This window comes from Sphingobacterium sp. LRF_L2 (assembly GCF_965644235.1).
Lineage (GTDB): Bacteria > Bacteroidota > Bacteroidia > Sphingobacteriales > Sphingobacteriaceae > Sphingobacterium.
The window spans coordinates 230,686-346,028 of the sequence record NZ_CBFFRI010000003.1 but is presented as its reverse complement, the minus strand read 5'-3'; the positions used below and the strand labels follow the sequence as shown (position 1 = coordinate 346,028).

General features: G+C 40.3%; 98 protein-coding genes (2 of these 98 only partly in view). 67 read left to right on the top strand and 31 right to left on the bottom strand.

Annotation, left to right across the window (positions count from 1 at the left end; all coding sequences use genetic code 11):
• From ACSZOX_RS07445 to ACSZOX_RS07425, 5 genes are all read left to right on the top strand, one after another.
• A protein-coding gene (locus ACSZOX_RS07445; RefSeq protein ID WP_437919231.1) for a complex I subunit 4 family protein crosses the window boundary here: on the top strand, window positions 1-1,221 show its 3' portion. The gene continues 225 nt to the left of window position 1, outside the view; the window shows 1,221 of its 1,446 coding nt (coding positions 226-1,446); its start codon lies beyond the left edge, outside the window; it ends in the stop codon at window positions 1,219-1,221.
• A 20-nt stretch (window positions 1,222-1,241) separates the two neighbouring features.
• On the top strand, window positions 1,242-2,627 hold the full coding sequence (locus ACSZOX_RS07440) for an NADH-quinone oxidoreductase subunit N (protein WP_437919230.1): 1,386 nt from the start codon (window positions 1,242-1,244) through the stop codon (window positions 2,625-2,627).
• 274 nt (window positions 2,628-2,901) lie between these two features.
• Window positions 2,902-5,433 (top strand): DUF5686 family protein, encoded by a 2,532-nt coding sequence (locus ACSZOX_RS07435; protein ID WP_437919229.1) that lies wholly within the window; start codon window positions 2,902-2,904, stop codon window positions 5,431-5,433.
• A 4-nt stretch (window positions 5,434-5,437) separates the two neighbouring features.
• The gene (locus ACSZOX_RS07430; protein ID WP_437919228.1) at window positions 5,438-6,214 is read left to right on the top strand and encodes an enoyl-CoA hydratase/isomerase family protein; all 777 of its coding nucleotides are present in this window, start codon (window positions 5,438-5,440) and stop codon (window positions 6,212-6,214) included.
• Between the two features lie 38 nt (window positions 6,215-6,252).
• The gene (locus ACSZOX_RS07425; RefSeq protein ID WP_437919227.1) at window positions 6,253-7,293 is read left to right on the top strand and encodes an AI-2E family transporter; all 1,041 of its coding nucleotides are present in this window, start codon (window positions 6,253-6,255) and stop codon (window positions 7,291-7,293) included.
• Between the two features lie 958 nt (window positions 7,294-8,251).
• Here ACSZOX_RS07425 and pgi read toward each other — a convergent pair.
• On the bottom strand, window positions 8,252-9,901 hold the full coding sequence (pgi, locus tag ACSZOX_RS07420; protein ID WP_437919226.1) for a glucose-6-phosphate isomerase: 1,650 nt from the start codon (window positions 9,899-9,901) through the stop codon (window positions 8,252-8,254).
• A 147-nt stretch (window positions 9,902-10,048) separates the two neighbouring features.
• Here pgi and prfB point away from each other — a divergent pair.
• Window positions 10,049-11,132, top strand: a protein-coding gene (gene prfB / locus ACSZOX_RS07415; protein ID WP_437919225.1) for a peptide chain release factor 2 whose coding sequence is annotated in 2 segments (ribosomal slippage) — window positions 10,049-10,108 and window positions 10,110-11,132 — 1,083 coding nt in all. Because the reading frame shifts where the segments join, the coding sequence is not laid out codon by codon here.
• 51 nt (window positions 11,133-11,183) lie between these two features.
• Here prfB and dcd read toward each other — a convergent pair.
• Entirely contained in the window at window positions 11,184-11,720 is a 537-nt protein-coding gene (gene dcd / locus ACSZOX_RS07410; protein ID WP_437919224.1) for a dCTP deaminase, read from the bottom strand.
• A 187-nt stretch (window positions 11,721-11,907) separates the two neighbouring features.
• Between dcd and ACSZOX_RS07405 the strand changes: the two genes are divergently transcribed.
• Complete coding sequence (locus ACSZOX_RS07405) at window positions 11,908-12,555, top strand: 4'-phosphopantetheinyl transferase family protein (RefSeq protein WP_437919223.1); 648 nt, start codon at window positions 11,908-11,910, stop codon at window positions 12,553-12,555.
• Here ACSZOX_RS07405 and ACSZOX_RS07400 read toward each other — a convergent pair.
• On the bottom strand, window positions 12,545-13,657 hold the full coding sequence (locus ACSZOX_RS07400; protein ID WP_437919222.1) for a tetratricopeptide repeat protein: 1,113 nt from the start codon (window positions 13,655-13,657) through the stop codon (window positions 12,545-12,547). The genes ACSZOX_RS07405 and ACSZOX_RS07400 overlap by 11 nt on opposite strands.
• 436 nt (window positions 13,658-14,093) lie before the next feature.
• On the opposite strand from ACSZOX_RS07400, the gene ACSZOX_RS07395 reads away from it, so the two are divergent.
• Entirely contained in the window at window positions 14,094-16,214 is a 2,121-nt protein-coding gene (locus ACSZOX_RS07395) for a carboxy terminal-processing peptidase (RefSeq protein ID WP_437919221.1), read from the top strand.
• Between the two features lie 107 nt (window positions 16,215-16,321).
• On the opposite strand, the gene ACSZOX_RS07390 is transcribed toward ACSZOX_RS07395, so the two are convergent.
• The 4 genes from ACSZOX_RS07390 to ACSZOX_RS07375 all read right to left on the bottom strand — a co-directional run bounded on the left by ACSZOX_RS07390 (window position 16,322) and on the right by ACSZOX_RS07375 (window position 20,017).
• A complete protein-coding gene (locus tag ACSZOX_RS07390; RefSeq protein ID WP_437919220.1) occupies window positions 16,322-17,596 on the bottom strand; it encodes a sugar MFS transporter in 1,275 nt (424 codons plus the stop codon).
• Between the two features lie 244 nt (window positions 17,597-17,840).
• Window positions 17,841-18,269: a hotdog fold thioesterase gene (locus ACSZOX_RS07385; protein WP_437919219.1), complete on the bottom strand. Its 429-nt coding sequence runs from the start codon at window positions 18,267-18,269 to the stop codon at window positions 17,841-17,843.
• Window positions 18,250-18,792 (bottom strand): DinB family protein, encoded by a 543-nt coding sequence (locus ACSZOX_RS07380; RefSeq protein WP_437919218.1) that lies wholly within the window; start codon window positions 18,790-18,792, stop codon window positions 18,250-18,252. Before ACSZOX_RS07380 ends, ACSZOX_RS07385 begins: the two co-directional genes overlap by 20 nt.
• Window positions 18,773-20,017 (bottom strand): sensor histidine kinase, encoded by a 1,245-nt coding sequence (locus tag ACSZOX_RS07375; RefSeq protein ID WP_437919217.1) that lies wholly within the window; start codon window positions 20,015-20,017, stop codon window positions 18,773-18,775. Before ACSZOX_RS07375 ends, ACSZOX_RS07380 begins: the two co-directional genes overlap by 20 nt.
• 94 nt (window positions 20,018-20,111) lie before the next feature.
• Between ACSZOX_RS07375 and gltX the strand changes: the two genes are divergently transcribed.
• Window positions 20,112-21,632 (top strand): glutamate--tRNA ligase, encoded by a 1,521-nt coding sequence (gltX, locus tag ACSZOX_RS07370; protein WP_437919216.1) that lies wholly within the window; start codon window positions 20,112-20,114, stop codon window positions 21,630-21,632.
• Window positions 21,633-21,692: 60 nt separating this feature from the next.
• Here the strand turns inward: gltX and ACSZOX_RS07365 are convergent, their stop codons facing one another.
• Window positions 21,693-22,952, bottom strand: coding sequence for an NAD(P)/FAD-dependent oxidoreductase (locus ACSZOX_RS07365; protein WP_437919215.1), 1,260 nt, complete (start codon window positions 22,950-22,952; stop codon window positions 21,693-21,695).
• Between the two features lie 122 nt (window positions 22,953-23,074).
• On the opposite strand from ACSZOX_RS07365, the gene ACSZOX_RS07360 reads away from it, so the two are divergent.
• The 29 genes from ACSZOX_RS07360 (at window position 23,075) to ACSZOX_RS07220 (ending at window position 51,102) form a co-directional block, all read left to right on the top strand.
• Complete coding sequence (locus ACSZOX_RS07360; RefSeq protein WP_437919213.1) at window positions 23,075-24,592, top strand: HAL/PAL/TAL family ammonia-lyase; 1,518 nt, start codon at window positions 23,075-23,077, stop codon at window positions 24,590-24,592.
• 1 nt (window position 24,593) lies between these two features.
• Window positions 24,594-25,325 (top strand): 3-oxoacyl-ACP reductase FabG, encoded by a 732-nt coding sequence (fabG, locus tag ACSZOX_RS07355; RefSeq protein ID WP_437919212.1) that lies wholly within the window; start codon window positions 24,594-24,596, stop codon window positions 25,323-25,325.
• An 8-nt stretch (window positions 25,326-25,333) separates the two neighbouring features.
• On the top strand, window positions 25,334-26,560 hold the full coding sequence (locus tag ACSZOX_RS07350) for a beta-ketoacyl-[acyl-carrier-protein] synthase family protein (protein ID WP_437919211.1): 1,227 nt from the start codon (window positions 25,334-25,336) through the stop codon (window positions 26,558-26,560).
• 1 nt (window position 26,561) lies between these two features.
• The gene (locus ACSZOX_RS07345) at window positions 26,562-26,804 is read left to right on the top strand and encodes a phosphopantetheine-binding protein (protein ID WP_437919210.1); all 243 of its coding nucleotides are present in this window, start codon (window positions 26,562-26,564) and stop codon (window positions 26,802-26,804) included.
• Between the two features lie 10 nt (window positions 26,805-26,814).
• Window positions 26,815-27,702, top strand: coding sequence for an LpxL/LpxP family acyltransferase (locus tag ACSZOX_RS07340; RefSeq protein ID WP_437919209.1), 888 nt, complete (start codon window positions 26,815-26,817; stop codon window positions 27,700-27,702).
• Window positions 27,703-27,715: 13 nt separating this feature from the next.
• Complete coding sequence (locus tag ACSZOX_RS07335) at window positions 27,716-28,621, top strand: hypothetical protein (RefSeq protein ID WP_437919208.1); 906 nt, start codon at window positions 27,716-27,718, stop codon at window positions 28,619-28,621.
• Window positions 28,608-29,756 carry a beta-ketoacyl-ACP synthase III gene (locus ACSZOX_RS07330; RefSeq protein ID WP_437919207.1) on the top strand — a complete coding sequence of 383 codons (1,149 nt, stop codon included), beginning with the start codon at window positions 28,608-28,610 and terminating at the stop codon, window positions 29,754-29,756. Before ACSZOX_RS07335 ends, ACSZOX_RS07330 begins: the two co-directional genes overlap by 14 nt.
• The gene (locus ACSZOX_RS07325; protein ID WP_437919206.1) at window positions 29,756-30,184 is read left to right on the top strand and encodes a hypothetical protein; all 429 of its coding nucleotides are present in this window, start codon (window positions 29,756-29,758) and stop codon (window positions 30,182-30,184) included. The genes ACSZOX_RS07330 and ACSZOX_RS07325 overlap by 1 nt, the downstream gene beginning before the upstream one ends.
• Entirely contained in the window at window positions 30,184-30,645 is a 462-nt protein-coding gene (locus ACSZOX_RS07320) for a hypothetical protein (RefSeq protein WP_437919205.1), read from the top strand. Before ACSZOX_RS07325 ends, ACSZOX_RS07320 begins: the two co-directional genes overlap by 1 nt.
• Window positions 30,646-30,648: 3 nt before the next feature.
• Window positions 30,649-31,053, top strand: coding sequence for a hypothetical protein (locus ACSZOX_RS07315; protein ID WP_437919204.1), 405 nt, complete (start codon window positions 30,649-30,651; stop codon window positions 31,051-31,053).
• Window positions 31,053-32,048: a BtrH N-terminal domain-containing protein gene (locus ACSZOX_RS07310; RefSeq protein ID WP_437919203.1), complete on the top strand. Its 996-nt coding sequence runs from the start codon at window positions 31,053-31,055 to the stop codon at window positions 32,046-32,048. The genes ACSZOX_RS07315 and ACSZOX_RS07310 overlap by 1 nt, the downstream gene beginning before the upstream one ends.
• Window positions 32,045-32,797, top strand: coding sequence for an ABC transporter ATP-binding protein (locus tag ACSZOX_RS07305; RefSeq protein WP_437919202.1), 753 nt, complete (start codon window positions 32,045-32,047; stop codon window positions 32,795-32,797). Before ACSZOX_RS07310 ends, ACSZOX_RS07305 begins: the two co-directional genes overlap by 4 nt.
• A gap of 7 nt (window positions 32,798-32,804) precedes the next feature.
• The gene (locus ACSZOX_RS07300; protein WP_437919201.1) at window positions 32,805-34,070 is read left to right on the top strand and encodes an ABC transporter permease; all 1,266 of its coding nucleotides are present in this window, start codon (window positions 32,805-32,807) and stop codon (window positions 34,068-34,070) included.
• Window positions 34,045-34,494 (top strand): acyl-CoA thioesterase, encoded by a 450-nt coding sequence (locus ACSZOX_RS07295; RefSeq protein ID WP_437919200.1) that lies wholly within the window; start codon window positions 34,045-34,047, stop codon window positions 34,492-34,494. The genes ACSZOX_RS07300 and ACSZOX_RS07295 overlap by 26 nt, the downstream gene beginning before the upstream one ends.
• Complete coding sequence (locus tag ACSZOX_RS07290; RefSeq protein WP_437919199.1) at window positions 34,464-35,591, top strand: beta-ketoacyl synthase N-terminal-like domain-containing protein; 1,128 nt, start codon at window positions 34,464-34,466, stop codon at window positions 35,589-35,591. Before ACSZOX_RS07295 ends, ACSZOX_RS07290 begins: the two co-directional genes overlap by 31 nt.
• Window positions 35,585-36,232, top strand: coding sequence for a hypothetical protein (locus ACSZOX_RS07285; protein WP_437919198.1), 648 nt, complete (start codon window positions 35,585-35,587; stop codon window positions 36,230-36,232). Before ACSZOX_RS07290 ends, ACSZOX_RS07285 begins: the two co-directional genes overlap by 7 nt.
• 63 nt (window positions 36,233-36,295) lie before the next feature.
• Complete coding sequence (locus ACSZOX_RS07280) at window positions 36,296-36,553, top strand: phosphopantetheine-binding protein (protein WP_437919197.1); 258 nt, start codon at window positions 36,296-36,298, stop codon at window positions 36,551-36,553.
• Complete coding sequence (locus ACSZOX_RS07275) at window positions 36,553-37,752, top strand: beta-ketoacyl-[acyl-carrier-protein] synthase family protein (protein WP_437919196.1); 1,200 nt, start codon at window positions 36,553-36,555, stop codon at window positions 37,750-37,752. Before ACSZOX_RS07280 ends, ACSZOX_RS07275 begins: the two co-directional genes overlap by 1 nt.
• On the top strand, window positions 37,749-38,807 hold the full coding sequence (locus ACSZOX_RS07270) for a beta-ketoacyl synthase N-terminal-like domain-containing protein (protein WP_437919195.1): 1,059 nt from the start codon (window positions 37,749-37,751) through the stop codon (window positions 38,805-38,807). Before ACSZOX_RS07275 ends, ACSZOX_RS07270 begins: the two co-directional genes overlap by 4 nt.
• Entirely contained in the window at window positions 38,801-39,580 is a 780-nt protein-coding gene (locus ACSZOX_RS07265) for a polysaccharide deacetylase family protein (protein ID WP_437919194.1), read from the top strand. The genes ACSZOX_RS07270 and ACSZOX_RS07265 overlap by 7 nt, the downstream gene beginning before the upstream one ends.
• A 123-nt stretch (window positions 39,581-39,703) precedes the next feature.
• Window positions 39,704-40,336, top strand: coding sequence for an outer membrane lipoprotein carrier protein LolA (locus ACSZOX_RS07260; protein ID WP_437919193.1), 633 nt, complete (start codon window positions 39,704-39,706; stop codon window positions 40,334-40,336).
• Window positions 40,314-40,937: a hypothetical protein gene (locus ACSZOX_RS07255; RefSeq protein ID WP_437919192.1), complete on the top strand. Its 624-nt coding sequence runs from the start codon at window positions 40,314-40,316 to the stop codon at window positions 40,935-40,937. Before ACSZOX_RS07260 ends, ACSZOX_RS07255 begins: the two co-directional genes overlap by 23 nt.
• A 10-nt stretch (window positions 40,938-40,947) precedes the next feature.
• The gene (locus ACSZOX_RS07250; protein ID WP_437919191.1) at window positions 40,948-41,319 is read left to right on the top strand and encodes a hypothetical protein; all 372 of its coding nucleotides are present in this window, start codon (window positions 40,948-40,950) and stop codon (window positions 41,317-41,319) included.
• Window positions 41,320-41,321: 2 nt separating this feature from the next.
• The gene (locus ACSZOX_RS07245) at window positions 41,322-41,807 is read left to right on the top strand and encodes a hypothetical protein (protein WP_437919190.1); all 486 of its coding nucleotides are present in this window, start codon (window positions 41,322-41,324) and stop codon (window positions 41,805-41,807) included.
• A 4-nt stretch (window positions 41,808-41,811) separates the two neighbouring features.
• A complete protein-coding gene (locus ACSZOX_RS07240; RefSeq protein ID WP_437919189.1) occupies window positions 41,812-43,002 on the top strand; it encodes a DUF2062 domain-containing protein in 1,191 nt (396 codons plus the stop codon).
• Window positions 43,002-46,667, top strand: coding sequence for a 1-acyl-sn-glycerol-3-phosphate acyltransferase (locus ACSZOX_RS07235; RefSeq protein WP_437919188.1), 3,666 nt, complete (start codon window positions 43,002-43,004; stop codon window positions 46,665-46,667). Before ACSZOX_RS07240 ends, ACSZOX_RS07235 begins: the two co-directional genes overlap by 1 nt.
• Window positions 46,648-48,162, top strand: coding sequence for a phytoene desaturase family protein (locus tag ACSZOX_RS07230; RefSeq protein ID WP_437919187.1), 1,515 nt, complete (start codon window positions 46,648-46,650; stop codon window positions 48,160-48,162). The genes ACSZOX_RS07235 and ACSZOX_RS07230 overlap by 20 nt, the downstream gene beginning before the upstream one ends.
• 4 nt (window positions 48,163-48,166) lie before the next feature.
• Window positions 48,167-49,822, top strand: a complete 1,656-nt coding sequence (locus ACSZOX_RS07225; RefSeq protein WP_437919186.1) for a C45 family autoproteolytic acyltransferase/hydolase — start codon at window positions 48,167-48,169, stop codon at window positions 49,820-49,822.
• Window positions 49,804-51,102 carry a phenylacetate--CoA ligase family protein gene (locus tag ACSZOX_RS07220; RefSeq protein ID WP_437919185.1) on the top strand — a complete coding sequence of 433 codons (1,299 nt, stop codon included), beginning with the start codon at window positions 49,804-49,806 and terminating at the stop codon, window positions 51,100-51,102. The genes ACSZOX_RS07225 and ACSZOX_RS07220 overlap by 19 nt, the downstream gene beginning before the upstream one ends.
• 43 nt (window positions 51,103-51,145) lie before the next feature.
• On the opposite strand, the gene ACSZOX_RS07215 is transcribed toward ACSZOX_RS07220, so the two are convergent.
• Both ACSZOX_RS07215 and dapF read right to left on the bottom strand, forming a co-directional pair.
• Window positions 51,146-54,022 carry a DEAD/DEAH box helicase gene (locus ACSZOX_RS07215; RefSeq protein WP_437919184.1) on the bottom strand — a complete coding sequence of 959 codons (2,877 nt, stop codon included), beginning with the start codon at window positions 54,020-54,022 and terminating at the stop codon, window positions 51,146-51,148.
• Between the two features lie 74 nt (window positions 54,023-54,096).
• Entirely contained in the window at window positions 54,097-54,876 is a 780-nt protein-coding gene (gene dapF, locus ACSZOX_RS07210; protein ID WP_437919183.1) for a diaminopimelate epimerase, read from the bottom strand.
• Between the two features lie 215 nt (window positions 54,877-55,091).
• Between dapF and ACSZOX_RS07205 the strand changes: the two genes are divergently transcribed.
• From ACSZOX_RS07205 to ACSZOX_RS07185, 5 genes are all read left to right on the top strand, one after another.
• The gene (locus tag ACSZOX_RS07205; protein ID WP_437919182.1) at window positions 55,092-56,633 is read left to right on the top strand and encodes a Do family serine endopeptidase; all 1,542 of its coding nucleotides are present in this window, start codon (window positions 55,092-55,094) and stop codon (window positions 56,631-56,633) included.
• A 79-nt stretch (window positions 56,634-56,712) separates the two neighbouring features.
• Entirely contained in the window at window positions 56,713-57,159 is a 447-nt protein-coding gene (locus tag ACSZOX_RS07200; RefSeq protein ID WP_437919181.1) for a low molecular weight protein-tyrosine-phosphatase, read from the top strand.
• 107 nt (window positions 57,160-57,266) lie between these two features.
• Complete coding sequence (locus ACSZOX_RS07195) at window positions 57,267-57,617, top strand: hypothetical protein (RefSeq protein ID WP_437919180.1); 351 nt, start codon at window positions 57,267-57,269, stop codon at window positions 57,615-57,617.
• A gap of 18 nt (window positions 57,618-57,635) precedes the next feature.
• The gene (locus ACSZOX_RS07190) at window positions 57,636-58,391 is read left to right on the top strand and encodes a peptidylprolyl isomerase (protein ID WP_437919507.1); all 756 of its coding nucleotides are present in this window, start codon (window positions 57,636-57,638) and stop codon (window positions 58,389-58,391) included.
• Window positions 58,391-59,155 (top strand): exodeoxyribonuclease III, encoded by a 765-nt coding sequence (locus ACSZOX_RS07185; RefSeq protein WP_437919179.1) that lies wholly within the window; start codon window positions 58,391-58,393, stop codon window positions 59,153-59,155. The genes ACSZOX_RS07190 and ACSZOX_RS07185 overlap by 1 nt, the downstream gene beginning before the upstream one ends.
• Here the strand turns inward: ACSZOX_RS07185 and ACSZOX_RS07180 are convergent.
• The 3 genes from ACSZOX_RS07180 to ACSZOX_RS07170 form a co-directional block, all read right to left on the bottom strand.
• Complete coding sequence (locus ACSZOX_RS07180) at window positions 59,148-61,301, bottom strand: ATP-binding response regulator (protein WP_437919178.1); 2,154 nt, start codon at window positions 61,299-61,301, stop codon at window positions 59,148-59,150. The genes ACSZOX_RS07185 and ACSZOX_RS07180 overlap by 8 nt on opposite strands.
• A 245-nt stretch (window positions 61,302-61,546) precedes the next feature.
• A complete protein-coding gene (locus tag ACSZOX_RS07175) occupies window positions 61,547-61,999 on the bottom strand; it encodes a 6-pyruvoyl trahydropterin synthase family protein (protein WP_437919177.1) in 453 nt (150 codons plus the stop codon).
• 88 nt (window positions 62,000-62,087) lie between these two features.
• Window positions 62,088-63,257: an alpha-hydroxy acid oxidase gene (locus ACSZOX_RS07170; protein WP_437919176.1), complete on the bottom strand. Its 1,170-nt coding sequence runs from the start codon at window positions 63,255-63,257 to the stop codon at window positions 62,088-62,090.
• Between the two features lie 313 nt (window positions 63,258-63,570).
• Between ACSZOX_RS07170 and ACSZOX_RS07165 the strand changes: the two genes are divergently transcribed.
• From ACSZOX_RS07165 to ACSZOX_RS07150, 4 genes are all read left to right on the top strand, one after another.
• Window positions 63,571-63,747, top strand: coding sequence for a hypothetical protein (locus ACSZOX_RS07165; RefSeq protein WP_437919175.1), 177 nt, complete (start codon window positions 63,571-63,573; stop codon window positions 63,745-63,747).
• Window positions 63,748-63,901: 154 nt separating this feature from the next.
• Entirely contained in the window at window positions 63,902-64,273 is a 372-nt protein-coding gene (locus tag ACSZOX_RS07160; RefSeq protein WP_437919174.1) for a hypothetical protein, read from the top strand.
• A 121-nt stretch (window positions 64,274-64,394) separates the two neighbouring features.
• Entirely contained in the window at window positions 64,395-65,498 is a 1,104-nt protein-coding gene (locus ACSZOX_RS07155; RefSeq protein WP_437919173.1) for an efflux RND transporter periplasmic adaptor subunit, read from the top strand.
• Between the two features lie 36 nt (window positions 65,499-65,534).
• On the top strand, window positions 65,535-70,097 hold the full coding sequence (locus ACSZOX_RS07150; RefSeq protein WP_437919172.1) for an efflux RND transporter permease subunit: 4,563 nt from the start codon (window positions 65,535-65,537) through the stop codon (window positions 70,095-70,097).
• Window positions 70,098-70,163: 66 nt separating this feature from the next.
• Here ACSZOX_RS07150 and ACSZOX_RS07145 read toward each other — a convergent pair whose 3' ends face one another.
• The 3 genes from ACSZOX_RS07145 to ACSZOX_RS07135 all read right to left on the bottom strand — a co-directional run bounded on the left by ACSZOX_RS07145 (window position 70,164) and on the right by ACSZOX_RS07135 (window position 73,875).
• Window positions 70,164-70,850, bottom strand: a complete 687-nt coding sequence (locus tag ACSZOX_RS07145; protein WP_437919171.1) for a response regulator transcription factor — start codon at window positions 70,848-70,850, stop codon at window positions 70,164-70,166.
• Window positions 70,851-70,875: 25 nt separating this feature from the next.
• A complete protein-coding gene (locus ACSZOX_RS07140) occupies window positions 70,876-72,726 on the bottom strand; it encodes a sensor histidine kinase (RefSeq protein WP_437919170.1) in 1,851 nt (616 codons plus the stop codon).
• Window positions 72,727-72,912: 186 nt separating this feature from the next.
• Window positions 72,913-73,875: an isopenicillin N synthase family dioxygenase gene (locus ACSZOX_RS07135; protein WP_437919169.1), complete on the bottom strand. Its 963-nt coding sequence runs from the start codon at window positions 73,873-73,875 to the stop codon at window positions 72,913-72,915.
• Window positions 73,876-74,150: 275 nt separating this feature from the next.
• Between ACSZOX_RS07135 and ACSZOX_RS07130 the strand changes: the two genes are divergently transcribed.
• The 8 genes from ACSZOX_RS07130 (at window position 74,151) to ACSZOX_RS07095 (ending at window position 83,835) form a co-directional block, all read left to right on the top strand.
• Window positions 74,151-74,597 (top strand): MarR family winged helix-turn-helix transcriptional regulator, encoded by a 447-nt coding sequence (locus ACSZOX_RS07130; protein ID WP_437919168.1) that lies wholly within the window; start codon window positions 74,151-74,153, stop codon window positions 74,595-74,597.
• Between the two features lie 27 nt (window positions 74,598-74,624).
• Complete coding sequence (locus ACSZOX_RS07125; RefSeq protein WP_437919167.1) at window positions 74,625-77,051, top strand: 3-hydroxyacyl-CoA dehydrogenase NAD-binding domain-containing protein; 2,427 nt, start codon at window positions 74,625-74,627, stop codon at window positions 77,049-77,051.
• A 151-nt stretch (window positions 77,052-77,202) separates the two neighbouring features.
• Window positions 77,203-78,375, top strand: a complete 1,173-nt coding sequence (locus ACSZOX_RS07120) for an acetyl-CoA C-acyltransferase (protein WP_437919166.1) — start codon at window positions 77,203-77,205, stop codon at window positions 78,373-78,375.
• Window positions 78,376-78,415: 40 nt separating this feature from the next.
• Window positions 78,416-80,194: an acyl-CoA dehydrogenase family protein gene (locus ACSZOX_RS07115; RefSeq protein ID WP_437919165.1), complete on the top strand. Its 1,779-nt coding sequence runs from the start codon at window positions 78,416-78,418 to the stop codon at window positions 80,192-80,194.
• A gap of 214 nt (window positions 80,195-80,408) precedes the next feature.
• Complete coding sequence (locus ACSZOX_RS07110; protein ID WP_437919164.1) at window positions 80,409-81,326, top strand: epimerase; 918 nt, start codon at window positions 80,409-80,411, stop codon at window positions 81,324-81,326.
• A gap of 2 nt (window positions 81,327-81,328) precedes the next feature.
• Window positions 81,329-82,582, top strand: coding sequence for a YeiH family protein (locus ACSZOX_RS07105; RefSeq protein ID WP_437919163.1), 1,254 nt, complete (start codon window positions 81,329-81,331; stop codon window positions 82,580-82,582).
• Between the two features lie 73 nt (window positions 82,583-82,655).
• Window positions 82,656-83,204: an RNA polymerase sigma factor gene (locus ACSZOX_RS07100; protein ID WP_437919162.1), complete on the top strand. Its 549-nt coding sequence runs from the start codon at window positions 82,656-82,658 to the stop codon at window positions 83,202-83,204.
• Window positions 83,194-83,835: a hypothetical protein gene (locus ACSZOX_RS07095; RefSeq protein ID WP_437919161.1), complete on the top strand. Its 642-nt coding sequence runs from the start codon at window positions 83,194-83,196 to the stop codon at window positions 83,833-83,835. The genes ACSZOX_RS07100 and ACSZOX_RS07095 overlap by 11 nt, the downstream gene beginning before the upstream one ends.
• Before the next feature lie 99 nt (window positions 83,836-83,934).
• Here ACSZOX_RS07095 and ACSZOX_RS07090 read toward each other — a convergent pair whose 3' ends face one another.
• A complete protein-coding gene (locus ACSZOX_RS07090; RefSeq protein ID WP_437919160.1) occupies window positions 83,935-84,306 on the bottom strand; it encodes a DUF3127 domain-containing protein in 372 nt (123 codons plus the stop codon).
• A 70-nt stretch (window positions 84,307-84,376) separates the two neighbouring features.
• Between ACSZOX_RS07090 and ACSZOX_RS07085 the strand changes: the two genes are divergently transcribed.
• The 7 genes from ACSZOX_RS07085 to ACSZOX_RS07055 all read left to right on the top strand — a co-directional run bounded on the left by ACSZOX_RS07085 (window position 84,377) and on the right by ACSZOX_RS07055 (window position 90,712).
• Window positions 84,377-85,537 (top strand): THUMP domain-containing class I SAM-dependent RNA methyltransferase, encoded by a 1,161-nt coding sequence (locus ACSZOX_RS07085; protein ID WP_437919506.1) that lies wholly within the window; start codon window positions 84,377-84,379, stop codon window positions 85,535-85,537.
• 5 nt (window positions 85,538-85,542) lie between these two features.
• Window positions 85,543-86,193 carry an HD domain-containing protein gene (locus ACSZOX_RS07080; protein ID WP_437919159.1) on the top strand — a complete coding sequence of 217 codons (651 nt, stop codon included), beginning with the start codon at window positions 85,543-85,545 and terminating at the stop codon, window positions 86,191-86,193.
• Window positions 86,194-86,299: 106 nt separating this feature from the next.
• Entirely contained in the window at window positions 86,300-87,061 is a 762-nt protein-coding gene (locus ACSZOX_RS07075) for a glycerophosphodiester phosphodiesterase family protein (protein ID WP_437919158.1), read from the top strand.
• Window positions 87,062-87,114: 53 nt separating this feature from the next.
• Window positions 87,115-87,948, top strand: a complete 834-nt coding sequence (locus ACSZOX_RS07070; RefSeq protein ID WP_437919157.1) for an endonuclease/exonuclease/phosphatase family protein — start codon at window positions 87,115-87,117, stop codon at window positions 87,946-87,948.
• 77 nt (window positions 87,949-88,025) lie between these two features.
• Window positions 88,026-88,823: a DUF4197 domain-containing protein gene (locus tag ACSZOX_RS07065; RefSeq protein ID WP_437919156.1), complete on the top strand. Its 798-nt coding sequence runs from the start codon at window positions 88,026-88,028 to the stop codon at window positions 88,821-88,823.
• Window positions 88,824-88,849: 26 nt separating this feature from the next.
• Entirely contained in the window at window positions 88,850-90,112 is a 1,263-nt protein-coding gene (pepT, locus tag ACSZOX_RS07060; RefSeq protein WP_437919155.1) for a peptidase T, read from the top strand.
• A 36-nt stretch (window positions 90,113-90,148) separates the two neighbouring features.
• Window positions 90,149-90,712, top strand: coding sequence for a nitroreductase family protein (locus ACSZOX_RS07055; RefSeq protein ID WP_437919154.1), 564 nt, complete (start codon window positions 90,149-90,151; stop codon window positions 90,710-90,712).
• Between the two features lie 420 nt (window positions 90,713-91,132).
• Here ACSZOX_RS07055 and ACSZOX_RS07050 read toward each other — a convergent pair whose 3' ends face one another.
• Window positions 91,133-92,143 (bottom strand): acyltransferase, encoded by a 1,011-nt coding sequence (locus tag ACSZOX_RS07050; protein ID WP_437919153.1) that lies wholly within the window; start codon window positions 92,141-92,143, stop codon window positions 91,133-91,135.
• 215 nt (window positions 92,144-92,358) lie between these two features.
• Between ACSZOX_RS07050 and ACSZOX_RS07045 the strand changes: the two genes are divergently transcribed.
• Together ACSZOX_RS07045 and ACSZOX_RS07040 are read left to right on the top strand one after the other, a co-directional pair.
• A complete protein-coding gene (locus tag ACSZOX_RS07045; RefSeq protein WP_437919152.1) occupies window positions 92,359-93,147 on the top strand; it encodes a hypothetical protein in 789 nt (262 codons plus the stop codon).
• 3 nt (window positions 93,148-93,150) lie between these two features.
• Window positions 93,151-94,254: a toxic anion resistance protein gene (locus ACSZOX_RS07040; protein ID WP_437919151.1), complete on the top strand. Its 1,104-nt coding sequence runs from the start codon at window positions 93,151-93,153 to the stop codon at window positions 94,252-94,254.
• A gap of 90 nt (window positions 94,255-94,344) precedes the next feature.
• Here ACSZOX_RS07040 and ACSZOX_RS07035 read toward each other — a convergent pair whose 3' ends face one another.
• From ACSZOX_RS07035 to ACSZOX_RS07025, 3 genes are all read right to left on the bottom strand, one after another.
• Window positions 94,345-94,851, bottom strand: a complete 507-nt coding sequence (locus ACSZOX_RS07035) for a fumarate hydratase (protein WP_437919150.1) — start codon at window positions 94,849-94,851, stop codon at window positions 94,345-94,347.
• 31 nt (window positions 94,852-94,882) lie between these two features.
• Window positions 94,883-96,280, bottom strand: a complete 1,398-nt coding sequence (gene fumC / locus ACSZOX_RS07030; protein WP_437919149.1) for a class II fumarate hydratase — start codon at window positions 96,278-96,280, stop codon at window positions 94,883-94,885.
• Window positions 96,281-96,378: 98 nt separating this feature from the next.
• Window positions 96,379-96,948: a hypothetical protein gene (locus ACSZOX_RS07025; protein ID WP_437919148.1), complete on the bottom strand. Its 570-nt coding sequence runs from the start codon at window positions 96,946-96,948 to the stop codon at window positions 96,379-96,381.
• A 383-nt stretch (window positions 96,949-97,331) separates the two neighbouring features.
• Here ACSZOX_RS07025 and ACSZOX_RS07020 point away from each other — a divergent pair, with 383 nt between their 5' ends.
• The gene (locus ACSZOX_RS07020; protein WP_437919147.1) at window positions 97,332-98,936 is read left to right on the top strand and encodes a S41 family peptidase; all 1,605 of its coding nucleotides are present in this window, start codon (window positions 97,332-97,334) and stop codon (window positions 98,934-98,936) included.
• A gap of 13 nt (window positions 98,937-98,949) precedes the next feature.
• On the opposite strand, the gene ACSZOX_RS07015 is transcribed toward ACSZOX_RS07020, so the two are convergent.
• From ACSZOX_RS07015 to mutL, 4 genes are read right to left on the bottom strand one after another with little or no spacing between them, the layout of a single operon-like run.
• Window positions 98,950-100,050: an endonuclease/exonuclease/phosphatase family protein gene (locus ACSZOX_RS07015; RefSeq protein ID WP_437919146.1), complete on the bottom strand. Its 1,101-nt coding sequence runs from the start codon at window positions 100,048-100,050 to the stop codon at window positions 98,950-98,952.
• 17 nt (window positions 100,051-100,067) lie between these two features.
• The gene (locus tag ACSZOX_RS07010) at window positions 100,068-100,943 is read right to left on the bottom strand and encodes a rhomboid family intramembrane serine protease (RefSeq protein WP_437919145.1); all 876 of its coding nucleotides are present in this window, start codon (window positions 100,941-100,943) and stop codon (window positions 100,068-100,070) included.
• 10 nt (window positions 100,944-100,953) lie between these two features.
• The gene (locus ACSZOX_RS07005) at window positions 100,954-101,625 is read right to left on the bottom strand and encodes a rhomboid family intramembrane serine protease (protein WP_437919144.1); all 672 of its coding nucleotides are present in this window, start codon (window positions 101,623-101,625) and stop codon (window positions 100,954-100,956) included.
• 26 nt (window positions 101,626-101,651) lie between these two features.
• A complete protein-coding gene (gene mutL / locus ACSZOX_RS07000) occupies window positions 101,652-103,526 on the bottom strand; it encodes a DNA mismatch repair endonuclease MutL (RefSeq protein WP_437919143.1) in 1,875 nt (624 codons plus the stop codon).
• A 153-nt stretch (window positions 103,527-103,679) separates the two neighbouring features.
• Between mutL and ACSZOX_RS06995 the strand changes: the two genes are divergently transcribed.
• The gene (locus tag ACSZOX_RS06995; protein WP_437919142.1) at window positions 103,680-105,206 is read left to right on the top strand and encodes a TPM domain-containing protein; all 1,527 of its coding nucleotides are present in this window, start codon (window positions 103,680-103,682) and stop codon (window positions 105,204-105,206) included.
• 17 nt (window positions 105,207-105,223) lie between these two features.
• On the opposite strand, the gene ACSZOX_RS06990 is transcribed toward ACSZOX_RS06995, so the two are convergent.
• Genes ACSZOX_RS06990 through ACSZOX_RS06970 form a run of 5 tightly spaced genes read right to left on the bottom strand, consistent with a single transcriptional unit; the run spans window position 105,224 to window position 114,042 of the window.
• Window positions 105,224-110,050, bottom strand: coding sequence for a DNA repair ATPase (locus ACSZOX_RS06990; protein ID WP_437919141.1), 4,827 nt, complete (start codon window positions 110,048-110,050; stop codon window positions 105,224-105,226).
• Window positions 110,051-110,103: 53 nt separating this feature from the next.
• Window positions 110,104-112,215: a flotillin family protein gene (locus ACSZOX_RS06985; RefSeq protein ID WP_437919140.1), complete on the bottom strand. Its 2,112-nt coding sequence runs from the start codon at window positions 112,213-112,215 to the stop codon at window positions 110,104-110,106.
• Window positions 112,216-112,228: 13 nt separating this feature from the next.
• Entirely contained in the window at window positions 112,229-112,918 is a 690-nt protein-coding gene (locus ACSZOX_RS06980; protein ID WP_437919139.1) for a hypothetical protein, read from the bottom strand.
• Window positions 112,919-112,970: 52 nt separating this feature from the next.
• Window positions 112,971-113,648 (bottom strand): PspA/IM30 family protein, encoded by a 678-nt coding sequence (locus ACSZOX_RS06975; RefSeq protein ID WP_437919138.1) that lies wholly within the window; start codon window positions 113,646-113,648, stop codon window positions 112,971-112,973.
• A 4-nt stretch (window positions 113,649-113,652) separates the two neighbouring features.
• On the bottom strand, window positions 113,653-114,042 hold the full coding sequence (locus ACSZOX_RS06970; protein ID WP_437919137.1) for a YbjN domain-containing protein: 390 nt from the start codon (window positions 114,040-114,042) through the stop codon (window positions 113,653-113,655).
• Window positions 114,043-114,091: 49 nt separating this feature from the next.
• Here ACSZOX_RS06970 and ACSZOX_RS06965 point away from each other — a divergent pair, with 49 nt between their 5' ends.
• Complete coding sequence (locus tag ACSZOX_RS06965) at window positions 114,092-114,793, top strand: helix-turn-helix domain-containing protein (protein WP_437919136.1); 702 nt, start codon at window positions 114,092-114,094, stop codon at window positions 114,791-114,793.
• 69 nt (window positions 114,794-114,862) lie between these two features.
• On the opposite strand, the gene uvrA is transcribed toward ACSZOX_RS06965, so the two are convergent.
• On the bottom strand, window positions 114,863-115,343 hold the 3' end of the coding sequence (gene uvrA, locus ACSZOX_RS06960; RefSeq protein ID WP_437919505.1) for an excinuclease ABC subunit UvrA. The gene runs 2,369 nt beyond the window's last position; the window shows 481 of its 2,850 coding nt (coding positions 2,370-2,850); the start codon falls outside the window, past its right edge — the gene reads right to left on this strand; the stop codon is at window positions 114,863-114,865.

Here is a 115,343-nt window from a genome sequence, read left to right as displayed (position 1 = left end):
GATGGAATCAGTCTTCCGCTTGTGCTGCTCACCAATGGGCTCGTGCCTCTTATTATTTTAAGTGCATTCGAAAAGAATCATAAGGGTAATTTTTTCGCCTTAATTTCTTTTATGCAGGTGGGGTTACAGTTGGTTTTTGTTGCTTTAGATGCTTTCACATTTTATGTTGGCTGGGAGATTGCTCTTATTCCGATTTACTTTATCTGTACGTTGTGGGGCGAGGCGGATCGCATAAAAGTTAACCTTAAATTTTTCGTATATACTTTCTTTGGTAGTATTTTGATGTTGGTAGCTATTATCTTCTTATATAGCCAAAGTGAGGCTCGCAGTCTAGATTGGAGTGTTCTAGCTAATTTAAATTTAGATGAGACGACGCAGCGGTGGATATTTTGGGCTTTCTTCATCGCATTTGCGATCAAGATACCCATCTTTCCCTTTCATACCTGGCAGCCGGAGACCTATACGCAGGCGCCATCAACGGGATCTATGTTATTAGCCGGAATCATGTTGAAGATGGGAGTCTATGGCCTTATACGTTGGCTGTTGCCCATCACCCCATTTGCTGTGTTAGCCTATAGCAACATACTAATGCTATTGTGTGTTATCGGGATCGTATATGCTTCTATCATTGCCTTTAAGCAACAGGATGCGAAACGATTGATTGCATATTCTTCTATTGCACACGTTGGACTTATCGCCGCGGGCGTTTTCTCTTTACATCTGGAAGGGCTGCAGGGGGCTGTGATACAAATGATAAATCACGGTTTAAGTGTCGTGGGACTATTTTTTGTGATTGATATTTTAGAACGCAGAATAGGAACACGTATGTTGTCCAATTGGGGCGGTTTAGCGAAGCGAATGCCTCGTTTAGCTACGGTATTCTTGATTATTCTAATGGGGGCAGTGGGCTTGCCGTTGACGAACGGCTTTATAGGTGAATTTTTATTGTTAAAGGGGGTCTTCGACTACGGAATATGGTACGCTTTTTTCGGGGGACTGACATTGATTTTAGGGGCTGTATATATGTTGCGGTTTTATCAAAAGGCAATGTTAGGGCCGCTGGATGAAAAATACGAGACGGTAGTCGATATAAAAGGCTACGAAATGGTGCTTTTATCCATTTTAGTGTTTTTTACGCTCTTCTTAGGGATCTATCCGAAAGCAATTTTGCAACTTTCCGAAGCTGCGGTAACAAACTTGTTGAATCAAATTAAATTTTAATTAGCGGTTGAAAAAAAATTATGGGTGCAATAATAACGTTATGTGTTTTGGGCATTTTGTTGCTGTATTTAGGTCTTTATAAAGCAAAAAAAGCATTACTCCCTGTTACGATTGTGGGATTGCTTATTGCTTTGGGATTTACCGTTAGTGCTTGGGAAGGAGAGGCATTGCCGCTTTATCATGGAATGGTTGTCTTTGACCACTTTGCGTTGGTATTTTCTGCCCTGTGTGTCGTGATAACGGCATTCATCGTGCTATTGTCCAAAGAATACTTTAGCAATATAAGCGATCACATCGCAGAATATTATTGTTTGATCGTTTTCTCGTTGACAGGTGCTCTTATGGTATGTGCCTATCATAATTTTGCTATGTTATTCGTGGGCATAGAAATCATGTCCGTAGCCTTATATATTCTCGTCGGAATACGTAAAAATGATTTTGCTTCTAATGAGGCTGCATTGAAATACTTTCTTATGGGCGCTTTTTCCACAGGTTTCCTACTTTTTGGAATAACGTTGATGTATGGGGCGTCGGGAACTTTTGATCTTGAGGGCTTGAAAAGCTATGTCGCTAATTCTTCTACAGTTTCTCCTTTGTTTTACGGAGGGGTGTTGTTAATGTTGTGTGGTTTGTGTTTCAAGGTTGGTGCTGCTCCTTTTCATTTTTGGACGCCCGATGTATACGATGGCGCTCCCATCTTAATTACAAGTTTCATGAGTACGGTGGTAAAGGTGGCGTCATTCGCAGGATTCTTTCGCTTATTTAGTACGGTGTTGATTCCTCTTGATGGCTTTTGGACGCCTGTCTTGTTGACTGTGATTGTGATCACCTTATTTGTTGGGAATATTTCCGCATTATTGCAGTCGAGCTTTAAGCGCATGATGGCATACTCCAGTATTTCTCATGCAGGCTATATGTTATTTGCCGTAATTGCAGTTGGAACAAAGTCCGGTTCTAGCATATTGGTATATGCTGTTGCTTATTCGTTGGCCTCAGTTGTCGCATTTGGTACACTAATTCTGGTAAAGCGTAAAACAGGATCAGATCAATTCGAGTCTTTCAATGGCTTGGCAAAACAAAATCCTTGGCTAGCTTTTGGACTCTCCGTGAGTATGTTCTCTTTAGCGGGGATCCCACTGACAGCGGGCTTCATCGGAAAATTTATGATGTTTAATAGTGTCATGGGCACTTATAATGTTATGCTTCTTGTCTTGGCGGCCGTCAATGCAGCCATTGCGGTGTATTATTATCTGCATGTGATTGTTAATATGTATTTTAAAACGTCAGTAGAAACGGATACAGCAAAGATTTCCATTTCATCTCATTATCAATTCGTATTATTTGTTGCCGTTTTATTGACCGTTGTGGTAGGGATTTATCCAGATTGCATCATTGGTCTATTATAGATCTTCTACATAGATACTAAAAAAAGCATGACTTCTTCCTGTGGAGAGGTCGCGCTTTTTTTGTTTAAACATGTTCTTTCTTTGTTGCGGAGAGCGATAAAGGGGGCTTGTTTATTCAGGTGCTAACAAGAACACACCCTGTTCGCATTTTACAAATCATGAAAAATCTATTACAGTGCAAGGGGCTCAAGCATTGTTTTTTTAATTCTGTTTTTTTTAATTTCATTTTTATCTTATACTACAAATTGTATCTTTATGCAGGGCCACTTTTATTATGCAGAGATCTAGTTTGTTGAGAATAGTCTTTTTTATATTTTCCCTCTGTGTTTTAATACAGTCAGGTTCGGCTCAGCAGAAGTTAACGGGAGTTGTGGTGGATGAAGATACGGGTAAAGGGATCGCCTCGGCTAGTATCAAAATTGTTAACACAGAACAAGGAACATCATGTGATGCTGATGGAAGATTTAACCTTTCTTTGGCAGGAAAGTTGCCTATGCAATTGATTGTCTCCGCTGTTGGCTACAAGGAAAGCGAAATTACATTGAATGCGTATCCAGCGGAAGAATTTAGCATATCTTTAACAACGAATGGACATCTTATTGATGCCGTTGAAATATCACGGAAAAAGAAATATAATAACCGAAACCCAGCTGTTGACCTGATTCAACAGGTGATTAAACACAAGCGTTTAAATCGCTTGGAAAATCAACAAAGATTGACCTTTCAGCAATATGACAAGTTACAGTTCAGTTTGGTTAATCCGTCCGATAAGTATGCCGACCGACTCGGTAATTTGGCATTCTTTTTTGAAAATCTTGATACGACAACCTCAGCAGGAAATAAACTGTTAACGGTATTTATGCAGGAGCAGGTCAGCGATGTGTTCTCGAAAAATGATCCAAAAGCTTTTAAAAAGAGAGTGAAATCGATCAAGCAGACAGATTTTGACGAACGATTTGTCAATAATCATAATATACAATCGTATTTGTCTTACCTATTCCAAGATGTTGATATTTACGATGAGAATATATTTTTAATAAATAAGCTTTTCCTAAGTCCCATTGCCAGCAACGCACCTGTATTTTATAAGTATTATCTTTCAGACACCATAAGGACAGAAGAAGGAAATTTTATAGCGTTAAAATTTGAACCACGGAACAAAACGGACTTGTTGTTGAGTGGAACGCTTCAAATAACAATGGATGATCGGTTTGCTATTCGGTTGGCGGAATTACGTGTAAATAAGGAGGCAAACTTAAATTGGGTTAACGAAATTAATATTCGTCTGTTCTTTCGTCCGAACGTAGATCGTTATATGTTTGTGGAGCGTAGTGACGTCGATATTTCTTTCGGTACAAAGAAAAATGATGCTGTTTATGGAAGAAAAACGACGTTAAATTACAATTATGACTTTGATCCCTCGTTTGCTGATGAAGTCTTTGCCGGTGCTCCTACAGAGATCATGAAGAATGCGAAGCATAATGAAAGTCTATTAGTAGAAGAAAGACCTTTAGCATTATCTCCGGTTGAAGATAAGATTTATAGTAATATAGATTCACTGAATAATAACGGAACTTTTCGTACCATGCTGACCGTGGGTTATCTACTAAGTCAGGGATTTTATCCCGTTGGTCCGGTAGAGTTTGGTCCTCTCGAATATTTATACTCTCAAAATAATATTGAAGGAAATCGGATACGTATAGGAGGGCGGACAACGGCAGCTTTCTCTGAACGCATATTTTTGGAAGGTTATCTTGCTTACGGTTTTCAAGATAGAAAGGCGAAGTATTTTATTCGTCCGACAATCGCTTTAAATGGTAAATCGGTAGCATCTTATCCTGCGCATTATATGCAAGTTGCTGTGCAGCACGATATTTTTGATCCGGGCAGGAATTTGGGCTTTAGAAAAGGGGATAGTTTTTTTCAATCCATTCGTAGTAATCGTCCTACAAAATGGATGGATTCTTATGCATACCAGCTATCTCATCTGCTAGAATTCGGTAATCACGTGAGTCTTAAAAGTTCTCTTATTCATCACAGAAGGCGGGCTGTAGGCGATTTATCTTTTATCTCGTCGGACGATGCCGCATTGGACAGGCCAGAGATTAATACCAGCGAATTAGAGTTCATATTGCGGTGGGCTCCCAATGAGAAATTTTATTACCGCAACCTGCAGCGTAGCACCGTTATTGAGCACTGCCCGGTATTAAATCTCCAATACAACAGAGGTCTAGAAGGATTTTTAGATGGAGGTTATTCTTACGATGCGCTTCGCGCATCGGTATCAAAACGGTTTTTTCTAAAACAATTAGGCTTTGCTGATGTTACGTTGGCGGGAGGTAAAATTTGGGGGACACTTCCGTATCCGTTGTTGGAACTTCCAGATGTATTTCGAGAAGAAGATCGACATGTTATCGATTTTTCAATGATGCGCAGTATGGAGTTCGTCGCTGATCAATATGTTCGTTTTTCTTTCGAGCATCAATTGGAAGGTTTTATCTTTAATAAGATTCCGTGGATTAAAAAGCTAAATCTTCGTGAAATTTGGGGAGCGAAGATGTTCTATGGGCAACTTACAGCGGGTAATAATCCTTATACGAGTCCTGATGTAATACGTTTCGACAAAGATAAAGATGGAATAGTAATGACACATGTTATGGATAAATCTCCTTATTGGGAAGGAAAAGTCGGCATTGATAATATATTTCGATTTTTACGCGTGGAGTATCTTCGGCGGTTAAATTACTTAGGCTTGCCCGATGTGCAGAAAGACAGTTATCGTGTCAGCCTACATTTAAACTTTTAATCTAATGGATACAGCAAAAAATTTTTTATTGGACATTAAGGATCGGACAGCCTATCTCACTGTAAATCGACCTGAAAAGTTAAATGCTTTAAATCGGGATACATTATCGGAACTTTCTAAGCTCTTAGGTTTTTTAGAACAAGAGCAAAGGGTTCTTGGCATAATATTGACCGGAGCAGGCGATAGGGCTTTCGTTGCGGGAGCTGATATCGCGGAGTTTAAAGGTCTTTCAGAAGCAGAGGCTTTCGATCTTGCAACTTGGGGACACCGGCATGTTATGGATGTTATTTACAATTTTCCAAAACCGATTATAGCAGCTGTGAACGGATTTGCATTAGGTGGAGGATTGGAATTAGCTATGGCCTGTCACCTCCGTGTAGCGAGTGATCAGGCAAAAATGGGATTGCCAGAGGTCTCTTTAGGTATTATTCCTGGCTATGGAGGGACGCAACGATTACCAGAATTGGTGGGAAGGGGAAAGGCGTTGGAAATGATACTTACAGGTGACATGTTAGATGCTTCGGCTTCACTGCAGTGGGGATTAGTCAACTACGTGGTTCCTGCTGATGAGCTTATTCGAAAATGTGACGAACTGCTTCAAAAAATGTATTTAAAATCGCCGAAGGCTCTGTCTTTAGCGATTCGTTCTGTAAATAAGGGACTGCAATCTCCAAAAGAAGGGTATGATGAAGAGATCAAAGCTTTCGCAGAAGCTTTTGGCACAGCAGATTTTGTAGAGGGCGTAGCTGCTTTCTTAGAAAAACGTAAACCAAAGTTTTAATGTTATTGTTCTTCAGTTAATAATTAAATGTTGACTGTATGAATAACCCTGTTTTTTCTCAAAAAGAGCGAAATATTATTATCCTCCTTATCGTCGTTATTTTGGGAGCGGTATTGCTGTATGCCATGCGCGGTATTTATGGAGCAATTTTAGGAACTTTGGTGATGTATACCCTTTTTCGACAGCTAAATATTGTTCTTGTCGAACGTTACCATTGGCCAAAGAGCTTATCTGCAATTATCATTATTCTTGTTTCCATCTTTATTATTGTTCTACCCTTTATCGGAATAGGTAGTATGCTTGTTCGGAAAGTAATGGAATTGCAGGATAACCCTGTGTGGGTAAAACAAATTATTGACGCGATTAATCAATTTGCGGGTGATACGCTGGGCAAACCTGACTTGCTCAAAGAGCAGATAGAATCCAGCGCTGCATATCTTGGGGGGCTTCTTACCACGATATTGGGAGGTGCAGCAAATGTCTTCATCGATGTTACGGTTATGTATTTTATCCTCTATTTTCTTTTTGTGAATTATCGAGGATTTGAGAGAGGCTTGTTGCACTATATGCCTTTTGATGAAGAACAAGCGGGTATTTTCGGCGCGGAATTAAAAAATATTACTTACTCGAATATTGTTGGGCAAACAGTGGTTGCTATTGTACAAGGAGGTTGTCTTTCGTTGGGCTTTTGGATTTTTGGCGTGGGGGATGCCTTGTTTTGGGGAGTGATCTGTGCAATATTATCATTTATTCCGCTTATTGGCCCTCCTTTATTATTTGTTCCTGCGGTGCTCCTTCTGTTGTCGAAAGGGCAAACATGGGAGGCGGGAGGGCTCTTACTCTGGGGATTTGGCCTTGTCATCAATATCGATAATGTATTACGGTTTATTATCAACAAGAAAGTGGGGGACATCCATCCTTTGATTACTGTGGTAGGTGTGATTATTGGATTACCCTTATTTGGTATTATGGGATTGGTATATGGTCCTCTGTTACTCGCTTATTTCTTGATTGCTATTAAAATTTATAAAGCCAATAAACGCTTATCCTTGAAAAAGGAACAATTGGAGGAACGCTGATCTAAAGAGGTTTATCAAAGAGATCTGATGTGTCGTATCCGTTGAGAATATCGTGTAGTTTTGTTCGTTGTACTGCTGGAGAGGGCTGTTGTTTGATGTTGGCGCAACGATCTATGGATACATAGGTTTGCTGTCAGTATACATTGTGTCAACTGCAGACTACTTGATAGTCTTGTATAAGAACTTTTCGTCGTTGTCATTTGACTTGTTGATGTTGTTCTTTGGGGACGTTTTTCTTAGAGATGTTGCTGTTAAGGACAGCTTTGTCGATGACCTTTTCTACTTATCCAAAGACTTGCCCAATACATACTTTGCTTTAATGTATAAGTACATTGTCTTGGTGTATAAGTACATTGCGCGGAACGCAGGTGAGTTTTTCGAAAACTACATGAACTTATTGATAAACTCCATGTAGTCGTTTGTGAACTCCATGGAGTCGTTCGACATGTACATGCACTTTTTTGTAAACTACATGAAGTTGTTGAACATTTACATGGAGTTTCGCGTAAACTTCATGTAATTGTTGATTTTGTACATATACACTGGCTCAGTGTATATGTACATTGCGTAAAACTTCATGAACTTCTTTGTCAACTTCATGAAGTTTTTTGTTTTTTACATTGTGTTTTGTTTAGTGTACATGTACATTGGCTTAATGTACATGTAGAAAATGGCGATTTTTTTGGTTTTTGGGCCTGTTTTTCGCCAGATCCCGCCAATTTCCGCCAAATCGCGCCAAAGTTTCATTTGGGTCTGCTTTGTTTTTTACGTTTGTACTTGATTTAATAAAAAGTAGAACTAAGGTTGCAGATCCTTTACACAGCGTAATTTCAAGGTACATTGTTGTTTGATTATACGGTCGGGCTAGATCGTTTTGTACTTCGGGAGTAGAAGAAGAATGCCCTCTTTGTAGGTCGTTACAAAGAGGGCATATTGAGGTTGTTCGTAATGAATATCGCTACGCGCGCCAGTTCTTATACTGATTAATTAGTCCATTTGTAGACGAATCATGCGTGTTTACGGGTTTTTCATCGACCAGTTCGGGGAGGATTTTATTTGCTAGTTGTTTTCCTAGCTCTACACCCCATTGATCAAAACTGAATATGTTCCAAATAATTCCCTGAACAAATATTTTATGTTCATATAATGCAATAAGAGTTCCTAAGGTCCGTGGGGTAATTTTTTTAACAAGGAATGAGTTCGTCGGACGGTTTCCTTCAAATACCTTAAAATTCTTTAATTGTTCGATTTCCTCTTCCGATTTTCCTGCTTTCTTTAGTTCTGCAACAACTTCTTCTTCTGATTTGCCATTCATGAGCGCCTCTGTTTGTGCAAAGAAATTAGACAATAGAAGTTGATGGTGATTTCCAATAGGGTTATGCGAAATTGCTGGAGCGATAAAATCACATGGAATAAGTTTGGTTCCTTGATGGATCAATTGATAGAAGGCATGTTGACCGTTGGTGCCCGGTTCGCCCCATATAATAGGACCTGTCTGATAATCCACACGGTTACCGTTGCGATCCACATATTTCCCATTGCTCTCCATGTCTCCCTGTTGAAAATAAGCCGCAAATCGGTGCATGTATTGATCATAAGGTAATATAGCATGACTTTCTGCGTCAAAAAAATTGTTATACCAAACGCCTAAAAGGCCTAGTATAACAGGTATATTTTGTTCAAAATCAGTCTCCTTAAAGTGTTTGTCGGCAATATAAGCGCCTGCAAGTAATTCTTCGAAATTATCGAATCCTATTCCTAAAGCAATAGAAAGACCAATCGCAGACCACAGCGAGTACCTTCCTCCGACCCAATCCCAAAATTCAAACATGTTTTGCGTATCGATACCGAATGCGGCGACACCTTTTTCATTCGTGCTTAGTGCAGCAAAATGTTTGGCAACATCAGCTTCAGTTGCGCCAGATTGTAGGAACCACTCTTTTGCAGAACTGGCGTTGGCCATCGTCTCTTGTGTGGTAAACGTTTTGGATGCGATAAGAAATAAGGTCGTTTCAGGATTCAGACTTTTTAGCGTTTCTGCAACATGTGTACCATCCACATTTGAAACGAAATGCAAATTTAAACGCGTTTTGTAGGCTTTTAGAGCTTCTGTAACCATGACAGGGCCTAAATCTGAACCTCCTATACCGATGTTGACTACATCCGTTATTTCTTTGTCCGTATATCCTTTCCATGCACCAGAAAGAATCCGGTTGGTAAAATCCTTCATGTGAGATAAAACGGATTTAATCTTCGGCATAACATCTTCACCATCTACTTCTACAGGTTCTGTTGACTGGTTTCGTAGTGCCGTATGTAACACCTGCCGACCTTCCGTCATATTAATGCGTTTGCCGTCAAACATCGCTTGTATAGCAAGGTCTAATTGACATTCTTTAGCCAGCTGAATGAGTAAAGCAAGCGTTTCATCGGTGATTCGGTTTTTCGAATAGTCAAGAAGAATATCTTCAAGTGCAATAGAGAACTTTTGAAAACGTTGTGGATCTTCGGAAAAAAAATCTTTTAAAGATTTTTCTGTGATCGTAATATAGTGATCTGCTAAATATTTGTAAGCTTGGGTGGTTGTAAAATCTACATTTGGAAGCATAAAAAATCTAATTTGTTTGTTATCAAAGATAAGGATTGCGAGAGTGAAAATTAAATTTAATGGAATGAAATCCATCTTCGCTGTAGATGATTTCTACGGATAGAAAAACGTATTACGTTTTTACATTTATACTTTCTATTTTTGGGCATGACCAAAGAACAAATTCAAGACTTGAGGGACCGCGTAACGTCCCTGAGGAGGCATCTTTGACATTGATGCCAAGAAATCAGAAATCGCTACAAATACAGAAATTACGCTAGGGCCAAATTTTTGGGACGAACCGAAAGCTGCTGAAAAGATCTTACACGAGATAAAAAATCTAAAAGTTTGGACAGAACACTTTGATACCGTGTCGGCTTCTGTCGATGATGTGGGCGTTATGTATGAATTTTTCCAAAGCGGTGATGCGGCCGAACATGAAGTGGACAGTCAGTATCAGGAGGCTTTAAAGGAAGTAGAAGAACTGGAGTTTAAGAATATGCTTAGTGCAGAAGAGGATCAATTGGATGCTATTTTGCAAATAACAGCGGGAGCAGGTGGGACTGAGTCTTGCGACTGGGCATCGATGCTTATGCGGATGTATATTATGTGGGGAGAAAAACATGGATGTAAGGTTACAGAGCAGGACTACCAAGAAGGTGATGTTGCTGGAATAAAAACAGTTACGCTACAGTTTTCAGGGAATTTCTCGTACGGTTACTTGAAAGGTGAAAATGGAGTACATCGTTTGGTTCGTATTTCGCCTTTTGACTCTAATGCAAAACGGCATACATCTTTCGCTTCTGTATACGTTTATCCCTTGGTGGATGATAACATAGAAATTGAAGTTAAGGATTCCGAAATAGAATGGGATACATTCCGTTCAGGTGGTGCAGGAGGTCAAAATGTGAATAAAGTAGAGACTGCTGTTCGATTACATCACAAACCGACGGGCATTATCATCAAGAACCAGGAATCTAGATCACAACTTCAAAATAAGGAAAATGCAGTTCGTTTGCTAAAGTCACAGCTATATGAGATCGAGATGCGCAAGCGACAAGAAGCAACAGCGGCAATTGAAGGATCTAAGAAAAAGATAGAATGGGGCTCACAGATTCGTAACTATGTGTTGCATCCCTATAAGTTGATCAAAGATTTGCGAACAAACAAAGAAACATCTAATACACAGGCTGTTTTGGATGGTGAATTGGATGAGTTTTTGAAAGCTTATCTGATGGAGTTTGGTGGATAAGTCTTCGTGAAGATTTCAACTTAATGATAATAGTGCATAGCACTATTATCATTAAAAACTATTTTTCCACATCATGCTTTCGACAGGACGGATGGTCTTATTATTATATTTTGCATTTCCTTTACTGTTGTACATGGTCTCGATATCGCCTTCAACCACAAAATAAATCAACTGGCCGATAGGCATACCTGCATATACACGTACAGGATGTGCTACAGATATCTCTAATGTCCAAGTATTGCAGAAACCAACATCGCCTTTGCCCGCTGTCGCATGGATATCAATTCCTAGTCGCCCAGTACTAGACTTGCCCTCTAAAAAAGGGACGTGGCCGTGTGACTCTGTATATTCTAATGTGACACCGAGGTAGAGTGTGCCAGGTTGTAATACATAACCTTCTTCCGGGATCTCAAAATGGACAATCTCATTATGCTTTTTAGCGTCAAGGATTTCATCCTTATATGTCGCTAGGTATTTGCCTAAATGTACATCATAGGAATTTGTCCCTAAACACTTTCTATCAAAAGGTTCGATTACGATCATTCCTTTTTCAATCTCTTCTAGAATTCTTTTATCTGATAATATCATGCGCTATATTGAATTTCCTACCCTTGAAATAGCCAACGAATAGGACGTCAAAAATACATTATTGCTTCTATTTCAACAACTTTTAACTTTTTATTTTGTTTAGCTAAGATATTGCTTGGAGAACTTGTAATTTTAGAGTTGGTATGCTGTGTTTTAGCATGAATTTAATATTTAGGCATTTGTAAATATGGGGTTAGTATATTTAAGAGAATTAAACAGCGAGACTAAATTTGCCATATGGAAAATCGAAGAGAGTGCTGAAGAGTTGCTCGGACGGTTGCAGCTTGATGAACGTGAGCGTGCGAAATTGGAGAGTTTCAATAAAGGGAAGCGGCGTTTACACTGGTTGGCGACGCGCGTGTTGCTTCGTTATTTACTGAAAACCGAACAGTATATCGCATGTCCGTCAGACGAAAACGGTAAACCATATTTAGTCGATTATCCTTATAAGATCTCGCTTACGCATTCTTATGATTATGCCGGAATATTAATGTCAACACAGGGAGAATGTGGTATAGACCTGGAAATTGTAAAGGATAAAATAGTCCGTATAAAAGATAAGTTTATGAAGCCTCAGGAGCTTGCTTTTATAAAGGAGGATGCCATTGAGCAGTTTTACGCATGCTGGTGTGCTAAAGAGGCTGTTTATAAATTGCAGGGAAATAAAGGGGTTTCTTTTCTTGAGGATATGAGCATTTTGCCCTTTCAATATAAACCACAAGGCGTGTTAACCCTTGTCCTTCGTAAAGAAAAGAAAACATACTCCTTCCAAGTCTATTATGAGAAATTTCAAGACTATATGTTGGGATACGTTGTCGAAGCAGTTATTGGTTAAAAAGTTCTTTTCGGAGGGTCTGGTAATCATTTAATGCACCTTCGGCTTTATTGAGCTCCCGTTGGGTCATGTAGATTTGACCAAGCTTATCGATGATAGCGAGTTGTAACAACTTATTATCTTCCGATTTAGCCAGCGCATCTGCTTGGATAAATTCCTTCTGCGCCACTTTATAGTTTTGCTGGATAAATTTAGAAAATGCCAACATATACTCGATTTCAGCAAGCTCGTCCCTGAAATTTTTCTCTGTCGCTAAATTTCGTGCTTGGATTAAGAACCATTGCGCTTCAGTGTGTTTATTCTGCAATTGGTAGATTTTGGCCAAAGTTTGCCATGCTAAGATTTTTTGTTCATATGCTTTTGCACGGTTCAGTAGGGGAATAGCCTTTCGTATGATGTTATTCTCGGCGGTTCGAAAGTCCTTGTCGTACGCATGTATCATTGCTATTTTGACCAACGAGTTTGCTTGTTCTATTGTACTTTGTTTCTTGACGGCGTGTTTGTAGTAGGCGTCTTGAAATACGCCCGCTTGTTGGATGTCTTTTTCAAAGAGATACACGTTTCCCAAGTTGTATTGAATGGTGGCGATGTCCAATGTGTTCGGTGTTTTCTGTGCTTGTTGAAGAGCGCTTTGCAATAAACCCAACGTTTGATGGACTGCGCCCGTACGCAAGGAGATTTCTGCATACGCATGTAAGAGACCATAGGCCGTAATATAATTAGCGTGGTCAATCTCGCTTTCGATTAAGGTGTTCCAGGCGAGCGACGTCGCTGGAAGCGGTGTCAATATCGCCTGAATATTGGAAATATTGCTTGTCGGTCTAAATTCATGGACAAGTTGTTGAAAATCTAATGCTTTGTCTATACTATCTTGAAAATAGGTCTTCTCCTTGTATTGATCGGTAAGTAATTCTTCACGCGTTCGAGGTGGCGGTAGTACGTAGACGGATGGGCCGATGCCCGTAAAAGTCGTATCATACTTGGTCACATACCCAGCAGGGTCTAATTTTTGTTCCTTTTTTTGCGCTTTTAATTCCATGTAGGCAAAAAGAGCGTTTAAAATAAGCAGAAAGCAGATGATATTATTTTTATATACTAACATAGTTTCTCTAATTTACCAAATGTAAAAAAAGTTTGGTAAACAAATGCCTTTCGATTTTTTGGTGAAAGATGTAAAAGGATAAGATGTGAATAAATATCCCAAATAAAGTCATCCGAGTCGTCTGGAAATAATGAGAAAGCACGCAGAGAAGATATAGGAGGCTGATTTTGTTTTTAACGAAGTTTAACATTTCAACTAGATTTTTCGAAAGCTTTTGAACGTTAACTATAGTAATCGAATCTTTACATGATCTTAGACAATATAATTTAGAATCTGGACGTATTTTAATTGTCAAAACGGTAACTTGAACATAATATTTTTAGTGCCGCTAGTGTATTGTTATTCGTTTTCAGTATTTTTAGCGCGAGCAAATTTTTAAGCTAAGCTTGCTGAAAGTATTATTGTAAAGTAAATGTATTTAAATAAACTCTCTTATATGTTTAAGAACATTGTTTTAGGGCTTGCATTAATTTCTATTGTAGCCTGTGGGTCAAAACCTCGTGTGAATTTGGAGGAGGGGCTGTTGGAATTGAAGCCCTCTGCGCAACATGAAGTCATTGCTTCGGAAGTTGCCAATCTCCTGGAAAATTATAGTTACAAGAAGGTTCCTATGAATGACTCTCTTTCTCGGATAGTTTTTGAAAATTTATTGAAATCTATGGATCAGGGGAGGAATTACTTGCTTCAGTCGGATGTCGATGATTTTAAACAATTCGAAAATACCATCAGTCAAGATTTCAAAAAAGGAGATTTATCCGCTCCTTTCTATATCTTCAATGTGTATTCAAAGCGATATTTAGAGGCCATGGAATATGCGTTGACTCAAATAGACGCAGCGCAAGATTTTTCTGTTAATGAGAATTACATTGCTTATCGGGAAAAATTACCCTATTTTAAAACCGATGCTGAACTTAAAGATCAGTGGCGCAAGCGTGTGAAATATGATTTATTGAATCTACGCCTCACCAGTACGGAAAAGGATTCTGCGGATGTAGAGAAGCATAAATCAACGTTGCGTAAACGCTATCAAAATATCATTTCTCAGGCAAAAAAGACAAATTCGAACGATGCTTTCCAGCTCGTTATGACAGCCCTTACGGATGCTGTAGATCCACATACGACGTATTATAATCCCTCTTTTGCGCAGGCCTTTAATGAGGGTATGTCCAATACCTTCGAAGGTATAGGAGCTCGCTTGCAAATGGAGAATGAGATGGTTACCATTAAGGAAGTTATTCCCGGCGGCCCCGCTTTTAAAGATAAGAGTCTTAATGTGGATGATCGCATTATAGGTGTTGCGCAAGGCGACGGAGAATTTGAAGACATCATTGGATGGCGATTAGATGCAGCTGTCGCAAAGATAAAAGGGCCTAAAGGAACAACTGTTCGCCTAAAGATCATTCCAGCCGGTCAAGAGTTGACAGCACAGCCGAAGGTTGTCGCATTGAAACGCGAGAAGATTGTTGTGGCAGAAGAGTCGGCGCAGAAAGAAATTAAACAAGTAAAAGGTGAAGACGGTAAAACCTACAAAGTAGGACTGATTAAGCTGCCGAAGTTCTATATTGACTTTGATGCGTATCGTAAACGTGATCCGAATTATAAAAGTACGACAAGGGATGTTCGCCTCATATTGGATACACTACGACAAGAAAAAGTAGATGCTGTTGTTTTAGATCTTCGTAATAATGGCGGAGGTTCTTTGCAGGAGGCGATAGAACTTACAGGATTATTTATTGATAAAGGTCCTGTTGTACAGGTGAGAGATGTGAGAAATCGGATTGAAGTTGATAATGATGAGGATGCGGGTGTATCCTGGGATGGACCGTTTGGGGTGTTGATCAACCGCTTCTCTGCTTCTGCATCTGAGATTTTTGCTGGAGCTATTCAGGATTATGGACGAGGTGTGGTACTAGGCTCACAATCGTATGGAAAAGGAACTGTACAGTCGGCTATTGACATGTCTCGGTTCATCAGCGCTACGAATAAGCTTTTGTTGAAGGCAAAAGGAGAAGATAAGGATCCCGATACCCCGAATGGAGCGCCGGAATTTGGTCAAATTAATATCACGATGGGTAAGTTCTACCGGGTTACAGGAAGTAGCACGCAACATAAGGGCGTAACACCGGATGTGGTATTCCCAACCCAGTATACTGCTGAAAAATTTGGAGAAAGCTCTGAATCATCTGCATTACCTTGGGATCAGATAAAACCATCTTCATTTACAAAAGTATCTGATTTATTGTCTGTAAGCCAAAAGTTGAACAATATTCATCAATCGAGAATGAAGAAATCTCCAGAATATCAATACCTTTTGGAGGATATTGACGAGTTTAAGAAATTAGATTCTATTCAAGAGATTAGCTTGAACGAAATCGAATTACAGAAAGAACGTGATCGTACGAAAGCAAAAAATAGAGCACGAATCAATAAAGGCTTAGAGCTACGCGGTCTACCTTTATGGAAAGACGGAGAGCCACAGCCAAAGACTGATTTTGATTTCGTATTGGATGAAAGTTTGAATGTTATGGTTGACTTTATCAAACTTGTGAAAAAGTAAAATAAAACATCACATATAAAAAGGGGCTGCATTTAAATGTAGCCCCTTTTTTTAGTTAAGATTTTTGTTTGCCTTCAGTCATTAGCATAACATATTGCTTGAAAACCTTATTTTCCTGCTTTATGTCCTCGAATTGCGAAGAATAAGATATAAAGGTAGGCCGGTATCATTGCGTATAAGAAAGCATGTTGAAAATCAATTGCTAACGTATCTTTTAAGAAGCCGTAAACAAGTGGCCAAATTGCCCCTCCTGCGATGCCCATAATCATGATTGCGGATCCGATTTTTGTGAATTTACCTAACCCTTGAATGCCAAGCGGGAAAATTGCAGGCCACATCAGAGAATTAGCGATGCCTAGAAGAGCGACAAACCAAAAAGAAGTAAGCCCCGTTGTAAACACGGCACATGTGGTGAATATTATACCGACTATGGTACAGATTCGTAAAGAGAATTGCTGACTAATAAATCTAGGTATAGCGATAATCCCTAATACATAGCCGAAAAGCATGAATAATAAAGTGAACGTCGTCGCATTGTCTCTAAAGACCTGTGGGACATTCCCTAGCTCTCGAGCATAGGTACCGATGATATCGCCGGCCATGACTTCCACAGCAACACAAAAAAAGATAGCCAATGCACCTAAAAAGAGGTGAGGGTATTGGGTAAGACGATTTTTTGTAACCAATTTATCACCTTCTGTGCTATCTTCCTCTACGCCTACTTCTGGAAGTTTAACGAACTTCAGAAAAACGGCGAAGGCTACGAAAATAATGGCCAAGGTAATATATGGTGTATGTAATTGTTGGAGTAAATCGGATAGAATAGATTGTTTTTCGATTTCAGTTGTTGCAGCATTCAGTTTTTCTTCTGCGGCATTTGCCCCTTTGAGCAACAGTTGGTTGAAGATAATGGGGACGAGTATGCCTGCAGATTTGTTAAAAATACCAGCTATGGAGATCCGTTGGGCCGCACTTTCGATAGGGCCAATGATACTTAAATAAGGATTTACCGCTGTTTGCAGTAATGCCATGCCCGCTCCTTGAACAAAAATAGCCAATAAAAAGAGAAGATAGCTGTTGTGTTCTGCTGCAGGGATGAAAATTAAAGAGCCTAGCCCTAATACCATTACACTAGCGACAAGTCCATTGTGGAATCCAATTTTCTTCAAAATCCATGAACTGGGCAGCGCAAGAAAAAAGTACGCAATGTAAGAGGCAAATGTCACTAAATAAGCTTGAAGATCGGTCTCTAAATTAAAAGCGCGTTTGGAAAATGGTATCAAGGAACCATTTGCCCAGGTAATAAAGCCTAGAATGAAAAATAATAAACAGCAAATAAGCATAGGGAGCAATGCCGTTTTTCGTGTTGGGGTAATACTCATTGTTTCTTTAGTTTGTTAGTTTTATAGATACGTTGGGCGTTAAATGTTTGTTTATGCACTACAAGACTAGGAAAATAAATTGATATTTTTAATAATAAAGCGAGAATCGGCAGAAACTTTATAAAAAAAGATTAGAGAGATTCCGTTGGGCGAAATCTCTCTAAAACCTAAACCGTATCATAAAACCAATTAATGGTGTTTGTATATAATACAACGGAAAACCAGAAATGTTTTATAGAAAAAATTATTTTTTTTCTATAATTGCGACAGTCAACCTAGAAATACAGATCAGTTTGCCATTTTTATCTTTAATTTTTATATCCCACACATGACTTTTTAAACCTAGATGCAACGGGGAGCAATAAGCATATACTATACCCTCACTGATAGATTTTATGTGATTGGCATTTATTTCCATACCTACCGCAGAGAAATGTGCTTGATTGATAACCATATTGGAGGCAATGCTTCCTACAGACTCGGCCAACACAACAGATGCCCCACCATGTAGAATGCCGAAGGGTTGTTTGACTTTATCATGAACAGGCATGCTGGCAATTAACATACCTTCTTGTATCTCTGTTGCTTTGATATCGAGATAACCAGTCATGTATTTTCCAAAAATGCCGTTTACTTCGTCGAGATCGTAATCTTTATACCAAATTTTCGACATGTTGTATGTTTTCGTTATTTAGATATCGTTCTTTTAAGATAATGCGGTGATGTGTTAAATGCCCCGCAATAACATATAGAAATGCTTTTACCGTGACAAGCCGACCAGAAGCCATGCCTTTGCGAGCGAGCTCTACTTCATTGAAGGTCTCGAAAAGAAGCAGATTTGCCTTCCTTAAGAAATGAAATTCTTCCATAATACTTTCGAAGGATCTTTCGTTATGTCGGGCATTTTGTACGAATTCATCTTGTTCAAACGGAGCCAATTCTGTCATATCATTTCTTGAAAAACGTAAAGCGCGATATGCCATGACGCGCTCTGTGTCTAATATATGGCACAATACTTCCTTAATCGTCCATTTTCCTTCTGCATAAGTAAAGTCCCCCATATCTTCTGGAATACCTGCTATAAATTCGGAGAAGGTTAGCAATTGTTCTTGAAGCTCTTCCATGACAGGGCCGACTACATTTTCTATGTAATCACTGTAGATCGCTGGATATTCATCAGACTTGAGTGGGTTCATATCGTAAATTGCTTTTAAGTATTATTCTAAATGTCGTTCCTTTCCCGATTTCAGACTCTTTGACGAATATCTGGCCCTGATGATAGTCAACCATTCTCTTAGTCAAACTGAGCCCTAATCCCCAGCCTCTTTTACGGGTTGTGAAACCCGGTTGGAAAATGGTATCAAAATTTGATTTTGGAATTCCTTTTCCACTATCACTAATGTCTATAAAAATTTCCTCTTTTGCAATGTTGTCAATAATGTTAACAATTATTTGTCCCTCCGACTCAATGGCATTTACCGCGTTTTTAAGTAAATTTTCGATAATCCAGTCGAAGAGTTGTACATTTAGTTTGGCTTCGACGGTTTTATCTCCTGTTAGTTCAAAGCTTATTTTTTCGCTTGTCCGGACACGGAAATAATGTATATATTCCTGTATAACGTCGAACACAACTTGGTTGGTCAACGTGGGGGTAGAGCCTATTTTGGAAAACCGATCGGCAACAATTTCCAACCGTTTAACATCTCGCTCCATCTCATTTAATATACTGTCTTCCTCCGCGTTGAACTTCGTTCGCACAAGCTCTAGCCAACCCATAAGTGAAGATATTGGTGTACCCAGTTGATGTGCAGCCTCTTTAGCCATTCCCACCCAAACAAGGTTTTGTTCGGATTTCTTGATGGAATTAAAAACCGTGTATGCGATGATAAGAAAGAGGGCTATCAGCGAAAGTTGTAAATAGGGAAAAATTCTTAACTGTCTTAATGCTGTAGAATCGAGGTAGTAAACAGACCATTTTTCGCCGGTATCCAAGTGAAGCGCGATAGGTGTATGATTCCGTTTCATCGCTGCAAGTTCTTTCTCGAAATAGATGGGATCATATTCTAATTTGTGGTTTGTTGAATCTACATGGCCTTTGATATTCGTCTTATTCGGGTCTAGATCTCGCCAGAAAATAATATTTTCTTTTTCATCTGTGATAATAGCGGGTATGGACAAGCTGTCTCGAACAGCGTATACGAAACTGATGAATTGATCGTCGACATCGGGCATCGTAACAATACTTTTGGTACTCATGGCCCACACTTCTGCCTTTGTTCGCTCCGATTTTGATAAGCTTTTTACGAGGTAATTTGTATAGAAAAGAGAGGCTCCCGCAATTAAAGCGGCAAACAAAAATAGAAAAACCTTCCATCGTTGTTTCGTATGGTATCGATACAGCTGATCTTTGTTTATCATCATGGTATGCAAAATAGGTAATTTTCAGCATTCCTAAAAAGGTGATCTTCGTCTTTTTAGGAAGGTGTTTCAGTGATAAATGTGTAATTTTGTGGTTATGAGTTTGCATAAAAAAGTTCGCGTGCGCTTTGCCCCTAGTCCTACGGGCGGTCTACACCTAGGAGGTGTGCGTACGGCATTGTTCAATTATCTTTTCGCTCGCCAGCATGGGGGCGACTTTATATTAAGAATAGAAGATACCGATCAGACGCGATTTGTGCCTGGTGCTGAGGAATATATCAAGGAATGTTTGGCTTGGTGTGGCATCGTGCCTGATGAAAGTCCGGAGAATCCGGGTAGTTATGGGCCTTATCGGCAGAGTGAACGCAAGCCTTCCTATCGACAATATGCAGAGCAATTAGTAGAAAAAGGACTTGCCTATTATGCTTTTGATACGGCAGAAGAATTGGATGCTCAACGGAAGCAACATCCTAATTTCAGATATTCTCATGAAAATCGTTTGCAACTGAGGAACTCGTTGAGTCTTGCACCGGCTGAAACAAATCAGCTTTTGGCAGCAGGAGAGCCTCATACGATACGTATAAAAATGCCTGCGGATGGGATCGTAGCCTTTGAAGATATGATTCGTGGGAAAGTGTCTTTTGAGACAAATTTAGTGGATGATAAGGTGTTGTTGAAAGCGGATGGAATGCCGACGTATCATTTAGCTGTTGTTGTCGACGATAGGATGATGGAAATATCCCATGTTTTCAGAGGCGAGGAATGGCTTCCTTCAGCTCCAGTGCACCTGCTGCTTTGGGAGTATTTAGGTTGGAAAGATGAGATGCCTCAATGGGCGCATTTGCCGTTGATATTGAAACCAGACGGTAATGGTAAATTGAGTAAGAGAGATGGTGATCGATTAGGATTTCCTGTATACGCGATGAATTGGGTAGATGCTAAGACTGGAGATGTAACAAAAGGATTTAGGGAGATGGGATTTCTTTCTCAGGCTTTTGTAAACATGTTAGCCCTCCTGGGATGGAACGATGGTACCGAACAGGAAATATTTACAGCAACAGAGTTAGTGGAAAAATTTAGTGTGGATAGGGTGAGTAAAGCTGGAGCGAAGTTTGATTTTGAAAAAGCAAAATGGTTCAATCACGAGTGGATTAAGAAAGCAAGCAATGCAGATCTGTTGCCTCAAATAAATCACATCATCGAAACCCAGACGAATCGTGTTTTCGAGGAAGGCTATATAGCCGAAGTTTTGTCGTTGGTAAAAGAACGATTAACGTTTGTTGAAGATTTTTGGACGCAAAGTTCATTTTTCTTTACAGAGCCATCGAGCTATGATGTGGACGCTGTGAAGCCGAAGTGGAACTCGGATAAGCAATTGTTTTTTGAGGAGGTTGCACAGGAGTTTAATGAACTCGCTTCATGGAACGCTGCGGATATAGAGACGTTATTTAAAACAAAGATAAGTGATAAGGGGCTGAAAGTAGGAGAGCTCATGATGCCATTCCGTATCATGTTGGTTGGAGGGAAATTTGGCCCTGATGTCTTTAAGATCGCTGAGCTCCTTGGTAAGACAGAGGTTTTAGAACGCATCCAGCGAGCCATTCCCGCTTTTTCTTAGGAGAGCCTTTGTAGAAAAAAGATCCGAATCCACTGTGGATTCGGATCTTTTTTTTGAGGATTACATATATAAATCGTTGGAGAATGTTTCATTGTTCTCTAACATGTATGCCATTGTTTTGATTACTCTATCGTGTTTTTTTACAAATGGATTTTCTTCATTCCAAACATAGCCCGCCAGTACCGCACATATCTTTTGCTTTATATCTAGGTTTTCAGGACGGTGAAAGAATAATGTTTGCAAGTTGCCCGTATACCATTCTTTTACATAGGTCGTAAATACATCAATTCCTCGTTGCATGTAATCAGCAAATTCTATTTGCCAGTCTACGTGCTCCCCTTTTAACTGTCGGTATGCTAATTTAGCAGCAAGAATACCGGATTCTGTTGCAAAGCATACCCCCGACGAAAATACAGGGTCTAGAAACTCGGAGCTGTTTCCTGTTAGTGCGAAGCCGTCACCATACATTTTCGTTACGGCTGCAGAGTAGTTTTTAAGGTGAATCGGCTCAAATTCAAAATGCGTATTTGCAAAGCGTTTTACGTAAAAATCGGAAAGTTGAATCGCTTTCTTTAACGCCTCAGCGGTGCCTTGATCTCCCTTGAGTTGTTCAATAAAGTCGGTGTGCGCCACAATGCCTAAGCTTGTGAGACCATTCGAAAAAGGAATTACCCAAAGCCATACTTCTGTTTCCAATACATCGAATGATATTTGTGTTCCCTCGATGCCCTCGGGACGGTTGATGTCTTTTACGTGTGAAAAAATGGCAGAATGAGGGTTTAATTGAGAGGGTTTGTCTAAATTTAAAAGACGAGGTAATACTCTTCCGTAGCCACTTGCATCAATAACAAATTTCGCTCGAATCTGCGAAACGTTCCCCTCCTTATCTTCGATAGTAGAAATGGAGTCGGTTCCGTTGAATTCGATGGCCATCAATGCTGTCTCAAACGCAATATCCACACCTTTTCTCGCCAGTTCTTTCGTCATGACATGATCGAATTCCGCTCGAGGTATTTGCCAAGTCCAGTCCCAGCCGTCGCCAAATTTTTGACTAAAATCGAAGATGCTTATTACTTCTCCTTTGATGAAGCGAGCTCCCGGTTTCTTTTGAAAATTATGCTGCTGTAGTGCGGAAAGCAGCCCTGCTTCGTCAAAATGATCCATAACCCGGGGGATGAGACTCTCGCCCACCACCAGTCTGGGAAAATTGGATTTTTCTATGACTTTGATTCGTACATCTTTCTGTTGGAGATAGCCTGCAGCGACACAACCAGAAGGTCCTGCTCCAATAATCAAAATATCTACTTCCTCGGTGAACATGTCGTAACGGATTAATATATAAATTATATTACTTTTGCATGTGTTAAAATATGACACAAATGTAAGAGTTATATTTGTGCTTTTTTGTGATAATCTAAAATTCGGCGATTGCTGGCAAATAAATGATTTCAGTAGATAAAAAACTTACGTTGTCTCAGGTTTATGAGATCTTATTCAATAACCAACCATTAGAAGTACAGTCAGATGTGCTTGAAATTGTAGAAGAGAGTCATCTTTTTTTGAAGAAATTTGCAGAAAATAAGGTGATTTACGGTGTCAACACAGGTTTTGGCCCTATGGCTCAATATCGGGTGAAGGATGAAGATACCCATCAACTGCAGTATAATCTAATCCGAAGTCATGCTGCGGGGACTGGCGATTTGCTGTCGCCAATTCAAGTAAAAGCGGCTATGCTCACGCGGTTGTCAAACATCTCAAAAGGCAAGAGTGGTATTCACAATAGTGTGATCGCCTTGCTTCAGGAAATGATTAATCGCGATATTACACCCGTAATATTTGCGCATGGCGGTGTTGGAGCAAGTGGAGATTTGGTTCAGCTCGCCCATCTTGCTCTAGTCTTAATCGGAGAAGGGGAGGTCTTATATAAAGGCGTTCGGCGATCAACATCCGAGGTTTTTGAAGAAGAGCGTCTGAAACCAATTGAGGTTGTCATTCGTGAAGGACTATCTTTAATAAATGGTACTTCCGTCATGACGGGTATAGGGTTGGTTAACTATTTTTTAAGCAGAAAGTTATTAAGTTGGTCGATATGGCTTTCCTGTGCCATGAACGAAATCGTCAAGGCGCATGACGACCACTATTCCACAACCTTGAATGCAGTAAAGCTACATCCAGGACAGCAAGAAATTGCTCGATTGATGCGTGAGCAGCTTGTAGACAGCCAGCTAATCAAGAAGCGGGAAGAGGATTTGTATTCGGGAAATAACCAAGAAGACATCTTCAAGGATAAAGTGCAGGAATACTATTCGTTGCGATGTGTGCCTCAAATACTTGGTCCTGTTATGGAAACGTTGGATCAAGTGGGCGTCATTTTAGAAGATGAATTGAATTCTGTGAGTGATAATCCTATTATTTCTGTAGAAGATGGTAATGTTTATCATGGCGGAAATTTTCATGGTGATTATATTGCGCTAGAAATGGACAAGTTAAAGTTAGCGGTGACCAGGTTGACGATGTTGTCAGAAAGACAGCTCAATTATCTTATGAATGCCAAGATTAATGAAATCCTGCCGCCATTCGTGAATATGGGTAAATTAGGATTCAATTTTGGAATGCAGGGGGCTCAATTTACGGCTACGTCAACCACTGCAGAAAACCAGACACTTTCTACTTCGATGTATATTCATAGTATTCCAAATAATAATGACAATCAAGATATTGTGAGTATGGGAACTAATGCTGCCGTTCTTGCGCATAAAGTTGTCGTCAACGCATTTGAGGTCTTCGCTGTCCAGGCAATTTCGCTCGCGCAAGCCATCGATATTTTAAGTTACCAAAATTTTGTATCTTCAAAGACGAAAGAGGTGTACGACGATATTCGTAACATTATACCCGCTTTTTCGGATGATAAGCCTCTTTATACAGCAATTCAGCAGGTTAAAGAATATTTGATGAAATAATATGAGATGTGCATTAGTAACAGGAGGGTCTAGAGGGATTGGTCGAGCGATTTGTCAAAAGTTAGCCTTGGAGTTAGGGTATCATGTGTTGATAAATTATCAGGGGAATGAAGTTGCAGCGAGGGAAACATTAGCTTTGATCGAGGCAGCAGGTGGAAGTGGTGATATACTGAAATTTGATGTTGGCGATGAGGATGCGGTCAAAAGTGCGTTAGAGTATTGGACTGATCAGAACCCAGATGCTATTGTTGAAGTTATTGTCAATAATGCTGGTGTGGCAAAAGACGGTCTTTTTATGTGGATGACTCCCGAAGATTGGACGTCAGTTTTGCATATTTCCTTGCAGGGTTTTTATAACGTTACACGATTCTTTATCCAGAAATTATTAAGACAACGCTATGGCAGAATAATTAATGTGGTATCTGTCTCGGGCATGAAGGGAACTGCGGGGCAGGTAAACTACTCTGCGGCTAAGGCGGGGGTAGTCGGAGCCACCAAGGCCCTTGCTCAAGAGGTTGCTAAGCGAAATATTACAGTAAATGCTGTGGCGCCTGGCTTTATTCGGACTGATATGACGCAGGATATGGATGAAAAAGAACTTATTCGTCTTATCCCCGTTAATCGTTTTGGAGAAGTTGAAGAAGTCGCTGACCTCGTGTGCTTTTTGGCATCGAAGAAATCGGGGTATATAACAGGCGAAGTTATAAATGTTAATGGAGGAATTTATTCATAAAAAATCGAATGAGTAAGCGTGTTGTTATCACGGGAATGGGGATCTACTCTTGTATAGGTACAAACTTAGCGGAGGTAAGACAGTCTCTTTTTGAAGGGAAATCAGGTATTGTGGTCGATACGGAACGTTTAAACTTCGGATTTAAGTCTCCTTTGACAGGTACGGTGCCTCCTCCGGATTTAAAAAAGGTCTTGAGCAGACGTCAACGTATCAGTATGGGGGAGGAATCTGAATACGCTTACTTAGCCACCATAGAAGCATTGGAAAATGCAGGAATTAGCGAAGCTGATTTATTGCAACGGGAGGTAGGGATACTCTATGGTAATGATAGTGTGTCGAAAGCGGTTATCGATTCAACAGATATTGTCCGTGAAAAGCGTGATACCCAATTAATTGGATCGGGAGCTATCTTTAAATCAATGAATTCCACCGTCACCATGAATCTAGCCACCATATTTGGTTTATCGGGAATCAACATGACGATAAGTGCGGCTTGCGCAAGTGGATCACATGCGATAGGTTTGGGATTCATGTTTATACAACAAGGAATGCAGGATTTTATCATCTGTGGAGGTGCTCAGGAGATTAATCCTTATGCGATGGCTAGTTTTGATGGTCTAGGGGTTTTTGCTACGGATATAGATCATCCGACCGCAGCTTCTCGTCCATTCGATAAGAAACGTACCGGTTTGGTGCCAAGTGGAGGTGCTGCCACTGTCATTTTAGAAAGCTACGATTCCGCAATCGAACGTGGCGCTCCTATTATTGCGGAGGTTTTGGGGTATGGGTTTTCCTCAAACGGAGGACATATATCAACGCCAAATATTGACGGACCTGCTAAGGCGATGCGTCGTGCGCTGGATCAGGCTGGTATTGCTCCGTCAGATGTAGCGTATATTAACGCACATGCGACGTCGACACCTATTGGCGATGCTAACGAAGCGAAAGCAATTCTTGAAGTATTTGGAAGCCGTCCGTATGTCAGCTCTACGAAGTCGATGACAGGGCATGAATGTTGGATGGCAGGTGCGTCGGAAATTGTATATTCCACCTTAATGATGCAAGAAGGATTCATAGCCCCTAATATCAATTTAGAGGAACCCGATGATGATATAAAAGAATTAAATTTTGTTTACAAGACGATAAAACAAGAATTTGATATATATTTGTCTAATTCTTTCGGATTTGGTGGAACCAACTCCGCTTTGGTAGTCAAGAAATTTAATAATGAATAAGGTGAGTATATATCAAAAGATAAACGAAATATTGATTGAGGAGTTTGAGGTTGATGAAGAGGTAATTACTCCAGAAGCATCTTTGAAAGAATCACTCGACTTAGATAGTCTTGATTATGTTGATTTGGTCGTTATTATCGAATCCAATTTTGGCGTTAAGCTTGTTGAAGCTGATTTTGCAGGAATGGTGACTTTTCAGGATTTTTATGATGTGGTTGAACGTAAAATAGCGGATAAGAATTAAAAAAAAATGAATGATGAGCCAATGGGACGGAAAATCTAAAGGAACACTCCTTGGCTATAAGATATTTGTACTTCTGATTAAAAAGCTAGGTGTCCGCTCTGCCTACGGATTACTTATTTTTGTTTCCTTTTATTATTTCCTATTTTATCCAAAAAGTTTTAAGGCTATCTATTATTATTGGAGAAAGCGCCAAGGTAAGCGTGCGTTTTGCGCTTTTTGGAAAGTTTACCAGTCTTATTTTGTCTTTGGTCAAACGATTATTGATAAGGTCGCTATATCATCAGGCCTTCGAGATCGATTTACGTATGAGTTTGATGGTATTGATGTTTTGCGAGAAGCTCTCGCCAACCAAAGGGGGGGGATTCTGATATCGGCGCATGTGGGTAATTTTGAAATCGCTGATAAATTTCTCGCTGAAGTTGATTCCAATTTCCAAATAAATCTGGTGACAGTAGATCAGGAAAGGACCGTAATTAAAGAGTATATAGAGCGGATTTCGGAAAAATCTAGCGTTAAGTTTATTAAAATAAAGGATGACATGTCCCATGTGTTCGAAATTAACGATGCTTTGTCAAACAATGAATTGATTTGTTTTACCGGAGACCGTTATTTTGTGGGATCAAAGACTCTTGAAACAACGTTTTTTGGTCAACGGGCTTCTTTTCCCGCAGGGCCATTTCATATCGCGTCAAGGTTGTCGGCACCGGTGGTGTTTGTCTATGTGATGAAAGAAAAAGGATTGCATTATCACCTTTATGCTCGAAAAGCAGAGGGGGTGAAAAGGAGAGATCCAGATTCTTATTTGGCAGCTTATACAAAAAGTGTGGAGAGTATGTTAATGCGATATTCTTTACAATGGTTTAATTTCTTTGATTTCTGGCAACAGGATAAAAAGTAGATAAGACGTAACAATGAAGAAAGTACTTTTTATTTATTTCTCGCAGTCAGGACAGTTGGAGGAGATAGCACAGGCTATTGCTAAGCCAATGATTGCCGATCAGAAAGCGGAGATAGATTTCTATGAAATAAAAATGGTTCATCAGTTTCCATTTCCTTGGACGGCTGATGCCTTTTTTAATGCTTTTCCGGAGTCTTTTCAACAGATTCCTGAGGAAATTCATCCGCCAGCTCCCCACATACTGCAGACAAATTACGACCTCGTTGTGTTGTATTACCAAGTATGGTATTTAACACCGTCTATTCCAATTAATTCTTTCTTAAAAAGTGAATATGCTGAAAAGATATTGGGCAATAGGTCGGTGATTACGGTAAGCGGTAGTCGGAACATGTGGGCGCTAGCCCAGGATAAAGTGAAAGTCTTGCTACAGAAAAACAACGCCACTTTGGTTGGTAATATTGCATTAACAGATAGACATCATAACCTTATTTCTGTGATTACAATTGTGGATTGGATGTTTTCAGGAAAGAAGCGAAAAGCCTATGGCATTTTTCCGAAACCTGGGGTGTCAGATGCAGAAATAAAAGGTGCTACAAAATATGGAGATATTATAGCGCGTCATTTAGGGATTGGCAATTTTGCATCTTTACAGCAAGAACTCGTTAAAAGTGGAGCTGTTGACTATCGATTCTTTTTGGTCTCTATGGACCAAAAAGGAAACAGGATGTTTAAAATTTGGTCGTCTATTATTCTGAAAAATAAAACAAAACGAAAGCGTTTACTTGTTGTATTTAAGTATTATGTGGTTTTTGCCATCTATGTGGTATCTCCCCTGGTCTATTTGGTAGAGTTATTGCTCTACCCGTTCCTGTATTTCTTGAAGTACAAGAAAGAACGGCAGCATTATGAAGGAATCTAAAATGAATGAAGTTTATATAAATAAAATAGCGAAGTTTTTGCCCAATGAACCCATCGGAAACGATCAAATGGAGTCCTATTTGGGAAAGATTAATGATAGAGAATCGAAGGCCCGACGTATTGTATTAAGAAATAACGGAATTACGACGCGTTATTATGCCTTGAGTTCGGATGGACGCCCGACGCATACGAATGCACAGTTGACTGCAGAGGCAGTTAGAGGGCTTTTCGATGAAAGGTTTAAATCTACAGATATGGAGCTGCTCTCTTGTGGAACCTCATCGCCCGACTTTTTGATGCCTTCCCATGCCGTCATGGTGCATGGCGAACTTGGCAACAGAAATGTTGAAGTGAATTCGGCTGCAGGCAATTGTTGTGCTGGTATGAATGCCCTCAAATATGGTTATTTATCTGTAAAGTCCGGAAATACAAAAAATGCAGTCTGCACAGGGTCAGAACGGATGTCCTCCTGGATGGTTGCAGATCATTTTAGCAAAGAAGTTGAGAATTTAAAACAACTGGAAGAACAGCCTATTCTTGCTTTTAATAAAGATTTTTTACGGTGGATGTTATCGGACGGAGCGGGTGCTTTTTTATTAGAGAATTCCCCTCAGGGTGATTTCTCGTTACGGATAGAGTGGATGGAAGGATATTCTTATGCACACGAGCTGGATGTCTGTATGTACGCTGGAGCGGATAAGATGCCTGATGGATCTCTTCGTTCATTCTCCGATTATTCTTCTGAGGAATGGTTGTCTGAATCTATTTTTGCCGTCAAGCAAGATACTAAAATGTTGGATAAGTTTATTTTAGTAAAAGGGGTGGATAGTATGAAACAGGCAATGGAAAAAAATGGTGTAACTCCTGATGATATCGATTATTTATTGCCTCACGTTTCTTCCCATTACTTTGTTGATGGCCTGTATAATGGATTTGCTGAAGCGGGAATAGAGATTTCAAGAAATAAATGGTTTACAAATCTTAAAGACGTAGGCAATGTCGGCGCCGGGTCGGTCTATCTTATGTTGGAGGAACTGCTTCATACGAAAGAATTGAAAAAGGGCCAGCATATCCTGTTATGTGTACCTGAAAGTGCCCGATTTACATATGCTTACGCTTACTTAACCGTTTGCTAATGCATTTACCGGTTACTGGCAACGTTCTTCTCTCTCTGATTCCACAGCGGTCCCCTATCGTTATGGTTTCTAGTTTAGAAGCATATACAACAACTCAATTAACAGCTTCACTTTTTATAGAAAAGGGCTTGTTGTTCACCGATAGTCATGCACTGGCAGAAAGTGGACTTCTAGAGCATATGGCGCAGTCAGTCGCATTGCACACCGGCTATAGTTTTTTTCTGCGCGATGAGGCTGCACCGATGGGGTATATTGGAGCCATCCAGCATGCAGAAATTTATGCATTACCATTAATAGGACAAACAATTTTTAGTGAAGTTCTTATCTTGCAGGAATTTATGGGGGTCACATTAGTTGAAATTATTACTAAATTAGGAGAAGATATTATTGCAAGAGCACAGATGAAAACAGTAATAGCAAACAAATAATGGATGAGCCAATATATACAGCAGCTATAGATATAGAGCAATTTCTTCCACACAGGAGGCCAATGCTTATGGTAGATAAGATATTGGAAATCACGTCGACGAGGGTGCTCTGTAGTTTTCGTATAAATAAGGATAATATTTTTGTAACGGACAATTTTCTACAAGAAATTGGTTTGATGGAAAATATGGCCCAAACGTGTTCATCTATTGTTGGGCAAACTTTTTATGAAGACGATTATAACCCAAAATCAGACAAACGAATTATCGGCTTTATCTCTGGCGTGAAGCAAATGCAAATAGTGGAGTTGCCGTCTGTTGGGGATGAGATTCTTACCGAGTCAACGTTAACGTCACAATTTGATGGAGAAGGTTATGCAACGTGTACGATGGACGTACGTGCAACATGCCGAGATATACTTCTTTCAACGGCTGTCATCAATTTATTCCTGAAAAAGCAATAGCATATGAAAAAATCAGAAGTGCCACAAGATAACGGCCGGGTATTTGAAAAAGGGTCTAGAGAGCTCTATTATGCGGTAGATGAAAATGGAGAATATACGACGGAGCTGAGTACCGGTTGGGATGCTAAGACTGTTGCCCAAGATCTTACGTTGCAAGAACTTCAAGAACGTATAGATAAGGCGAGCGCTGATGTTCGTGCGGGTGTGGCTAGTCCAATTGTCTATTTTATGGAATTGCGTAGAATGGATTGGCAGATTTTATCCGATTATACAGGACTTTGGAAATGGCGCATCAAAAGGCATGTGAAGCCATCGGTTTTTGTTAAGTTGAGTGCTCGCGTTTTGAACAAATACGCAGAAGCATTTGATATTCGTGTAGAGGAATTAAGAAATTATAGAGGAGATTGATGCAATTAGAATTTGAACACCAGATTACGGCCCATTGTGAAAATGGAGTCGCTTCAAATTTGTTAAAAAATAAAGGTTTGGCAATTAGTGAGCCTATGGTATTTGGTATTGGTTCAGGCTTGTTCTATGTGTATTTGCCTTTTTTAAAGGTTAATCATGCCCCTGGACTTAGCTATAGGCCTGCTCCGGGATGGATTTTTAATCGACTTGCAAAACGATTAGGTCTGAAAATCAAGAGACAGAGGTTTTCAAGTAGAAGAAAAGCCCAGCAAGTATTGGATGAGAACCTCCGGAATAATATACCATCAGGCTTGCAAGTGGGGGTTTATCATCTTCCTTATTTTCCAGAAGATTATCGATTTCATTTTAATGCACATAATTTGGTGGTATATGGGAAAGAACATCATGAATATTTGGTGAGCGATCCTACCATGGAAACTGTGCACAGGCTGACAGAGGAAGAATTAGAGAGAGTTCGTTTTGCAAAGGGCGTTTTGGCACCTAAAGGACATATCTATTATCCAATTTATATTCCCTCAACTATAGATTGGGAGAAGGCTATTGTTGGAGCGATAAAAAAGACTTGTAGCGATATGTTAGCTCCTGTGCCAATAGTTGGTGTTAGAGGCATGCGTATGGTGGCAAAGGCGATTCGCAGATGGCCCCAAAAAGTGGGTGTTAAAAAAGCTAATTATTATTTAGCACAAATGGTCCGGATGCAAGAGGAGATTGGAACAGGAGGAGGAGGTTTTCGTTATATCTATTCTGCCTTTTTACAAGAAGCCGGAAAAAAAATAAATAAACCCGCGCTCGTAGCTCTGTCGGCGGAGATGACGGTTATTGGCGACTTATGGCGTGATTTTGCTGTTGATGCTTCCCGTGTGTATAAAAAGAGAAGCAATCAGGAGGATGTATATAATAAGCTATCGAATGACTTGCTGCATTTGGCAGATCTGGAAGAGGCATTTTTTAAAAAGTTGAAAAAATCACTGTGAGTTCAGTTGTTATACATATTGAAAATCTTTCAAAGAAATACCGTGGCGAGGATGATTTTGCTGTTAACAACCTGAGTTTAGAGATTGTTGAAGGGGAGGTTTTTGGCCTTTTAGGGCCTAATGGAGCGGGGAAGACCACACTTATATCCATGTTGTGCGGGTTACTTAAGCCAAGTCAGGGACAATTTTCTATTGCAGGATTCACTTACGAGAAGACCGCTACGCAATTAAAATCATCCATAGGCGTTGTTCCTCAGGATTTTGCGTTGTATCCATCCCTTACGGCTCGAGAGAATCTCTTGTATTTTGGCAGTATGTATGGCCTCTCCGGGCGAGTGCTGGATTCGAAAATTGATGAGGCTTTGGAGAGATTGGGGCTTTCAAAACATAGAGGAAAGAAAGTGGAAGACTTTTCTGGAGGAATGAAGCGCCGTGTCAATTTACTGGCAGCCGTATTGCATAAACCATCTGTTCTTTTTTTAGATGAACCTACTGTCGGGGTCGATGTGCATTCGAAACAGGCTATAATGGATTACTTAAGAAAACTAAATAGTGAGGGAACGACGATTGTATATACATCTCATCATTTACTCGAAGCAGAGGAGTTTTGTACGCGAGTAGGGATTATAGAATCAGGACAATTATGGAGAATCGGTTCTCCGCAAAGTTTGGTGGCATCGGTTCCTGATGCGAGGAATTTGGAGGATGTTTTTATACATCTAACAGGGAAGGGGTTTCGTGATGTATAAACTATGGATGTCTATAAAAAAAGAATTACTCTTATTGGGACGAGATATCGGAGGAATTGTCATCTTGTTTGTGATGCCTTTGATTCTTTTGGTGGCTGTAACGTTGGTTCAAAAAGGCTCTTTTGATTCGATATTAGGGAGTGAGATCGAAGTTTTGCTCGTTGATCACGATTTGGATACTATTTCGTCCCATGTGAAAGAGAATTTCAAAGCAGAAAAGGGGCTCAAGTTAATTACTTCATTGAATGGTCAAGCGATAACGGAAGATGTAGCAAAGCGATTGGTGCATGAGGGAAAATATCAATTAGCAATTATTCTCCCCAAGAACTTAACGCATGATCTCAACTTACATGTAAAACAGAATGTAGATAAGATCTTAGCCGAATTTGATTACAGTGCTGATACAACAAAAGAGGCACAGGTAGCGGTAAATGAAAAGGAAATTAAGCTTTATTTCGATCCAGCTACACAGGCTGCATTTAAGACTGCTATAAAGATGTCTATTGATAAAATGGTTTCTAATATTGAATCAAAAACCATTTACCATACTTTTCAACGTGAATTGGATGAGGAAGCAAACTTGAGCCTCACGGGCCAGCAATTTATATCTTTTAAAGAAGTTATAGAAGGTGGCGATGGCCAAAATTTAATACCGAGTGCTGTTCAGCATAATGTTCCGGCATGGGCATTGTTTGCTATTTTTTTTATTGTAGTTCCTCTTTCTATCAATATTGTCAAAGAAAAGTCTCAAGGTACGATGCTACGTATCAGTACAAGTCCAACATCATATGCACTATTTCTATTGGGGAAAACCTGTACTTATTTACTGATTAGCTTAATTCAGTTTTATTTGATGTTGCTTGTAGGAGCATTTGTTTTTCCTTATTTAGGGTTGCATCACTTTGAAGTTAATGGATATTTTCTACACCTAAGTATCATAGCACTTTTTAGTGGCTTGGCGGCGATTGGTTTAGGGATTTTAATTGGCACTATTGCAACAACACAGGAGCAATCCGCTCCATTTGGGGCAACGCTTACCGTTGTTTTAGCTGCATTTGGTGGGGTGTGGGTTCCTGTTTTCATTATGCCACCAATGATGCAGAAGTTAGCTGCGATTTCTCCAATGAATTGGGGTTTGCGTGCTTTCTACGATATTCTGCTTCGGCACGCGTCGTTGGTCGACATCCTGCCTGAGATTATTTTATTAATTTTGTTTTTTGTACTTACGCTTACCATAGCCACTTTATATGATAAAAAGAAGAGAACGGTTTAATGAGGAAACTAACCTAAAGGAGAATGTCACCATTCCGGTCCGATTTAGTGAAGTCGATTCATTGGGCATTGTATGGCATGGTCACTACATCTTATATTTCGAACAAGGAAGAGAAGCATTTGGTAGAGCCTACGGGATAGACTATTTAACCGTAAAGAAAGCAGGCTACACTACGCCTATTGTCAAATCGAGTTGTGAGCACAGATTGCCCTTACGTTATGGTGAAAATGCGCGCATAGAAACATCCTTTATTGATACGCCGGCGGCGAAGCTGATCTTTCGCTTTCGGATATTTAATGATAAAAATGAGCTGGTCTGTTTAGGAGAGACTATTCAGGTTTTTCTGGATGGGGACAATAATCTGGCACTCAATATTCCTGCGTTTGTTATCGAATGGAAGAGAAAAGTTGGGCTACAAGAATGATTTACGATTCGGTATATATTCATGAAATGAATTGCGTAACGCCTTTGGGCAGCAATTTAGAAGATAATTGGTCGTCTTTGCTCCGTGGGGAAGGAGGGCTTGGTCTACATCATATCGGCACTTTAAGTGATTTATACGCAGCAAAGATCGACGATAAACTATTGTTGGATCTGTGCAATGGCGATAACACACGTTTGGAGAATATGCTTATTTCGGCGATGTTGCCAATATTGAATGCCAGAACGCTTACGGAAAGGACTGCCTTTGTGCTATCAACTACGAAAGGGAATATATCCTCACTAGAGGTGGGAAATGCGAAAAATGTGGAGTTAAGTAGGCTTGCAAAAAAAGTCGCCGTTCAGACAGGGGTTATGACCGAACCTATTGTTGTATCTCATGCCTGTGTTTCGGGATTGCTTGCTTTGTTTGTTGCTAAAAGGTTGATACAGTCAGGTTTGTATGATGATGCTATTGTGCTGGCAGCTGATGAACTCACCGCATTTGTTGCTTCTGGATTTTCTGCATTTCAGGCGATGAGCCCTTTTCCATGCCGGCCTTTTGATCGTGATCGGGCAGGCGTTTCTTTGGGAGAGGCAAGTGCATGTTTATATGTATCTAAAGAGATCGGAAATTATAAAATACTAGGAGAAGGTTCTGTAAATGATGCGAACCATATCTCTGGACCTTCTCGTACTGGAGAAGGGTTAGTTCAAAGTGTAACCGCTGCAGCAAGCGAAGCTGATGTTGATTTAACAACTTTAGACTACATTTCCGCACATGGTACAGCTACCGCTTACAACGACGAGATGGAAGCAATAGCATTTAATCGCTTGGGGCTACAGGCTATTCCTGTAAATAGTCTAAAAGGTTATTACGGACATACGTTGGGAGCCTCTGGATTATTGGAAACGGTTTTAGCCTTAAAAGGGATGACGGAAAACCTGTTAATTCCCACATTAGGCTTCCGTGAACATGGTGTATCACAACCCTTGAACATTGTGAAGGAACTGCAAACGGCTCCCATCCGCAGGCTTTTAAAGACAGCTTCGGGGTTTGGTGGGAGCAATGCGGCTGTAATCATTGATAAAGTATGCTAGAAAAGAATCATATACTTAAGTCCTGCATTATAGCTAACCATCGTATATTCGTGGATAATGAAACGCTCTGGGAGGGACCAGTGGGACTGTCTTTTCAAGAATTTGCAAAGGATGCGTTTAAAAGTTTAACGCCGGATTATCCTAAATTTTATAAAATGGATGCGTTAAGTAAATTAGCGGTCTTGGCAACGGAGTATCTACTTAAGGATGAAGCAAAAGAAGATTTAGCGATTGTGTTGGTTAATAGGTCGGGGAGTCTAGATACGGATGTTAAACACCAGGAATCTATTCGATCGTCTCAAAACTTTTTCCCAAGCCCTGCGACTTTTGTTTACACATTGGCTAATATTTGTGTTGGAGAGATTAGCATCCGTCACAATTTGCAAACGGAAAATGCTTTTTTTATCGCGGAGCGTTTTCCTGTACAAATGGTTCATGCTTATAGTGAATATCTCTTGCATTCGAATAAAGCGAAAAAGGTGATGTGCGGTTGGGTTGAATTTTTTCAAGAAAGTTACCAAGCGGTTTTGTATCTTGTTGGTGAGGAGAAGGGATCTTCCCATTCCGTTGCAAATATTCAACAGATTTTTAACCAAGCAGGGCTTGAATCGTTCATTTCAAGTTTAGAGGATGCACGCTGAAAAATAGCTATAAATAAATAACTGTTAACAAACATTAATACATTTGATTTTATTATATATATAATGGCAACAATAAAAGAAGAATTAAAAGGGAAAATTATCGAGGTGTTAAATCTAGAAGATATAACGACTGAAGATATTAATGATAATGATGCTTTATTTGGTGAAGGTTTGGGTCTGGACTCTATTGACGCTTTGGAACTCATTGTGTTAATGGATAAGGAGTATGGAATTAAATTATCTGATCCTAAACAAGGTAAATCGATCTTTCAGTCAATTGAGACAATGGCGGCTTATATAACTGAAAATCGCACAAAATAATGGCTTCTCCGAGAATTGCTGTTACTGGCATGGGGATTATATCTTCCATTGGATGCTCTGTGGAGGAAAATATGACGGCATTGCTGCAGGGGGCACACGGCATCTCTCGCATAGAAAATTTTCAGACAAAACATGCTGAAGACATTTGGGTAGGAGAGATCAAGTATTCAAATGAGGAACTTGTGCAGTTATTGGGAGGGCCGACAAAAAGTAATTTTACCCGGACAGCTTTATTAGGAATGTATGCTGCAAGCGCCGCTGTAAAATCTGCCGGTATTGACAATATTAATTCTGTGAGGACGGGTTTGATATCATCCACAAGTGTGGGCGGAATGGATTATACGGAAAGGTATTTTTACGACTATTTGCAGAAGCCGGAACTCTATCCTTATATCACAGCACACGATGCTGGAGATTCTACTCAAAAGATAGCGGACTATCTAGGAATTGAAGGAATCGTGACTACAATCAGTACGGCCTGTTCTTCGGCAGCTAATGCTATTATGATGGGAGCGCGATTGATACACAGCGGAAGGCTCGATCGGGTTATCGTAGGAGGAACCGATGCTTTAAGTAAATTTACCGTTAATGGCTTTAAAACCTTGATGATTTTATCCGATAGCTTTTGTCAATCATTCGACGATGACCGTAAAGGCTTGAACCTGGGAGAAGCCGCTGCATATTTGGTGCTAGAGTCGGAAGAACTGGCGAAAAGAGAAAACCGGGATGTATTAGCTTACTTGAAAGGCTTTGGCAATGCGAATGATGCTTTTCACCAAACGGCATCATCCGAGGAGGGTGAAGGTGCATTTTTAGCGATGAAGAAAGCACTGTATACTGCGGGGCTAACTGCGGATAATGTTGACTATGTAAATGTACATGGAACAGCGACACCTAATAATGACCTTTCAGAGGGACGTGCGTTACTACGGATTTTTGAAGAAAATATGCCTCCTTTTAGTTCTACTAAAGCGTTTACCGGTCATACTTTGGCTGCGGCAGCAGCTATAGAAGCTGTATACAGTATTTTAGCGCTTAGGAATAATGTTATTTTTCCAAATCTTCATTTTAAAACTAAAATGCATGAGTTTGATTTGGTTCCAGAAACAACCTTACTAAATCGCGAACTGACGAATGTGTTATCTAATTCTTTTGGTTTTGGTGGAAATTGTTCAACTCTTATTTTTTCGAAACAGTGAAAGCGAGTGTGTTTATAAATGGTATAGGGGCTGTGACAGCACAAGGTATATGGCGGCCGTCGTTGTTGGCTGAAGCGAAAGAGTTAAACCGACCAATCAGTGACGCTGTTCAGCCTGTTTATAAGGATATTATTGCTCCCGCAATGATAAGACGGATGTCTAAAGGGATAAAAATGGGAATCTTTGCCGCTCAACAAGCTTTAGATGAGGCAGGACTAACACTTCCCGATGCTATTATAACAGGTACAGGACTTGGATGTTCCGAAGATTCTGAAAAATTTCTTCGTGCAATCTTGGATAATGATGAGCAATTTTTGACACCAACATCTTTTATTCAATCCACTCACAATACAGTTGCCGCACAAATTGCATTACGCTTAGGATGCAAAGGGTATAACTTTACCTACGTGAATCGTTCCGTTTCATTCGAATCGGCACTCTTAGATGCTCTTCTTCAATTACAATCTTCAGAAGCCACGGATATTTTGTTAGGTGGCGTTGATGAAATCTCAGATCATACCTATTTGTTGCTGCAAAAGATTGGGTATATTAAATCGGAAGGAGTCTTCGAAAGTGTGAAAGAGAGCAGATCTCCTGGTGTGAATTATGCGGAAGGAGCAGCCTTCTTTTCATTAAGTTCAAGTAGAAGTCAGCATTCCTATGCAGCGGTCGTCGATGTGATTATGCAAAACATCGTCGAGAAGGGCGATGTCAGTACTTTTGTGGGCCGTTTTTTGAAGTCTAATGCTATCGATGCGTCTCAGGTGGATGCATTACTACTAGGCTACTGTGGTGATCAAGACGATGATTATTATGATATTGCTCGGGAACAGTTCCCGCAAATACCAGCTTTATACTATAAGCATATTGTAGGGCAATATGATAGTTGTTCATCACTAGCGCTAGCAATCGGTGCCTCGTTATTAAGAGAGCAGCATATTCCGGAAGTACTCTATTGGAACACAATTGATCGGACTTCTACACCTAAGACGATTCTTATCTACAATCAATATAGAGGAGTGGACCACGCCCTAATTCTTATAAGAGCATGTTAAAGCATCAGATTCTGTTTCCGCTATTTATCTTTTTTTTTGTGATAGCGCTCTTGTTAGGAATCTTTGGCGGTAGTTTTTTATGGCTGTTTATTGTTGTGGTATTTGCACTGTTGTTAACCATATGGGGATCTTTTGATATTCGTATAGGGTACTTTGTGAAGACCTTTTTTTCAAAGAAAGAGCCGGATAATAAAGTGATAGCGCTAACCTTTGATGATGGCCCGTCGGCGTTCACTCCAGCTGTTAAAGAGCTTTTATCTAAGTATCAGATGAAGGCAACCTTCTTCTGTATTGGAGAGCGCGTATTAAAGGATCCTGAACTGGTTCGTGCACTCTCGTTGGAGGGACATGTTATCGCGAACCATACGTATTTTCACAAAAAAAACTTCGGATTCCAGACACAAAGACAAGTTGCTGAAGAGATTGCGCAATGTGACAGTGCTATACTACAGGCTACAGGTAAACTTCCAAAGTTTTTTCGTCCCCCGTTTGGTGTAACTAATCCATCTGTGGCTAAAGCAGTCAAAGAATCAAGACATCTCGTCATCGGTTGGAGCAATCGTTCTCTAGATACCGTAACTTCTGATGAAGATCGGATCTTAAAACGAGTAAAGAGAAAGTTGAAGGCGGGTGATATTATCTTGTTTCATGATACATCTCAGCGTACAGTTAACGTTCTGCAACGCTTATTACCTTATCTGAAAGAAGAGGGATATGCCTGTGTTTCTGTAGATGATTTGTTAAATTTGCAAGCATATGAAATATCCATTTAGGAAAGACGACACAAATACGAATGAGTACAGTTTGGATATTCCATATGACCATTACAAAAAAAACGAGTGAAACGAGCTCATTTATTCCAATGAAATCGAACACTCATAAATAATTATACACATATGAAATGTAGATTATTTTTTTTCCTGATCTATCTAATGCTTTTTCCGCGATTTATGGAGGCTCAAACGCGCCCTATGACAGTTGCTGAAAAAAGCACTTTTCAAGAATCGTTAAAAAAAATCGGTGACATTCAGACACTTTCCGCTGATTTTACACAGTATAAATATGTGAGTTTCCTTAAAAAACCGACAGAATCGTCGGGAAAATTATTCCTCAAACATCCAGATAGATTGAGTTGGAGCTACACAACCCCTTTTCAGTATAAAATGGTGTTGAAAGATGGTCAGATTCAGATCGACGATAATGGCAAAAAGAAGACCCTTGCCTTAGGAGGCAGTAAGCAGTTTGAGAAAATGAGTAAATTAATTTCTTCAAGTCTGCATACCGGACAATATGACGAAAAGGAATTTGTTATTGCGTATGTGAAGAAAGATGGGAAAGACGTAGTACGTCTTACTCCAAAGACGGGCGATTCGAAAAAATATATTAAAGAAATCCTTCTCGTTTTTTCTTCTCAGGACCATCAGGTTGAGGAGGTTCAGTTTATTGAACCGTCCGATGATTACACACGATTTGTTTTAAAGAATAGAAAAGTAAATACCAAACTCAATGAATCCGTTTTTAATCTTTAGTTCTGTTTTTCTCCTGGTGCTTACCTCTTGTGGCAGCTATCGTTATCCAGAGTCATCGGGCGTGAGAAATATAGCACCGAAAGAACTTAATAACTACTATGCCGATACGTCAAAGTCTTTTGTTTATCGTGCTAAAATAGAAGCCTTTGGGTGTGATGTGAACGGATCCTTATTGATTAAGACCGTTCAACCAGACGTTCACCGGGTGGCATTAGTTAGCGATTTTGGACAAACATTATTGGATGTAACATTATTTCCTTATACCTATACCAAGCATTATGCAATGGACGATCTAGACCGTAGCGTTGTCGTGAAGGAAATTGTTGATATTTTTCGCGTATTAACCGAACGTCGTTTTTCCTCCGAAGCGCTTATTTTTATGGATAAACAGCGATTTCCTGTTTACTTGGCTAAGGACAGTTATTATACATTTGAAAATAGGCAAATGTTGAATATATCGCGGGTCAAGGGGAAGAAGGAGCATTTTTTAGTTTCTTTTAGAAACATTCAGGGACTGTCTGTGGAAGAGGTAAGCATTGAACATCGAAGATTTCCGATCACGATGCACTTGGTTTTAGATAAAAAACAGTCTACTTTATAATATACGAGTTATGAGTTTAATAGAAGATTTTTACACTATCGAACGTTTTGAAGAGGTAAGTGTTCAGAAATACATCGTGCATGTTTGTCTTAATCCGGCGCATAAAATATTTAGTGGACATTTTCCGGGAAATCCAGTAACGCCAGGCGTATGTATGATGCAAATTATTAAGGAAATAACGGAGAGCATCACCCAGAAATCGTTGTTCTTAACGAAATCTTCAAATGTAAAATTTATGGCTCTTATTAATCCGCTGATTAATCCCATTTTGCAATTAGTTCTAGATCTTTCCACTGACAGTGAGTTGATTAAAGTTAAGAATGTAACTTCATTCGATGATACTGTGGCACTTAAATTGACTAATTTTTATAAAATAAAATAAACATGAAAGGTATTTTAGTTATTTTTCTCGGCTTGTTTTCTTTGTTCGCTATCGATCTGCATGCAGTAAGGAGTCAATTTGAAGAAGCAAAAAACTCGAAAGAAGCGACTGAAAAACTATATATTTCGCTACGCGACTATAAAAAAAATGATCCGCTGCTGTTAGCGTATAAAGGAGCTTCGTTGACCTTGAAGGCACGTTACCTTAGTGAGCGCGAGAAAAAAAAAGAAATGGTTATGCAAGGGATACATCTTTTAGAAAATGCAGTGAAAACATCGCCAAACCAGCTTGAAATTCGGTTAATCCGACTTGCTGTTCAAGAACATTCTCCCAAAATCCTAAAGTATAAAAAAAATATTGATGAAGATAAGCACATCATTTTAGCTAAATTTGAAGAACAATCGTCGGAAGTAAAATCGCTTGTTCGAAGCTATATGAAACAATCATCGGTATTCAGTGCTGAGGAGCAGAAGAAAATAGCCCATTAGATCTATGCTAGAGCTTGAAGTGGTAAAGGAGGAGTTGAAACGTTTAGGGATCGTTGTTGTTATACCGACATACAATAATGAAAAAACCCTAAAAAGAGTGTTGGATGGTGTTCTTCAGTATACGTCGGCTGTCATTGTGGTTAATGATGGGGCTACCGATTCAACTTCTGCTATTTTAGCAACATATGTTGACAGAATTGATGTCGTTACTTTTGAGCAGAATAAAGGAAAAGGAATGGCGCTGCGGATTGGATTGCAAAGGGCTAAGTCTTTAGGGTTTTCCTATGCTTTGACGATAGATTCTGACGGTCAACATTATCCGCAAGACATACCTAAATTTGTTGCTGAGCTTGCGAATGCAACAGCGCCAGTCTTGCTTATTGGTAGTCGAAATATGACCCATGATTCCGTTCCTAAAAAAAGTAGTTTCGGAAATCGCTTTTCTAATTTTTGGTTTTGGTTTGAAACAGGCGTCAAACTAACGGATACACAGTCTGGATTTAGGGCTTATCCGCTTCATGCTATCTCAAAGAGATTTTATACCAGAAAATTCGAATTTGAAATCGAAATAATTGTGCGAGCAGCGTGGCGGGGTGTCGTGGTGAAAAATATTCCTATCCAAGTGCTTTACGACCCTGAGGAAAGGGTATCGCACTTTCGACCCTTCAAGGATTTTACACGAATAAGTGTGCTGAACACTGTACTGGTCTTTCTTACATTCTTTTATATCTTGCCTCGAAATTTCTTTAGAAGTTTCAAAAAAAAAAGCTTCACTGATTTTGTAAAGGAGAATATTTTGGGAAGGACAGATTCTCCAGTGAAAAAGGCTTTATCTATTGGATTGGGGGTATTTATGGGGATAGCACCGGTTTGGGGATTCCAAACGGCAATAACCATTACGCTCGCGGTATTTTTTAGGTTGAACAAGGTTCTGGCTTTTGCCTTTTCAAATATTAGCTTTGCACCATTTATCCCACTGATTATTTATGCTTCTTTGCTTGTTGGCGGTTTGGTATACCCGTCGAGTGCAACTGCTCTTCGCATAGAGGGCATGTCTTTGGATACTATTAAATCGCATTTGTCACAATACATCGTTGGAAGCATTATTTTGGCAACTGTGATGGCTTTGCTTTTCGGCTTTGTCAGTTACTTATTTATGAAATTTAACCGACAACGATCGGTATCAGCAAATTGATGGAAGATTTATTTTACCATATCTACCTGCTTGTACAACGAAAAAAGATATTAGCGTTTACAATTGCGGTCATTTTTCTTCTAGGATGCGGTTTTATCGCGGCTAAAATTCGTTTTGAAGAGGATATCACACAGATAATTCCAAAGACGGAGCGATCGGATGATCTATCTAAGGCGTTAAAGCGTATAAATTTTGCAGACAAAATAACGATACTCCTGGAGAAAAGCGATCATGTTACTACAGATAAATTGACCGAAGTAGCGGCTACGTTTTTGGACTCTCTTGCTAGCGATAGTCTGTATATTAAGTCTGTTACGGGGCGAATTGGTCAAGAGGAAATGGAGCAAACCTATGCTTTTATTTACGAAAACTTACCCTTTTTTCTAGACCAAAATGACTATGCCGAAATCTCGCGGCGTTTATCTCCCGATTCTATAGCTGAACAGGTTGGACAGAATTATCGAACGTTGTTGTCGCCGACGGGGATGGTAGCAAAGGAATTTATTCAAAAGGATCCCTTAGGATTGGCCTTCATTGGCTTGAATAAAATCCGTTCGAGGGCTGTTGGAGATAAGTTGATGTTATACGACGATTTCATTGTAACAAAAGATAGTAGCAAGTTACTCTTGTTTATCGATCCAGTTTACCAAGGTGCAGATACCGAACATAACATGTACATGGTACATCATTTGAAGTCGTTGAAAAGGAAATTGGAAGATCGCTATAAAGACGAGGTACAGCTCTCATTCTATGGTTCATCTTTTATTGCCGTTGCAAATGCCGAACAAATAAAGACAGATATTTCTACCACAGTTTTAATCTCGATGTCGGTATTGATGATCCTGTTGGTGTTATTCTATCGAAAGCTTTATATCCCTTTGTTGGTTTTTATTCCCAGTGTTTTTGCGGCGTTGTTTTCTATAGCCTGTCTTTATCTTTATAAACCTGTCATTTCAGCCATATCGTTGAGTATAGGGGCGGTGTTAATAGGAATAACAATTGATTACGCGTTGCATGTATTGACGCATTATAAGAAAAGTGCGGATGTGAAAGACCTCTATAGGGAACTGACTCGGCCTCTCTTAATGAGCGGTGCAACAAATGCTGTTGCTTTTCTTTGTCTTCTTTTTGTGCATTCGAATGCGTTAGTAGATTTAGGGATATTTGCCTCCTTATGTATATTTTCTTCTGCAATTTTCACCTTGTTGATTATCCCCCATCTTTATCGCCCGAATAGAGAAATTACACATAGTTCATTCTTAGATAAACTTGCTTCATTTCCTTTTGAACAAAGCAAAGCTTTAGTTTTCATTTGCCTGTTTCTTTTTGTGGTTAGCCTATTCACCAGTAGTCGCGTGGGATATAATAACAATATTTCAGATCTGAATTTTGTGCCGGACGAATTGAAAAGTACGGAGAGGAAGTTAGATACTATTCTCAATACCTCTTCCAAATCAATATATCTGGTTGCGACGGGCAAGAATTTGAATGAAGCGGCAAAGAAAGCGGAGCAGCTGGAAGTAATCTTAGATAAAGCAAAAAACAGTGGAGAAATATTAGCCTACAATGGGATGAATATTATTCCGCTATCTGAAGAGGCACAAAGACAGAAGAATGATAGCTGGCGCCGATTTTGGACGAGGGAAAAATTGTTATATGTTGAAGATCAATTGCAACAAGCAGGAGACCATTATGGTTTTTCTGCGGAAACACATGCCGCGTTCTATAGTCTATTAGAAAAGGAGAGGCAGCTCTTGCCAATCGATGATCTCAAAGCACAAAAGTCTTTAGGCTTTGCCGATTTTATTACAAAAGAGAATGATTTTGTTACTATATCCTGTCTTGTAAAACTGGAAGCCTCCAAAAGAGATCAGTTTATACATACTGTGGAAGAACATACAGATGTTCTTGTTATCGATCGACAAAATCTAAATGAGACATTTCTAGGTCAGTTGAGGGATGATTTTAATCGTCTCGTTGGCTACTCTTTTATTGCAGTGCTGTTAATTCTTTGGTTATTTTTCCGCCGTTTGGAACTCGTTTTACTCAGTGCAATTCCCATTGGGTTGACCGGATTTATCACAGCAGGACTTATGGGATTGTTTGGCTTAGAGTTTAATATTTTCAGTGCTATTGTGTGTACATTGGTGTTCGGACACGGCGTTGATTTTAGTATATTCATGACTGCTGCATTGCAACGACAATATAGTACTGGAAAAGATGAGTTGCAGACTTATAGAACTTCCATTATTTTAGCCGTTCTGACGACTGTGTTAGCTATCGGCGCGCTGATATTCGCAAAACATCCTGCATTACTTTCGATTGCTGCAGTTTCTTTGATAGGTGTGTTTGCGGCGGTTATCGTAACCTTTGTGTTCTATCCCTTACTTTTCCGATTCTTTATTTCTAATCGCGCAAAAAAAGGAAAATCTCCATTTACGCTCCGTATTCTTTTTTTCTCGATTTTATTTTTTATCTACTACGGACTTGGATGTATTTTGTTGTCGTTTTTGTGCAGGGTGGTTTTGGCATTGCTTCCATTGGGGAATGAAAAAAGAGATCAAATATTTAGGAAATTGATGGGGGTTTTCATGAAATCTGTTCTTTACTTCCATCCTTTGACGAGAAATAAAACAATGAACCCCTATCATGAAAAATTTGATCAACCCGCGGTAATTATAGCAAATCATAGCTCGTTTTTGGATACATTATCCTTAGGAATGTTAGTGCCAAAGGGAATATTTCTTGTGAATGATTGGGTTTGGAATTCTCCTATTTTTGGACGTGCAGTTCAGGCATTAGGATTTTATCCTGTTAGTCAGGGGTTAGAAAGTGGAATCGACTTTCTCCGCAGTAAAGTAGAGCAAGGATATTCACTGATTGTTTTTCCAGAAGGTACAAGATCTTACGACAATGTCGTCAAGAGGTTTCATAAGGGGGCATTTTATCTTGCGGAACAATTTGATCTCGATATTTTACCTATTTATTTGTTAGGTAATGGCGATGTTTTGCCCAAAGGCGACATACTTATTTTTGATGGGATGCTGCGACCCGTTATTGGAAAGCGTATCCGCCAAAATGAGGTAGAATACGGAAGCACATATCTATCGAAGACAAAAAGTATCACAAAAAATTTCAGAACCATCTACCATGAATGGCGCTTAAAGATGGAAGATGCCAGCTATTTTAATAGAAAATTAGAACTTGCTTACCTTTTTAAGGATCCTGAAATTATAGCTGCTGTGAAGCAAAATATAAGGCTTTATGCGACGTATTACTATGAACTGAATCCTTTATTAGGAGATGATAAAAAGATAGTACATTGGTCTGATTCTTTTGGAGAACACGATTATCTTTTATCACTTCAACAAGGGAATAGAAAAGTATTTGGGGTTATTCGCGATCCGGAAAAAAGACAGGTTGCTGAAAGCATTTACTGGCGGATCCATCGGCAAGTATCTTTTAGTGAAGTATCGGTAGAATCAGCGGATGCATTGGTGATCCATCCTTCTATTGTATTGCGTTCTGCAGATAAAGTGCAGTTGCAGTTTTTTCAAAAAATATATACCTTTAATGAGCAGCCTTTACTCGTGCAGCTTGGCTGGACAGAAGTTGTCCTTTCTTCATTAATTAGACAATACGTAAATGACTCTGAAAAGCAGTGACTATGACGTCGTAATTATTGGTAGTGGTTTAGGAGGATTGGTTAGCGCGGTGATATTAGCCAAAGAGGGTAAGCGCGTGTGTGTCTTGGAAAAGAATAATCAATTTGGCGGAAACCTGCAAACGTTCTCTAGAAACAAAAAGCTGTTTGATACCGGTGTACATTATATAGGAGGTCTTGAAGAAGGTCAAAATTTAAACCGCTATTTTTCCTATCTAGGTATCATGTCTGATTTAGATATTCAACGGATGCCTAAGGTCTTTGATCAGATTTGTTTCGAGAATGAACATATTCGTTACCCGATTGCTCAGGGATATGCCTCGTTTGTGGATGAGCTTCGCGTTTTTTTTCCGGAGGAGGAAGTATGCCTGTTGAAATATGTGGCAGATTTGCAATATGTGTGTTCCGCATTTCCTTTATATTACCTTCAAGAAGGTGATGGTTATAAAGCAGAGGTAATGTCTTTGAGTGTATCGGATTACTTTGATTCGTTGACCTCAAATAAAAAGCTGCAAGCCGTTTTGATAGGAAATAACTTTTTGTACGCGGGCGAGAAAGGGAAAACCCCTTTTTATGTTCATGCCCTAGCGGTGAATTCTTATGTACAAAGTGCATATCGCTGTCGAGTGGGGGGGAGTCAGATCAGTAAATTATTAATCAAGCATCTTCGCGCTTTGGGAGGAGAGGCTTACACGCGCGAAGAGGTTGTGAAGGTAGTTGTCAATGAACGTAAGGTTTCTCACGTAATAACGCATAAAGGCACTGTGGTCAATGCAGATTTGTTTATAAGTAATGTGGATACCAAATTATTGCTGCAGTTGGTAGGGCGTGAGCATTTCCGGAAAAGCTATTACGATCGCATCCAAGAATTACCTGTAACAACATCAGCGTTCAGTTTGCATCTTGTTTTAGAAGATAAGAAAATCCCTTACCTGGCGAGTAATCTTTATTTTCATAAAAATATCGAGTCTGTCTGGTCAGCTTCTACTTATCATGAGGGAGACTGGCCTACTATGTTTATGCTTTCTATGACCGAAGATACCAACGCGCCAGGATATGCAGATACCATAACTATACTTACGTATATGCACTATGAGGAGTTCGCTGATTGGGAAGATAGTTTCAACACGGTTGTTCAGCCCAACAATCGTGGTTCGGATTATGAGGTGTTCAAAGCGCAAAAGGTAGACTTGTTGTTGAATCTTGTCGAAAAAGAGTTTCCTAACCTTCGTGATGCGGTGAAGGGGATGCATACATCTAGCCCTTTATCCTACCGAGATTATATTGGAATGCATAAAGGCAATTTATATGGGCATGTAAAGGATGTTAACGATCCTCTAAAAACATTTGTCTCGCCGAAAACTAAAATAGAAAACCTCTATTTAACAGGGCATGGTATTTATATGCATGGAATATTGGGCGTTACCGTCGGAGCATTCTCTACTTGTGCGGAAATACTAGGGAAGTCTTATTTGTTACAGAAAATAAATGGTTGAAGACATGTATAAGTATACTTTTTTCTTGCTGATATCTTATTTTCTTTTTTCTTGTTCTCTTCAAAAAAAGAATTTTTCGCATGTTTCTGCAAACTTAGATTCGGTAGCATTTTCTCGGGATGACGACTCTATAAAAGTTTTGGGAAAAGATTTTCTCATCCAAAATAGTTACGGAAGTTGGGAATTGTATGTAGGTGGAGATCCCGCGACTTTAGGTCGTCAGATTGGTTTTTTGTCATCTTCTCTTTATAATGAACAGGAGCGTATTTTTGGAGAACAATTGTCTTCTTTTTTACCAACAGAGAGAAAAAGGAGATGGATGATGCGTTTTATTCGTTGGTATAACCGGAAATTAGAACGTTACATTGACTACGAGTATTTGGAGGAGATCTATGCTTTATCTACGTTCTCTAAGCAAAATCTAGGACATTTAGGGTCTCCCTATCAAAGAGCGTTATGGATGCATGGGGCGCACGATATTGGACATGCGTTACAAGACTTGGCAATGGTAGGGTGTTCGTCTTTTGCTGTTTGGGGAGAACATTCTGCTGATGGCAATCTTTTAATTGCTAGAAATCTTGATTTTTATTTTGGGGATGATTTCGCGAAGCGAAAGATGATCTACTTTGTTCAACCGGAAAAGGGCATTCCATTTATGTCTGTTTCTTGGCCTGGAATGGTTGGTGTTTTATCCGGTATGAATTTGCATGGACTAACAATCTCGTTGAATGCGGGAAAATCGTCCATTCCTTTTTCTGCCAAGACCCCAATTTCTATTGTTGCCAGAGAAATTTTACAATATGCTTCAACCATAGATGAAGCTATTGCTATTGCTAAAACTAAAAAGGTGTTTGTTTCGGAGTCTCTTTTGATAGGTAGCGCTAGCGATCGACGGGCCATCATTATCGAATTATCTCCTCAAAAAATGGATGTGGTGGAGGCTACATCGGGGAAACTTATTTGTACCAATCATTTTCAAAGTGATAAATACAAAAAGGACCGTCGAAATATAAAGCATATGCTTGAGAGCCATTCGCTTTATCGGTATCAGAAATTGGAGGAACTACTCGATGCAAAAGATACCATCAATGTGATCGATGCGGTACATATTTTAAGAGACAGAGAAGGGGTAGCGGGAGTTTCGTTGGGTATGGGAAATGATAAAAGTTTGAATCATTTGCTTGCGCATCATGGAATTATATTTCAACCGGAATCTCTTTTGGTACATGTGGCGAATAGCCCTGGTCAAATGGGAGACTTTGTAAGTTATGATCTGCGGCAGATTTTTGAGCGACGAGGAGATGTTCCGCAATCATTTGCGGTCTTAAAGACGGGAATGGAAGCAGATCCTTTTGTTGAGACAGAAGATTACAGGAATTTTAAGCGTTTTAGAGCGCAAACAGAAGATTATCTATCTCGTTTGGATGCGAAAGAAGTGAACGTTGATGATGAAGACTTGAATGGCTATGTGTCGCTGAATCCCGATTTGTGGTTGGGCTACTATATTCAGGGAAGAATTCATTATCTTCATCGCGATTATTCGAAAGCCAAGGTGAGCTTCGAAAAGGCGTTAGCGAAAGAGTTGCCAACGCTTCGGGTAAAAAAGGATATTGAGCGATATCTAGAAAGGACAATGCGGCAATGGAACAAAAAACGGTGATGGAACAACAAGCGCGCTTTGAAATAAAGGCTTATCAAGAAGAGCTATTGCGGCGTCAGCTTAGCTATTTAAAAGTACATTCGCCTTTTTATCGGAGATTATTTGAAACACATCACATCGATGTGGATCGTATTCAAACAATAGAAGACCTTGTCGGCATTCCCACCACAAGTAAAGATGATATACAGCGACATAATGCAGATTTTTTCTGTGTGGATCGGACGGAGATTGTAGATTATTGTTCAACGTCAGGAACATTAGGAAGTCCCGTAACCTTCGGCTTGACCGATAGTGATTTAGATCGATTGGCGTATAACGAGATGCGTTCTTTTCAAACGATAGGGATTGATAAAGGAGATATCGTGCAGATCATGACCACCTTGGACCGACGTTTTATGGCCGGTATAGCCTATTTTTTAGGTTTGCGTAAGCTCGGTGCAGGTGTCCTGCGTGTGGGCTCAGGCGTTCCCCAGATGCAATGGGATGCTATTTTGCAACATAAACCTCGTTTTTTAATTGCTGTGCCTTCTTTCTTGTTGAAGATGATCGAATATGCAGAGCTACATGGTATTGACTATAGAGGATCTAGTGTGGAAGGAGTTCTTTGTATCGGAGAATCTTTGCGGACTCCTGATTTTCAAGATTCTCTTTTGACGCAGCGGATAAAGGAGAAATGGCCATTGAAGCTACATTCGACCTATGCTTCTACCGAGATGGGTGCTGCATTTACGGAATGTTCCCATTTTCAAGGGGGGCACGTTCATGAAGATCTTATTATTACAGAAGTTTTAGATGAAGAGGGGAATGTTGTTCCCGATGGATGTTTAGGAGAATTGGTTGTCACGACATTAGGCATAAAAGGAGTTCCATTGTTGCGGTTTAAAACCGGGGATATGGTAAGAAAGCATAGTGAAGAATGTCCCTGTGGTAGAAAGACATACAGAATTGGTCCTGTTGAAGGACGTAAACAGCAGATGGTAAAATACAAAGGAACAACGCTTTATCCACCTGCTATGCATGATCTACTTGTGGGATTTCCTCGTATTGATCATCATGTTATTGAAATATCGCATAATGAAATAGGCACTGACGAGATCATAATTTATATAAGCTCGAAAGAGCAAACCGATGAATTCCTGTTAGAGGTTAAAGACTATTTTAGAGCGAAGTTACGTGTCGCACCACGTGTAGAATGGCGTAGTGCTGAAGATTTGCAACGCGTAATCTTTAACCCTTTAAGTAGAAAGCCTATTACTTTTATTGATAAAAGAAAAGCCTAATCGATACGTTCAGGAGTACAGTCGCCAATAAGTATAGTTTCTTTTACTTCAGGAGTTCTTGGATATCGTCTGTAGATAATGACTTCATAAAGCTTTCTTCTGTTGTAATTAAAGCAGATGAAAGAGCCTTTTTGCGGTGTTGCAGTGCGAGTATTTTTTCTTCTACTGTATCCTTGCTAATAAATTTGTAGATAAAGACGTTTTTTTTCTGTCCAATGCGGTGGGAGCGGTCTATAGCCTGCTGTTCGACGGCTGGATTCCACCAAGGATCTAATATAAATACATAATCGGCTTCTGTGAGATTTAAGCCAACACCTCCAGCTTTTATCGATATAAGAAAAATATTTGTATCACTTTTTTCTTTGAATATAGAAACAGCCTCCGCCCTGTCTCTCGTGCTTCCGTCCAAATAAGCGTAGGCTATTTTTTTATGATCAAAATAATCCCTAAATAATTTAAGATGTTTTACGAATTGTGAGAAGATAAGAACTTTATGACCTTCCGATGAAATCGATTCCAGCATCTCAATAACAGCGTCAAATTTTCCCGAAGGAATATGGTCGTGCTCTTCCAGCATACGTGGGTGATTCGCGATTTGGCGGAGCTTTGTTAATCCCTGTAATAAGACAATTTGATTTCCTTTACCATTTTGTTTCAGCGCATTATCAAGTAAAGCATTGCGGTATTCCGATTTGATGCTTTCATATAATTCTGCCTGTTCTTCAGGCATTTCACAATAGATTGTTTGCTCGGTTTTAGGAGGCAACTCCTTCGCCACTTGGTCTTTTGTGCGTCTTAAAATAAAGGGTTTAATGATCGCCTGTAAGCGAGCGGCTTTGGCTTCGTCTTTCTTTTTTTCTATAGGAGAAACGAATTCTTTTTGAAAATAACTGTAGGAGCCTAAAAGCCCAGGATTGGCAAAATGCATTTGGGACCAGATATCGGCTACAGAATTCTCCACAGGGGTTCCGCTCAGCGCTAATTTATGCCGGCTTTTTAAATTTTTAATTGCTTTAAAAGATTTGGACGTCGGGTTTTTGATATGCTGGCTCTCATCAAGTATGATGTAGTTGAAGAAGAATTTGCCTAACAGAACTTCGTCACTTCGTACAATACCGTACGTGGTAATAACAAGGTCAAAATGCGAAAATCCGAATGAATCTTTGATTCTATTTGTCCCTGTATGTAAAAGTATACGTAGGTGTGGTGCAAATTTTTCTGCCTCTTTCTGCCAGTTGTACAAGAGAGATGTCGGAAGTATAAGCAGGGATACTTTTGCATGTTCCGTTTGTTTCAGCGCTTCTTTTTGTTGCTGTAGCAAAGCTAAAGTCTGTACCGTCTTTCCTAAACCCATGTCGTCAGCCAGACAGCCACCGAATTTATAATCCTGCAAAAAGTGAAACCAATTATAACCTGCACGTTGGTAAGGGCGTAATTCTCCTTGAAAAGAATGAGGGAGTGGGGCTTCCGTAATTTGGTCAAAATTTAAAAGCTGCTCAAGTTTTCTATGAAAGGAAACTTGGGTATGTTCTGTTATCTCATAAAGTAGTCCAATATGCTTTTTATTTAGCTGTAGGCTATCTTTTTTGAGGGTAAACTGGAATAAATGCTCATATTGTGCAAACCATTCTTCCGGTATGATGGCTATTTCTCCATTCGGCAAGGTAAATTCCCGGTTTTTGTTCAGTATATACTCTCGAAGTTCGATGAAGGGGATTTCGTAAGGACCAAAAAAAGCAACAGCTTTGATGTCAAACCAATCGTTCCCTTCCTCGACAGCTATTTCCAACGAAGTTTTACCAATGAATATACGTTTATCTCCTTTCGCTTGTATGATATTAAATCCTTCTTGGAGTAACTTTTCCTGATAATTATTTAACCAATCGATAATAGACAGGCTTTCTTTCTCAAGGATATAACTGCCAAATAGTGCATCTTTTTTTCTTAAGCCTAGCGCTTCGAGAAAGCTAGCTTGTTTTTGTTCCCATAAGAGGGATCTTTTTATTCGATGAAAAGTGTAGTTGTCCTCCTCCTCATGGTATTCTAATCGGACCGTTATGGGATGGTTACTTCCCGAAGAGAATTCGTAGGAACCATAGGCAAATGATAGTTGAATGAAGGACTCACCTGTAGCAACATAGAATAATTTGATGAGTGGAGTAGCACTCTCTTTGTGGGTACGGATTTCAAATCCTTCGGCATAGACGTGATACCGTTCAATCAAGTTGGTGACAAATGTTTCGAAATATCTTTTTTCTGTTGCTCTCGCTACAGAAATATAGCGTTTGCTGAGAAAAGGGCTCAACTTCTTCCCATCTATATCCTGATCGAAATGGTACAACGTGTTCTCGACAAGCAACCACGCTTGTTTATTGATGATGACCTGTGCACCCTTATACATAAAATCCAGCCTATTCCCTTTGTGCTTCAGTGTCGGAAAATAGCGTGTTTCTTCTTCATTTCTGCGGAAATGAAATAAGATAGAGCAGGGGTCTTCGGCAATATGGAGCTGTTGTTCGGCGGGATAACCATCCTTACTCATCAAAAATAAGGGCTTGTCAGAAATGCTTTCGAGTACTGTCAGCATTTTTTTATCAATCTTGGGACGGATGTAATCGAAAATTTTTTGATCGAAGATTTTACCAAAAAAGTCGATAGGGCGCATCGCTTTTTTGTTATAACGTTTGATGATATTTGTCTGTTCAATTTCATCAAGAAGTTGTATTAGCTGATAATCCTTTTCGTCCAGTGCGGCCGCAAAGTCACCAATAGTGTTGGTGAAAATACGTTTGTAACTCAGTGAATAAGTTCCATTCGGATTTAACTGAACGATGTGGGGTTCGATAAGATAACCTAGGTAAGGATGCTCACCTAGGGAGTAAACCAATTTGAAGGGTAGCTTGCTATCAACTTGTTGCATTAAATTTTCTCGAGCTCTTAAAAAAAGGCTCTAATATACATAAAATGCAGGGAAATATGGCGTTAATATAAAATTTATAAAATTCCCTTGAATACGAATTCGGCAGGCCCTTTCAAACGTACCTGTGTGAAATGTTCGTTGTCCCTATTGAACTGAATAAAAAGTTGTCCGCCTAGCACACGAATTGGAATTTCCAGATCTCCATAACGACCTTCGTCTACGGCTATCGCCATAGCAGCAGCCGTTGCTCCTGTTCCGCAGGCTAGGGTCTCGTCTTCAACACCACGTTCAAACGTTCTTACGAAATAACCCGTAGATTCCTTCTGTATAAAATTTACATTGATTCCTTCTCTTTTATACGTTTCATTGTTCCGAATATCCGCCCCATCTTGAAAAACGTTCTTCTGCGCAAGATCATTCACCAAAGCGACATAGTGTGGAGAACCGGTATTTAGGACATAGGCATCACCGTCTCTTTTTATCTGCGTGACATCAATCATGCCTAGATCAACTTGATTTTCATTGATTTTGGCATCATGAAGTCCGTCTGCTGCCAAAAAGACAGTTTCGTTGTTTATGAGGCCGAGGTCTCTTGCAAATGCAACGATACAACGTCCGCCGTTTCCACACATCGTTCCCTCGTTGCCATCGGCATTGTAATAAATCATTTCGAAGTCGGAATTTTCCGTATATTGAACGAGCATAAGACCATCTGCACCGATTCCAAATCGTCTATCACATATTTTTTTTACCAAAGCGTTGTCCTTGCGGTCGAAAATTCCGTCTCTATTGTCTATGAGGACAAAATCGTTTCCTGCTCCTTGATATTTTGAAAAATTTATTTTTCGGTCCATTTACTTGAAAATATGATTCGAAATTAATATTCTTGTTACAATTCTTTGTTCAATTGTTAAATGATGTTAAAAGCTCTTTTTTAACAGCCGCCTTAACATTTTTTAACTGCCAAAAGTAAACAAGCCATTTTCAATGGTATTACATTTGACTAACCTTTTAGACAAAGTAAAACAAAATATTTTTAAGACATCGATAATTACAGTAATTAGTAAAAATGAAAAAAATAGGAGTTAGTTTATTAACAGCTTTCGTTGGAGGTGCGGTAGCTATAGGGGGATATAAAATCTTCGAAAATAAACAGATGGAAAAGATGACCTTCGAGGAACAACAAAAAGTTTTTTATGCGAATAATCCGGGAAGTGAAATTATGGCTTCCACAGGCAATCCAGATTTTACACAGGCTGCTGCCGCGGTTTCCCCAGGTGTTGTTCACATAAAAGTAACGATGACTACACGCGGGTCGCAAGGTAGTGGCGGTTCCTCTCCCTTTGATATGTTTGAGGAATTCTTTGGAATGCCTCAGCAACGTCGTTCTCAGCCGCGTCAAGCCATGGCTTCTGGTTCAGGAGTTCTGGTGTCTCCTGATGGCTATATTGTAACAAATAACCACGTTGTAGAAGATGCGGATAAAATTGAAGTCCAGTTGACAGACCAACGTTCTTTTGAAGCAAAGGTAATTGGAAGGGATCCGGACTTTGATTTGGCGCTAATAAAAGTTAACGCAGCCGACCTTCCTTTTGTGAAGTTTGGAGACTCTGATAATGTTCGCATTGGGGAGTGGGTTTTGGCGGTGGGATATCCGTTGAGTTTGCAGTCGACAGTTACAGCAGGTATTGTTAGTGCTAAAGGCCGTCAGATAGGTATTTTGGGAGAGCAGGGACAGGGCACTCCTTATGGATATGGACAATCTGAAGAACCCATTGCGCGTACGGCTGTAGAATCGTTCATTCAAACAGATGCTGTAATTAATAAAGGAAACAGTGGTGGTGCGTTGGTTAATGCGAGTGGCGAACTGATCGGTATCAACGCAGCGATTGCTTCACCAACTGGCGTGTATGCGGGCTATGGATTTGCAATACCTGTTAATCTTGTTAAGAAGATTGTAAACGACTTCAAGAAATTCGGAACAGTTCAACGTGGGTATGTAGGTGTTAATTTTGTCGAGGTAAATGAGGCTGTTAGAAAGCAATATAAAATTGATGATGTCAATGGTTTGTATGTTGCAGATCTCGTTAAGGATGGAGCTGCTGCTAGTGCCGGTATTCAGAAAGGTGATGTGATAACCAAAGTGGAAGGTAATAAGATTTATTCTTCTTCCGACTTGCAAGAACGTGTCGCTAGACTCAGTCCTGGAGATAAGATAAAGTTGACCTACAAACGTGAAGGTAAAGAAAAAGATGTTACAATTACGTTGAAAGCGCAGGACACGAAAAAGGCTGGAGAAGATGCGGAAAGCAGCAAAAGCGCTACGGAGATATTCAATAAATTAGGTGCAAGTTTTACACCAGCCTCAGACGCACAGAAGAAGAAATTCGGTGTCAACTCTGGAGTGGTGATTACACAAGTTCATCGTGGAGGTATGTTTGAGTATTTCGGAATGGAAAAAGGACTGGTAATTACCAAGGTAAATGGAAAACCGGTAAATAATGTAGACGATGTGGAATCTGCTCTAGCGAGTACGAAGAGAAATATTGTACGTATTACTGGCGTATCGGAAAATGGAGCTGTAGAGTTTAACTTCCCGATTGAATATTAAAAAAATATATGGTTGATTAGAAGAAGGTGGATCAGATTTGATCCGCCTTTTTCCTTTTATAAAAATACAGAAAAATACAATGAAAATTTTAATGGTTTGTCTAGGCAATATTTGTCGCTCACCCTTGGCACATGGTGTGTTGGAGCATCTTGTAAAGCAAGAGGGTCTGGATTGGGAAATAGACTCTGCGGGAACAGGCGATTGGCACATCGGTCAAGGCCCAGATAACCGTTCTGTGGCGGTTGCACGAAAATATGGTGTAGATATTTCGTCGCAAAGAGCGCAGCTATTTGATAGAAAGTTTTTCGACTTGTATGATCATATCTTTGTTATGGATGAAAATAATTATAGAGATGTCGTTTGTATGACGGATGATCTAGAAAAACGAGAGAAAGTGAAGATGTTTTTATCTGAGGGGGCTGTGCCAGATCCTTATCTTGACCCAGCTCTATTTGAGCCCGTATATCATATGATTGAGCAACGTTGTCAAGAGCTTTTTGGTGAACTACGGGAGGCTAAACACTAAAAAGTTTCCCTTTTTCAAATTCTAACTGTTTATATTTTTCTAATTTTGTTTTCATTTATCGTTTTCAATACACCTTTGGTATATTGAAATATAATTTTTTTTGAATCATGAAAGCATCGGAAGTAAATAAGAAATGGAGTGAATTGCAACGGGTGATTGCCCAGGAGTTCGATATGGAATTGCCAGATATCAAGGTGTTGTTGTTTTTGATCGGTGTTCAAGAGTTAGGCAAGGGGCCACAGACATTTTCGAAGAGACAAAAAGAGGAATTGATGCATATTGCCACTTGTCGTCTTTTTAGTGCGATGGGATTTTATGAGTTGCGGGGGCTTGATGATGATGGTTGGCCTCACTGGGAGCTGATAAAACCCATACCGAATTATACGTTGTTGGAACAGGAATTAATTATGAAATCTCTCATTGTGGATTATTTTGAAGATACCTACACTTTATCTTAAAGAGCTAATATGACCGAAATGTGTAAAAAAATAGCATTACTTGTTTGCTGTGTTTTTTTTGTTGGACTGGGGTTCGCTAAAAAACCGATTTCTCATTATGTGGTAATCAAAACAGAAAAAGGCAGTTGTTTGTTGAAATTATATAACGAAACACCTAAACATCGGGATAATTTTGTGAAACTTGTTCGGGAAGGGTATTATGATAGTTTATTGTTTCATCGGGTGATCAACAACTTTATGATTCAGGGGGGAGATCCAGACTCTCGCTATGCGGTAGAAAAGCAGTCCTTAGGTAATGGTGGTCCAGATTATACGATTCCAGCAGAGATTCAGGATGGGCTTATTCATAAAAAGGGAGCTATTGGAGCCGCTAGAGATAACAATCCTGCGAAGCAATCTTCAGGTTCTCAATTTTACCTTGTACAAGGGCGTGTTTTTTCGGATGCTGGACTTGACTCTCTAGAGCAATTTCGTCTGCAGGGAAAGAAACTGTCCCCATTACAACGGAAGGTCTATACGACAGTTGGAGGGACGCCTCACTTGGATGGAAACTACACTGTTTTTGGCGAGCTGTTAGATGGTTTGGAAGCGGTGGATAAAATTGCATTTGTAAAGACCGACAGGAATGACCGACCTGTAGATAATGTGAGGATGACCATGGTGCTGTTGACGAGAAGACAAGCACTGAATTTAGAGCGTAAAGTGGCTGGTCTATCGCCTAAAGAGGGGTTCTTAACTAAATTTTTTGATTTGTTTTCTTCGAAATATTATTAATGAAAATCATCACCTATAACGTAAATGGCTTAAGGGCTGCATTAAAAAAAGATTGGTTAGGATGGTTAAAGAATACTAACCCAGACGTAGTTTGTTTACAGGAAATTAAAGCAACTGCGGATCAGATACCGGAGATTTTGTTTTTAGAACAAATGGGGTATGAGCACTACTGGTATCCCGCTCAAAAGAAGGGGTACAGCGGGACTGCGATTTTCACAAAGATAACTCCAAAACAAATTGTCTATGGCTGTGGGCATGAAGACTATGATTTCGAAGGCCGGATGATCCGTGCTGATTTTGACGATGTCTCGGTGATGAGTGTGTATTTCCCGTCGGGCACCACAGGCGATATTCGCCAAGATTTTAAATATCGGTTCCTCGATGATTTTCAGCAATATAGTGATAAGCTATTGCTTGAAAAGCCTAATTTGGTCGTGTCTGGCGATTATAATATCTGTCACCGGGCAATCGATATTCATAATCCCAAGTCGAATGCGAATAGCTCCGGTTTCCTACCTGCAGAACGTGAATGGATGGAGAATTTTATAAATTCTGGATATACCGATTCCTTTCGGGAGCTTCATCCTGAGCCCGATCATTATACATGGTGGAGCTACAGGGCTGGGGCTAGAGTTAGAAACTTGGGCTGGCGTATTGACTATAATATGATTTCTAAGCCATTAACCTCTCGCTTGGTTTCTGCAGAGATCATTCCTTCTGCTGTGCACTCTGACCATTGCCCGGTTCTTCTCGAACTTAAATAGATCGTTCCGATACTACTATTTTTTGATTGTTCATGATGGTAGATACCAACTCATGTTCGTCAAGGGGCTTCGTCAGTATGGCATCAAATTGATATGGTGATTCTTCTGTCTGCTCTAAGTGCAGGGTGTCTGCTGTAAAGGCAAAAACCTGTACTTGGTGTTTATACAGTTCCTTGGCCTGCTTGAGGACGTCCCAACCATCAATACGCGGCATCTGTAAATCTGTAATAATGACATCAACTGGTGTTTTCTGGATAAACTGTAGAGCTTCTTCACCACTCTCAAATGCGTAAACAAAAGGGTGTGTTCTAAAGAAATGTTTCAGGTACAGTATATTGATTTTATTATCGTCAACGAGTAAAATTTTTAGTGTTTGTGGCAGATCGGACAATACGTGGTTTTTGGGGAGAATGTGTTGCGTCCTTTTATTCTGAATTGGTATCGTCAATGAGAAGGTCGCTCCTTTGCCCGCGCTACTTTGGAGTGAAATATGCCCATTTAATTGTTCGGAAAGCAATTTTGAGATGTATAATCCTAAACCGAATCCTCCTGTTCTTTGTTTTGGATCAGTCATGTAATACTGTCTAAAAACATGCTTTTGGTGTTCGGGAGAGATGCCAGGACCAGTATCTTTTACCTCTATAAGGAGAATTTCGTCACTGCCACGTTGTTTTATGCGTGCGGATAGCGAAACGGTACCCGTTTCTGTGTACTTAATCGCATTACTTAAGAAATTGGAGACGATCTGTTTTATTCTAAAAGCGCTGCTGTTTATCTCCAGTAGCTTGTCAAGGCTGATTTCGCTCTTTAAGGAAAGTCCTTTTTTGCGAGCTTGATAAGCATGTAATTGTAGGATGTCTAAAAGTAAATGATGTGGAGAGAAGTAGTCATATTGCACTTTAAGGGCGCCGACCTCAAGTTTGCTGATATTTAAAATGTCGTTTACAGAACTGTTAATCACTGCAATCTCATGGGCCGCGGAATCTAGGTATTCAGGGTCAATAAGATGCGTTGTGTTATTTTTTCTTAATATTTCTATTATTCCTAAAAGGGAGTTGATCGGCGATCGGACTTCATGACTAACACTGGCCAATACGGTTGTTTTCTCTTCTGCAACTCGATCGGCATACTTCTTTTCTTCTCTCAAACGTCTTTCATAGTTAGAGACATTGATCTGATAAAAAATAACTAGAATGATCATCACGAGAATCAAGGATAATGTTACAATAAGCTGGCTTCTGAACTGTTTTGCATTTTCTTTATAGAGTGCGAGATCTTTTTCTTCTGCTTTTTTGATTACTGTTAGCTCATAATCTTTAATATGGTCTATTCCTGCTTTTAGGTTATTTAGGAGTCCATAATTTGCCTGGATGAGTTCTCTTTCTTTTTGTCGAAGTATAGAAAAACGCTGTTTGAGTCTAGCGAAATTGTTGCGGTAGATATATTCATGCTGAACGATCAGATTTTCAATATTTCGATGTAATGCCTCTATTTGTTGTAGGGAAAAATTTTGCGTTAGCGAGTTGGCAACAACGGTGTCATTTTTTGCCTTAAATATACGATTAAACAATTTTTCCTTTTTTTTCACCACAGTATCTTGCATCACTTGATTGAAGGATGTGTCGTTCAATAGTTTGCTTACAACAGAATCAGAAGAGGGCAAGCTGGCAATCCTTCCATAATTGCTGGGTGTAAGACGTAAATTAGGTAGCGAATCTTTTGCTAAAAACACAAGGTCATCGACGGTCTTTTTTAAGGATGCAAATGCTTGTGCAAGATGGTTTTTTCTTTCGAAAGCAGTTGCACTTTCGAGCAGCAACTTATTTGTCCCTGGAAGGTTGGATAGAGAATCGACGTAATATTTAATCGTGTCAAGTTTGTTTTTGTAGCTATGATAAGCTTGTTGATCGAAATCAATAGTATATAAGCGAAAAAGATTGTCTGCTTCTCCATATGTAGAAAAGAGGCCGTGTAAGGCTGCAGAATGTCCTTGTCCTAATGCGTACGCTGTGTTTAAGCGGTTGTTAATTTTTGTATACTCTATGTATTGGTAAACAAAAGACGCGCTCGTGTAAACAAAAAAAGCAACTAGAGCTGCAATTAATATTTTGCGCAATAAAAATGTTTTTCTGCTTATCTTCTTCACTCGGAATCTAATTATTATAGACTAATAAATTTTCAATAGCAATCTTGTCTTCGGTTAGACTTTGTTTTACTTAAGCGAAGTCGAAATTATCAAAATGAAAATAAAAAGCAAACAAATGAAGCTTGAATAAGAGTTAAATTGCTGAAATTGTAGTGATTCGTTTACAATATCTTGATATTAGGAACGGTGTTGAGCAACAATATATTGCGAGAAGTACCTTCGTTGTAAAATCAGTGAGAAACGATTTAAGAGCTCGTGAAAGTAGCCGAACATTTCGCTGTTTCTTCAACTTTACAGGACGCAAGTGTAACGCCATATTGCTGCAATTGCATTGGCCCTATATCCTCTACAAGGTAACGGGCAATGTTTTCGGCCGTAGGGTTAAAAGGGACGATTACCAGGCTCTCTCCAGCGATATCGAGAAGCTGAGGGAGTAACTCATCTTCTTTCCAAATTAGGAATTTATGATCAAAATTGTCTTCGAGCCATTGACATAGCGTATATTTAATAACCGAAAAGTCGACCACCCTGCCAATTTCGTCTAATTGATCTGCCACAACGGTAAAATGTATTCTGTAATTATGTCCATGTAAAAAACGACATTTTCCTTCGTGTCCTACGACGCGGTGTCCGCAGGAGATGTCATGGTATCTTTCGGCAGCAATCATGGAGCAAAGATAAGAATAGATTGATAGCATTACTAATGCAAAAAAGCATTTTGCATAGCCTGAAAATTAGTGCTGCAAAATGCTTTTTTAAGATGTGGAAGTACCTATTTTAGAAAGATTAATATCTTAATAGACGCCCTGGGAATTGAGATGTGTTTTCCAATGTGAGTTGTTGCATTACCTGATAAAGTTGAGCTTTGAACATGTTGATGGTATGATCACCACCTTCGTTGCCTAATGCACCAACGCCGTACATAAATGGTCTTCCCATAAAGTTAAAGTCAGAGCCTACTGCATGTGCTCTGCCTAAATCTACACCAGAGCGTATCCCGCCATCGAGCATAATTTTAACCTTCGCTTTATAGCTTGGGTTTTTAGCTAGATGAATTAAAGATTGAATAGAAGACTCGCCAGCATCGATCTGTCGCCCACCATGGTTTGAAACAATAACACCATCGACGCCCGTACTAATCGCGGCTTCCATATCTTCATCTGTTGCAATTCCTTTTAATACTAGAGGGCCTTTCCAGATGTCGCGTATCGCTTTAACTTTTTCAATATTTACCTTTCCAGTGAAGGTACGGTTCATAAATTGCCCCAATTGAGTTAGATCGAGGCCTTTTTCCATATAAGGCTTTAGTGTCGCAAAGGAAGGGATTCCATGTTGTAGTGTTTTGATCCCCCATGTGGGCCGCATCATCGCTTGTATGACATTCGATATATTCATCTTTGGTGGCATCGATAAGCCGCTTTTGATTTCACGGTAGCGGAGCCCGAAAGAAGGCACATCCACCAGTACAACAAGTACGGGGCATTCTACATCCTTCAGCCGACGCAGAATATCATCGCGAAGTCGGTCTTCCGTTGGATGATACAACTGAAACCAAGCTTTTCCGTCAGAAACCTCTGCAATACGTTCTATACTACTTGTTGATACCGTACTCAGTGTGTAAGGGATATCGTGTTTTGCGGCCGCTTTTGCTAAAATTTCAGGTGCATTTGGCCACATTAATCCCTGTAGCCCAATAGGTGAAATTCCAAAAGGAGCGCTGTAACGTCTGCCAAAGAGTTCTACAGACATATCAATATCGCCTGCTACATGTAGATATTGCGGCTTGAGTAGAATGTCATCAAAATCATTCTCGTTACGCGCTAAATTTAATTCTTCATTGGTACCACCCTCTAGGTAATCGAAAGCAAATTTGGGGATTCTAGATTTGGCTTTGGCTTTGAGGTCGGCAACTGATGGGTATTTTGAATTATATCGATATAAGATCTTTTTACTCATGTATATCAGGGTTTAAATATAGTTGCCGAAGATACATACTATTCACGAAACTACCATCCTGTACAGGTCGGCAAATTTCTTTCGCCTACTGGTTTGGAGACTCGCGCATGGCCTGAGACTAAAGCAGCATTAGAATCCATGGTTCAAGCAGCTAAGATCTTACGTTCGGCATAAAATAGATTAGTATTATAAAAGAAGATATGGCCTGAAGTATTTTACTTCAGACCATTCTTTTTAAGAAAATCGTCGTATCAATTTTAGGACTTTCATCAACATTTTCTTTTTTTAGTTGTTCTCTTTATAAAAAAACAAGATGAAAAAACTAGGACATTTATTTGTATTTGGAGCGTTGATCAGCATGTTGACAAGCTGTGAAGTCATTGGTGGGATATTTAAAGCTGGTGTATGGTCAGGTATACTGCTCGTGGTTGTTGTTATTGCTCTGATTGTTTGGATTGTGGCTAAAGTTGCGGGAGGAGGAAAGAGATAACCAATTATTTTTATTCCTGTATGATACGAATTTAGACCATGTATACGTTAAATACATAGTGTAACGTCTTTGTGACATGGTGTTTGTTTTTGTTAACAGGTTTTTTACAAAATTGGATTGGTGTCTTGCTGTGGGCTTCTTAGCTTTGTATAGCATGTTAACTAAATTGGTCCATTATCTTGTACTGCTCTGCTATGTCAATATTCTTGCTTATGAAGGAGGTGCAGACTATTACTTGGCAGATAACAGTTATTTGTTAAATGGTGAGTCTATTTTAGAGTTTGTATTGGACGATGTTCTTGATATCCCAATAGATGAAGAGGCAGAAAGTATTGAGTTGCGATACGACGAATATCGTGCGATGCCGTATCAGTATTACCTCATGCCGCTGTTTGTTCTTGCTGTTGCCTTCCTATTTCACCTAACAGTAGTAGAGCAGCGGAAAAAGCATCCTGTTTACGACGCAAAAAAAAGACAAATTATACCCGGTTACTATACTTTCCTGTATAGGTTAAAGCCATTCTAATATCCTTTCCCAATAGTTTCCTAATTCTTAGTATACCTTTGGTTGCTGCTCTAATTCGATGAATTAGATAGTTGCGGAGGTGTTTCCATCTTATTATTTATTTAAAAACATAACATCGTACATGAAGACAGTTACATTTGTATTGCCTTTTCTTGGTTTGACCCTATTGGCAGGTAGTTGCACAGTTAAGAGTACAGAAAATAAATCCGAAACCACCCGTCAAGTCCCTGTGACGGGGCTTACGGTGATGGATACCATTATTTATAAAGAGTATATCGCCGATATTCAAGCGAGTAAAAATGTTGAATTGCGATCGCGTTTAAGTGGTTTCTTAGAAAAGATCTACGTCGATGAGGGGGCTTTTGTCAAATCTGGACAAGTCTTATTCAAGATAAATGATGAGGAATACCGAGCAGATCATGCCAAGGCGGAGGCCACATTGAATATTGCTATTGCTGAGGCAAAGAAAGTAGAACTGGAGAAGGAACGCACAAAGAAATTGGTGGAAAAAAACATTGTTTCCAAGACAGAACAGGAGTTGATCAATGTACAGTATAAAGCAGCACTATCCAAAGTGGAAGAGGCGCGTGCTGTGGTGAATCAGACAGCTACAAAGTTGTCACAAACCTTGATCCGTGCGCCTTTCAATGGAAGGATAGACCGTATTGTGCTGAAAGCGGGCTCATTGTTGAATGAAGGATCACTTATCACTAATATATCTGATCTGAGCGGTTTGAATGTCTATTTTGATATCTCTGAATCGGAATATTTAGACTTAGCAAGTGACTCTAATTTTAACAGTAACGATTTTAAACGAAAGGTAAAGCTGATTCTCGCTAATGGACAAGATTATCCACATACAGGAGAAGCGCATATTGTAGAAAGTGAGTTTGAACCCAATACAGGTTCGATTTCTCTACGAGCGAAATTCCCTAATACAGATGGTCTTTTGAAACATGGAGCTTCTGGCAAAATTGCCGTCCCTGTTTCCACGGGTAGCACAAGGTTTGTTCATCAAAAATCTGTAGTGGAAATCCAGGACAAGACCTATGTATATGTGCTGAATGATGATGAAACAGTAAAAATGCAGCCATTTACCGCAGGTCAAAGGGTTGGGCATTATTACATTGTGGAGGATGGTTTGGATGACGAAAAACAGATTGTTTTCGAAGGTGTTCAAGGGCTTCGCGATGGAATGAAAGTACAGGCTGTAGAACAAAACTAAACATATTCACTAAAGAAATTTTAAGACTATTACTTCATGTTTGAAACATTTATTAAGAGGCCTATTCTATCGCTGGTAATTTCATTGTTTATTACCTTGTTGGGAATATTAGCCCTATTTACCTTACCAATCACTCAATTTCCCGATATTGTACCACCTTCAGTGGTCGTTACGGCAAATTATACAGGTGCTAATGCCGAAGTAAGTACAAATGCTGTAGCCATACCCTTAGAAAAAGCCATCAACGGTGTCGCAGGAATGACATCCATGAATACGGTGACCACCAATAACGGAACGACCTTAATTCAGGTTTCGTTTAAGGTGGGGGTTGATCCAGATATCGCAGCCGTCAATGTGCAGAACAGAGTAACCACTGTTCTTGATGAATTGCCGGAAGAGGTAATTCGGGCAGGGGTGACGACTGAAAAGGAAGTGAACAGTATGTTGATGTACCTGAACATCTATACTTCCGATGAAACTGCCGACGAACGTTTTATATACAATTTTACGGATATCAATATTCTAAAGGAACTCAAGAGGATTGAAGGAGTCGGTTTTGCGCAGATCATGGGCATGCGAGACTATGCTATGCGGGTGTGGCTAAAGCCCGACCGACTGGCTGCGTATGCCATCTCCACCGATGAGGTGATCGAGTCGCTCCGCAAGCAGAATATAGAAGCCGCTCCGGGTCAGACAGGAATCAGTTCGGATAAAACGGTTAATATGCAACAATATGTCCTGCGTTATCCGGGGAAATTTTCTGAACCAGACGAATACGCAGATATTCCTATCAGAGCTAATGCTGATGGTACGATTATCCGCGTCCGGGATGTAGCGGACATTGAGTTTGGATCATTGGATTATGAAATGGTATCAAAAACGGATGGGAGACCTTCTGCTTCGATCATGCTGAAGCAACTGCCCGGATCGAATGCGCAGGATGTTATCCAGCGTGTAAAAGACAGAATGGAAGAGCTAAAGGGAGCAACATTTCCTCCAGGAATGACCTATACCATGGGGTATGATGTCTCTCGTTTTTTAGATGCTTCTATTTCTAGCGTTGTCAAGACACTGATTGAGGCGTTTATATTGGTTTTTTTGGTTGTTTTTATCTTTCTGCAGGATTTCCGTGCAACAGTCATCCCTATACTTGCCGTTCCAGTCTGCTTGGTGGGAGCCTTGTTCTTTATGCAGATGATGGGGTTCTCCATAAATCTACTGACTTTGTTCGCGCTTGTACTTGCGATCGGCATTGTTGTGGATAATGGAATTGTGGTCGTCGAAGCGGTATTTGCGAAAATGGAAGAAGAACATTTGCAACCCATGGAAGCCACGCTGGCCGCAATAAAGGAAGTCGGAGCAGCGGTTATTGCAATTACACTGGTTATGTCTGCCGTTTTTATACCAGTCGCATTCCTCTCTGGGCCGGTGGGTATATTCTATAGACAGTTTTCACTGACCCTCGCTTCGGCCATTGTCATTTCGGGTATCAATGCGCTAACGTTGACACCAGCACTCTGCGCCATCATCCTACGTTCGCCGCATGACAAAAAAGAATCTACCAATTTTCTGGGTAAATTTTTTAAGAAATTTAATGCTTCTTATGATAAGATGGCAGGGAAGTATAGGAATCTTCTTCGTGGGATTGCCAATAGGAGGGTTGTTACGCTAGGGATGCTTGTCTTATTTTTTGTTGCCACTTGGGGAGCTAATAGTATTCTACCTTCGGGTTTTATTCCAACGGAAGATCAAGGGATGATCTACGTCAGTGTAACGACGCCTCCGGGAGCAACAGTTGACAGGACCGAACGTGTGCTGGACGAGGTCGATGATATCGCACGTGGTCTGGAATCTGTAGAGACTGTTTCGACGCTTGCAGGATACAGTATTCTGACTGAGGTGTCAGGAGCTTCTTATGGAATGGGGATGATAAACCTAAACAAGTGGAGCGAGAGAAACAAAACCGTAGATGATCTTATAAAGGAGTTGCGGGAGAAAACAGCACATATCGCAGATGCCGAAATTGAATTCTTTCCTCCACCGACAGTACCGGGCTTTGGTAATGCTTCTGGTTTTGAACTCCGTTTATTGGATAGGAGCGGAAACGAAGATCTCACCAAAACAGCAGAGGTGTTAAAGAAGTTCATGGCCGACCTATCTGCATCGGAGGCTATCGAGAGTGTCACCTCTAGCTTTGATGTAAGCTTCCCGCAATATATGCTTGATATCGATTATGATCTTGCAGCGAAAAAGGGAATCTCGGTCGAGAATGCCATGAATACGCTGCAAACGCTAATGGGGAGTTTCTATGCAACGAATTTTATCCGTTATGGACAGATGTATAAAGTGATGGTACAGGCGGATCCGCACTATCGTCAGCGTCCGGAAGATGTACTCAATCTATTTGTAAAAACCAAAGAAGGGGAAATGGTTCCTTATTCCTCGTTTATTACAATGCGGCGTATTTATGGTCCTGAACAGATCACGCGCTATAATATGTTCACTTCGGCGATGCTCAATGGGCAACCGGCACCTGGATTCAGTACCGGGCAGGCTATTGAAACAGTACAGCAGATCGCTGCGCAACTCCCACAGGGGTATGGTATTGAATGGGCGGGAATGACCAGAGAACAGGTAATATCCGGAAATCAGGCGGTTTATATATTTGCACTGTGTCTGGTATTTGTTTATCTCCTTCTGGCTGCACAATATGAAAGCTTTCTTCTGCCGCTTCCTGTTATATTATGTTTGCCTGCAGGGGTATTTGGTTCCTTTGTTTTCCTTAAGCTCTTCGGTCTGGAAAACAATATCTATGCTCAGGTGGCTTTGGTTATGTTAATTGGTTTGCTTGGAAAAAATGCAATATTGATTGTCGAATATGCTGTATTAAAACAGAAGCAAGGAATGAGCATTTTAGAGGCATCGATAGAAGGCGCTTATGCCCGACTTCGACCTATTTTGATGACTTCTTTTGCCTTCGTGGCGGGGTTGATCCCTCTTATGTTTGCTTCTGGAGCAGGGGCTGTTGGAAATCGTACGATAGGTACTGCCTCTGTGGGAGGGATGTTTATTGGAACGGTTCTTGGCGTTATTGTGATTCCGGGACTCTTTGTGTTGTTCTCGAAAAACAAAAAGGATAAAAATAAGACGAAAGTTCTGCCTGTCATTCTCCTTCTTATAGGGGTGGGATCAGTATTATCCTGTGCTGTGCCTAAAAAAATGGAAGCAGCAAAAACAACAGAGGTGCCAGCAAGCTTTAATCAGAGAACGTCGACGGAAGATACGGTTACAATTGCCGCCCAGCCATGGCAGGAACTGTTTACCGATCCCTATCTTAAAACGATGTTGGATTCGGCTCTTGTTTACAATTATGATCTTCAACAGGCTATAAAACGTATCGAGATAGCGCAGGCAAGCTTCAAACAGCGTAAGGCCGCTCTGTTGCCAAGTCTTGATTTGGCTGCTGAGGCTGGTTTGCGGAAATATGGTTTTTATACCGAATCGGGTATAGGAAACTACGATTCGAACTTTTCTGAAAATCTTAAAGATGACGAAAAAATCCCGGAACCCGCGGTGCCTGACTATTTCGTTGGCGTGCGTGCTTCCTGGGAGCTGGATTTGTGGGGCAAGATTAAAAATCAAAAAAATGCGGCGTTTAATTCCCTTCTGGCGGAAAATGAAGCGAGACGTTTGGTCGAGACGGAAATAGTGACAAATATAGCATCTGCTTATTACGAACTTCTTGGTCTAGATGCAAAGATCATAGTGTTCGATAATAACATAAAGCTAAACGAACGCGCACTTGAAATCAGCGAGCTGCAGAAAGATGCGGGGCGTACTTCCGAGCTGGCGGTACAGCAATTTCGAGCTTTTTTAGCGAATTCAAAAGCCGAACGTGAGAAGATAAAGCAGGAGATTACTGTGCTCGAACATCACATCAACTACCTGATGGGACGCTTCAACCAACCGGTTCGCCGCAGTGGTGAAGGTATTGCCGCGAAGAGGTTGTTTGATAAATTGGAGGTAGGTACACCTTTCCAGATGTTGGCACTTCGGCCCGACATTCGTGAGGCCTCGTTCTTAATTCTGGAAGCCGAGCAAGAGGTGAGTGCGGCAAAAGCTGCTTTCTTACCTACCGTTGTGCTTTCTCCGTATATGGGGCTGCAGACGTTTAGTTTTAATAAGTTGATTGATTTTGATAAATCGTTAACTTATGGACTATTGGGTGGACTTACGGCTCCTATTTTCAATCAAAGGCAGCTAAAAACACAGTATGAAACATTTAAGGCCACTTACGGATTGAACTTTTTGGAGTACGAGAAACGCGTGCTGCAGGCATACAATGAGGTTTCTAATGCGGTTCTTACGCAGGAGCATATACGAAGCCGTGAGCAATATATACAAGAAGAGGTGCAGGCTTTGAAAGGTGCGGTAGATGCAGCTAACGAGCTGTTTATTGCAGGAAGGATATCCTACCTGGACATTATTACGGCTCAAAAAGATGCTGTAGCCGCGGAATTGAATGAAGTGGAAATAAAAAAAGAACAGCTTTTGAATGAAATTGTAATTTATAAGGCCTTGGGGGGCGGTTGGAAATAGTGTAGGCTCTTCCAAAAAAAAAGCCGAGTTTTATACTCGGCTTTTTTTTTGGAACAAATAACGTTGTTAGCTGACTAATAATTTGTAACCTTTTCCATGTACGTTGACAATTTCTACGTTAGGATCTTCTTTTAGATATTTTCGGAGCTTACTTAAAAATACATCCATACTGCGACCGGTAAAATAGTTGTCATCATGCCAGATTTTAACCAAGGCCTCTTCGCGGGTAAGTACATCGTTTTTATTTAAGCAAAGAAGACGAAGTAATTCCGCTTCTTTTGTCGATAGTTTTTGCTGTTGCCCTTTATAGGAGATGATCTGGCTCGTGTAATCAAAGAAGTAACTACCTATTTCAAACTTATCTATAATATCTTCCTCTTTATCTTTCGAGACACGCTTTAATAGTGCATTGATGCGAAGTAGCAATTCTTCTACGCGGAAAGGTTTTGTAATGTAATCATCTCCCCCCAACTCAAAAGCCTGGGTCTTGTCTTCCATCATGCCTTTTGCTGTGGCATAAATGATAGGGACAGTCTTGTCCATCTTGCGGACGTCTTTTCCTAACGAAAACCCATCTTTTTTCGGCATCATGACATCGAATATGCATAAATCATATTTTTCCTTACGGAAGGCGATTAAAGCATCGTCGCCATCTTGACATAAGGTTACGTCAAATTTTCCCTTTAATTCTAAATAGTCTTTGAGAAGCTCTCCCAAATTTGGATCATCTTCCGCCAATAATATTTTTTGCATATCTGTCGTCAATTTTGAATACTTATTAATCGAGGTTAGCTCCTTTGAGTGGAAACACCAACTCAAAGATTGTGCCCTTATCTTTCTCGCTTTTTACTTGGATTTTTCCGTTTAGTCGTCTCACAATATCATTAACATAACTTAACCCCAAGCCGAAACCTTTTACGTTATGTACATTTCCTGTTGGAATACGGTAAAACTGATCAAAGATCTTTTCTTTCTGATCTTTCGTCATACCCATTCCTTTGTCCGCAACGGTAATTACAATTTTGTTTTTCAAATTATAGGTTTTTACCGTAATCTCTGGGGCATCCTTACTGTATTTAATGGCATTATCCACTAAGTTAAAAAATACATTGGATAGATGCAATTCATCTCCGATCACATGATCTTCAGTTGCGGATATTTCTGTTTGAAGTGTGCCTCCCGCCTTTTGTAGCTGCAGGTTCATACTATCTAATACGCTGGATACAACATTGTTAATCTGTACGTCGACCTTTTCAATTTTAAGGTTTTCTTTTTCCAACCGCGCAATATTCAGTACGCGTTCGATATGGTTCCCTAAACGTACATTTTCATCATAAATAATATTGGCTAAGCGATTCACGCGGCGTTCATCCGAAGCAATCTCCGGATCTCGTAGCGATTCGCTTGCAATCATTATCGTAGCTACTGGCGTTTTGAATTCATGCGTCATGTTGTTCATGAAATCTGTTTTCATTTCCGATATTTTCTTCTGTCGAAAGATGATCGTTAGGGTATAAGCGAAGGCCCCAATTAAAAGTGCCAAAAGTGCGATCATCGGAAGTAACATGTAGCTCATGTTATCTTGTATGATGAAGGATTTATTTGGAAAATATATGGAGAGTAGGCCTGGCGAACTTCCAAGGTCGTTTTCAAAAAGTCTCGTGCTATATTTCGCAAATTTCATTTCTTTCGTCGGATCTGAACTTTGCAACGTTTGATAGATCACTAAACTTTGATCATCCCGGATCTCAATATTGAAGGGCACAAGTATTTCTCGTTTTGCTAATTCAGCGCCAATTTCTGATTTTAGAAACTGGATATTGATCCGTTCTCTGAACGGCTTCTTCGCCAATTGCATGCTCGACTGCACATCTTTTAAGATGTTTTTGCTTTTCCCACCAATAACTGCAAGCGTATCAAATAAATCGGTAGCTACAGTTAGGGTTGTCGAATTAAGATCTTCCAGTTTTTTTTCTAGATCATGTAGTTCAAAAGCAAGTTTCGAATTTACCTTAGGGATAAGCGTTGCGGTCTGAATAGCTTCCACATTGCCATTCCCGAAAAACGGAATAATAAACCGTGTACTATCATCTTTTGCCGGAACCTCAGGGATCTTACGTTTTGCAGATAACTCTATATTCGTATCATAATACCCCTCTCCTATATATTGATTCATGACATTAAAATCAATTAAAGACTGATATCTTTTGCGTCTGATATAGGTTTCGTAAAAAATATTGTTTACATATACTGCGTTTGGAAAAAGAGATTTTAGATTTTCTTCTGCTTCACGATACGTTTGTTGGTATTCAAACTGTTGAATTTGGAGTCTTTTTATTTTCTCCTGTATACCTAGCTGCTGAGCGAGTAGTCTTTCCTTGCGATGCTGAATGGCTTGATCTGCTTTGAATTTGGCCTGATTTGCTCTTTCCTGTTCACGTGCAAAATCGTATATCTCACGTTTTTCAATTTTTCCAGCAACTGTTGCTAAGGCTGCTTTTACGCCTTCATCAAAAAGTTGAGACTTCTGTTTGTAGGATTCTTTGATAAAGTAAAACTGCATAGCCATTACCCCGATGAGGGCAATAGACATCAGCCAAATGATCAATGTGATACTACGTTTTTTCATTTTTTACAAAAATAGGAATGCAACAGCTTCAAAAAGTGCTTTTAACACAATTTAACAACGGATTGTTTTCTAAATCAGCAAGTAAAAACTTCCGTATGCTTTTCGGGTCTATAGGGGCAATAAAAAACGTCATAACCGATTGCTCTTACTTCTGGTTATGACGTTCTTCCTCTTTGCTAGGATGTACTACATCTTTAACCCGATTTCTCTTAGTCTTTCATCAAGATATTGACCTGCCGTGTAATCCTGGTATTTTTTTGGATGTTCTTCAGAAATACAAGAATCTAAACTAGCTAGGCTCATGGATGCTTTGGGGTGCAAAAAGAATGGCACAGAATAGCGTGATGTTTGCATCAATTCTCGAGGAGGGTTTACAACACGATGGGTTGTCGATTTCAGTTTATTGTTCGTTAACCGTTGCAGCATATCTCCCACATTGACTACAATATCTTCACCTTTGGCTTTGATGGGGAACCAGCTACCGTCCTTAGTAAGCACTTCCAGTCCGTCGGCACTTGCTCCAATCAGCAATGTGATAAGGTTGATATCTTCGTGGGCACCTGCGCGAACAGCGTCTGGAGATATGTTATCTGGATTTTCTATCGGGAAGTAATGTATCGCTCTTAGGATGGAGTTTCCGTTAATTACAAACTTCTCAAAGTACGTTTCCTCTAGGTCGAGGTAAGAGGCTATTGCTTTTAACAAGTTGCGTCCTGCGTCCTCCAAGCGTTTGTATACTTCCGCTGTTACCGCATTGAAACGAGGCAGCTCTTCTACAATAATGTTATCAGGGAAATCCGCTTTTGAATAGTCTTCGCCCACGATGGTTTGTCCCCTTTGCCAGAACTCTTTTAAATCCGGGGTATTTGCATCTTTTGCTTTCTCTTTTCCTTTTGAAGTGTATCCGCGCTGGCCCGCTAACTCCGGATATTCATATTTTCTTTTTACAGCTTCAGGCAATTCGAAAAATTCTTTTACTACCTGGTATAACTCGTCAATCAAAAGTTGACTCAAACCGTGGTTCGCAATAGTGACAAAGCCAGTTTCGTTGAAAGCCTTTCCAATATCTTGAACGAATTGTTGTTGCTGTTCACTATTACCTTCGGTATACTGCAAAAGATCTAGTCTGGGAATATTTACTAATGACATATGCTATGTTTTTTGCTTACAAAGTTAACGTAATATTACGCTTATCCTGTTAGTGTCTGTTTAAAACAGAGGTTGTTTGTTGTATAAATATAAGAAAATCAGTTGTCAAAAGTTTTCCACAATTGCTTTTTTATTTCATCGCATGCTGTTCCTTCGAAAAAGTTGAAACAGCAGCTGTCAGCACTAAAATCTTTAAAAAGATGAGTAAAAGAATTGTTTTTCTCAATCTATTCGTTTAAATTTGTTATGCTTGCATAGTAAATAGAGCAAAGATTATGAGCCAAGAAAATACGATTGATTACTTTTTGAAGACGAGTTGGCAAACAGTTGCGAACAAATATAATGTGATAGCTTCACAATTTGGTTTCACGCAAGCTGCCGGTTATATATTGATCAACATTCATAAAGAAGGAACTTCGGTGTCGCAGTTAGCGAATTCGACAGGAGTGAAAACTACTTCACTTTCCCGTGTGTTAAATAATTTAGAGAGCTTAGGATTTATCTACAGAGAGGTCAATAGTTCAGATAAACGGTCGGTCAAAGTATATTTGACAGATCTGGGTAGAGAGAAGCGCAAGATCGCAAAAGATGTTGTGAGGGCATTTAACGAATATTTGGAGGAGCAGCTTTCGCTGGAGGAAAGAGAACAGTTGATAAAATCTCTAGAGAAGGTAAATGCCTTAGCGGCGAGTTACACACCAAAAATAGAGATGAATAGCTAAGATTATAAACTTGAAAATTAAAATAGCATGAGTAGAAATATTAAGAAAGTAGCGGTTTTAGGATCCGGAGTTATGGGGTCTAGGATTGCCTGTCACTTTGCTAATATTGGTATGGAAGTGTTGTTGTTGGATATCGTTCCGAAGGAACTGCTTCCCCAAGAAGAGGCAAAAGGGCTTACCTTGCAAAGTACCGCTGTTCGAAATCGTATTGTAGATCTCTCGTTGAATACGGCACTTCAAACGAATCCGTCTCCGATCTATAGTAAAAGCTATATTCCCCGGATTACCACGGGGAATTTTGATGACAATATGAAAGATATTGCAAGTTGCGACTGGATAATAGAGGTTGTGGTGGAGCGTCTCGATATTAAAAAAAATGTATTTGAACAGGTAGAAAAGTATCGTCGAGAGGGAACATTGATTACATCAAATACCTCTGGAATTCCTATTCATTTAATGGCAGAAAATCGTTCAGAGGATTTTAAAGCTCATTTTTGTGGGACACACTTTTTCAACCCTCCACGTTATTTAGAACTGCTTGAAATCATCCCAACGTCGCATACGAGCAAAGAAGTTATTGACTTTCTAACTCATTTTGGAGATAAAATGTTAGGCAAAACGGTGGTATTATGTAAAGATACCCCAGCCTTTATAGGGAATCGTATAGGTGTTTACTCGATGTTGGCCATCACCCACCTGGTCGAAAAGATGGAACTTTCGGTAGAGGAAGTCGATAAATATACAGGACCCGCTATGGGGCATCCCAAATCTGCAACTTTTCGTACAGCTGATGTTGTGGGATTGGATACATTGGCTAATGTAGCGAAAGGTCTTCTGCAGAATGCACCCGAGGATGAGGCGAATGGTATATTTCATTTACCCGCTTATCTTGATAAGATGCTTGAAAATAAGTGGCTGGGAGAAAAATCGAAACAGGGCTTTTACAAAAAGCAAAAAGATGCAAGCGGAGGATCTGAGATTCTTGTTTTGGATTTGAAAACATTGGATTATAGCGGGCAGGATAAGGTAAAATCATCCACGCTAGAGTCAACCAAAGCGATTGATGATATTCGCAAGCGAATGAAGGTTTTTGAAGAAGGAGAGGATAAGGCGGGAATCTTCTTTCGTGCGATGCACTATCCTCTTTTTGAATATGTTTCCCGGCGTGTGCCAGAAATTACGGACGATTTTTATCGAATAGATGATGCCATGCGCGCTGGCTTCGGTTGGGAATTGGGCCCTTTTGAAGTCTGGGATGCCTTGGGAGTACGTGCGACTCTTGAAAAAATAAAAACAGAAGAGAAGCGTTTACCGGGGCAGCAAGGTGAAGTGGCTCCTTGGGTTCATGAGATGCTAGCCTCGGGATGTGAGTCATTCTATAAGATTGTGAATGGTGTAAAACATTATTACGATCTTACCTCTAAAATGTATAAACCTATTCCGGGGGCGGAAGACCTCATTGTTCTTGATCACATACGTGACACAAAAACGGTATGGAAAAATGCGGGTGTAACGATTGCCGATCTTGGAGATGGAATATTGAATTGTGAGTTTCATACGAAAATGAATACGATTGGTGGCGAGGTGATTCAGGGGATTAATAAGGCAATAGACTTGGCCGAGAAAGAGTATCGCGGACTTGTCATTTCAAACGATGGGAAAAACTTTTCGGCAGGGGCAAATATTGGGATGATTTTTATGATGGCGGTAGAACAGGAGTACGATGAACTCAATATGGCTGTTCGTACATTTCAAAATACGGCCATGCGTATTCGTTATTCAGCGATACCAGTCGTTGTTGCTCCTTTTCAATTGACATTGGGTGGTGGCTGTGAGTTTTCGATGCATGCAGACTTTGTGCAGCTCCATGCGGAGACATATATGGGCTTAGTGGAATTTGGGGTAGGGGTTATTCCTGGAGGTGGCGGTTCTAAAGAATTTGCGTTACGTGCATCGGATGAATATAAATCTGATCAAATTGTGCAAAATACATTAAAGGACCGATTCCTTACTATAGGGCAAGCAAAGGTTTCCACTTCTGCTGTTGAGGCCGCTGCGTTAGGCTACCTCCAACAGGGACGGTATGCCATCACGATGAATCGTAAGCGGCTATTGGCCGATGCAAAAGCAAAAGCTTTAGAATTGGCGGATGCGGGGTATGTACAGCCGGCACCGAGACACAATATTAAAGTTCTCGGAAATCAAGGTTTGGGAATTGTATATGTAGGGGCCTCGTCTATGCGTGCAGGTAACTATATCTCGGATCACGATAAAAAGATCTCTGAAAAGCTTGGTTGGGTCATGTGTGGAGGGAACCTGTCCTCACCTACCGAAGTGTCCGAACAATACTTGCTGGATCTTGAACGAAAGGCATTTTTGGAGCTTTGTGCAGAGCGTAAGACGCTAGAGCGGATACAGCATATGTTGACCAAAGGGAAGCCTCTCAGAAATTAGACGGCCGATCCAATAAAGAGATAAAGTTCAAAAATAACGGTAGAAAATAGGTTCATTATTAGATGTTGAGCTGTCAGTATGTGTTGAAGCAGATAAAGCAGTTCTTTTGGAGGGGATGACATTTAATAACGAACCACATAAAGACAAAAAAATGGAAGCATACATCATCGCAGGATATAGAACAGCAGTGGGAAAAGCGCCAAGGGGCGTATTCCGCTTTATGCGAGCTGACGACTTAGCGGCTGAAGTAATTAAATATATGGTTTCAACAGTTCCCAACCTCGATGTGGAGCAAATAGATGACGTTATTGTGGGTAATGCTATGCCAGAGGCAGAGCAGGGACTGAATGTGGGACGTCTAATTTCGCTTATGGGATTGGATACTGATAAAGTTCCTGGAGTGACGGTGAACCGATATTGTGCCTCAGGATTAGAAACAATAGCCTCTGCGGTTGCAAAGATTAAATCGGGTATGGCAGATTGCATTATCGCGGGAGGGGTGGAGGTGATGTCGGGTATGCCCTTTGGCGGTTGGAAAATTGTACCTAATCCCACTGTTGCGAAAAACCACCCGGATTGGTATTGGGGCATGGGACTGACAGCCGAAGCAGTGGCTAAAGAGTTCAACGTTTCGCGTGAAGATCAAGATGCTTTTGCGCTGCAATCGCATCAAAAGGCTGTTGCGGCACAGCAAAGTGGTTATTTGCAGGCAGGAATAGTTCCGATAACCGTTCATGAAAATTACCTCAAAGATCAATCTATTGTGACGAGAGATTATGTTGTAGATCGTGACGAGGGACCGCGGGCAGACTCCTCGCTAGAAGCGCTGGCCAAATTGAAACCGGTGTTTGCCGCTGACGGTTGTATCACTGCTGGAAATTCATCGCAAACATCCGATGGGGCTGCTTTTGTGCTTGTCGTTTCGGAGAAAAGAATGAAAGAATTGAATGTGGAGCCCATCGCGCGTTTGGTAAGCTATAGTGTGGCAGGGGTACCTCCGCGTATCATGGGTATTGGTCCTATCGCGGCTATACCAAAGGCTCTCGAAAAGGCCGGATTGAAAAAAGATGACCTTCATCTTATTGAGCTAAATGAAGCCTTTGCCTCGCAGTCTTTGGCGGTGATACGGGAGCTTGATCTCGATGCTACAAAAATAAATATCAATGGAGGAGCGATAGCCTTAGGGCACCCATTAGGATGTACTGGCGCAAAATTGACCGTACAGATCCTAAATGATCTGAAGCGAAGGAACGAGAAGTATGGAATGGTCACCATGTGTGTGGGAACAGGGCAGGGAGCAGCTGGAATATTTGAATTGTTATAAAGAGAAACGTTAAGGTCGTAATCATCATAAATAGAAAACTATGAGCAACGCAATCAAAGGAGGTGAATTTGTCATTCGTGAAACACCCTATACGGATGTTTTTATACCAGAGGAATTTGATGAAGAGGCGATAATGATTCGTCAGACTTGTTTAGATTTTTTGAACACGGAGGTCCTGAATAAGCTCGATCGCATCGATGCACAAGAAGAAGGATTGATGCAGTCGTTATTAGACAAGGCTGGCGAATTGGGTATGTTGGGCGTTTCTATTCCCGAGCAATACGGAGGCTTTGGTAAAAATTTTAATACGTCAATGCTCGTGGCTGATGCGGTAGGTGGAGGCTATTCATTCGCTGTTGCCTTATCTGCACATACGGGTATAGGCACATTGCCTATTCTCTATTACGGAACAGCAGAGCAAAAAGAAAAATATATACCCAAACTTGCTACAGGAGAGTGGAAAGCAGCATATTGCTTAACAGAGCCGAATGCTGGCTCTGATGCAAACTCTGGTCGTACCTCCGCGAAATTGAATAAGGAGGGAACCCACTATCTTCTCAATGGGCAAAAAATGTGGATTACAAATGGAGGATTCGCCGATATTTTTATCGTATTTGCCAAGATAGATGACGACAAAAATCTTACTGCATTTATTGTGCAAAAGGATTTCGGAGGAATAACCATGAATCCGGAAGAGCATAAACTCGGAATAAAAGGATCATCTACACGTCAAATATTTTTTAACGATTGCCCTGTTCCGCTAGAAAATATGTTATCCGATAGGGAGAACGGATTTAAGATTGCAGTGAATATCTTGAACATTGGTCGGATTAAATTGGGGGCTGCAACAATCGGTTCCTCCCGTTCGGTGATTACACAAGCTGTACGCTATGCCAATGAACGTGTTCAGTTTAATTTGCCAATTTCGAAGTTTGGTGCTATTCGCCATAAAATAGCGGAGATGGCCATACGATTGTTTGCAACAGAATCTGCAGCTTATCGAGCTGGGCAGAATATCGATGATGCCTACGATGCATTACTTTCCGCTGGAATGGATGAAGCAAAGGCAAAGTTGAAATCTGTAGAGCAGTTCGCTATTGAGTGTGCAATTATTAAAGTTTGGTGTTCAGAAATGCTGGACTATGTGGTTGATGAGGGCGTTCAGATTTATGGAGGAATGGGATATTCTGCGGAAGCTCCGATGGAGAGAGCTTATCGCGATTCGCGTATCAACAGAATTTTTGAAGGAACAAATGAAGTAAATAGACTTCTCATTGTAGACATGTTATTAAAACGCGCTATGAAGGGAGAGATTGACCTCATGACGCCTGCAATGGCTGTTGCAAATGAACTTACCGCGATTCCTGATTTTGGAGCAGAGGAACAGCTAACTTATGCTGCGGAAAAGAAGATTATCGCCAATTTAAAGAAGGCTGGTCTTTTGATAGCTGGCGCTGCTGTGCAGAAGATGATGATGTCACTCGCTAAAGAAGAGGAGATATTAATGAATATTGCCGATATTATTGGCTCAGTCTATGTGGCAGAATCTGTGCTTTTACGAGCAGAGAAGATCCATCATACTTATGGAGAAGCAAAAGCGGCCTTGCCATTCGACATAGCCAAAGTCTACCTGTATGGTGCAATTGATAAAGTTCAAGTGGCGGGTAAAGAAGCGCTTTATGCGTTTGGAGAAGGTGATGAGCTGCGGATGATGCTAATGGGACTTCGTCGTTTTACAAAAGCAGAACCTTTTAATACTAAAGAAGCGAGACAACGGATTGCGAAAAAGATAATAGAAGAGAACAGATATTGTTTTTGATGAGGGATATTTTTGTGGATTAAAGCTCCGTTGCGTAATTTGTAACGGAGCTTTTTTCTTATTCAAAGGTTGAAACTCTGCATCGCTTTTTATTGTTTATTGTAAACAGTTGTGTTGATTGTTAGGTTGCTTCGATGCAGAACAGGATGGGTGATATCGCCGAGATGCGGCGACATATAATTGAAGATAGGCACGAACGGATAATTCTTTACAGATGAAAAAAATTGTTTTAGCAGGTGGGACAGGAAATTTAGGCGAACTACTTGCCCATTCCTTTTCGAAAATAGGTGCTGTAGTTTATATCTTAACGCGTAGTAAACGCGTATCAACTGATGAAAATATAAGGTATGTCGAATGGGATGGAACAAACCTTGGTGACTGGGGGGCTGTTTTGGATGGAGCTGACGTATTGATCAATATGTGTGGAGAAAGTGTTAATACGCGATTCACTAAAAAAAATAAGAAAAAATTGAGGGACTCTCGATTGGTGCCCACTATATTGTTGGGCGAGGCGGTTAAGCAACAACGAAATGCCCCTCGTTTGTGGATCAATTTTTCGGGTATTTCCATTTTCGGTGGACTTCCCGGGATGCATGACGAATATAGTCCTGCACGGGGGCAGGGATTCCTCGCGAGCCTTTCTCAAGCTTGGGAAGAAGCTTTCTTAGCGATTTCGCCTCAAGTAACCCATCAAGTTATACTAAGGATAAGTCCCGTGCTTATGAGAGGTGCTGGGATGTTTGCGGAGTTACATCCATTGGTGAAGTGGGGCTTAGGTGGAAAAGTTGGGGTTGGGGATCAGCGCATTAGCTGGATTCATGAGGAAGATTTCGTACGGATGGTACACTGTATCGCGACCTTGGATCAGCCCGAATTGATCTATCATGCTTGCAGCCCTTTTCCTGTGCGTAACGATGCTTTTATGAGGGAGCTTCGTCAGCAAGTAGGTGTTCAATTTGGTTTGCCATTGCCAACGCCCTTTGCAAAAATAGGCGCATATATAAAAGGAGTAGACGCTAGTCTTCTATTGGAAAGCGTGTCGGCAACGACTAAATCGACACTTCATGCAGGATTTGAGTTTAAATATCCGTACATTCACGATGCATTTAAACAGCTAATCAAATCCGTTTAACTATGGGGGAACCACAAAAGAATATTTTTACAGAAGATTGGGTCGTCGTTATTTTAGGTTTAGGCATCGTATTCCTAGCTTTGTTAGGTGTTGTCATCCCGAAACCATCCTTTTCATGGCAGTCTGCTTCAACCTTATTGGACACGACATTAGCGACAGAAAACCTGTACCGTATAAGTCAACAGTTTTTGCTCGTGTTTGCTGTAGCTATTGTGGGAGCATTCTTGTTAAGAAAACCGATTAAGCCCCTTTTAGTTGTCTTTCCTATTGTTTTCATCATTACTGTAATTGCATTGCTTTTTGCTGGTAGCGAAGCGATTAAGACACTCAATTTGGAGGCTGTTATTTTTAGTCTGGGGATAGGTTTGGCTATCAGTAACCTGTTTTCACTTCCTGAATGGTTTAAGGCGGCTTTATCGACTGAATTGTATGTCAAAATAGGATTGGTGCTGTTGGGGACAACTGTTATCTTTTCCGATGTCTTGAAGGCTGGATCTTTAGGTTTGATCCAAGCTTTGGCTGTCGTTCTCTCTGTTTGGTATTTTTCTTTTTGGCTTTGTAAGAAGCTGAAAATTGATCAGGAAATGGCGATGATGTTGTCGAGTGCAGTGTCTATATGTGGTGTTTCTGCGGCTATTGCTACTTCTGGAGCCATCAAGGGGGATCCGAAGAAACTCTCTTATGTTATTTCATTAGTTCTTATCACGGCTATTCCAATGATGGTATGCATGCCTTATCTGGCTTCTTGGATGGGGCTTTCACAAGAAGTTACAGGAGCATGGCTAGGGGGGAGTATCGATACAACAGGAGCGGTAGTAGCTTCCGGCTCTCTTGTTGGAGAAGAAGCGTTGAAGATCAGTACCATCGTCAAGTTTTCCCAAAATGTTCTCTTGGGGATTGCTGCATTCGCAATTAGTATCTATTGGACCTATACAAAATCAAAAAGTGCTGAGCATGCCGAAAAACCAACTCTTAAAGTAATTTGGGAGCGTTTTCCCAAATTTGTTATTGGTTTTATTTTTGCGTCGATCTTATTTTCCTTTTTTGTACCTCCTGCGAAAATTGAAGCAGTGAAAGAAAGCTTGAAGAGTCTTCAGGGATTATGGTTTGCTTTGGCCTTCACATCCATAGGTTTAGAAACTAATTTTAAAGAGTTGTTCGTACATACGAATAGAAAGCCTATGTATGCTTTTCTTGTCGCACAATTTTTTAATATAATAATTACCTTAGTTATAGCGCTTATTCTGTTTCGATAAGCATATTACAAAAACAACGATCAGTTGTGGATTTTTTATTAAAAAGCATCATATATAAAGAACATACTATTGCATGAGTGAAAAGGAGTTGTTGATACTTTATAGGCAAAAAGGAGAAATTGAAATTTTAGGAAAGCTCTATGCTCCATATATGTCGTTACTGTATGGTTTGTGTTTTAAATACTTGCAAGACCAGGACGCAAGTCAAGATGCTGTTATGCAGATTTTTGAGCAGTTGACAGAAAAGTTAAGGGTACACGAAGTCGAAAATTTCAAAAGTTGGTTGTATGTGTTTGCACGGAATTTCTGCTTGATGGAACTACGTAAGAATAAGCAACGCGTTTTTGTAGATATCGAAGAGCATTTGTCAGAAACTGAAAGTAGGCTGGATAAAGGGGACGAGAAAAGATGGGAGGAACGGGATTTCGAGCAAATGGAAGAGTGTTTAACATCATTGCAGGAGAACCAATCAAGGTGTGTTCGATTGTTTTATTTAGAACAAAAATGTTATAAAGAGATCGCCGACGAACTCGGCATGGATCTAAACCAAGTGAAAAGCTTTATCCAAAATGGAAAGCGTAACTTGAAAATATGTATTGAGAAACGGAGAAATGGAAAATAATTATCAATTATCGCGTATTCACAACTATATACATGGGTTGATGACAAGAGAGGAGATGCATGCGTTGGAACGAGAGGCATTGGAGGATCCTTTCTTGCAAGACGCCATAGACGGGTATAGGTTGCAGAATGGTGTAGATGCGAGGTCGCTCAGTCTGTTGCAGCAGCGGTTGGAGAAAAGGATTGCAGTACAGAAAGAACAAAAAAACAGCTATTTCTTTAGTTGGCAACGTTTGGCAATAGGTCTTGTAGCTGCTGTGATGTTTATTGCTGTATGTACATTGTTGCTGCTTCGCCATTTACCTTATCGTGCGCAATCAAATATTACGGAGGTAGAACTGATGGATGAGTCGCTTGTAGGGTTAAAGATTAAGGCTTTTCCTGGATCAGATGCTGTTCCTGCGGAAGGATGGGAGGCTTTTAATCTCTTTTTGTCAAAGCATTATTCAGGCATAAATGACGAAAAGAAACTCGAAGTGCTGTTTAAAGTTAACGAAGCGGGACAACCGTATGATATCCAACCGCAAGTTGACCAGTCCAATGAAATCTATAGTCAGATTATTCAGATTTTCCAAGCAGGACCGCTATGGAAAGGTAAAAACGGGCATGTTGAAATAGATTTTCCCGAATAGTTGGGGCTGCAGCTGTTTTAAAATTTTTCAAATGCACATCCCATAATGTAATAAAAAAGGCCTTTGACTAATCAAAGGCCTTTTTTTATAGTTGAGTTATTAGAATGGCAAGTCATCATCATCCGCGCCAGAAGAGATATCAACAGGAGGCATATCCGCGTAGCCAGGAGCTGGAGCTGCCTGTGCAGTGTTTGCCAATTTTGTCACTCTCCAAGCAACTAATGAGTTAAAATAAGTAGTAACACCGTCTTTGTTTGTCCAAGGGCGACCACGAAGGTTGAAAGATACTTCGATCTCATCTCCTACAGCCAAATTATCAAATATGTTTACACGATCTTGTGTTGATTCAAAACGAATGTACTCTACAAATTGTGGGTTTTCCGCATAAGCTACGATTAAATCTCTCTTTTTGAAGGACTCTGTAACTTGTTGCGTCGCACCTATCTCATGAACTTTTCCTCTTATTTCCATATCAAAACTTATTAAACTGTAAAAATAAGCATTTTTTGCTAAGCAGAATAAGTAACTTTGCAAAAATATGATGGAAGTTTTCAACACACCCAATAAGGTTATCATTACCTGCAACAGGCGTCTGTCTCCATATTTGGAGCAGGAAGTCAAGGATTTAGGATTTCAGATTGTTCGTTCGTTTAACACAGGCGTAGAGATTAAAGCCTCTATCAATGAGTGTATACGATTAAATCTAAACTTACGGGTAGCCAGTCAGGTTTTATATGAAATTAAAGCCTTCAGGGCAAAGGATCCGGCAGAACTTTACCAGCATTTGTTGGCGACGCCTTGGGAAGAAATATTGCCTTTTGATGGCTATTTTTCTGTAACATCCAATGTGCACAATGAAACGATCACGACTCCACTATTTGCCAATGTAAAGGTGAAAGATGCGATTGTAGACCGGATCAAAGATAAGAAAGGCGTACGTCCCAACTCTGGGCCAGAGCTTAATAAAGCCGTTGTTCATTTGCATTGGATGGAAGAACGTGCAGAAATCTTTCTTGATACTTCTGGAGAGACGCTTGCCAAACATGGCTACAGAAAACATCCGGGAAAAGCCCCAATGTTGGAAGCACTAGCGACATCCACAATACTTGCAACAGGCTGGGACGGAAAATCACCTTTCGTGAATCCAATGTGCGGGTCTGGAACGTTGGCTATCGAAGCTGCTCTTATCGCTCAAAAAAGAATGCCGGGGTTACAACGTATGAACTATTCGTTCATGCACTTTATCGGTTACCAAGAAGATGTTTTTTTTGCAGAACGTAAACGTTTAAAGGAGGTTACAGAGAAAACAAATCTGCCGAAGATCATTGCTTCCGACATCGCTGACGAAGCGATTGAAATAGCGAAATTAAATGCCCGCACGGCTGGAGTGGAACATCTAATTGAATTTGAGGTGTGTGATTTTGCTGAAACAACTGTTCCCGAAGATCATGGGGTGATTATGTTCAATCCTGAGTATGGAGAGCGACTAGGTACACATAGTAAATTGGAAGTTACCTATAAACGTATGGGCGATTTCTTAAAGCAGAACTGTAAAGGATACCGAGGCTACATATTTACTGGAAATCCAGATCTTGCAAAGAAAATAGGCCTTCGCGCTTCTCGTCGATTTGAATTTTTTAATGGGAAACTCGACTGTCGTTTATTACAGTATGAGTTATACGATGGGACGAAGGAAAAGTAGTTGCTATGGAGGATAAAATTATACAGGACACGGTTGCTTTTGTTCAAGATAAATTAAAAAATGCGGAATCAGGACACGATTGGTGGCATATCCTTCGTGTGTGGAATAACACCAAATTGATTTTAGAAACGGAATCAGCAGATGCCCTGGTTTGCGAATTAACAGCTTTGCTCCATGATATTGCCGATAGCAAATTTCATCATGGCGACGAAACTATCGGTCCGCGTATTGCTGGTGAATTTCTTTCGACAACAGGACTTGATCCAGAACGTATCGAACATATTCAAAAAATTATTTTGAATATGTCTTTCAAAGCTTCATTGGGTGAGGTGTCCTTCCATTCGAAAGAATTGGAAATTGTGCAAGATGCAGATCGATTGGATGCCATTGGCGCTATTGGAATCGCAAGAGCATTCAATTACGGTGGATTTAAAAACCGTGAACTTTATAATCCTCAGATCCCTGTTGAAGAAAATTTGACAAAGGAAGCCTATAAAAATACACAAGCGCCAACCATCAATCACTTCTATGAGAAACTTCTTCTCCTGCGCGATAGGATGAATACGAACACCGGAAAGCGCATTGCAGCAGGCCGACATCAGTTTATGGAGTCCTTTTTGCAACAATTTTATGGAGAATGGAACGGAGAATATTGATTTAATATTATCTTAATTTGAATTGGCTATATTCGTTGTAGACTACGTTTTTCGTAGTCTACAATGTGATTTTTGCTAATAATTTCGAATAAATATAGTATCAAAAATGAAAAAATCCTTAGTTATCTTGACTGTACTCTCGGCGATTAATTTCACTTCATTTGCACAAACGCAGATGATAGCACACCGTGGGGCATGGAAAAATACAGCAGCGCCGCAAAATTCGATAGCTTCGTTGAATCAAGCAATAGCGCAGAAGGCCTGGGGTAGCGAATTTGATGTTCACCTGACCAAAGATGATGTGCTTGTTGTCAATCACGATGACGAATTTTATGGGCTGGATATCGCAACGTCTACCTATGATGAACTCTTAACAAAAAAACATCCAAACGGAGAATCTATTCCAACGGCAGAAGCTTATCTTAAGGAAGGGTTAAAGCAGCAAGCAACGAAGCTAATTTACGAGTTAAAGACAAATAAGTTAGGTACAGAGCGTACGCTGAAATCGGCAGAAATGGCTGTTGCGCTGGTAAAAAAACTGAAAGCCGATAAACAGGTGGAATATATCGCGTTCAGCTATGATGCGTGTTTGAAACTGAGGGCGCTCGACAAAAAGGCAAAGGTGCATTATCTGAATGGAGATAAGTCTCCGCAAGAACTGAAAGCCGTGAAAATAGATGGCTTGGATTATCATTTATCCGTATATAAAAAGAATCCTAATTGGATTGAAGAAGCTAAAAATTTGAAGCTAAAAACGAACGTTTGGACAGTCAATAAAGCGGATGATATGCAGTATTTTATCGATCAGCACATCGATTATATCACGACGGACGAACCGGAACTACTCCATTCAATCTTAAAGAAATAAAAAGGCTTTTATAGAGCCTTTTAGGTCAATTTAACTTTACTTGATAATAAGCAATGAAGAAAATTACACTATTAAGCTTTTTGTTAATTCTTGGGCTATGCCTACAAGCACAGAAAATAACGGTTGCATCCTTTAATATACGTCTTAAAACAGCCTCCGATACAGGCAATTTATGGGATGATCGAAAGAAAGCATTGACAGATCTTGTTAAATTTCATGAATTTGAAATTTTCGGAATTCAGGAAGGTTTTCACGTCCAAGTTCAGGATATGAAAAAGCTGATGCCCGAATTTGATTATGTTGGCGTAGGAAGAGATGATGGGGCGAAGCTTGGAGAGTACTCGGCCATATTCTTTAATAAGAAGAGGTTTAAAGCTATAAAAAATGGAACTTTTTGGCTTTCTCAAGTAAGCACAGAACAACCAAATAAAGGTTGGGATGCGGTATTGCCCAGAATATGCACTTGGGGTGTATTTGAGGATCTGCAGAATGGGAAGCAATTTATCTTCATGAATACCCACTTTGATCATGTGGGTGTGGAAGCGCGTAGGGAGAGTGCGAAGCTTATTTTACGAAAAGCCAAGGAATTTGCAAAAGGGCTACCCCTGATCTTGACCGGCGACTTTAATGTAGACGAACAAGATGAAGCTTATCGGACACTATCTACAAGTGCTGTGGTACAAGACGCACATGATATGGCAAAAATTGTATACGAACCCAATTCTTCATATAATGGATGGGGGAAAAGCTTAGAACCGAAAAGTCGAATCGATCATATTTTTATCACTAATCCGTTCACAGTAGAGAAATATGGGATCTTGACCGATACGTATATGGGTAAATTTCCGTCTGATCACTTTCCTGTGATGTCTGTGCTTTCGTGGTAATTCCTCTACAGGATTTTTATGTAATCACATTTTGCTTTTAATTTAATGTATTTTTGTAGGGTAAAAAGTCAGATGTAATGAAAAAGACAATCGTAAATACGGCCCTAGTTGCATTATTGTTAGGAGGCGTGTCGCCAACACAAGCACAAGTGTCTTCAAAACTTAAAAGCGTATTAAACAAATTAGGAACAACGAGTAGTGCGCAAAGCTCTACAACAAGTACCACATCCACGACTACCGATGGCACAAGTGTTACGACCACTGAAGCCAGTAGCGCTATAAAGCAAGCTTTAAGTAATGGTTTACAGGCAAGTATCAGTGCTCTGGCTGTAAAAGATGGGTATTTAGGAGACGCTGCCGTAAAAATACTGATGCCTGAGGAAGCGCAAAAGATCGAAAAGACATTACGTGCCGTAGGAATGGGTAGCCTTTGCGATCAATTCATAACAAGTATGAATAGAGCGGCAGAAACCGCTGTAAGCGAAGCCGGTACTGTATTTGTAAGCGCTTTATCTAAAATGACGATAACAGATGCCTACAACATTCTTTTGAGTGGACAGCAAGATGCTGCTACGACATTTTTTAAAACAAGTACAACGACGGAGTTGACCAGTAAATTTAGCCCTGTTATAGAAAATGCTATGGGAACTAATAACGTTTCGAATTACTGGAACCAAGTTACTACAGCCTATAATAAATTACCTCTTTCGAGTAAAGTGGAGACGAATCTGACAGCTTACATTACGAAGAAAGCGATAGATGGCCTTTTCACGAAAGTCGCTGTGCAAGAATTGCAAATCCGGGAGAATTTAGGAGGCTCACGGAGTACAGAATTGTTATCTAAGGTGTTTGGCTGGGTTGACGGTCAGAAATAGACATCATTTCGATATTTTTTAATAAAATGAGTAATTCAATCATTAATACAATCACTGAATTTGGTGTTGCGGAACGCTTCAAGCGTTATGTGCAGGTCGATACAGAGTCGGATCCAAATTCAACAACGTTTCCTTCTACAGAAAAGCAGAAGAACCTGAGCAGGATACTTGTAGAAGAGCTGTTGCAACTTGGCATTCAAGATGCACATCTCGACGAATATGGATATGTGTATGCAACAATTCCTGCAACCTCGGATAAAAAAGTTCCCGTTATCTGTTTCTGTTCGCATGTTGATACATCGCCGGATTGTGCAGGAAAGGATGTTAAACCATTGGTGCATTCGAATTATCAGGGACAAGATCTGATTCTTCCGGACGATAATTCTGTTGTTATCCGATTTTCGGAGCATCCTGATTTGGCGAATCAGATAGGCCACGATATTATAACCGCTAGTGGTACAACTTTATTGGGGGCCGACGATAAGGCGGGGGTTGCAGAGATTATGGAAGCAGCCCAACTCTTTATGAAATATCCCGAAATTAAACATGGCGAAATCAAGATCTTGTTTACACCAGATGAAGAGATCGGTAAAGGCGTTAATCATGTTGACCTTAATAAGCTAGGTGCTGATTTTGGTTATACTATGGATGGAGAAAAGGCAGGTACTATCGAAGACGAGACGTTTTCAGCAGATGCCGTGCAATTGCGTATTCAAGGGATTTCTGTTCATCCAGGTTTTGCAAAAGGAAAGATGCAAAGTGCGTTAAAGGTTGCCGCAGCAATTATTGACGAACTGCCTAAAGATCGCTTATCTCCTGAAACAACAGTCAAGAAGGAAGGGTTTATCCATCCAAACCATATCCAAGGAGGCGTAGATAAAGCAGATATAGACTTTATAATTCGTGATCACGTTACCGAAAATCTACAGAAACATAGTGCAGAACTCCGTAGCATCGTTGATCGTGTTATAGCGCGTTATCCGGGAGTTACTTACGAATTTCGTGAGATTGAGCAATACAGAAATATGAAAGAGGTTTTGGATCAATATCCTGAAATTATGGATATTGGGCTAGAAGCGATCAAAAGAGTCGGATTGAATGCGGAAAGAAGAAGTATTCGAGGAGGCACGGACGGATCTCGTCTTTCATTTATGGGACTTCCTTGTCCTAATGTATTCGCGGGAGGACATGCATTTCATGGTAAAATGGAGTGGGTCAGTCGTCAAGATATGGAGAAAGCGGTAAAGACCATTCTGCACATTGCAACGATCTGGGAAGAAAGAGCATAGATTATTTTACAAACACGTAACTATAAAACAAGCATAATGACAAACGAGGTATTAAAAGCAATACATTATAGAAGAACCGTAAACCAGAACAGTTTCACCGATCAGGATATTGCTAAAGAGGATATCGTGAAGATATTGGAAGCTGCAATAGCGGCACCGACACATAAAAGAACACAACCTTGGCGTTTCGTTGTTTTTCAACACGATGGTTTAAATAGATTAGGTGCGGAGCTTGGACGTATTTATAAAGAGACGACTGCAGCAGAAAAATACAGTGAGGCAGTAGAACAGAACATGAGTAAGAAGGCAACATCTTCCAATGTAGCAATCGCCATCGTTGTCAACTATACAGGCGAGCTTCCAGAATGGGAAGAATTGGCAGCAACAGCTTGTGCGGTTCAAAACATGTGGCTAGCGGCCCATTCTTTACAAATTGGGGGATACTGGGCTTCTCCAGGGCTTATTAACCATCTAGGAAACTTTCTAGGACTTGAAGAGAATCAAAAATGCGTGGGCATTTTTTACTTAGGTCACCACAACAGTGAGCCACGTGAGCCTGTTCGCCTACCGCTAGAAGACAATGTACGCTGGGAAGGATAATTTTTTATCCATCTCCCATTTTTTCATTTCACATCGATGTGTAGGTCGAATTAATGTAGAGCGTGAATGATAAACCACAAAGAACCACCGGTATCTTATGGTTAATGACCATTTTATCGGGGTTCGTTGTGGTTAATAATTACTATAACCAACCTTTGTTGGCGCTAATTGCTCCTGTTTTTTTGCATGAAAAAAAGAAATACGTTAGCTCCAAGTTCATCGAAGTGTCTTTCATGTAGTATCTCGATTACAGATCAATAACGTGCTCAAATCGTATAAAACAAAATATTGGGGCAATCGTTATATAGCATAGTTTAATAGTAAAGTTTTGAAAATCAGCTGTTTTTCATTCGTTACTTCGATCTTATTTTTAGCTTGCAGTAAATTTGATGCCTTCTAATATTATGAATGCTAAATAGGTTAACCACTGACATACTTGCCATAAGGAATTTTTCGCAACAGGTAAATAATAGCAAAGCTACCGATTAGGGTAATGCATGTCGCTACGGGAATCTTCCAGACGGTGGGTAATGGCACTAGGGGGTGTACATAATTTAAAACAAGAATATGGACTAAATAGATGCCAAAGCTATATCCATCTACTAATAACAGCCATTTCGGAAGAGGACGCTGAAAGAGTTTTTTAAATAGAAGAAAAACAACTGCTGCTAATAGGGCATTGTTTAAGCCCAGATATCCATAAAAAGTCGGCATGTACTTGTGGTACTTTAAACTAACGGCATACGTCCCATAGGTATTTGCTGCAGCAATAACCAGAATCATAGCGAGCAACAGCCATACCGGAATTTTCATCTTCTGCGTGGATAAGTAGTAACCTAAGATCAGATATCCAACGTAACCGGAGAAAAAAGTCAGGTCAATTCGTGGAATATAGCTATTTAGATCCTTATTCACGATGAGGAGCGCAATAATCCAACAAAATATAAATAGAAGTAATTCTTTTCTCGAAGCATGTGCCACAATTATTTGTAAGAAGGGGATGGCGATGTATAGACCTATGATCATGTAGAGGAACCACAAGTGCGCGCTAGGCCCCTGTACTATTTTTTGGATGGAAATTTCAACAACACGCCCAGCGGGCAGAACATCGATGTTCGTATAACGGTAAAAGTAATAAACAAGATATACCACCACCCAAAAAAGAAAAGGCCAACAGATACGTGCCATTCTTTTTTTATAAAAAATGACAAAATTTTCTCGCTTTTGAAGTAACAAAGTGCCGGAAATCATGACAAATAAAGGTACACTAAAGCGTGAAAAGCTATTGAGCAGATTCGCATAATGCCAATCTGTTCCCGGACCTGGAAATACATTCAAGTATCCTGTAGACGCATGGATAAGAATAACCAGGAAGGTTGCTAAAATGCGTAACGCACTAATGTAATGTATCGGTTGTGTAGGTGTTGTCATAGGGAATTAATCCTTGCTTTAAGTGCTGTTATAACCTTACGTTAGCACACAAATATCATATAAATTAAGATGTTATACAGCCAGTTTGTCAGTTGTGGTTACTTTTTTCTAGAAAAAGAGGACCGAATCCTATAGCCTCCATGTGTTGGAATAGGAATTGTGCAAAGCTACTAAGTTATATCATAAGGTTTTAAAAAAAATAAGTAAATTGCAGTATGGGATTTGCAACAAAGAAACCAAAACGTTGGGAACTACAGAAGTTGACTTGGACATTTATATCTATTGCGATGTTTATCCCATTTCCTGTACATTTGTTTCCTTTTGTGATGTTATCGCAGGCAAAAAAGAGTAAAATAAGATCCTGGTATATAACAGGTGTTGCGTTACTTTTTGCTGAACTGGGGCTGTTCGCTTCATTTGTTTACTTTTTTGGTGCTATTTCCCAAGGAATGTTGCTCACTATAGGTGGTTTTATTACTTCTTATATCGTTGGCAATGGATTGCTCTTAAATCGAGTAAAACCGTACTTACAAAGGTTGGAACTTTCCGAGATACGCACGTTGTCTTGGATACCGAACGCTTCGTCTAGAAATCGTTTGCAGCAATTACCACAAGCAACTCTTGATACGCCGCAATTATTTGTTGAACGGCTTCTGCATTGGCGAAAGGAAATAGATAACCGGAATATCCATCGAAATATAGATAAGATTATACATCTCTTTCAACTTCTTGAAAAAAATGACAATATGGAAGCGGAGAAGTTTTTGGTTCGTCATGCAACAGTGGTCAATGTGCTGATGAAATATGATGAAATAGAAAATTCCAGACTTGAGAACAATGTGACCTTGGCCTCCAAGCAAAAACTAGAGGAGGTGATAAGCAAGGCGGCTATTGCCATTGAGCAAGAAGTAACCAATCAGTTCAAAGCAGGTATTTTAGATGTTTCAGCGGAAACGGATGTATATATTCAAACATTAAAAAATAGAAATCTTTTAAACGAATAAATTATGGCGAATCTCGATTTAATAACGGACGACAGCCCGAATGATAAGAGCTCCTCGCTGTCTGTCAATTTTACAGAAGAGGAAAAGGCGCAAATCCAGCAATATAAAGATAAGATCAATATGACATCAACAACTGATGTTATACAGTATGGTGTAGGAAGTCAGGCGAAAGTTAGCAATTTTTCCAACGAAATTCTGAAACAAGTTCGTACAAAGGATATGGGGGGAGCTGAGGATATTCTGCTCAACTTACGTTCCGGTATAAAATCGTTTGATGAAAACCTGAATAAGAAGCCTTTGATCCCTTTCTTCGATAATTTGAAAAAGAAATTGCAGCGTATGCGCACAGAATACCAATCTGTTGAGAAGAATATTCATCAAATCGAATTGAAGTTAGAAGGGCATTATAAGACGCTGGGGAAAGATGTGGTTATTTTCGATAAGCTTTTTATAGAAAACCAGAATTATTTTAAAGAACTATCTCTGTATATTGCCGCAGGTGAAGAAAAATTACAAGAGGCACATACCGTAACGTTACCAACCTTAAAAGCGGAGGCGGAGGAGTCTGGTGATCAACATAAGATTCAGACATACAAAGATATGGAGCAGCACGTCGTTCGCTTTGAACGCAAAGTTCATGACTTGAAGCTTACGCGTATGGTTGTTTTACAAACCGCACCCCAGATTCGCCTTATTCAAAACAATAGCTCGGCACTGATGGAGAAGATTCAATCCTCATTAGTTAACACCATACCTTTATGGAAGAATCAGATGGTATTAACACTGGGAATCGCACATTCGCAACGCGCATTAGAAGCACAGAAAGCTGTTACAGATGCTACAAATGAATTATTGCGTCGGAATTCCGAAATGTTAAAGGAGTCAACTATCAGCGTAGCAAAAGAAACCGAACGTGGAATTGTAGATATCGAAACGATAAAAAAAGCAAATCAAGATATTGTTTCTACGATTGAACAAGTGCTCTTGATACAGCGTGAGGGAAGAGAAAAAAGAAAAGTTGTGGAGCAAGAATTGGAACAGGCTGAAAAGGAGTTGAAGAATCATATTTTGAAATCATCAAACGATGATAATAAACTGATCAACTAGATGCTTTAGATATCAAGTTGCAATATACTTGATGGCTTAAGAGCATATAAAAAGGGCGATTTTTACATCGCCCTTTTTATATTTTACTTGCTAGTCTTCCCATCTTCTCTTCGGTATACACGAAATACTTTGGGTTTTTCGTAATACCAGTGGTCGTTGATCATACCTGCTCTCTAGCACCAATGAATCTTTGCTGTGATAGGCTACCCGATACCGAGGCAGGTAAGTGCCAGTTCTGTAACAGCCAGAAGTTTTATATTTTCCGTTCGCTTTTGTATAGATACCCTCGCCGATAAGGCTATCGCCACGAATAACGTAAACGCCACGAGCATACTCCGTCCATTCGCCATTTTGATAACAAGAGTCGGAGATACGTTGAGTTTTCGCCCTTACAGACATTGTCGTGTAAACAGAATCACAAACAAATTTTAATGTATGTAACGTATAATCCATCATTTCAGATTGGTGGGGGATACTATCTTGTACCCACACCCCCTGTAAAAATTCTGCCCCCTCTGTTTGCATTTCCGAATGGCGTACACAGCTGCAAGCGAAAAGGAGCATGCTCATAAAGATGAACATGCTAACTTTACTCATATCTTTTACTACTAGTTGACTAAACACGAATTTATTTTAGGCTTCCAACCATATCCTCAGGTTTCACCCATTCATCAAACTGCTCTGCAGTAACGTAGCCTAATGCAATAGCCGTTTCTTTTAATGTAGAGCCATTCTTATGTGCTGTTTGAGCAATTTCAGCGGCTTTATAATAACCGATTTTAGTGTTCAGTGCAGTAACCAACATCAGCGAGTTATCAACAAGCTCCTTAATACGTGCGTGATTTGGTTCGATACCAATAGCGCAGTGCTCTTCAAAAGAAACACAAGCATCGCCAATTAAACGAGCCGATTGAAGGAAATTTGCGGCCATAAGTGGCTTGAATACATTCAGCTCGTAGTGACCCTGCGTGCCACCAATAGTAATTGCGACATCGTTACCCATAACCTGAGCCGCTACCATTGTTAATGCTTCACATTGAGTAGGGTTTACCTTGCCCGGCATAATAGAAGAACCTGGTTCGTTTTCAGGGATAAGGATTTCTCCAATACCAGAACGAGGTCCAGAGGCCAACATACGAATATCATTGGCGATTTTATTGAGCGCTACAGCCAGTTGCTTTAAGGCTCCATGTGTTTCTACGATGGCATCGTGTGCTGCTAAGGCTTCGAATTTGTTCGGTGCTGTCACAAAAGGCAGACCTGTAAATTTTGCAATGTATTCTGCCACAAGCACGTCATACCCATCCGGCGTATTCAACCCCGTACCTACAGCTGTTCCCCCTAATGCCAATTCAGAAAGGTGTGACAGCGTGTTTTTTAAGGCCTTTAGTCCATGGTTCAATTGCGCCACATATCCAGAAAGCTCTTGTCCTAAAGTAATAGGTGTAGCATCCATCAAGTGCGTACGTCCGATTTTTACTACATCCATAAATTCCGTTGATTTCTTTTGAAGCGTATCTCTCAGCTTCTCCACCCCTGGAATTGTAACATCTATAACTGCTTTATAAGCGGCGATATGCATTCCCGTAGGGAACGTATCATTTGAGGATTGCGATTTGTTTACATCGTCATTCGCTTTTAATACAGGCTCCCCTTCTCCAATTGTGCCACCGGCAAGTACCTGTGCACGGTTTGCTACAACCTCGTTAACATTCATATTCGATTGTGTACCAGAGCCTGTTTGCCAAATTACCAAAGGAAACTGATCATCTAGTTTTCCCTCAAGAATTTCATCACATACAGCAGCAATAGCATTGCGTTTTTCTTCCGATAAAACACCTAAATCATGATTTGCGTAAGCAGCTGCTTTTTTCAAATAAGCAAAGCCTTCGATAATCTCTTTAGGCATAGATGCCGAAGGACCAATCTTAAAATTGTTACGTGAACGTTCTGTCTGTGCTCCCCAATATTTGTCGGAAGGCACCTGAACATCGCCCATCGTGTCTTTTTCTATTCTGAATGACATAGTTTAACGTATTTATTGTTAACAAATTTAAAGAAAAATAATAGAGAAGCGAAGATAAAAGCCTGTTACAGGTACGTGAATTAACAGGATATAACATGCTACATGCCCAAACGTTTGTTTATTCGCTCTTGCATGTGGTGATACAGCTGTTTCGGTTTCAACGTGCGCCATGGAAATTCGTTCAAATCTCCACCAAAATGTATGTAGTAATCTACGCCATGTGCTTTGAATTCCTGAATGACGTGATCTCTAAAATTTAAGGCTACAACCCAACCGTCCGGGCTATCCTCATACCATTCCTCGTAATAGGAGTCGTCCGAGCCGTGGAAATTCAATACGTTTTCACCTATCAGTAAAAACTTAGTAACGCCTTCTGAAATCATCATATCTATTACTTCGCGTTTCAGCAACATGATGTCATTATAAATAGCATCGTTCCACTCTCCGATGAGTTCTATGATCGAAAAGCCCTTGTCATAGTCTACATATAGAATTTTTAGATACAATGTCTGTGAGCCGAAATCATCCCATTGCGGATGGAGAAGAAAATTGTAAATCTGTTTGTCGAATTCAAATTCACTATATTCCACCCCATAAAAAGGAGATTTCTCGTCTTCCGAAGCGATATAATCATCGCGCCAATTGTAGTACGGTTCTATTTCGTGCACAGTATATTTTCTTGTACACCAAACTTAACTAAATTTAGGGGCATATGTAAATAATTATTTTCTCTTGTATTCCTGTGAGTTTTTGCAGTCTGCTGAAATGATTATAGTATCGTCATGAATCCCTTGCACGCGTTTACTTTAACTATAGGAAGTATCGGGTTATTGAGCTTTGGACTTTAAAATCTGATTATTTTAGGATTAAAGCACCGTTGTTTTTTGATGAGATAAGAGTCTGACTTAAAGGGCCAAACCTCCCATAAAATTAATATTACCAAAATATTATGAACAAAACAGCGTTTGACGTGTATTTTAGTCAAATACTTGTTAACTTAACCCTCAAATTATTGAGAAAAGTATTTTAATTTTGCAACCGAAATTCATCCATGCAAAAAGGTACTAAACGGAATATCTTTGTCGCGGCTACATACGCAGCGGTTTTGCTTTTAGGCATACTGCTGGGGCAGAACTATGTCGAAGAACAAGGTAATAAACCAGGAAACAGCTTAGTCCCCATAGGATTGTCCAATAACACGTGGAAGATACAGCAACTGATTGACCTCATCGACAATTCTTATGTAGATAGCGTGAATATTGACTCTGTCCAAAATGGAGCCATCAATCATATTATATCCCATTTAGATCCTTACTCGAGCTATTTAGTACCAAACGAATCACAACGTCAGACTGAAATATTGGAGGGAACATTCGAAGGTATTGGCATGGAGTATTTTAATCTCAATGATACCTTGATGATTGTATCATTGATTAATGGAGGCCCGGCAGAGAAAGCAGGGTTTCGTGTGGGAGACAAACTGATTAAAATTGGAAACCGGACTGTGGCGGGAGTGAATATCTCCAGAGAGCAAGTCGAAAAGTTGATCCGTGGCCGTCGAGGAACTGCCGTGAATGTCCACATCAAACGGGATAATGTTGAACCCACTGATCCTGTTAGTGTTGTAAGGGACCAAGTTACTGTGAGCTCGCTTGATGTGGTGTATATGATTAAACCTGGTATAGGCTATATCAAGGTTCGTCGGTTTGGCATCAACACAGGTGATGAGTTTCGCCAGGCGGTGATTGAGTTAAAAAAACAAGGAGCAAAGAGGCTTGTACTTGATCTGCGCGACAACGGTGGTGGATATTTTCATATGGCCATAAAGATGGCTAGCGAGTTTTTTCAGGATCGTCGGCTTATCGTCTATACAGAAGGAGCACATGAAGAAAAACACGAATATTTTTCTGAAGAAGGAGGGGCATTTACAGACGGAGGGCTCGCAGTCCTCATCAATGAAAATACGGCTTCAGCGAGTGAAATCGTTACGGGGGCAGTCCAAGACTGGGACAGAGGAACGATTATTGGACGTCGGTCCTACGGTAAAGGGATCGTGCAGGAGCAATTTGATTTCTCCGATGGCTCTACGGTCAATCTGAGTATCGCCCGTTATTTTACGCCTTTGGGACGTAGTATTCAAAAGAAATATACCCCGAATTGGTCCAATATGGTCGATTTTAACAACATGTATAAAGGACTCTGGGCTTTAGACACGCTATATGCCCATGGTCGGGCTTATAAAACCATGTCTGGAAAGCAAGTCTATAGTGGTGGTGGAATTATGCCTGACATTATCGTCGCGCAGGATTCCAACGCACTGAATCTCTTCTATCAAGATCTTATACAATATAGTTTCATTGAACAGTTTGTCTACGCTCGTTTTACCAAAAAGCTCCCGGCTTATTCCATTGAGAATTTTCTACAGGGTTACCATTTGCCTGATAACGAATATCACAAGTTCATTGATTTCGTCCGTGCAGAAGGCTTTGTGATTTCAGATCGTAAGAAAAATGACCTTCGCGATGTCATAGAAAGCGATATAGAAGCATTAGTTGGACGCTATTATTTTGGAAGAGAGGCCTATTTTAAGGTAAAAAATAGAAACGATGCATTTGTTAAGCAAGCATTGGAATTTTTAGCATTTCCACCTCAGTAAAAGGACTTGCATCCTAGTGTTTAAGACGGATGTCCGCCCAAACAGGGTAGTGATCCGATAATTTGGCCTTCACAATCTTGTAGCGTTCGATGTCAAAAGTGGGACTGCTGAAGATATAATCAATTTGGAAAATAGGTAGCATTTCATAGTGCGTCACTCCCCAACCTTGACCTCTTTCCCGGAAGGCATTCTTCAGACCTCTTCGAATCAGGTTCACACTATAAGACATCGGCGTATCGTTAAAATCGCCCATGACCATAACGGGGTAACTTGTCGAGTCTATATGATCGCGAAGTGCTTCCGCCTGACGGCTCCGTTGTTCGAAAGCATATTTTAATTTTCGCCCTACCCGTCGCGTCGCATCCTCTTCATCAGCAGTATTGGAGGGGTTTTGTATAAAGGCCTTATCTTCCGTTTGTAACCCAAACGAGCGAAGATGGACATTATATACGCGTATGGTATCTTGTTGACGAACGATATCCGCGAAGATAATCCGGTTAATTCCGTATTCATTTTTGGTAATACTTCCTGAATTGATGATCGGAAACTTGGAAAAAATGACCTGTCCATAACCTTCATGCTCACTTTTCATAGCAGGTTCAAAATAGAAATCTTCAAAACCTGCGTCTGCTTTTATCCGATGTGTCATTTTTTTACTTCCCTTGATTTTGGTGTAAAATTCCTGAAAGCAAAGGATGTCGGGATCGGCATCCTGAATGAGGCTGATCACTTCATTCTTGATGTCCGTTTTTGATCCTTCCTCCATTCCTGTAAACAAATGCGCATTGAAGGTCATTACACGGATACTACTATCCCGATGTTCCGTTTTGTCGTTGGCGCTATGAAAGCCCAGGTGTTGGTTTAATAGATTCCATCCCAAAAGAATGGGCACAATTGTAAAAAGAGCGTAGATACGTCTTCGTATTAACCAGTAAACAACAAAACCAATATTCAACAGCAATATAGGGAGATAGCCCAAACCAAAGAAAGCCAATGGCCAAAACATGGCGGGGTTAATTACCGTCGCTGTATAGCTCAGCAATAGAAATAAAATAGAAATGATATTGCAGAGGAATACCACCTTGCTGAAGAAGCCGAGTTTCTTTTTTAGCATATTTTTCCTGCCCATGATTACCTTTCGCCCTTGCTCGCTTTAAATAGTATTTCCTTTTCTTGGGAGGTCAAGCTGTCGTATCCTCCCACAGAGATTTTGTCTAAGATTGCATCAATTTCTTCCTGATTCGGAAGGTCCGACTGATGCCTGTAGGTATAGGATGCATTCGCCATCTTTCCTTTATGCACTACTTTCAACTTTGATCGTCTTTTTCTCGTAAAAAATAGACTAAAGTCATTGCCTTGTTGTAAGGATCTTATCAAGACAATACCCCAAATTACACAAAATAATACACTTAATCCAGCAACTTTGTTTACCATGGAGACAAAAATGAAAGACAAGGCAATGTAAATGATGGCTATTGTTCGAAGTGATACATTCCCAAAGAGAAATAGCCTCACCTCCGAACGGGGAACAAGCGTAGCAACAGCGGCTACCAAAGCCGAGAGCGCGAATACTGCACTATAAAATAAAGGCGGCGTGGTATTTTGCAATACAGGGATAAAACCCAATGAAAGGTAAACCAGCGCGCCGATAAAAAGGGATGAACTATATAAAAATAAAAACTGCCGTCTATTTAGAAAATTAAGGAAGGTATTACCCATCCAAAATAACCATAGACAATCAAAGAGCAGTGGAAACAAACCGGTATACAGAAAAGAATAACTCAGGATAGACCAGGGTTGCTTTAGAAAAGCCGAAAACGAAGTCGGTAGGCTTAAGTAGTTAATTGTTTGTGTTTCTAGAGGAATATGGATTGCACCAACCTCTTGCAACAGATCAAAAATATGGATAAGTACAAAAATAAAAATCTGTACGGATATGATAAAAGGTATTGGAGAACGCCCTTGGTAGGTATCCCGCAAAAAAGCTTTTAGCACATTTTCTTTCATATTTTATCTATTAATACCCTTTACGAATACCCCACAATTTCATTAGAATAAAAGCAAATAAAGCACCGCCGATGTGGGCTAAATGTGCAATATTGCCACCAGCCTTGGTTAATGTCAAATATACCTCAATGACAATTAACCCGCCAACGAGATATTTCGCTTTGATTGGTATAGGAGGAAACAATAACATCAAACGAATGTTTGGAAAAAGATACGCAAATCCAGCCAAAATACCGAATATAGAGCCGGAAGCACCTAATATGCGAGATCCGTAAACACCCGCAACTGCAGGATCGTTGAGATCTAAAGGAACTCCCATTCTATATGGAAATAGGCTTCCTGTTGCTTGGTATAAGGTAATGGCATCCACCGAGAAGTGCAAGAGTAGGGCTCCTAGGCCACAGATGAGGTAAAAGTTTAGAAAACGTTTTGAATTTAGGGTCTGCTCCAGTATGGGGCCAAATATGACCAACGAAAACATATTGAAAAAGATATGTCCTAAATCGGCGTGCATAAACATGTACGTAATAATCTGCCAAATATAAAAATTGGGCGAATCTGGATAAAACGCAGGCAAATAGAATTCTAAATGGGGGAAAACAGATGAGCCAATGAAAAACAATACATTGGCTATCAAAAGATTTTTTACGACCGGTGTTAGGTTAGAAAAAAGATTGTTCATATTGTGTGTATACCAGACTTTTAATTTTAGTTCTTGTTAAAGCGTTCCAACAGTTCTTGGAGGGTGATCGTTACAACAATAGGCTTGCCATGTATCGAAATACTTGGCGACTCCGTCGCAAAAAGATTGTCGATGAGCTCTGCCATTTCTTGGTTATCTAATGAGGCTCCCGGCTTTATCGCTGCATTTTTAGCCAGACTTCTGGCCAGATTCTCTCGTTTACCAAGCTGCAATGTGTCCTTATTGTTTTTAAAATCCTCCAAAAGTTGTTCCAATATTTTGGTTTCGTTCATGCCGGCGCCAAGGTCTGCAGGAATGCCATCCACAATAAAGGTCGTTTTGCCAAATGGACGGAGCTGAAAACCCAACGTTTGTATTTCCGGAAGTATATCTTCCATTAAGGCAAAATCTGCTGCGCTAAGTTCCACTGTTTGTGGGAACAAACTTTGCTGACTACTCCCTTGGTTGTTCTCCAATTGCGCCATATAGTGTTCAAAGAGAATACGTTCGTGGGCTGCCTGTTGGTCGATCAGCATAAATCCAGAATGTATTTGGGACACTATAAAACGGTTATGCAACTGAAAAAATTGTTTGGTCGCATCTGCCGTTTTCGCAATCTTCGCCACATTGTTCGATACGGCCGGTTCTGCATCTGGAATTAATGGCAGCTGTTCGGCAGTCTCTTGTTCTGTAATCTGGTAGAGTGTGTCCCAATTTTGCGGTATTCCAGCCTTTTTCTCAAACCCTTCGGCATAAGCGGAGGATCTGGATTTTGAATACGATTTGATGTCTTCAAATGGATTGAAATCCGGGTTAAACGAAATCGTTGGGGCCTGAATTTCCTCCAAAGGCTTCGTCGTAATGAGATTTGCGAAACTCGTCTCTTGATCAAAGTCCAACGTTGGCGCAATATTATAACGGCCAATAGAACGCTTTATCGCGGATCGCAAAATAGCATATATGGCCTTATCATCTTCATATTTTATCTCTGTCTTGGTAGGATGAACATTGATATCAATTTTAGCAGGATCAATGTCGATAAACAAGACATACAAAGGGTAAGCTTCTGCAGGTAAGATTTCCTCATAGGCATTCATCACTGCGTGGTTGAGGTAGGGGTCTCGGACAAATCGATTATTTACAAAAAAGAATTGCTCACCTCTTGTTTTCTTTGCATACTCTGGTTTACCAATAAAACCTTTGATGGATATAATGGATGTTTCCTCTTCCACAGGTACCAAGCGTTGGTTGTAGCTGTTGCCAAATAGATGGACAATACGCTGTTTCAACGTTTCCGAAGGTAAGTGGAACAACTCATTGCCATCACTATGCAAGCTAAAGAATATCTCGGGATGAGCAAGTGCAATCCGTTGAAATTCATCGATAATGTGTCGCATCTCTACCGAATTACTTTTCAGAAAATTGCGGCGGGCAGGTATATTGTAAAAAAGGTTTTTAACACTTATGCTTGTGCCGGAAGGCAGAGCCTCGGGTTGTTGGCTCATGACTTTAGAGCTCTCAATGTCTACAACTGTTCCTAACTCGTCTTCTATACGGCGAGTCTTCAACTCTACCTGTGCAATAGCCGCAATCGAAGCCATCGCTTCTCCACGAAAGCCCATGGTGCGTATCGCAAATAAATCTTCCGCTTTGCGTATTTTGGAGGTTGCATGTCGTTCAAAACAAAGACGCGCATCGGTAATACTCATCCCACATCCATTGTCGATGACTTGAATTAAAGATTTTCCCGCATCCTTAACAATAAGTTTGATTTTATCTGCACCAGCATCAATAGCATTCTCAACAAGCTCCTTCACCGCAGAGGCTGGTCGCTGAACGACTTCCCCCGCAGCAATCTGATTGGCTACCGAATCGGGTAATAACTGAATAATATCTGACATACGAGAACAAAGTTACAAAAATGATAGCGAATCTTTATCCTTAGAAAACACTTGAAATTTTTGCCAATTGGCAGAATAGCACACATAAATATTCCCTTTTTCAATTTAAAAATTGCAATTTAGTGGATAGACGAAGATTGAAGTAATTGAAATATGGTTTATTTAATAGCACTTAAAAGAAGTATTTTATTTCCCGTTTTCTTTTTTTTATGCTTTGCGCCGACGCTCTGTTCCTTTGCGCAATACAGCATTTCTAACCTGCCATCTCCAAAGCAAAAAGGACAAGATTACTTTGTGAGTAATCCCGATGCGATCTTATCTGCTGGCACGGAGCATGAATTAAATCAACTTGCAGTTGAGCTGGAGAAAGCTGTAGGTGTCGAATATGCGATAGTTGCAGTTAATGATTTCGAAGGATATGATCTTTTTGAATTTGCTTTGGAACTGTTCAATACATGGGGGGTAGGTAAAAAAGGACAAGATAACGGACTGTTACTACTCATCGCCAAAGATAGACGCGAGTACCGTTTTATCTCCGGCTATCGTGTGGAAGGTCTTCTTCCCGATGTTTATTTACGTCGTATTGGCGACAAATTTTTAGTGCCTAATTTTCGCGCAGGAGACTATGATCAAGGGGTTTTGGAAGCTTCTCAGGCGATAAAACAAGCCTTGCTATCTCCGGATGCTCAGGCGGAATTGGATCGCCTGATGCCAGAATCGATTCCTTTCTTTAGCCTACGCAATACGCACTTGCAAAATTCCCTGCTCGTTATTTTGCTATACATAGTACTCTATTATTGGGTATCTCGTGTCGGCGGGAAGACTTTAGATACGGGCAAGAAAAATAAAAGAAAAAGCAGCGGATGGAGAGGCTGGGGTATTTATACCCTGCTGGGATTCTTAGCTACAGTTTTTTCGGCACTTATTCTTTTTTGGATTTGCGCATTCGCTTTCGATGACCCGGATGCTTTATTTTCCGTTTCGGCTGTTCCTTATGTGTTAGGCATCTGGGGAAGTTATGTGCTTATGTTTAAAATATATGAAGTGCGTGATGCGATTGTGGCGCCCTATAGCGACGAAGAAAACAAACTGCAAGCTCTTCGTCGTTTTCAGTTGCAGACCTTAATTCCTTATATTTTTAGTCCTTTTATGTTCATCGGCTTTTTGTTTTTTCTGCGACGCTGGAAGAATAGCCGCCCGCGTTTTACGCCGCCAGATACCTCTGGAAATTGGGACCGTGTTAATCGGGATGATACAAAGCAAGCCGTTCTTAATAAACTGTTGAGCGAAGGGCAACGAAAAGAAGAAAGTTTAGCGACTAAATTTTATGAAATTTGGATCAATAAACAAACGTCGGAACGGCGAATTTTAGGCTGGGAGGGGAAGCGTAGCCATAGTGTTTGTCCTGCATGCGGGTTTAAAACCTATAAACTTCGTGCGTCGAAAACATTAAAAGTGGCAACTTATACCACGACCGGTATTCGTAAGCGATATAACCAATGTGCTTTTTGTAAGCACGAGGAAGATCTGGGCAATGAAGTTATTCCGGTGAAGAGCCGCAGCTCCAGTAGCGGAGGCTCTGGCGGATCAAGCAGTTCTGGCGGAGGCTCCTCGTCCAGCAGTAGTGGAAGTTTTGGTGGTGGATCTTCAGGTGGAGGAGGAGCTGGTGGGAGATGGTAGTGTTCCATCTCCGCGATTTAGTCAGATCCTCGGATTGCTTGGATAATACCTTCTAAGTTTTCATTGAACTCCAACAGCTGTGCGAACACCTTGTCGTCTTTTTCTAGTCCCCCATGTTTGTTATTCTTCCGGAATATGGATTTAATTTCTTCCCAACGATCCTTTTCGGCGGGGCTGATGACAGCTGCAAGTTCTTTCAGTTTAAGAAGATTGCTCTCTGCGTCAGCGGTAAGGGTCTGCGACTCACTTTCATAATGCGATAAAAGCAATTGTTCTATCTCTTGTTTATTCATCATGGGGACTACCTGAGCGACAAGCTTACTCATATTACGGTAAGAGCCCTGCATTTTAAAGGGAGGTTCCGTTCGATAGTTATCCTGCATGGCTGCACTTTTTATATAATGCTGGTTCACCTTCACCACAACCTGCTGCAGCTGTATAACATGCCTTAATACTGCTTTGAAGTCGTCAATTTCTTGTTTTAAGTAGTTTCCCTCCAAGTCTGGAAGTTGCTCGCTGCCAGACTGCACGTGTTCGATAAGCGCGTAGAAGTCCGGAAAGGATTTACCTGCAATTTTCGCCAATGCGCTGTTTTCGATTGCGGCATTTTCGATCAGACTAAGGTTGAACAGGTCCTCGGTATCGCCAATAACATCGCCCAGGTTGTATACATCGGCACGGTTGGCCAGCATATCGGGTATTTTAAACTTTGCCCCACTTTCGGTATAGGGATTGCCGGCCATAACGATACAAAAACGTTTTCCTCGAAGATCGTAGGTCTTACTTTCCCCATCAAATATACCATCGATCTTTCTTTGCCCGTCCGCTAGGGAGATGAATTTCTGTAGAAATTCTGCACCTAAGTGTTGAATATCGTCTAGATACAGCATCACGTTATCCGCCATTTCAAAAGCCAGGTTGATTTTTTTGAGTTCTTCCCGTTCTCCAGATGTTTTTGCTTCGATCGGATCTATCGAGCTGATATGATGTCCTATTGTTGGGCCGTTTACCTTCACAAAGTGTAGGCCTAGCGTTTTCGCTAGATATTCCATTAACGTGGTTTTTCCATAACCAGGAGGAGAGATCAAGAGAAGCATGCCCATTCTTGCTGTGCGCTTGTTGTCGCCTGCTGCGCCCAATTGTTTGGCGAGATTGTTTCCGATCAGCGGAAAATAGACCTCGTTAATCAGCTTATTACGGACGAAAGACGTAAGCACTTTCGCTTCAAATTCATGCGTTTTTAACTCTTTTTCATAGGTTTTGCTGATTTCTTCCTTGAGTTTTGCCAATGAGGCAAAACGAGGTACATCAATTGTGATAAATTGCTTTAGTTGAGCTGTAAATAGGTGATAGTCAAGGTTGAAATTTTCGTTTATCAACAAAGGATGATTGCCTTTTAATCCCTGTACAGTAATTTGCTCCTGGGCAAAGACCAGATGGAATTTATCATTTGGGAACAGTAAAGCGGCTGCTGTTTCAGGCATGAGGCGCTCTTTTTGCGCTGTCTGTTCTTTCTCGTCGGCAAAGGCATATAGCCAGTTTAGTAGAAGTTCAAAGCGATCGGTTAATGAGAAATCGACGTTATCCCGATCGTGCTCAAAAGCTTTGAATGCTTTTTTCTCCTCTATATGACGGATGAACTCTTGTCTGAAATGATCAGCCTGTTCGTTTAGTGTAAACTCGCCGAATTGGGTGAATGTTTCGAAAAGATAGGCAGAAACGAGGGCCGGGTTTTCTGTTTGATAACAATGCGCCGCACTCCATTGTGTAAATTGTTTCTCTATTTCCAAAACAACAGATTCATGACGTCTGGATTTAGGAAAAGTTTTCAATACAGCATGCGTTGATGCGATTAATTGTTCCAGTCTCGCTCTATTTTCGGGAGACTGTGCATGCCAAAAAAGCTGAGCAGAAGCTCGAATACGCCCTTCATAGCGTAGCAAGCCTAATTTTTCATCCAACTTTTTTAACTCCCCGTAGAGGAGAAGTGCGTCTATATTGTGCACCCCTTTGACATACCCTTCGGCATAGTGCTTCTCTATATACTCCTTAATAAATTGCTCAACATCAAATGTCGAGCTTTCTTTCGATTGGATAAAAGCGAGGTAAGCGAGGTAGGCGCCACGGTAAACGGTTTTATTTTCAGAAATTAATTCTTGTTCCCAAAGATCACTGTAGTTGAGAAGGTCATTATTCTTGACCTTTTGGTAGAAGCTGGTTCCGGTCAAGTGATAAAAAAGTTCATTATTCCTTCGAACTAAAGTGAGGCTTAACGTTTGTTTGTTGACTGTAAAGCGATGCTTGCCAAGTGCAATAATATTTTCACCGTCTACATATAGTTCTGATTTGTCCCGCAATGTACGTAAGGCATCTTCTTGAGATTTTTTTACTAAGTTCTCTAAGTTTTCAGCCTTGGATACATCTTTAAGTTCTGTCAATTCAGAAACCAATTGCCTTACTTTTTCGATCATTAAGTCTGCCGCATAGAAGCTCAAAATTTCCGCTTTGCTTTTAAAGGTTGCAGCCTTATTCTCGATATTTTTTAACACACGTAGTCCTATTTGCTCTAGCGATAAGGCCCGTTTATTGAGTTGTTCAACGAGCTGTTCGCGCCGTGAATTGAAAGCTTTGATAATCTCATCTCTTTTGTCGGCTATTTTTAAAGCAAAATCGTCGAAATCGGCAAACTTGCTTTCTAGTTCTTCCAGCTGAACGAGAATTTTTGTATAGTATTCCTCCACCTTTTCTGCTGAGGATGACAGTTCCAGGTAATTCGTAACCGTCTGTTCAAGTAGGGTGAGTTGTGCTGCAAATTCAGCATTCGCCTCCTTACTTTTTAGGGTATTTAGCTTTCTGGCTAATTGTGCTCGAACCTCATTAAGTAGGGAAAAGATAACGGATATTTTTTCGACAATCTGCGTTGTTTGCGTGGCATCATCGATCTTCAAGCTGTGGAGAATATCGATCAGTAATTCCAACTCGCCGGCAATGGAGAGGTTTGTCTCTTCAATGATCTTCGCATCGAATGCTTTTTGGATAGAGTCAACGTTCTTCTTTTGTTGTTCGACCCGCTCTTCATAGCTGTGTAACGCTTCTGGTCGTAGTAAGAATGTAACCGTCTTGTCTGATAGATCGGCTGAAATACCATTCAATTTCTCCAATAGCAAATCCGAACGAGAATGATCAATATATTTGACATTTTTCAATTCGATAACGTCGCCCAATAAGCGACGGCTGTCAGCAAGTTGATGCACAAGTTGGTCCAATTGATTGACCACTGTGCTGTTGATTTTAAAAAGAAGTTCTTCCAGTTTTTGTTCTGCTGCTTTTATCCTTTCTTCAGCATGCTTGCGTTGAATTTGAACTTTGACAAACTCGTCAATAGCTGTATTGGCGACTTCTTGAATTTGTTTTAGAGGAGCTCCAAGGTTGTGCAGCGCCTCGTCCTGAATCCAGAAATAAGAATCGAGGAGATTACCGGATTTTTTTAGGATATCTTCATAAAGCCCCTCGTAATTATCATCTTTTCCGACAAGTTGAATCACTTCTTGTGCTTCGGCCATAGCCTCCACAATCTGTTTATTCCCGACTTTATACAGCGGATCATTTATTTTTTCCTCGTTTTCCACCAAACGATCCATATACGGTGTTTCCCAGATTTGCACCTGATGATGTCGCGTCGCGTCTGCTTCCGTTCTAAAATAGATCAGGCTTCCATCTTTAAAAATCGTAAAACCATTACAGACTATAGGCGTCTCTACGGCTTGCTGAATGATGTTGTAGGATAGAAGGATATAGGTGTTGCTCTCTGTTTGTGTGAACACGTAAAGAAAGTCCTCCCCATTCGGAGATGCGATTTTCCGTAAAAAAGTCACATCTTCGATTGCTCCATCAAACAATTTATGTGTTCCGTTCTGTAGGTAGTAACCATTGGAGAAAATGAGACCTTGGTTGTCTGGGAGCAAGATCGCCGACTCATTCAGCGATTTTAGATTGATGACTTCCTTGGTACGCTGATTAAAAACATAAGCACGAAAGTCTTCTTGGTAAGGTTTAATTCGGATCGCAATTAGGTTCCCTAAATCTGCATAGTAATATTCAGCATCGTCCAGTTGCTGATCCAAATTGCTTACTTTTTCCGCATAAATACCTTTTCCTGTATCTGTATTATCTTCTACTTTGAAGGTAATGTCGCCATGTAATGCTTCAATGAATACCTTGTCTAAAATAGAAATATGAGGATATTTACCCAGTCGTCGATCCTCTAAGGTAGTTTTGGTCCAATTGAATTCAAATTGTTCCGGGAGCCGAACTTCATGTACGCTGCGGTCGTCTTGATAGTGAAGTTTTCCGTCTTTCAGGAGCCATTTAAAGGCTTTGATGTCAGAAGCCTTCTTGCTCGTCTGAAAGATCATGTAGAGGTAATTCTCTGTCCGTCGGAAGCGAGCGAATATGGAGTCCCGATAATATTTATAGAGATTCTGATAATCGGCAATAAAAGCAGGATCTTGAATGAAGTCAAGCGTCTGGGGAATAAACTGATTGTTTTCAAACCGGTATATGCTAAAAACGTCTTCGAGTTTAATCTCGGTCCGGAGACCAAAATGGACATTGTAGCCGAAAATGCAAATGTTTTCAATGGCTATGATTCCTCGGGCAACACAATTATTTTCCGTGGTGATCCGTTGGTTCGCCTTTAATAAAAAGGCGGTGCTGTTAAAAACTTCCTTACGAGCTTGATTTAAAGCCTGTAGCCGTTGGTTTAACTCTTCTTTTTGCGTTTGAAGACGTTTGCGTATAATTTCGTATGCCCCTTGCTCTAGGCTATCTAGTTGTTCTTGCATGTTACCTGTATTTCTGCTCCCTACTAATATTACCGACTATACTCTATCTCTTGTTAATTTAATTTTTTGTCAGCTATGCCTAAATTGTTTGCAAGTCCAAACAAAGAGCCGATAAAGCCTGTGTCTTCTTTGCTCTCTGAAGCGGCTTGCTGTAGCTTTAGCAGTGCTGCCGACACTGTCAGATTTTTAATGTCATTGGATGATATACCATACTTATCCGCTAATCCGCGTATTTTTTCGGCAAGATCTACATTTCCATGTTCGCCAATTAATGCGTTTTTAATCGCCGTGGCATGCTTCGAGTTATCGATAAGATGATCAAATCCTTTTGAGTTCGATACCTGACGTACAATATTTTCAAAGAACATCGTTTCGCCACCTACAATGTCAATTTTTGCAGATTTTAACGCCTCTGATAAAACACCAGCTTGTGCTGTTGCGATGTCCTTCTGTATGTTGATATGCGCCAATTCGATGTCTCTTTCTTTCTGCAATTGAAGTTTGAATTCCTCATGTTCCTTGCCCACGCCATCAAGTTGCTTCATAGCGGCAGCCTTTTCTTCTATTCCTTTGGCTTCTGCTAATGCTTTCTCGCGCACGATTTCAGCTTGTGCTAATCCCTCTTTTCTCAGTGCTTCCGCTTTTTTCTCGATCACGGATGCTTCGACAGTACCTTGTCTTTCTTCCGCTTCTGCCTTTGCAATCATGACTTCGGCTTCTGATAGACCCAACGCAGCTTCCTCTTTGGCCTGTGCTTCGGCAATGATTTTGCGGGCCTCCGCTTCTTTCGTCGAAGCCTCTTTCTTCGCTTCGGCTTCGATCAGAAGTTCTTGTGCCTTTTTTTCCGCAATTTGACGTGCCGCTTCGGCATCGATTACTTTTTTCTCTGCTTCCTGCTCTGCTGCAATTTTAGACGCTTCTGCTGCCTTTACCGTCGCGATTAAACGCTCTTCAGCTTCCTGCGAAGCGGCAATAACGCCGGCTTGTTTCTTGCGTTCTACATCACGATAAACTTCCAGATCTCGAACAGACTGTTGTTCTTCGATAACTCCTTTTTCAAGCTGCACACGCTCCTTGATAACATTTTGTATACTCTTCTTTTCTGTCTCAATAGAACGCTCTTTGTCAATTTGCGCGAGCGTAACGATACGCTCGCGTTCTGTTGCTTCTAAGGCACGATCTTTCTCTACACGTTCCGTTTCTATCGCGTCTGTGCGCAACTTACTCTTCTCCGCAATAATAATTTGGCGCAATTTGTTTTCTTCTTGTATCGCCAGTTGTTCTTCTGTAGAAATGCGAACCGTTTCCGCTTTTAGGCGTTCTTCTTCCCGAACTTTCGTAATTTCAGCCTCTTCCCGAGCCTTGATGTTATCAATCTCACGCTTTTGCTTTTCCTCTTTCTCCGCCAGCTGCCGTTCCAACTCTAGAATAGCTTCACGCGCCTCTACGTTTTGTTTTTTTATAACTTTTTCCTCTTCCCGTCGAATAAGGTTTGCATTGATATTCTGTTGGGCGGTTAATTCCGTGATCTTTTTTATACCTGCTGAGTCCAGGATGTTATCGGCACTCAAGAATTTAAGTTCTGTTTGTTCGAGGTAATCAATGGCGCAATCATCCAAGATGTAACCGTTGAGGTCTGTTCCTATAATATTTAAGATTTCTTCGCGGAATTCACGACGGGCTTCGTAAAGCTCGATGAAATCAAACTTCTTACCTACAGTCTTTAGTGCTTCCGAAAATTTGGATTCAAAAATACTTTTTAATGTTTCCGGTTCGCTAGCGCGGTCGCAACCTAGGTTTTGGGCGACGTTGATAACGTCATCAACGGATTTATTCACACGAACAAAGAAAGCGACTTTGATATCTGCCCGGATGTTGTCCTTACAGATTAACCCGTCGTGTTGCATACGTGCAATTTCTATTTTCTTTACAGAGATATCCATGATTTCCATACGATGGAAAACCGGAACCACGTACATACCCTTGTTAAAGGCTACTTTTGATCCGCCAACTCCCGTACGGACAATCGCCTTCCCCTGTGGGATTTTTTTGTAGAACATGCTGAGTACTACAAAAAAGGCTAAAATCAGGAATACTACAGCGCCTACAGCAATCAGAACGACTCCTGTTACGCCATCTACAAACAATAAGGTGCTATTTGTCATGAGGCAATATGATTTAGTGAATGTTGTTTAAGGTTATTTCTTTTTTTACGTAATAGAATTTCCGGTCTGCTGCTTCATCGACGATGGTGACTTGGTCGTCGTATGCAATTTTTTCGCCATTCAAACTTTTTACATTTAGGCGAATAACGTCGCTATCAATGATGAGTTCAACGGATCCCAGACGATCATGCTCTATGCTGCTGCGCATTTTGCCTGTGCGACCGAGGAAATCCAAGGACTCCTCACCGCTGTATCCGACCTTTTTATAAAGTTTCGCCAATGGAATGGTGACGTAGTGCATAAAAAAGAATGTCAATAAGAAGACAGGAATTAAGATAAGGACTGATTTCCAGCCATATTGTGCTAAATTCAGAGCCAGCGAGGTAGCAATGGTAACGAGCCATCCAATAAACTTGAAAAGGGTAACGATTACCATAAAGGGGGCTTTTCCGATATTAATAAAATTCATTGCTTTAGTTAATAGTGAGGCTTCTCCACCTTCCGCTTGCAGGTCTGCATCGTCAGGACCATCTACCTCGTGGACATCGGCACCATCAAAATCAAGATCTACATCTGCATCCCCAAAATCAAAGCCTTCGCCGATCAGCATGGTAAAAAGCCAATACAGTAGCGATATACCCGTTAGTACGGTCATGATGGCATTGGGAAGTGGATTGAAGAGTATGTTTAAAATGGCGTCCATAATTGACATGAGTTAAATTAAAAGTTGTTTATTACACGAGGCGACCTTTGGGTCAATCTAAGCCAAGCTGTTTTTTCATCGCTGTCAGCTCTTCTTGTACGATTTCCTGTACATTTGGAGCCGGAGCGTTGCTTTTTGCAATTTCTGCATAGGCTTCTGCTAAAGCTTCGTCATTCTCGACTTTTCGTTTGATGCGTTGTAGCATATCCAACGTACTATTTGTTTCAATATTTGCCATTTGTTGGTTCGCTAACGAGGCGGCTTCATGTACACGTTTTTTTGCTTTCAGTGTCGTCAGCTCTTTTTCCCACTTGGAAATATTATACTTTAAGATCTCAAGATGTGCGTTTACTTCTTCAAGTTTCTGCGTATGTTCTTTGCTTTCGCCTTGTTGTCGATATTGATCCTCTGAAGCCTGCTTTTTTAACAACAATGCTTCTCCAGCCAGCTTTTCTGCAAGAGGGATCTCCAATTCGCCTTGTTGTGCTTTCGTCAGAATCAATCGAGCCTTATCCTCGTAGTTTTTGATCGCGTCCTCCTTCTCCTGAATCTCTTTTTGTGATCGCAGTAACGTAGCTTTAACTTTCGCCAGTGCTTCCGTTGTTTCGGCCAACTGGATTTTCATATCGCGGATCCCTTGTTCTGTAAGGCTGATCGGATCTTCCATTTTATCCACAAGCGCATGGATCTCTGCTTGGCCTATCTTTAAAATTCTTTTGAAAATATTCATCACATTATCTTTTTGAGAAATTTATTAGTTGTTCGTAATATTCGCTGAGTAAAAGCGAAAGAGAGTTAATAGCAGCATCAAACTCATTCTGGTCAAGATTATGGACCTGAAGTGTGTATCGAAAAATAACTTTTTTCCCGTCTTCAGTCAAAGCGAAGCCGCCATGGATGATATCCCTGTTTTTTATAAGCAATGCTTTAAATGTTTCTATGCGATCTTCGGAGAGCGTGAATAAATACTGTTCAAAAATGATGACTGGGGGCGCTACGCCGATAATAAGATTGCGGATGCCATCTGTATCACTCTCGATGATAAAGAAGCCTTCTTCCTCATTCTTTCTGTGAATGGAAAATCCCGTGTTTTCGATGTATTTTTCAACTTTATGGAATGGCATGGCTAATTAAATTGTATATTTGCTTATATCTTTTGCATAAAGATAGTGAATGCAAAAATATTTTGCAAATAAAATTACTAGAAAGTTTGAAATGAGTCAGATTGGGAATAATATAAAAAAGCTGAGAAACGTGAAAGGACTAAGTCAGCAGGCTTTTGCAGATTTATTTGGATTGACAAGAGGTAATATTTCTTCCTATGAAGAACGCAGAGCAGAGCCTAAAATCGAAATTATGCTGCAAATTGCAAAATATTTTAGCATACCCATTGCCGAATTGCTGGAAAAACAACTTACAGTGAATGAAATTTTAAATTTTGAAGATCATTTTGTTATAGAGCAGCACGAGACGGAAGCTTCCCGGTTTACAAAGATTCCATTTTTAAATCGTGATTTTTTCTGGCATAGAGAGCCACATGCAATTTCTTATGACGGATTGCCTTCTTTACTTTTTCCGTTGGATACGAATAACAAACTTTTGGCTATCGAGAACAATACCTATTTAGCGCACCCTAGCATATTCCCTTTTGAAGAAAACGCAATTTTATTCTTTGAGCAGGTAAAGGTCGATATTCTCCATACGTTGGATGATCATATTGGTTTTTTTGATGGTGATGATCCTTTTTTTGGGCGTTATGAGATACAAGATGCTGATATTGTCTTGGTTTTGAATCAATGGAAGAAGGCTTTGTTTTCGGTAGATGATCAACCGCATTTTTGGAAACTTCTCGGACGTTTTGAACGTGTACTGTAAGAAGGTATATATATCGTTGTGACGATAAAAATTAAAGGACTGCTTGTAAAGAACAGTCCTTTAATTTTTTTAGGCCATTTCTAGCTTTAAGAAACGAGCAGTTTCGTTCTTTTTTTCCTTAATTAAATCTTCCGGAACACCCGAAAACATCAATTGCCCGCCATTCTTCCCGCCCTCTGGGCCCATGTCAATGACCCAGTCTGCTGTTTTCACGACATCAAGGTTGTGTTCAATGATAAGTACGGTGTTGCCACGATCTACTAATCGATTGATCACCCCAAGAAGTACATTCACATCTTCAAAATGTAGCCCTGTGGTTGGTTCATCTAAGATATAGAAGGTATTGCCGGTGTCCTTCTTAGATAGCTCGGTCGCTAATTTAACACGCTGTGCCTCGCCTCCTGAAAGTGTTGTGGAGGATTGACCTAACGTAATATACCCTAGTCCAACATCCTGCAAGGTTTTGATCTTTCGATGGATAGAAGGGATGTTCTCAAAAAAATCGACAGCTTCGTCAATGCTCATATCCAATACGTCGGCAATCGATTTT

Excerpts from the sequence above, each read along its gene's own strand:
- ACSZOX_RS07440 (WP_437919230.1), top strand. The coding sequence starts at position 1,242 with ATGGGTGCAATAATAACGTTATGTGTTTTGGGCATTTTGTTGCTGTAT.
- ACSZOX_RS07435 (WP_437919229.1), top strand. The coding sequence starts at position 2,902 with ATGCAGAGATCTAGTTTGTTGAGAATAGTCTTTTTTATATTTTCCCTC.
- ACSZOX_RS07430 (WP_437919228.1), top strand. The coding sequence starts at position 5,438 with ATGGATACAGCAAAAAATTTTTTATTGGACATTAAGGATCGGACAGCC.
- ACSZOX_RS07425 (WP_437919227.1), top strand. The coding sequence starts at position 6,253 with ATGAATAACCCTGTTTTTTCTCAAAAAGAGCGAAATATTATTATCCTC.
- pgi (WP_437919226.1), bottom strand. The coding sequence starts at position 9,901 with ATGCTTCCAAATGTAGATTTTACAACCACCCAAGCTTACAAATATTTA.
- dcd (WP_437919224.1), bottom strand. The coding sequence starts at position 11,720 with ATGATATTATCAGATAAAAGAATTCTAGAAGAGATTGAAAAAGGAATG.
- ACSZOX_RS07405 (WP_437919223.1), top strand. The coding sequence starts at position 11,908 with ATGGGGTTAGTATATTTAAGAGAATTAAACAGCGAGACTAAATTTGCC.
- ACSZOX_RS07400 (WP_437919222.1), bottom strand. The coding sequence starts at position 13,657 with ATGTTAGTATATAAAAATAATATCATCTGCTTTCTGCTTATTTTAAAC.
- ACSZOX_RS07395 (WP_437919221.1), top strand. The coding sequence starts at position 14,094 with ATGTTTAAGAACATTGTTTTAGGGCTTGCATTAATTTCTATTGTAGCC.
- ACSZOX_RS07390 (WP_437919220.1), bottom strand. The coding sequence starts at position 17,596 with ATGAGTATTACCCCAACACGAAAAACGGCATTGCTCCCTATGCTTATT.
- ACSZOX_RS07385 (WP_437919219.1), bottom strand. The coding sequence starts at position 18,269 with ATGTCGAAAATTTGGTATAAAGATTACGATCTCGACGAAGTAAACGGC.
- ACSZOX_RS07380 (WP_437919218.1), bottom strand. The coding sequence starts at position 18,792 with ATGAACCCACTCAAGTCTGATGAATATCCAGCGATCTACAGTGATTAC.
- ACSZOX_RS07375 (WP_437919217.1), bottom strand. The coding sequence starts at position 20,017 with ATGATGATAAACAAAGATCAGCTGTATCGATACCATACGAAACAACGA.
- gltX (WP_437919216.1), top strand. The coding sequence starts at position 20,112 with ATGAGTTTGCATAAAAAAGTTCGCGTGCGCTTTGCCCCTAGTCCTACG.
- ACSZOX_RS07365 (WP_437919215.1), bottom strand. The coding sequence starts at position 22,952 with ATGTTCACCGAGGAAGTAGATATTTTGATTATTGGAGCAGGACCTTCT.
- ACSZOX_RS07360 (WP_437919213.1), top strand. The coding sequence starts at position 23,075 with ATGATTTCAGTAGATAAAAAACTTACGTTGTCTCAGGTTTATGAGATC.
- fabG (WP_437919212.1), top strand. The coding sequence starts at position 24,594 with ATGAGATGTGCATTAGTAACAGGAGGGTCTAGAGGGATTGGTCGAGCG.
- ACSZOX_RS07350 (WP_437919211.1), top strand. The coding sequence starts at position 25,334 with ATGAGTAAGCGTGTTGTTATCACGGGAATGGGGATCTACTCTTGTATA.
- ACSZOX_RS07340 (WP_437919209.1), top strand. The coding sequence starts at position 26,815 with ATGATGAGCCAATGGGACGGAAAATCTAAAGGAACACTCCTTGGCTAT.
- ACSZOX_RS07335 (WP_437919208.1), top strand. The coding sequence starts at position 27,716 with ATGAAGAAAGTACTTTTTATTTATTTCTCGCAGTCAGGACAGTTGGAG.
- ACSZOX_RS07330 (WP_437919207.1), top strand. The coding sequence starts at position 28,608 with ATGAAGGAATCTAAAATGAATGAAGTTTATATAAATAAAATAGCGAAG.
- ACSZOX_RS07325 (WP_437919206.1), top strand. The coding sequence starts at position 29,756 with ATGCATTTACCGGTTACTGGCAACGTTCTTCTCTCTCTGATTCCACAG.
- ACSZOX_RS07320 (WP_437919205.1), top strand. The coding sequence starts at position 30,184 with ATGGATGAGCCAATATATACAGCAGCTATAGATATAGAGCAATTTCTT.
- ACSZOX_RS07315 (WP_437919204.1), top strand. The coding sequence starts at position 30,649 with ATGAAAAAATCAGAAGTGCCACAAGATAACGGCCGGGTATTTGAAAAA.
- ACSZOX_RS07310 (WP_437919203.1), top strand. The coding sequence starts at position 31,053 with ATGCAATTAGAATTTGAACACCAGATTACGGCCCATTGTGAAAATGGA.
- ACSZOX_RS07300 (WP_437919201.1), top strand. The coding sequence starts at position 32,805 with ATGTCTATAAAAAAAGAATTACTCTTATTGGGACGAGATATCGGAGGA.
- ACSZOX_RS07295 (WP_437919200.1), top strand. The coding sequence starts at position 34,045 with ATGATAAAAAGAAGAGAACGGTTTAATGAGGAAACTAACCTAAAGGAG.
- ACSZOX_RS07290 (WP_437919199.1), top strand. The coding sequence starts at position 34,464 with ATGGAAGAGAAAAGTTGGGCTACAAGAATGATTTACGATTCGGTATAT.
- ACSZOX_RS07285 (WP_437919198.1), top strand. The coding sequence starts at position 35,585 with ATGCTAGAAAAGAATCATATACTTAAGTCCTGCATTATAGCTAACCAT.
- ACSZOX_RS07280 (WP_437919197.1), top strand. The coding sequence starts at position 36,296 with ATGGCAACAATAAAAGAAGAATTAAAAGGGAAAATTATCGAGGTGTTA.
- ACSZOX_RS07275 (WP_437919196.1), top strand. The coding sequence starts at position 36,553 with ATGGCTTCTCCGAGAATTGCTGTTACTGGCATGGGGATTATATCTTCC.
- ACSZOX_RS07265 (WP_437919194.1), top strand. The coding sequence starts at position 38,801 with ATGTTAAAGCATCAGATTCTGTTTCCGCTATTTATCTTTTTTTTTGTG.
- ACSZOX_RS07260 (WP_437919193.1), top strand. The coding sequence starts at position 39,704 with ATGAAATGTAGATTATTTTTTTTCCTGATCTATCTAATGCTTTTTCCG.
- ACSZOX_RS07255 (WP_437919192.1), top strand. The coding sequence starts at position 40,314 with ATGAATCCGTTTTTAATCTTTAGTTCTGTTTTTCTCCTGGTGCTTACC.
- ACSZOX_RS07250 (WP_437919191.1), top strand. The coding sequence starts at position 40,948 with ATGAGTTTAATAGAAGATTTTTACACTATCGAACGTTTTGAAGAGGTA.
- ACSZOX_RS07245 (WP_437919190.1), top strand. The coding sequence starts at position 41,322 with ATGAAAGGTATTTTAGTTATTTTTCTCGGCTTGTTTTCTTTGTTCGCT.
- ACSZOX_RS07240 (WP_437919189.1), top strand. The coding sequence starts at position 41,812 with ATGCTAGAGCTTGAAGTGGTAAAGGAGGAGTTGAAACGTTTAGGGATC.
- ACSZOX_RS07235 (WP_437919188.1), top strand. The coding sequence starts at position 43,002 with ATGGAAGATTTATTTTACCATATCTACCTGCTTGTACAACGAAAAAAG.
- ACSZOX_RS07230 (WP_437919187.1), top strand. The coding sequence starts at position 46,648 with ATGACTCTGAAAAGCAGTGACTATGACGTCGTAATTATTGGTAGTGGT.
- ACSZOX_RS07225 (WP_437919186.1), top strand. The coding sequence starts at position 48,167 with ATGTATAAGTATACTTTTTTCTTGCTGATATCTTATTTTCTTTTTTCT.
- ACSZOX_RS07220 (WP_437919185.1), top strand. The coding sequence starts at position 49,804 with ATGGAACAAAAAACGGTGATGGAACAACAAGCGCGCTTTGAAATAAAG.
- ACSZOX_RS07215 (WP_437919184.1), bottom strand. The coding sequence starts at position 54,022 with ATGCAACAAGTTGATAGCAAGCTACCCTTCAAATTGGTTTACTCCCTA.
- dapF (WP_437919183.1), bottom strand. The coding sequence starts at position 54,876 with ATGGACCGAAAAATAAATTTTTCAAAATATCAAGGAGCAGGAAACGAT.
- ACSZOX_RS07205 (WP_437919182.1), top strand. The coding sequence starts at position 55,092 with ATGAAAAAAATAGGAGTTAGTTTATTAACAGCTTTCGTTGGAGGTGCG.
- ACSZOX_RS07200 (WP_437919181.1), top strand. The coding sequence starts at position 56,713 with ATGAAAATTTTAATGGTTTGTCTAGGCAATATTTGTCGCTCACCCTTG.
- ACSZOX_RS07195 (WP_437919180.1), top strand. The coding sequence starts at position 57,267 with ATGAAAGCATCGGAAGTAAATAAGAAATGGAGTGAATTGCAACGGGTG.
- ACSZOX_RS07190 (WP_437919507.1), top strand. The coding sequence starts at position 57,636 with ATGTGTAAAAAAATAGCATTACTTGTTTGCTGTGTTTTTTTTGTTGGA.
- ACSZOX_RS07185 (WP_437919179.1), top strand. The coding sequence starts at position 58,391 with ATGAAAATCATCACCTATAACGTAAATGGCTTAAGGGCTGCATTAAAA.
- ACSZOX_RS07175 (WP_437919177.1), bottom strand. The coding sequence starts at position 61,999 with ATGCTATCAATCTATTCTTATCTTTGCTCCATGATTGCTGCCGAAAGA.
- ACSZOX_RS07170 (WP_437919176.1), bottom strand. The coding sequence starts at position 63,257 with ATGAGTAAAAAGATCTTATATCGATATAATTCAAAATACCCATCAGTT.
- ACSZOX_RS07165 (WP_437919175.1), top strand. The coding sequence starts at position 63,571 with ATGAAAAAACTAGGACATTTATTTGTATTTGGAGCGTTGATCAGCATG.
- ACSZOX_RS07160 (WP_437919174.1), top strand. The coding sequence starts at position 63,902 with ATGTTAACTAAATTGGTCCATTATCTTGTACTGCTCTGCTATGTCAAT.
- ACSZOX_RS07155 (WP_437919173.1), top strand. The coding sequence starts at position 64,395 with ATGAAGACAGTTACATTTGTATTGCCTTTTCTTGGTTTGACCCTATTG.
- ACSZOX_RS07150 (WP_437919172.1), top strand. The coding sequence starts at position 65,535 with ATGTTTGAAACATTTATTAAGAGGCCTATTCTATCGCTGGTAATTTCA.
- ACSZOX_RS07145 (WP_437919171.1), bottom strand. The coding sequence starts at position 70,850 with ATGCAAAAAATATTATTGGCGGAAGATGATCCAAATTTGGGAGAGCTT.
- ACSZOX_RS07140 (WP_437919170.1), bottom strand. The coding sequence starts at position 72,726 with ATGAAAAAACGTAGTATCACATTGATCATTTGGCTGATGTCTATTGCC.
- ACSZOX_RS07135 (WP_437919169.1), bottom strand. The coding sequence starts at position 73,875 with ATGTCATTAGTAAATATTCCCAGACTAGATCTTTTGCAGTATACCGAA.
- ACSZOX_RS07130 (WP_437919168.1), top strand. The coding sequence starts at position 74,151 with ATGAGCCAAGAAAATACGATTGATTACTTTTTGAAGACGAGTTGGCAA.
- ACSZOX_RS07125 (WP_437919167.1), top strand. The coding sequence starts at position 74,625 with ATGAGTAGAAATATTAAGAAAGTAGCGGTTTTAGGATCCGGAGTTATG.
- ACSZOX_RS07120 (WP_437919166.1), top strand. The coding sequence starts at position 77,203 with ATGGAAGCATACATCATCGCAGGATATAGAACAGCAGTGGGAAAAGCG.
- ACSZOX_RS07115 (WP_437919165.1), top strand. The coding sequence starts at position 78,416 with ATGAGCAACGCAATCAAAGGAGGTGAATTTGTCATTCGTGAAACACCC.
- ACSZOX_RS07110 (WP_437919164.1), top strand. The coding sequence starts at position 80,409 with ATGAAAAAAATTGTTTTAGCAGGTGGGACAGGAAATTTAGGCGAACTA.
- ACSZOX_RS07105 (WP_437919163.1), top strand. The coding sequence starts at position 81,329 with ATGGGGGAACCACAAAAGAATATTTTTACAGAAGATTGGGTCGTCGTT.
- ACSZOX_RS07100 (WP_437919162.1), top strand. The coding sequence starts at position 82,656 with ATGAGTGAAAAGGAGTTGTTGATACTTTATAGGCAAAAAGGAGAAATT.
- ACSZOX_RS07095 (WP_437919161.1), top strand. The coding sequence starts at position 83,194 with ATGGAAAATAATTATCAATTATCGCGTATTCACAACTATATACATGGG.
- ACSZOX_RS07090 (WP_437919160.1), bottom strand. The coding sequence starts at position 84,306 with ATGGAAATAAGAGGAAAAGTTCATGAGATAGGTGCGACGCAACAAGTT.
- ACSZOX_RS07085 (WP_437919506.1), top strand. The coding sequence starts at position 84,377 with ATGGAAGTTTTCAACACACCCAATAAGGTTATCATTACCTGCAACAGG.
- ACSZOX_RS07080 (WP_437919159.1), top strand. The coding sequence starts at position 85,543 with ATGGAGGATAAAATTATACAGGACACGGTTGCTTTTGTTCAAGATAAA.
- ACSZOX_RS07075 (WP_437919158.1), top strand. The coding sequence starts at position 86,300 with ATGAAAAAATCCTTAGTTATCTTGACTGTACTCTCGGCGATTAATTTC.
- ACSZOX_RS07070 (WP_437919157.1), top strand. The coding sequence starts at position 87,115 with ATGAAGAAAATTACACTATTAAGCTTTTTGTTAATTCTTGGGCTATGC.
- ACSZOX_RS07065 (WP_437919156.1), top strand. The coding sequence starts at position 88,026 with ATGAAAAAGACAATCGTAAATACGGCCCTAGTTGCATTATTGTTAGGA.
- pepT (WP_437919155.1), top strand. The coding sequence starts at position 88,850 with ATGAGTAATTCAATCATTAATACAATCACTGAATTTGGTGTTGCGGAA.
- ACSZOX_RS07055 (WP_437919154.1), top strand. The coding sequence starts at position 90,149 with ATGACAAACGAGGTATTAAAAGCAATACATTATAGAAGAACCGTAAAC.
- ACSZOX_RS07050 (WP_437919153.1), bottom strand. The coding sequence starts at position 92,143 with ATGACAACACCTACACAACCGATACATTACATTAGTGCGTTACGCATT.
- ACSZOX_RS07045 (WP_437919152.1), top strand. The coding sequence starts at position 92,359 with ATGGGATTTGCAACAAAGAAACCAAAACGTTGGGAACTACAGAAGTTG.
- ACSZOX_RS07040 (WP_437919151.1), top strand. The coding sequence starts at position 93,151 with ATGGCGAATCTCGATTTAATAACGGACGACAGCCCGAATGATAAGAGC.
- ACSZOX_RS07035 (WP_437919150.1), bottom strand. The coding sequence starts at position 94,851 with ATGAGTAAAGTTAGCATGTTCATCTTTATGAGCATGCTCCTTTTCGCT.
- fumC (WP_437919149.1), bottom strand. The coding sequence starts at position 96,280 with ATGTCATTCAGAATAGAAAAAGACACGATGGGCGATGTTCAGGTGCCT.
- ACSZOX_RS07020 (WP_437919147.1), top strand. The coding sequence starts at position 97,332 with ATGCAAAAAGGTACTAAACGGAATATCTTTGTCGCGGCTACATACGCA.
- ACSZOX_RS07015 (WP_437919146.1), bottom strand. The coding sequence starts at position 100,050 with ATGCTAAAAAAGAAACTCGGCTTCTTCAGCAAGGTGGTATTCCTCTGC.
- ACSZOX_RS07010 (WP_437919145.1), bottom strand. The coding sequence starts at position 100,943 with ATGAAAGAAAATGTGCTAAAAGCTTTTTTGCGGGATACCTACCAAGGG.
- ACSZOX_RS07005 (WP_437919144.1), bottom strand. The coding sequence starts at position 101,625 with ATGAACAATCTTTTTTCTAACCTAACACCGGTCGTAAAAAATCTTTTG.
- mutL (WP_437919143.1), bottom strand. The coding sequence starts at position 103,526 with ATGTCAGATATTATTCAGTTATTACCCGATTCGGTAGCCAATCAGATT.
- ACSZOX_RS06995 (WP_437919142.1), top strand. The coding sequence starts at position 103,680 with ATGGTTTATTTAATAGCACTTAAAAGAAGTATTTTATTTCCCGTTTTC.
- ACSZOX_RS06990 (WP_437919141.1), bottom strand. The coding sequence starts at position 110,050 with ATGCAAGAACAACTAGATAGCCTAGAGCAAGGGGCATACGAAATTATA.
- ACSZOX_RS06985 (WP_437919140.1), bottom strand. The coding sequence starts at position 112,215 with ATGACAAATAGCACCTTATTGTTTGTAGATGGCGTAACAGGAGTCGTT.
- ACSZOX_RS06980 (WP_437919139.1), bottom strand. The coding sequence starts at position 112,918 with ATGGACGCCATTTTAAACATACTCTTCAATCCACTTCCCAATGCCATC.
- ACSZOX_RS06975 (WP_437919138.1), bottom strand. The coding sequence starts at position 113,648 with ATGAATATTTTCAAAAGAATTTTAAAGATAGGCCAAGCAGAGATCCAT.
- ACSZOX_RS06970 (WP_437919137.1), bottom strand. The coding sequence starts at position 114,042 with ATGCCATTCCATAAAGTTGAAAAATACATCGAAAACACGGGATTTTCC.
- ACSZOX_RS06965 (WP_437919136.1), top strand. The coding sequence starts at position 114,092 with ATGCAAAAATATTTTGCAAATAAAATTACTAGAAAGTTTGAAATGAGT.